This is a genomic window from Pseudomonas sp. Teo4, from assembly GCF_034387475.1.
Classification (GTDB): domain Bacteria; phylum Pseudomonadota; class Gammaproteobacteria; order Pseudomonadales; family Pseudomonadaceae; genus Aquipseudomonas.
Genome location: NZ_JAXCIL010000001.1, coordinates 3,196,258 through 3,310,277 on the forward strand (window position 1 = coordinate 3,196,258; position 114,020 = coordinate 3,310,277).

General features: G+C 62.2%; 101 protein-coding genes and 6 tRNA genes (2 of these 107 only partly in view). 31 read left to right on the top strand and 76 right to left on the bottom strand.

Annotation, left to right across the window (positions count from 1 at the left end; genetic code table 11):
* The 31 genes from PspTeo4_RS14315 to PspTeo4_RS14465 all read right to left on the bottom strand — a co-directional run.
* Positions 1–239, bottom strand: the 5' portion of a protein-coding gene (locus tag PspTeo4_RS14315; RefSeq protein ID WP_322364463.1) for a hypothetical protein. It extends 10 nt beyond the left edge of the window; 239 of the gene's 249 nt are visible here — the first part of the coding sequence; it begins with the start codon at positions 237–239; the stop codon falls past the left edge of the window.
* Positions 236–1,528 carry a motility associated factor glycosyltransferase family protein gene (locus PspTeo4_RS14320; RefSeq protein WP_322364464.1) on the bottom strand — a complete coding sequence of 431 codons (1,293 nt, stop codon included), beginning with the start codon at positions 1,526–1,528 and terminating at the stop codon, positions 236–238. The genes PspTeo4_RS14315 and PspTeo4_RS14320 overlap by 4 nt, the downstream gene beginning before the upstream one ends.
* A gap of 53 nt (positions 1,529–1,581) precedes the next feature.
* Positions 1,582–2,526, bottom strand: a complete 945-nt coding sequence (locus PspTeo4_RS14325) for a ketoacyl-ACP synthase III (protein ID WP_322364465.1) — start codon at positions 2,524–2,526, stop codon at positions 1,582–1,584.
* Between the two features lie 271 nt (positions 2,527–2,797).
* Positions 2,798–3,850, bottom strand: a complete 1,053-nt coding sequence (gene pseI / locus PspTeo4_RS14330; RefSeq protein WP_322364466.1) for a pseudaminic acid synthase — start codon at positions 3,848–3,850, stop codon at positions 2,798–2,800.
* 3 nt (positions 3,851–3,853) lie between these two features.
* A complete protein-coding gene (gene pseG, locus PspTeo4_RS14335) occupies positions 3,854–5,329 on the bottom strand; it encodes a UDP-2,4-diacetamido-2,4,6-trideoxy-beta-L-altropyranose hydrolase (RefSeq protein ID WP_322364467.1) in 1,476 nt (491 codons plus the stop codon).
* Complete coding sequence (gene pseF / locus PspTeo4_RS14340; protein ID WP_322364468.1) at positions 5,326–6,051, bottom strand: pseudaminic acid cytidylyltransferase; 726 nt, start codon at positions 6,049–6,051, stop codon at positions 5,326–5,328. The genes pseG and pseF overlap by 4 nt, the downstream gene beginning before the upstream one ends.
* On the bottom strand, positions 6,044–7,225 hold the full coding sequence (pseC, locus tag PspTeo4_RS14345; RefSeq protein ID WP_322364469.1) for a UDP-4-amino-4,6-dideoxy-N-acetyl-beta-L-altrosamine transaminase: 1,182 nt from the start codon (positions 7,223–7,225) through the stop codon (positions 6,044–6,046). Before pseC ends, pseF begins: the two co-directional genes overlap by 8 nt.
* Positions 7,222–8,223: a UDP-N-acetylglucosamine 4,6-dehydratase (inverting) gene (pseB, locus tag PspTeo4_RS14350; protein ID WP_322364471.1), complete on the bottom strand. Its 1,002-nt coding sequence runs from the start codon at positions 8,221–8,223 to the stop codon at positions 7,222–7,224. The genes pseC and pseB overlap by 4 nt, the downstream gene beginning before the upstream one ends.
* 145 nt (positions 8,224–8,368) lie before the next feature.
* Positions 8,369–11,272, bottom strand: coding sequence for a TIGR00180 family glycosyltransferase (locus tag PspTeo4_RS14355; protein ID WP_322364472.1), 2,904 nt, complete (start codon positions 11,270–11,272; stop codon positions 8,369–8,371).
* 54 nt (positions 11,273–11,326) lie between these two features.
* Positions 11,327–12,061 carry a cephalosporin hydroxylase family protein gene (locus PspTeo4_RS14360; RefSeq protein ID WP_322364473.1) on the bottom strand — a complete coding sequence of 245 codons (735 nt, stop codon included), beginning with the start codon at positions 12,059–12,061 and terminating at the stop codon, positions 11,327–11,329.
* Positions 12,062–12,067: 6 nt separating this feature from the next.
* Positions 12,068–13,153: a class I SAM-dependent methyltransferase gene (locus PspTeo4_RS14365; RefSeq protein WP_322364475.1), complete on the bottom strand. Its 1,086-nt coding sequence runs from the start codon at positions 13,151–13,153 to the stop codon at positions 12,068–12,070.
* Entirely contained in the window at positions 13,143–14,000 is an 858-nt protein-coding gene (locus tag PspTeo4_RS14370) for an NAD(P)-dependent oxidoreductase (protein ID WP_322364867.1), read from the bottom strand. The genes PspTeo4_RS14365 and PspTeo4_RS14370 overlap by 11 nt, the downstream gene beginning before the upstream one ends.
* A 5-nt stretch (positions 14,001–14,005) precedes the next feature.
* Positions 14,006–15,229, bottom strand: coding sequence for a class I SAM-dependent methyltransferase (locus PspTeo4_RS14375; protein WP_322364477.1), 1,224 nt, complete (start codon positions 15,227–15,229; stop codon positions 14,006–14,008).
* Positions 15,226–15,786 carry a dTDP-4-dehydrorhamnose 3,5-epimerase gene (locus PspTeo4_RS14380; protein ID WP_322364478.1) on the bottom strand — a complete coding sequence of 187 codons (561 nt, stop codon included), beginning with the start codon at positions 15,784–15,786 and terminating at the stop codon, positions 15,226–15,228. Before PspTeo4_RS14380 ends, PspTeo4_RS14375 begins: the two co-directional genes overlap by 4 nt.
* Positions 15,783–16,865, bottom strand: coding sequence for a CDP-glucose 4,6-dehydratase (gene rfbG, locus PspTeo4_RS14385; protein ID WP_322364479.1), 1,083 nt, complete (start codon positions 16,863–16,865; stop codon positions 15,783–15,785). The genes PspTeo4_RS14380 and rfbG overlap by 4 nt, the downstream gene beginning before the upstream one ends.
* Positions 16,847–17,620, bottom strand: a complete 774-nt coding sequence (rfbF, locus tag PspTeo4_RS14390) for a glucose-1-phosphate cytidylyltransferase (protein ID WP_322364480.1) — start codon at positions 17,618–17,620, stop codon at positions 16,847–16,849. The genes rfbG and rfbF overlap by 19 nt, the downstream gene beginning before the upstream one ends.
* A gap of 161 nt (positions 17,621–17,781) precedes the next feature.
* Positions 17,782–21,363, bottom strand: coding sequence for a glycosyltransferase (locus PspTeo4_RS14395; protein ID WP_322364481.1), 3,582 nt, complete (start codon positions 21,361–21,363; stop codon positions 17,782–17,784).
* Positions 21,364–21,483: 120 nt separating this feature from the next.
* Entirely contained in the window at positions 21,484–23,058 is a 1,575-nt protein-coding gene (locus PspTeo4_RS14400; RefSeq protein WP_322364482.1) for a flagellar hook-associated protein 3, read from the bottom strand.
* A 13-nt stretch (positions 23,059–23,071) separates the two neighbouring features.
* On the bottom strand, positions 23,072–25,120 hold the full coding sequence (gene flgK / locus PspTeo4_RS14405) for a flagellar hook-associated protein FlgK (RefSeq protein WP_322364483.1): 2,049 nt from the start codon (positions 25,118–25,120) through the stop codon (positions 23,072–23,074).
* A gap of 12 nt (positions 25,121–25,132) precedes the next feature.
* Positions 25,133–26,302: a flagellar assembly peptidoglycan hydrolase FlgJ gene (gene flgJ, locus PspTeo4_RS14410; RefSeq protein ID WP_322364484.1), complete on the bottom strand. Its 1,170-nt coding sequence runs from the start codon at positions 26,300–26,302 to the stop codon at positions 25,133–25,135.
* 12 nt (positions 26,303–26,314) lie between these two features.
* Positions 26,315–27,424: a flagellar basal body P-ring protein FlgI gene (locus PspTeo4_RS14415; RefSeq protein WP_416196957.1), complete on the bottom strand. Its 1,110-nt coding sequence runs from the start codon at positions 27,422–27,424 to the stop codon at positions 26,315–26,317.
* 12 nt (positions 27,425–27,436) lie between these two features.
* The gene (gene flgH, locus PspTeo4_RS14420) at positions 27,437–28,132 is read right to left on the bottom strand and encodes a flagellar basal body L-ring protein FlgH (RefSeq protein ID WP_322364486.1); all 696 of its coding nucleotides are present in this window, start codon (positions 28,130–28,132) and stop codon (positions 27,437–27,439) included.
* Positions 28,133–28,185: 53 nt separating this feature from the next.
* Positions 28,186–28,971, bottom strand: a complete 786-nt coding sequence (flgG, locus tag PspTeo4_RS14425; protein WP_023381561.1) for a flagellar basal-body rod protein FlgG — start codon at positions 28,969–28,971, stop codon at positions 28,186–28,188.
* A 47-nt stretch (positions 28,972–29,018) separates the two neighbouring features.
* Entirely contained in the window at positions 29,019–29,759 is a 741-nt protein-coding gene (gene flgF / locus PspTeo4_RS14430) for a flagellar basal-body rod protein FlgF (RefSeq protein ID WP_322364487.1), read from the bottom strand.
* A 259-nt stretch (positions 29,760–30,018) separates the two neighbouring features.
* Positions 30,019–30,204, bottom strand: coding sequence for a hypothetical protein (locus PspTeo4_RS14435; RefSeq protein ID WP_322364489.1), 186 nt, complete (start codon positions 30,202–30,204; stop codon positions 30,019–30,021).
* Positions 30,205–30,233: 29 nt separating this feature from the next.
* A complete protein-coding gene (gene flgE, locus PspTeo4_RS14440; RefSeq protein ID WP_322364491.1) occupies positions 30,234–31,586 on the bottom strand; it encodes a flagellar hook protein FlgE in 1,353 nt (450 codons plus the stop codon).
* A 33-nt stretch (positions 31,587–31,619) separates the two neighbouring features.
* A complete protein-coding gene (gene flgD, locus PspTeo4_RS14445) occupies positions 31,620–32,330 on the bottom strand; it encodes a flagellar hook assembly protein FlgD (protein WP_322364492.1) in 711 nt (236 codons plus the stop codon).
* 15 nt (positions 32,331–32,345) lie between these two features.
* Entirely contained in the window at positions 32,346–32,789 is a 444-nt protein-coding gene (gene flgC, locus PspTeo4_RS14450; RefSeq protein WP_322364493.1) for a flagellar basal body rod protein FlgC, read from the bottom strand.
* A gap of 2 nt (positions 32,790–32,791) precedes the next feature.
* A complete protein-coding gene (flgB, locus tag PspTeo4_RS14455; RefSeq protein ID WP_322364494.1) occupies positions 32,792–33,199 on the bottom strand; it encodes a flagellar basal body rod protein FlgB in 408 nt (135 codons plus the stop codon).
* Positions 33,200–33,728: 529 nt separating this feature from the next.
* The gene (gene cheR / locus PspTeo4_RS14460) at positions 33,729–34,556 is read right to left on the bottom strand and encodes a protein-glutamate O-methyltransferase CheR (RefSeq protein WP_322364495.1); all 828 of its coding nucleotides are present in this window, start codon (positions 34,554–34,556) and stop codon (positions 33,729–33,731) included.
* A gap of 51 nt (positions 34,557–34,607) precedes the next feature.
* A complete protein-coding gene (locus tag PspTeo4_RS14465; RefSeq protein ID WP_322364496.1) occupies positions 34,608–35,537 on the bottom strand; it encodes a chemotaxis protein CheV in 930 nt (309 codons plus the stop codon).
* Between the two features lie 64 nt (positions 35,538–35,601).
* Here PspTeo4_RS14465 and flgA point away from each other — a divergent pair, with 64 nt between their 5' ends.
* From flgA to PspTeo4_RS14490, 5 genes are all read left to right on the top strand, one after another.
* Entirely contained in the window at positions 35,602–36,354 is a 753-nt protein-coding gene (flgA, locus tag PspTeo4_RS14470; protein ID WP_322364497.1) for a flagellar basal body P-ring formation chaperone FlgA, read from the top strand.
* A gap of 152 nt (positions 36,355–36,506) precedes the next feature.
* Positions 36,507–36,821 (top strand): flagellar biosynthesis anti-sigma factor FlgM, encoded by a 315-nt coding sequence (gene flgM, locus PspTeo4_RS14475; RefSeq protein ID WP_322364498.1) that lies wholly within the window; start codon positions 36,507–36,509, stop codon positions 36,819–36,821.
* A gap of 50 nt (positions 36,822–36,871) precedes the next feature.
* Positions 36,872–37,339 carry a flagellar protein FlgN gene (locus tag PspTeo4_RS14480; RefSeq protein WP_322364499.1) on the top strand — a complete coding sequence of 156 codons (468 nt, stop codon included), beginning with the start codon at positions 36,872–36,874 and terminating at the stop codon, positions 37,337–37,339.
* 80 nt (positions 37,340–37,419) lie between these two features.
* On the top strand, positions 37,420–38,163 hold the full coding sequence (locus PspTeo4_RS14485; RefSeq protein WP_322364500.1) for a flagellar brake protein: 744 nt from the start codon (positions 37,420–37,422) through the stop codon (positions 38,161–38,163).
* A 149-nt stretch (positions 38,164–38,312) separates the two neighbouring features.
* Positions 38,313–38,882, top strand: coding sequence for a hypothetical protein (locus PspTeo4_RS14490; protein ID WP_322364501.1), 570 nt, complete (start codon positions 38,313–38,315; stop codon positions 38,880–38,882).
* Between the two features lie 50 nt (positions 38,883–38,932).
* On the opposite strand, the gene PspTeo4_RS14495 is transcribed toward PspTeo4_RS14490, so the two are convergent.
* The 3 genes from PspTeo4_RS14495 to bkdR form a co-directional block, all read right to left on the bottom strand.
* Positions 38,933–40,273, bottom strand: a complete 1,341-nt coding sequence (locus PspTeo4_RS14495; RefSeq protein ID WP_322364502.1) for an MFS transporter — start codon at positions 40,271–40,273, stop codon at positions 38,933–38,935.
* Positions 40,274–40,403: 130 nt separating this feature from the next.
* Positions 40,404–41,645: a glutamine synthetase family protein gene (locus PspTeo4_RS14500; protein ID WP_322364868.1), complete on the bottom strand. Its 1,242-nt coding sequence runs from the start codon at positions 41,643–41,645 to the stop codon at positions 40,404–40,406.
* A 301-nt stretch (positions 41,646–41,946) separates the two neighbouring features.
* Positions 41,947–42,432 (bottom strand): Bkd operon transcriptional regulator BkdR, encoded by a 486-nt coding sequence (gene bkdR, locus PspTeo4_RS14505; RefSeq protein WP_023381577.1) that lies wholly within the window; start codon positions 42,430–42,432, stop codon positions 41,947–41,949.
* Between the two features lie 197 nt (positions 42,433–42,629).
* On the opposite strand from bkdR, the gene PspTeo4_RS14510 reads away from it, so the two are divergent.
* From PspTeo4_RS14510 to lpdA, 4 genes are read left to right on the top strand one after another with little or no spacing between them, the layout of a single operon-like run.
* Complete coding sequence (locus PspTeo4_RS14510) at positions 42,630–43,862, top strand: 3-methyl-2-oxobutanoate dehydrogenase (2-methylpropanoyl-transferring) subunit alpha (protein ID WP_322364503.1); 1,233 nt, start codon at positions 42,630–42,632, stop codon at positions 43,860–43,862.
* A 1-nt stretch (position 43,863) separates the two neighbouring features.
* Entirely contained in the window at positions 43,864–44,922 is a 1,059-nt protein-coding gene (locus tag PspTeo4_RS14515) for an alpha-ketoacid dehydrogenase subunit beta (protein ID WP_322364504.1), read from the top strand.
* On the top strand, positions 44,923–46,188 hold the full coding sequence (locus tag PspTeo4_RS14520) for a dihydrolipoamide acetyltransferase family protein (RefSeq protein ID WP_322364505.1): 1,266 nt from the start codon (positions 44,923–44,925) through the stop codon (positions 46,186–46,188).
* Between the two features lie 2 nt (positions 46,189–46,190).
* Positions 46,191–47,570 carry a dihydrolipoyl dehydrogenase gene (gene lpdA / locus PspTeo4_RS14525; RefSeq protein WP_322364506.1) on the top strand — a complete coding sequence of 460 codons (1,380 nt, stop codon included), beginning with the start codon at positions 46,191–46,193 and terminating at the stop codon, positions 47,568–47,570.
* Positions 47,571–47,629: 59 nt separating this feature from the next.
* Here lpdA and PspTeo4_RS14530 read toward each other — a convergent pair whose 3' ends face one another.
* A complete protein-coding gene (locus PspTeo4_RS14530) occupies positions 47,630–48,628 on the bottom strand; it encodes a diguanylate cyclase (RefSeq protein ID WP_322364507.1) in 999 nt (332 codons plus the stop codon).
* Between the two features lie 215 nt (positions 48,629–48,843).
* Here PspTeo4_RS14530 and PspTeo4_RS14535 point away from each other — a divergent pair, with 215 nt between their 5' ends.
* Complete coding sequence (locus PspTeo4_RS14535) at positions 48,844–49,410, top strand: hypothetical protein (protein ID WP_322364508.1); 567 nt, start codon at positions 48,844–48,846, stop codon at positions 49,408–49,410.
* 65 nt (positions 49,411–49,475) lie between these two features.
* Here PspTeo4_RS14535 and PspTeo4_RS14540 read toward each other — a convergent pair whose 3' ends face one another.
* From PspTeo4_RS14540 to phnN, 4 genes are all read right to left on the bottom strand, one after another.
* Positions 49,476–50,198, bottom strand: coding sequence for a TylF/MycF/NovP-related O-methyltransferase (locus PspTeo4_RS14540; protein ID WP_322364509.1), 723 nt, complete (start codon positions 50,196–50,198; stop codon positions 49,476–49,478).
* Positions 50,195–51,061: a hypothetical protein gene (locus PspTeo4_RS14545; RefSeq protein ID WP_322364510.1), complete on the bottom strand. Its 867-nt coding sequence runs from the start codon at positions 51,059–51,061 to the stop codon at positions 50,195–50,197. The genes PspTeo4_RS14540 and PspTeo4_RS14545 overlap by 4 nt, the downstream gene beginning before the upstream one ends.
* Positions 51,062–51,343: 282 nt before the next feature.
* Positions 51,344–51,420 (bottom strand) — tRNA-Arg (locus tag PspTeo4_RS14550).
* 121 nt (positions 51,421–51,541) lie between these two features.
* The gene (gene phnN / locus PspTeo4_RS14555; protein ID WP_322364511.1) at positions 51,542–52,129 is read right to left on the bottom strand and encodes a phosphonate metabolism protein/1,5-bisphosphokinase (PRPP-forming) PhnN; all 588 of its coding nucleotides are present in this window, start codon (positions 52,127–52,129) and stop codon (positions 51,542–51,544) included.
* A 347-nt stretch (positions 52,130–52,476) separates the two neighbouring features.
* On the opposite strand from phnN, the gene PspTeo4_RS14560 reads away from it, so the two are divergent.
* Positions 52,477–52,803 carry an Arc family DNA-binding protein gene (locus tag PspTeo4_RS14560; RefSeq protein WP_003254499.1) on the top strand — a complete coding sequence of 109 codons (327 nt, stop codon included), beginning with the start codon at positions 52,477–52,479 and terminating at the stop codon, positions 52,801–52,803.
* Between the two features lie 113 nt (positions 52,804–52,916).
* On the opposite strand, the gene mgtE is transcribed toward PspTeo4_RS14560, so the two are convergent.
* The 9 genes from mgtE to alaS form a co-directional block, all read right to left on the bottom strand.
* A complete protein-coding gene (gene mgtE / locus PspTeo4_RS14565) occupies positions 52,917–54,359 on the bottom strand; it encodes a magnesium transporter (protein ID WP_322364512.1) in 1,443 nt (480 codons plus the stop codon).
* A gap of 424 nt (positions 54,360–54,783) precedes the next feature.
* Positions 54,784–54,860: transfer RNA gene (locus tag PspTeo4_RS14570), tRNA-Arg, on the bottom strand.
* A gap of 72 nt (positions 54,861–54,932) precedes the next feature.
* A tRNA-Arg gene (locus PspTeo4_RS14575) sits at positions 54,933–55,009 on the bottom strand.
* A 73-nt stretch (positions 55,010–55,082) separates the two neighbouring features.
* Positions 55,083–55,159, bottom strand: a tRNA-Arg gene (locus tag PspTeo4_RS14580).
* Positions 55,160–55,232: 73 nt separating this feature from the next.
* Positions 55,233–55,309 (bottom strand) — tRNA-Arg (locus tag PspTeo4_RS14585).
* A gap of 76 nt (positions 55,310–55,385) precedes the next feature.
* Positions 55,386–55,476 (bottom strand) — tRNA-Ser (locus PspTeo4_RS14590).
* Between the two features lie 72 nt (positions 55,477–55,548).
* Positions 55,549–55,737: a carbon storage regulator CsrA gene (csrA, locus tag PspTeo4_RS14595; RefSeq protein ID WP_003254503.1), complete on the bottom strand. Its 189-nt coding sequence runs from the start codon at positions 55,735–55,737 to the stop codon at positions 55,549–55,551.
* Positions 55,738–55,904: 167 nt separating this feature from the next.
* Positions 55,905–57,140 (bottom strand): aspartate kinase, encoded by a 1,236-nt coding sequence (locus PspTeo4_RS14600; protein ID WP_322364513.1) that lies wholly within the window; start codon positions 57,138–57,140, stop codon positions 55,905–55,907.
* Between the two features lie 85 nt (positions 57,141–57,225).
* On the bottom strand, positions 57,226–59,850 hold the full coding sequence (alaS, locus tag PspTeo4_RS14605; RefSeq protein WP_322364514.1) for an alanine--tRNA ligase: 2,625 nt from the start codon (positions 59,848–59,850) through the stop codon (positions 57,226–57,228).
* 378 nt (positions 59,851–60,228) lie between these two features.
* Here alaS and PspTeo4_RS14610 point away from each other — a divergent pair, with 378 nt between their 5' ends.
* Complete coding sequence (locus tag PspTeo4_RS14610) at positions 60,229–60,981, top strand: hypothetical protein (protein WP_322364515.1); 753 nt, start codon at positions 60,229–60,231, stop codon at positions 60,979–60,981.
* 50 nt (positions 60,982–61,031) lie between these two features.
* Here the strand turns inward: PspTeo4_RS14610 and astE are convergent, their stop codons facing one another.
* The 13 genes from astE to acs all read right to left on the bottom strand — a co-directional run bounded on the left by astE (position 61,032) and on the right by acs (position 75,849).
* Positions 61,032–62,039 (bottom strand): succinylglutamate desuccinylase, encoded by a 1,008-nt coding sequence (astE, locus tag PspTeo4_RS14615; RefSeq protein ID WP_322364516.1) that lies wholly within the window; start codon positions 62,037–62,039, stop codon positions 61,032–61,034.
* Between the two features lie 10 nt (positions 62,040–62,049).
* Positions 62,050–62,340 carry a topoisomerase II gene (locus PspTeo4_RS14620; RefSeq protein ID WP_003256592.1) on the bottom strand — a complete coding sequence of 97 codons (291 nt, stop codon included), beginning with the start codon at positions 62,338–62,340 and terminating at the stop codon, positions 62,050–62,052.
* A gap of 14 nt (positions 62,341–62,354) precedes the next feature.
* Positions 62,355–63,704, bottom strand: a complete 1,350-nt coding sequence (gene astB / locus PspTeo4_RS14625) for an N-succinylarginine dihydrolase (RefSeq protein ID WP_322364517.1) — start codon at positions 63,702–63,704, stop codon at positions 62,355–62,357.
* 23 nt (positions 63,705–63,727) lie between these two features.
* Positions 63,728–65,191: a succinylglutamate-semialdehyde dehydrogenase gene (gene astD, locus PspTeo4_RS14630; RefSeq protein ID WP_322364518.1), complete on the bottom strand. Its 1,464-nt coding sequence runs from the start codon at positions 65,189–65,191 to the stop codon at positions 63,728–63,730.
* Complete coding sequence (gene astA / locus PspTeo4_RS14635; protein ID WP_322364519.1) at positions 65,192–66,220, bottom strand: arginine N-succinyltransferase; 1,029 nt, start codon at positions 66,218–66,220, stop codon at positions 65,192–65,194.
* Positions 66,221–66,275: 55 nt separating this feature from the next.
* The gene (gene aruF, locus PspTeo4_RS14640; protein WP_322364520.1) at positions 66,276–67,295 is read right to left on the bottom strand and encodes an arginine/ornithine succinyltransferase subunit alpha; all 1,020 of its coding nucleotides are present in this window, start codon (positions 67,293–67,295) and stop codon (positions 66,276–66,278) included.
* Positions 67,296–67,441: 146 nt separating this feature from the next.
* On the bottom strand, positions 67,442–68,662 hold the full coding sequence (locus PspTeo4_RS14645; RefSeq protein WP_322364521.1) for an aspartate aminotransferase family protein: 1,221 nt from the start codon (positions 68,660–68,662) through the stop codon (positions 67,442–67,444).
* A 504-nt stretch (positions 68,663–69,166) separates the two neighbouring features.
* Positions 69,167–70,147, bottom strand: coding sequence for a transcriptional regulator ArgR (gene argR, locus PspTeo4_RS14650; protein ID WP_322364522.1), 981 nt, complete (start codon positions 70,145–70,147; stop codon positions 69,167–69,169).
* Between the two features lie 99 nt (positions 70,148–70,246).
* On the bottom strand, positions 70,247–71,011 hold the full coding sequence (locus PspTeo4_RS14655) for an ABC transporter ATP-binding protein (RefSeq protein ID WP_322364523.1): 765 nt from the start codon (positions 71,009–71,011) through the stop codon (positions 70,247–70,249).
* A 22-nt stretch (positions 71,012–71,033) separates the two neighbouring features.
* A complete protein-coding gene (locus PspTeo4_RS14660) occupies positions 71,034–71,732 on the bottom strand; it encodes an ABC transporter permease (protein WP_322364524.1) in 699 nt (232 codons plus the stop codon).
* Positions 71,729–72,418 (bottom strand): ABC transporter permease, encoded by a 690-nt coding sequence (locus PspTeo4_RS14665; RefSeq protein WP_322364526.1) that lies wholly within the window; start codon positions 72,416–72,418, stop codon positions 71,729–71,731. The genes PspTeo4_RS14660 and PspTeo4_RS14665 overlap by 4 nt, the downstream gene beginning before the upstream one ends.
* Before the next feature lie 88 nt (positions 72,419–72,506).
* Positions 72,507–73,292 (bottom strand): ABC transporter substrate-binding protein, encoded by a 786-nt coding sequence (locus PspTeo4_RS14670; protein ID WP_322364527.1) that lies wholly within the window; start codon positions 73,290–73,292, stop codon positions 72,507–72,509.
* A gap of 595 nt (positions 73,293–73,887) precedes the next feature.
* A complete protein-coding gene (gene acs, locus PspTeo4_RS14675) occupies positions 73,888–75,849 on the bottom strand; it encodes an acetate--CoA ligase (RefSeq protein WP_322364528.1) in 1,962 nt (653 codons plus the stop codon).
* Between the two features lie 417 nt (positions 75,850–76,266).
* On the opposite strand from acs, the gene PspTeo4_RS14680 reads away from it, so the two are divergent.
* Entirely contained in the window at positions 76,267–76,527 is a 261-nt protein-coding gene (locus tag PspTeo4_RS14680; RefSeq protein ID WP_322364529.1) for a DUF2790 domain-containing protein, read from the top strand.
* Positions 76,528–76,584: 57 nt separating this feature from the next.
* Here PspTeo4_RS14680 and PspTeo4_RS14685 read toward each other — a convergent pair whose 3' ends face one another.
* Positions 76,585–78,144: a sigma-54-dependent transcriptional regulator gene (locus PspTeo4_RS14685; RefSeq protein ID WP_322364530.1), complete on the bottom strand. Its 1,560-nt coding sequence runs from the start codon at positions 78,142–78,144 to the stop codon at positions 76,585–76,587.
* A 255-nt stretch (positions 78,145–78,399) separates the two neighbouring features.
* Here PspTeo4_RS14685 and phhA point away from each other — a divergent pair, with 255 nt between their 5' ends.
* The 4 genes from phhA to PspTeo4_RS14705 all read left to right on the top strand — a co-directional run bounded on the left by phhA (position 78,400) and on the right by PspTeo4_RS14705 (position 81,257).
* Positions 78,400–79,188, top strand: coding sequence for a phenylalanine 4-monooxygenase (phhA, locus tag PspTeo4_RS14690; RefSeq protein WP_322364531.1), 789 nt, complete (start codon positions 78,400–78,402; stop codon positions 79,186–79,188).
* 38 nt (positions 79,189–79,226) lie between these two features.
* Positions 79,227–79,583 carry a 4a-hydroxytetrahydrobiopterin dehydratase gene (locus PspTeo4_RS14695; RefSeq protein WP_322364532.1) on the top strand — a complete coding sequence of 119 codons (357 nt, stop codon included), beginning with the start codon at positions 79,227–79,229 and terminating at the stop codon, positions 79,581–79,583.
* Positions 79,584–79,842: 259 nt separating this feature from the next.
* Positions 79,843–79,971 carry a hypothetical protein gene (locus PspTeo4_RS14700; protein WP_322364533.1) on the top strand — a complete coding sequence of 43 codons (129 nt, stop codon included), beginning with the start codon at positions 79,843–79,845 and terminating at the stop codon, positions 79,969–79,971.
* Positions 79,972–80,069: 98 nt separating this feature from the next.
* Positions 80,070–81,257 (top strand): MFS transporter, encoded by a 1,188-nt coding sequence (locus tag PspTeo4_RS14705; RefSeq protein WP_322364534.1) that lies wholly within the window; start codon positions 80,070–80,072, stop codon positions 81,255–81,257.
* Positions 81,258–81,392: 135 nt separating this feature from the next.
* Here the strand turns inward: PspTeo4_RS14705 and PspTeo4_RS14710 are convergent, their stop codons facing one another.
* Positions 81,393–84,413, bottom strand: coding sequence for an FAD-binding and (Fe-S)-binding domain-containing protein (locus PspTeo4_RS14710; RefSeq protein WP_322364535.1), 3,021 nt, complete (start codon positions 84,411–84,413; stop codon positions 81,393–81,395).
* A gap of 152 nt (positions 84,414–84,565) precedes the next feature.
* Here PspTeo4_RS14710 and PspTeo4_RS14715 point away from each other — a divergent pair, with 152 nt between their 5' ends.
* Positions 84,566–85,450, top strand: a complete 885-nt coding sequence (locus PspTeo4_RS14715) for a LysR substrate-binding domain-containing protein (RefSeq protein ID WP_322364536.1) — start codon at positions 84,566–84,568, stop codon at positions 85,448–85,450.
* Positions 85,451–85,615: 165 nt separating this feature from the next.
* Here PspTeo4_RS14715 and PspTeo4_RS14720 read toward each other — a convergent pair whose 3' ends face one another.
* The 6 genes from PspTeo4_RS14720 to PspTeo4_RS14745 form a co-directional block, all read right to left on the bottom strand.
* A complete protein-coding gene (locus PspTeo4_RS14720; protein WP_322364537.1) occupies positions 85,616–87,034 on the bottom strand; it encodes an amino acid permease in 1,419 nt (472 codons plus the stop codon).
* A gap of 625 nt (positions 87,035–87,659) precedes the next feature.
* Entirely contained in the window at positions 87,660–88,724 is a 1,065-nt protein-coding gene (rluB, locus tag PspTeo4_RS14725) for a 23S rRNA pseudouridine(2605) synthase RluB (protein ID WP_322364538.1), read from the bottom strand.
* A gap of 241 nt (positions 88,725–88,965) precedes the next feature.
* Positions 88,966–89,733 (bottom strand): SMC-Scp complex subunit ScpB, encoded by a 768-nt coding sequence (scpB, locus tag PspTeo4_RS14730; RefSeq protein ID WP_322364539.1) that lies wholly within the window; start codon positions 89,731–89,733, stop codon positions 88,966–88,968.
* Positions 89,720–90,445, bottom strand: a complete 726-nt coding sequence (locus tag PspTeo4_RS14735) for a ScpA family protein (RefSeq protein WP_322364870.1) — start codon at positions 90,443–90,445, stop codon at positions 89,720–89,722. Before PspTeo4_RS14735 ends, scpB begins: the two co-directional genes overlap by 14 nt.
* A gap of 125 nt (positions 90,446–90,570) precedes the next feature.
* Positions 90,571–91,200, bottom strand: a complete 630-nt coding sequence (locus PspTeo4_RS14740) for an L-threonylcarbamoyladenylate synthase (protein ID WP_322364871.1) — start codon at positions 91,198–91,200, stop codon at positions 90,571–90,573.
* 13 nt (positions 91,201–91,213) lie between these two features.
* Positions 91,214–92,074 (bottom strand): PHP domain-containing protein, encoded by an 861-nt coding sequence (locus tag PspTeo4_RS14745; RefSeq protein ID WP_322364541.1) that lies wholly within the window; start codon positions 92,072–92,074, stop codon positions 91,214–91,216.
* A 67-nt stretch (positions 92,075–92,141) separates the two neighbouring features.
* On the opposite strand from PspTeo4_RS14745, the gene PspTeo4_RS14750 reads away from it, so the two are divergent.
* The 6 genes from PspTeo4_RS14750 to PspTeo4_RS14775 all read left to right on the top strand — a co-directional run bounded on the left by PspTeo4_RS14750 (position 92,142) and on the right by PspTeo4_RS14775 (position 96,296).
* Positions 92,142–92,735 carry a septation protein A gene (locus PspTeo4_RS14750; RefSeq protein ID WP_322364542.1) on the top strand — a complete coding sequence of 198 codons (594 nt, stop codon included), beginning with the start codon at positions 92,142–92,144 and terminating at the stop codon, positions 92,733–92,735.
* A gap of 1 nt (position 92,736) precedes the next feature.
* Complete coding sequence (locus PspTeo4_RS14755) at positions 92,737–93,036, top strand: YciI family protein (RefSeq protein WP_322364544.1); 300 nt, start codon at positions 92,737–92,739, stop codon at positions 93,034–93,036.
* Between the two features lie 110 nt (positions 93,037–93,146).
* Positions 93,147–93,533: a translation initiation factor 2 gene (locus PspTeo4_RS14760; RefSeq protein ID WP_322364545.1), complete on the top strand. Its 387-nt coding sequence runs from the start codon at positions 93,147–93,149 to the stop codon at positions 93,531–93,533.
* A gap of 7 nt (positions 93,534–93,540) precedes the next feature.
* A complete protein-coding gene (locus tag PspTeo4_RS14765) occupies positions 93,541–94,218 on the top strand; it encodes a response regulator transcription factor (protein WP_322364546.1) in 678 nt (225 codons plus the stop codon).
* A 260-nt stretch (positions 94,219–94,478) separates the two neighbouring features.
* A complete protein-coding gene (locus PspTeo4_RS14770; protein WP_322364547.1) occupies positions 94,479–94,895 on the top strand; it encodes a Spy/CpxP family protein refolding chaperone in 417 nt (138 codons plus the stop codon).
* A gap of 60 nt (positions 94,896–94,955) precedes the next feature.
* The gene (locus PspTeo4_RS14775) at positions 94,956–96,296 is read left to right on the top strand and encodes a HAMP domain-containing sensor histidine kinase (protein ID WP_322364548.1); all 1,341 of its coding nucleotides are present in this window, start codon (positions 94,956–94,958) and stop codon (positions 96,294–96,296) included.
* Between the two features lie 148 nt (positions 96,297–96,444).
* On the opposite strand, the gene PspTeo4_RS14780 is transcribed toward PspTeo4_RS14775, so the two are convergent.
* The gene (locus PspTeo4_RS14780; RefSeq protein WP_322364549.1) at positions 96,445–97,002 is read right to left on the bottom strand and encodes an NAD(P)H nitroreductase; all 558 of its coding nucleotides are present in this window, start codon (positions 97,000–97,002) and stop codon (positions 96,445–96,447) included.
* Between the two features lie 102 nt (positions 97,003–97,104).
* Here PspTeo4_RS14780 and PspTeo4_RS14785 point away from each other — a divergent pair, with 102 nt between their 5' ends.
* Entirely contained in the window at positions 97,105–98,559 is a 1,455-nt protein-coding gene (locus PspTeo4_RS14785; RefSeq protein WP_322364550.1) for a TrkH family potassium uptake protein, read from the top strand.
* Here PspTeo4_RS14785 and PspTeo4_RS14790 read toward each other — a convergent pair.
* On the bottom strand, positions 98,516–99,577 hold the full coding sequence (locus PspTeo4_RS14790; RefSeq protein WP_322364551.1) for an AraC family transcriptional regulator: 1,062 nt from the start codon (positions 99,575–99,577) through the stop codon (positions 98,516–98,518). The genes PspTeo4_RS14785 and PspTeo4_RS14790 overlap by 44 nt on opposite strands.
* Before the next feature lie 155 nt (positions 99,578–99,732).
* Here PspTeo4_RS14790 and PspTeo4_RS14795 point away from each other — a divergent pair, with 155 nt between their 5' ends.
* Complete coding sequence (locus PspTeo4_RS14795; protein ID WP_322364552.1) at positions 99,733–100,044, top strand: DUF962 domain-containing protein; 312 nt, start codon at positions 99,733–99,735, stop codon at positions 100,042–100,044.
* A 102-nt stretch (positions 100,045–100,146) separates the two neighbouring features.
* On the opposite strand, the gene PspTeo4_RS14800 is transcribed toward PspTeo4_RS14795, so the two are convergent.
* Positions 100,147–100,953, bottom strand: coding sequence for a UDP-2,3-diacylglucosamine diphosphatase (locus PspTeo4_RS14800; protein ID WP_322364553.1), 807 nt, complete (start codon positions 100,951–100,953; stop codon positions 100,147–100,149).
* A 127-nt stretch (positions 100,954–101,080) separates the two neighbouring features.
* Between PspTeo4_RS14800 and PspTeo4_RS14805 the strand changes: the two genes are divergently transcribed.
* Positions 101,081–101,848, top strand: a complete 768-nt coding sequence (locus PspTeo4_RS14805) for an AraC family transcriptional regulator (RefSeq protein WP_322364554.1) — start codon at positions 101,081–101,083, stop codon at positions 101,846–101,848.
* A gap of 183 nt (positions 101,849–102,031) precedes the next feature.
* Entirely contained in the window at positions 102,032–102,922 is an 891-nt protein-coding gene (locus PspTeo4_RS14810; protein ID WP_322364555.1) for a DMT family transporter, read from the top strand.
* On the opposite strand, the gene PspTeo4_RS14815 is transcribed toward PspTeo4_RS14810, so the two are convergent.
* Entirely contained in the window at positions 102,923–103,204 is a 282-nt protein-coding gene (locus PspTeo4_RS14815) for a SelT/SelW/SelH family protein (protein ID WP_322364557.1), read from the bottom strand. It lies immediately after the preceding gene.
* A 67-nt stretch (positions 103,205–103,271) separates the two neighbouring features.
* Here PspTeo4_RS14815 and PspTeo4_RS14820 point away from each other — a divergent pair, with 67 nt between their 5' ends.
* Positions 103,272–105,458, top strand: coding sequence for a patatin-like phospholipase family protein (locus tag PspTeo4_RS14820; protein WP_322364558.1), 2,187 nt, complete (start codon positions 103,272–103,274; stop codon positions 105,456–105,458).
* A 173-nt stretch (positions 105,459–105,631) separates the two neighbouring features.
* Here PspTeo4_RS14820 and PspTeo4_RS14825 read toward each other — a convergent pair whose 3' ends face one another.
* Entirely contained in the window at positions 105,632–106,069 is a 438-nt protein-coding gene (locus PspTeo4_RS14825; protein WP_196163544.1) for a MarR family transcriptional regulator, read from the bottom strand.
* 138 nt (positions 106,070–106,207) lie between these two features.
* On the bottom strand, positions 106,208–108,352 hold the full coding sequence (gene recQ / locus PspTeo4_RS14830; RefSeq protein ID WP_322364559.1) for a DNA helicase RecQ: 2,145 nt from the start codon (positions 108,350–108,352) through the stop codon (positions 106,208–106,210).
* Positions 108,353–108,598: 246 nt separating this feature from the next.
* On the opposite strand from recQ, the gene PspTeo4_RS14835 reads away from it, so the two are divergent.
* Positions 108,599–109,186, top strand: coding sequence for a YecA family protein (locus PspTeo4_RS14835; protein ID WP_322364560.1), 588 nt, complete (start codon positions 108,599–108,601; stop codon positions 109,184–109,186).
* Between the two features lie 7 nt (positions 109,187–109,193).
* Positions 109,194–109,559, top strand: coding sequence for a YbaN family protein (locus tag PspTeo4_RS14840; RefSeq protein WP_322364561.1), 366 nt, complete (start codon positions 109,194–109,196; stop codon positions 109,557–109,559).
* 63 nt (positions 109,560–109,622) lie between these two features.
* On the opposite strand, the gene PspTeo4_RS14845 is transcribed toward PspTeo4_RS14840, so the two are convergent.
* Positions 109,623–114,020, bottom strand: partial view of a retention module-containing protein gene (locus PspTeo4_RS14845; protein WP_322364562.1) — the 3' portion only. It continues 4,017 nt past the right edge of the window; 4,398 of the gene's 8,415 nt are visible here — the last part of the coding sequence; its start codon lies beyond the right edge, outside the window — the gene reads right to left on this strand; the stop codon is at positions 109,623–109,625.

Genomic DNA, 114,020 nt, shown 5'->3' on the forward strand with positions numbered 1-114,020 from the left:
GACGCCTGTTCGATCAAATGCAGCAACTCGTATTCGAGATAGTCGGCCAGCGCCAGCCAGTCCTGGCGCTGCTGCGCATCGAGCATGGCCTGCAAAACCACCGCCCCCGCCTGGGGTTCGACCTGCGGCAATACGGCGTCGAATAGCTCGACCATCCGCAACGCCCCCTCCACATCCCGCCCGAGACGAAACAACGCGGCGCATTCACGGGCCGCAACCCATTGAGTGGCGGCAGTCATGCGCAGAACTCCGGATCAAAGGTAGTGCCGGCGATTTGCGCGCCCGCCCGACTGGTGTTGTGGAAGTGCACCTGAGGATGGCGCGCAATGAAACGCTCCAGCTCGATCAAATATCCCCGGAAGTTCAGCTGAGTGCGCACCCGCTGGCCATGGCCGTCCAACACCCAATGTCGCGCCGCCGAGATTGCAGGGCCGAGCACGCCATCATCCCAACCGGTGTGGGTACGGTCGCCCGGGAAGGCGAAATCGGCGCCGAACAGGGTAATGCACCCTGCCCCCATCTTCACCGCCAGGTCCACCGCCGGGTGAATCACGCTGCCGCCGACGAACAACTCGGCACGCGGTATCGCTTCACGCACCTGGGCATACAACGCGCTGGCGGAATAGGCGCTGTAACGCGGCCCACGCCAGCAACCGAGAAGCTCTACATCCAGCATCGGCATGTATACCAGGGTGGTCGCCGCCGAATCTTCCGGTGGCAGGTGATGGAGGCGAATCTTGTGGTCGACACTGACCACGATGTCGGGCCGGATTCCGGCGCGCAGCAGTGGCAGGTAAGCGGTGTCGACACAGATGAACAGCGGCCGCTCGGCCTGGGCTCGGACCTTTGCCAAGGCCGGCAGATGCCCGGCCAAGGTCGGACCGGTGGCGATCACGTAGCAGTCACGCCCCGCCTGGCTACCGAACAACGCGGCCACATCAGGATCCTGACGCAGAAGCGGCAAGCTGTCTTCGAGTAGCTTCTGCAGGCGCGAGTCAGCCACATCGAAGGCGCGATTGTTGTCCGTCAGATGGACTTCACTGATCAGCCGGTCGCGGATCTTCGCATTGAAGTCATCGGCCAGCACCAACTCGGATGGCAAGGCGAAGAACGGCAGGGTGATGTCCGCACTGTCGCCAGCGTAAGCCAGCTCGACCCGTGGATCGGCCAGCCAGTCGGACTGATCGAGCAGTTGCAACACCAGCTGGAACAGGGCGCCATTGAGCAGGTACACCTGCAGTCGGACAAGGCCCGGCCGCTCCAGCAGTACGCGCTGCACGTCACCCAGGCCGGTGCCATAGAGATGGAGGATGGAACTGTCCGCGGGCAGGCTTGCCGCCTGCTGACGCGCTTCGGCTAGCCGGTCGTGGCGACTGGTGAGCTGAATGCCGGACACACTCAGTGTCGACCCCAGCCCTTCCACCAACTCGACCTCGAGCGCTTCACCCGTTTCACCTTGCAGGCGCTCGAACAACACCGGCCAGCGGGCCTGCAGCACTTCAGCGTTACGCTGGAAAAACTCGCTCATGGGTTGAGCTTCCCTTGCCTGCGAAACGCTGAAGATTACCCTAATGGCAGCGCTTATTCAGCCTTGTAGAGAATCGCCGAACCCCACGACAGGCCGACACCGAAGCCGCTGATGGCCACCCGCTTCCAGGCGCTGTCGAACATGTGCTTCTGCAGCAGCAGCGGAACGCTCGAAGACACGGTATTACCGGTCTCCAGCATGTCCTTGACGAACTTGTCGACCTGGGATTTTTCCGGGTCTTCTTCGAAGCGTCGCGCCACGGCATCGACGATCGCCGCGCTGCCCTGGTGGATGCAGAAGGCATCGATATCGCTGTTCTGCAGCCCTGACTCGCCCAGCAGTTCATGCAGGTGCGCCGGCACCTTGATCAGGGCGAAGTTGAAGACCTGACGACCGTTCATGTAGAACTCGCCATCGGTGACCTTCAGGTGTGGCGCGCCGCCACCATCGGTACCGAACTTCGCCTTGCCCAGTTGCCAGGTGGCACCCTCGCCCATCCAGGTAGCGGTGGCGGCGTCACCGAACAGCATGGTGGTGTTGCGGTCTTCCGGGTTGACGATCTTGGAGTACGGGTCAGCAGTTACCAGCAAGCCGTTCTTCAGGCCCGCGGCTTCCATGAAGCCCTTGAGCGCATAGATACCGTAGACATAGCCAGAGCAGCCCAGGGAAATGTCGAAAGCCGCGACATGGGTCGGCAGGCCGAGCTTGTGCTGAACGATGGCCGCAGTGTGAGGCAGGCCTTCCTCGTCACCGTTCTGGGTGACGACGATCAGCGCGTCAATGGATTCGCGCTTGAGGTCAGGGTTGGCGGCGAACAGGTTGTTGACCGCTTCGACACACAGGTCGGAAGTTTCTTGCTCGTCATCCTTGCGTGGCAGGAAGCTCGCGCCGATCTTGCCGAACATGAACTCTTCGTCCTTGCCGAATTTCGCGCCTTGCACATAGTTGTCCAGGCCGGCAGCGGGCACATAGCTCGCGATGCTTTTAATGCCGATCATCATGGCTTCCCAATAAAAAACAGCTCAATACCGCCGCCCGGATGGCTGGGGCGACGCCTGAAAAACGGGATCCACCACCCGGTCGATTGGGCGGCAGGCGAGGCTGGCAGACGGTAAAAACCTGCCAGCCCCATTAACGGTTACAGAGGGAGATGCCCGCTCTGACCGATAGGTCACGAATATTTCGTGACAATCGCATATTTTGCCCAGCCTCGTCACCTCGGCAATGAGCTTGCGAACGTGCAACTTTAGGCAAACCTGGCGCCTGCGATCAGTCGATCAGCGGCCAGTCCAGCGCCGTACCGCGCTTGAGCGGGTGCCGGGCCTTGCGCCCGAGCACCGCGTCGAGATGGCCCGGAGCCAGCCCCAGGCCCGGGCGAATGGCGCGCACATTGGTCCGATCGAAAACTTCGCCGACAGCCATGTCGCGCACAACATACAGCGAGCGACGAAAACGCCGCGAAGCCTCTTCGGCCGGGGTCGCGCCATAGTGCACCCGCCCCAGCGACTGCCAGGCACGTTCGGTCTCCAGCACCAGCGCGGCCATTTCCCGAGGTTCCAGGGAGAACGCAGCATCCACGCCGCCGTCGGCACGGTCGAGGGTGAAATGCTTCTCCACCATCGTAGCCCCCAGGGCCACCGCCGCCACCGCCACACCGACACCCATCGAGTGATCCGACAGCCCGACCTGGCAACCGAACAGCTCTTGCATGTGCGGGATGGTCAGCACGTTGCTGTTTTGCGGGCTGGCTGGGTAGGTGCTGGTGCATTTGAGCAGCACCAGGTCACGGCAACCCGCCTCCCGCGCCACGTGCACGGTGCGTTCAAGCTCCGCGAGACTGGCCATGCCGGTGGAGATGATCATCGGCTTGCCAGTGGCCGCCACCTTGCGAATCAGCGGCAAGTCGGTGTTCTCGAAGCTGGCGATCTTGTAGGCCGGTACCTCCAGGCTTTCCAGAAAATCCACCGAGGTTTCGTCGAACGGCGTAGAGAAGACCAGCATGCCCAGTTCACGGGCGCGCTCGAAGATCGGTCGGTGCCACTCCCAGGGGGTATGCGCCTTTTCGTACAGCGCATAGAGCGATGATCCATCCCAGAGGCTGTTCGGGTCCGCGATGAAGAACTCGCCATGGGCCAGGTCCAGGGTCATGGTGTCGGCGGTGTAGGTCTGCAGCTTGAGCGCATGGGCACCAGCAGCAGCCGCCGCCTCGACGATTTCCAGGGCGCGCGCCAACGACTGGTTGTGATTGCCGCTCATTTCCGCGATCACCAGCGGAGGCTGGTCCGGGCCGACACGGCGATGCCCGATGTTGAAACTGTTCATGGGCTACTCCTCGAAAACCCGCTCGAACGAGCACGGCGACTGAACGAAGCCGGCACCCGCGAATAATTGCAATGACGCCTGGTTGTCGGGCAACACCTGGGCCTCGATCGCCCGCAGGTCCGGCCACCGCTCACGAACGAAGGCTTCACCACGGGCAAGCAGCGCCCTGCCCCAACCCAGGCCGAAACGCCCACTGAAGAGGTACAACGACACTCGCGCACGCTGCCCGGGCAAGCGGTCGTAACGCACGCTGCCCACCGGCCCGTCGGTCGCTTCAGCGATCAGCAGCAGGCGCTGCGGATCGGCCAGTGTCGCTGCCAGCCAGGCTTGGTGAGCCGGCCAGTCCAGCGCCTGCGCTTGCTGTGAGCGACGCCGCACCTCGGGTGCATTGCGCCCGTCGAACAACAACCGCGCATCCTCGATACGGGCCAGGCGTAATGCAAGCCCCTCCCCCAGCAAGGCGACCGCTACCCGTTGCGCCCCCCGACCGTCGACCAGCGCACGACTGCGTTCGGCGAAACACTGGCGCAGGGCCTGGTTGTCGAGCAGCAAGGCAATCGCCTGGCGCAGCGTCGCCACCTCGACCTGCCCAGCCTCGCCCAGGTACAGGTGCATGCCTGCCCGCGCCATGGCCTCAGCATTGGCCCGCTGGTTCTCAGCCACACTCACACACAGGCTCGGCAAGCCCAGCGCGGCGCGCTCCCAGGTAGTGCCGCCACCGGCACCGATGAACAGGTCCGCAGCAGCCATTCGCGCCGGCAAGTCGTCGACATAGTCATGCAGTTCCCAGCCCGCCTGCGCATCGCATAGCTGGCCTAGCAACTCGCGTTGCGGGTGCCTGAGGCCGGCGATGCAGGTCACCTGCACACCCTCCAGCTCCGACAGCGCGCGTAGGGTTCTGGGCAACATGCCAGCCACATCGAAGCCGCCGAAACTGACCAGCACTCTGCGTGCCTGTTGCGCAAGCGAAATCGCAGCCGCCTGGAACGCTGGGCGGACCAGCGCGTAGCGTGGCCCAAGCAAGCGCCGGCATGCTGGCGTCAGCAGCGGCGCGTAGAGCGCCTCGTTGGCAATGAAATTCTGATCCAGCAGCAAGTCGGCCGCATGGGCACGGTCACCCAGGTCATCGATGACCGCGACGCGCTGGGCAAACGCCCGGGCCGCCTGTTCCCAGCGGGCATCCAGGGCGTAGTGGTCGACGATCACCCAGTCGAACTCAGCGTGCGCCGGCAGCACCTCACGCAGCGCGGCGATATCCGCCGACCAGCGTTCGATACCTGGCGCTTCCTGGGGTTGCGGCCAAGCAAAGACCTCGAAGCCCTCTTGCTCGATGGCGACGCGACGATGACCGTCAAGCAGGCAACAGGCAAAGCTGACTTGCGCCCCCAGCTCACGCAGGGCGTGAGCCAACGCCAGGCAACGCGCTGCGTGACCGACGCCGATGGATGAGGAGGCGTCAGCCCGCACCAGCACCTTCATGAATCCAGCTCCCCGCCAGCCTTCAGCGCGGCATACAGGTACTGCGCACGCAACCAGTCGTCCTCGGTATCGATGTCCTGAACCAGATGCCGGGGGATGATCACCGGCAGGCTGCGTTCGGAATACAGCACCTCGTTTTCCAACCAGGCCTGGACCCGACCCCAGTAGAACTGGCCGGCGTCCTGATAGGCCGGCTCCAGGTCCTGGGAGCGGGTTTCACGGAATTGCGGATACAGGGGTTCCAGCGCCCCCTGGGCGTCCAGCGTCAACGCCCGCTGGACGGGGAAGCCGAAACTGCTGACCGAAAAGGCGAACGACCGCTCTGGGTGTTGCTGCAACAACGCCAATCCCTCTTGCAAGTAGCGCTGCTGCACGAATGGCGCAGTGGCATACAGGCAACAGGCATGGGTCAGGACATGGCCCTGGCCAGCCAGGGTCTGCAGCGCATGGCTAACCACGGCATGGGTGGTCGTGTGGTCGTCGGCCAGGTGCGCCGGCCGACGAAACGGTACCTGGGCGCCATACTCCAGTGCTATCGCTTCGATTTCCGGATCGTCGGTGCTGACCACCACCTGCTCGAACAGGCCACTGGCGATCGCGGTGCGGATCGAGTGGGCAATGATCGGCAGACCGGCGAAGCTCTTGAGGTTCTTGCGCGGGATCCGCTTGCTACCACCGCGGGCCGGTATGATCGCGACGTTGCCTTTCAGCTGCTCAGTCATCTGCGCCGCCTACCGACAGTTCCAGCAAACGACGCAGACTTTCGACCACATGATCCTGCTGGGCATCGGTCAGGTCTGGGTACATCGGCAGGCTCAAGGCCTCTGCATAGTAGCTTTCGGCCTGTGGGAAGTCCCCTTGGTTGAAACCCAGGTCGCGGTAATAGGGCTGCAGGTGAATGGGGATGTAATGCAGGTTGACCCCGACTCCCGCAGCGCGCATCCCATCGAACACCTCGCGGTGAGAGCGCGGTATACGATCGCGCTGCAGGCGCACCACGAACAGGTGCCAGGCGGACTCGGCGTCCTTCTGAGGCGCCTGGACACTGACGGGCAGGTGCGCCAGCAGGCGCTGATAACGAGCCGCCAACTCGCGGCGACGTTCGAGGAACGCATCCAGTCGCGTCAACTGAGAAAGGCCCAGGGCAGCTTGCAGGTCGGTGATGCGGTAATTGAACCCCAGCTCAAGTTGCTGGTAGTACCAGGCGCCATGGCTCTCATCGGTCATCTGGCCGGCGTCTCGGGTGATCCCGTGACTGCGCAGCAAGCGCAAGCGTTGCTCCAGGTCTGCACGATTGGTAAGGACCATGCCGCCTTCGGCGGTAGTGATGATCTTCACCGGGTGGAAGCTGAACACCGTCATGTCGGCGAATTCGCCACAGCCGACCGGAGCGCCTGCATAGTGCGCGCCGACCGCGTGGGCTGCATCCTCGATCAGCGTGAAGCCGTACTGCCGGGCCAGCGCCGCAATCGAACGCATGTCGGCGCTCTGCCCGGCGAACGCCACGGCAACGACCACCTTGGGCAGGCGCCCGTCTCGGGCAGCCTGCTCCAGTTTCACTGCAAGCGCTTCGGCATCGATCGTCCAGGTATGCGCATCGATGTCGACGAAGTCGACGCCGGCCCCGCAGTAGCGCCCGCAGTTGGCCGACGCGACGAAACTGATGGGACTGGTCCACAGCCAGTCTCCTTCCCCCAGGCCGGCGGCGAGGCAAGCCAGGTGCAGCCCGGCGGTGGCGTTGCACACCGCCACCCCGTATTGCGCACCACAGCGCTGGGCGATGGCCTGCTCGAAGCGCTCGATCATCGGCCCCTGGGTTAGCCAGTCGGACTGCAGCACTTCGACGACCGCGGCGATGTCAGCCTGGTCGATGTTCTGCCAACCGTAGGGAATCATGCTGGCAATCCCGCATGCAGGTCCGTCAGCTGGTCCACGGTGAGGAAGGCGGGGTTGGTATCGGAACGGTACTCGAAATCTTCAGCCACCCAGCGGCCGGTTTCACCGACGCGGTCGACCGCGAAATCGACATCGGTATGGTTGAAGCGGATCGATGGAACGATGGTGAAATGATCGCCAAACTCCAGAGTCATCCGCGCATCGTCCAGCGGGATCATCAACTCGTGCAGTTTCTCTCCCGGACGGATGCCGACCACGTTCTGCGGCAAGTGACCGGCCATGCCACTGGCCAGGTCGACGATGCGGATGGACGGGATCTTGGGCACGAACACTTCACCGCCGTGCATGCGGGCAAAGCTGTCGAGCACAAACTGCACGCCATGGTCGAGGGTGATCCAGAAACGCGTCATGCGTGGGTCGGTGATCGGCAGCTCACGGGCGCCCTCTTCGATCAGGCGCTTGAAGAACGGCACGACCGAGCCCCGCGAACCTGCAACGTTGCCATAGCGAACCACAGCAAAACGGGTGTCCTGCTGCCCGGCAAAGTTGTTGGCGGCCACGAACAGCTTGTCGGACAGCAGCTTGGTCGCACCATACAGATTGATCGGGCTGGCGGCCTTGTCGGTGGACAGCGCAACGACCTTCTGCACACCGTTCTCGATCGCCGCGGCAATGATGTTCTCGGCACCATTGACGTTGGTGCGGATGCACTCGGTGGGGTTGTACTCGGCAGCGGGTACATGCTTGAGCGCAGCAGCATGGACGACATAGTCGATGCCACGCATGGCCTGGCGCACACGCTCGGCATCACGCACATCGCCCAGGAAGTAGCGCATGCACGGCGCATTGAAGCGCTGCTGCATCTCGTACTGCTTCAGTTCGTCACGGGAGAACACCACGACGCGCCGCGGCCGGTAGCGCTCAAGCAGCCGCTCGATGAAGCGGCGCCCGAACGACCCGGTTCCCCCGGAAATGAAAATGGACTTGTCGTCGAACATACCTGGATCCTAGGGTCGGCGCCGTCAGCTGACGATGGCGCCCGGTTGCAGTGTCAGGCCGGGCGCACAGCGTACATATTTCTGACTCGCGCCCCCTTTGATCCAGCTCGAAGCAAGATGCAGGCCAGCCCCAAGGGGCACCGGCTCAGCCGATAAGGCCAGCCCAGTCCAGCGCCGCCTTGCCGGGGGCCAGGTCCACCCCTTGGGCGGCGCCCTGCCACTGCGCCGACCATTTGGCGCGCAAGGCCGCCAGTGCAGCTTCGTCCTTGGCGACAGCGCCGGGATGAATCACCTGCACCTGCGGTGTCCACACCGTCAACAGCCCGGCGGCGGCGGCTTTCAGGCACAGATCGACATCACCATGGGCATGAGCGAAAGTCATTTCGTCCAGGCCTTCCAAGGCTCGGAACACTTCACTACGGACCATCAGGCAGCTCGCCGAGACCGCCAGGCAGTTCTGCTCGACTACCAGGCGATTCAAGTAGCCCACGGCATCTGCGGCCTCACCGGCGAAGGCTGGTTCAACCTGGCCTTCAACACCCGGCAGCAGGCCGGCCTGGGCAAGCTTGCCGTCGGTATTCAGCAGCTTGCCACCAACCACGCCGACCTCCGGACGCTGCGCCTGGTTCAACAGGGCCTCGATCCAGTTGGCATTGACCACTTCGGCATCCGCCGCCAGCAACACCAGGTACTCGCCCTTGGCCTCGGCACTGGCCGCGTTGCACAGGGCCGCCGGGCTCAGACGCTCGGCACTTTGCAGCACACGCACCTTGCCAGCCCCCTGTTGCTGCTGTGCCAGCCACTCCAGCAACGCTGGCGACTGGCTGGCGTTGTCGGCGATCAGCACCTCGTAACGCAGGTAGCGGGTGCGCTGCAGAACGCTCTCCAGGCAACGCTTGAGGTCGGCGAGGTTGTCCTGGCTCTGCAGCACGATGCTCACCAGCGGCCGCTCGATGTGGCGGTAGTCGATACGCAGCGTTCCAGCCGTCGGGGCGCTGACCTGGGCCTTGTAGCCGCGGGTCGACAGATGCCGGGTCAGGGTCTGACGCGCATGCTCGCTGTCACCGGCTTGCGGCGTCGGAGTGATCAGCAGTGGCTCGTCGAGATGGGCCAGACCATTGAGCCCACCCTGCTCGATCAGCCTAAGCAGCAGATCGAACTCCAGGGCATTGCTGTACTGGCTGTCAAAGCCACCGGCCTCCACCAACGCCTCGCGGCGTAGCAGCCAATGACGCGCCATCAGCACCGGGTTGCTCTGCAGCAGGTCCAGGTTGACCCCTGGACGCAGCAGTTCACGCCAGGCGCCATTGGCCTGTTGCTGGATCTCGTCCACCGCGACCGCTCGGCAACCAGGCGCATTGAGCAACTCGAGGCTGGCACGCAACAAACCGGTGGCGGTGAAGCGATCACCAGCCTCGGCAAGCAGCAGCCATTCGCAGGACGTCTGCCGGGCAATCTGATTGATCCGCTCGACGTAGTCTTCACGGGTGACCTTGATGAAATGCAGGGTGTTCTGCAGCGAGGTGGCCATCGGCGGCTCGCCTGTGGTGAACACCATGATCCGGAACGCCTTGCTCAAGCCACCCAGCAAGCTGTCGAAGGTGTCCTGCAGCTTGGCCACATCGTTGTCCAAATCCAGCAACAGGATGCCGAATTGCGGACCACCCTGATGCAGCGCCAGGTGCTCGTCGATTGCCGCAAGGGCCGCAGCGTCGGGCTTGCGCGCTTCCAGCCAATCGAGCAGGCGCCCCGAGCGCATGTTGCCAAGCAGCTCGCGACCAGACTGTTTCGATACCTGTAGCAGGCGCGTCAGCCAGACCGACAACGCCTCGGCATCTTCCGCCTCACCAACGTCGCGCAATTGTGTGGCCAGTTGCTGCACCGCATTACGGTTGAAGCCGTTGTATTCCACTGCCTTCCACAGACGTTCCTTGAGGGTAGCCGGGGTGTCGTCGCCATGCACCTGGAGCATCAACTCCTGACGCAGCAACACACCTTCAAGCTGCTCCAACTGCAAACGCCCTGCCGGCATGGCGTGAATCAGGAACTCCAGCTCGGTCAATCGATCGAAGAACGCCTGGTTATAAAACGGCATTTCCACGTATTGCGACGGTTGGAAGGCGCGCACTGGCGGTTTCGATGGACCGACCCAGTTCGAGGTCCACACTAACTCCAAGGTGAGCGCCTTGCGCTGGAACAGGCTCTGGGCCATAGCCGCAAAACTGTTCAGGGCGTGCTGGCGCAACGCATCCCGCCCCAGCCCTTCGATGGCCGTCGGCAGGCCGGCGAGGAAGTCGGCGAACGCTTCGCGACCGGCCACCGACTTGGCATCCGTGAAGCTGAGCGCGTGGATCACCTCAGTCTTGTGTTCGGAGCTGCCGTAGTTGGCCTCGCGTACGGCGTACGGAATCGGCAGGATCCGTGCCTTGGCATTGGCCAACAGGAAGTACACATGGCCAATCTCCTGCCATTCGAAGCTGGTGCCCTCGGGCAGCAATTCGAACCAGCGGCGCAGCAGTGCGGTACGGGTGACAGCGAAGAACGGTGGGATGAACTCGCCCATATAGTCCATCACGCGCTGTTCGGCGCGCAGATGGCCATAGTCCTCGCCAACCTTCTTGTCCCGACGGTAGTAGCTGACACGGGTGGCTTCGGCCAGGTACATCATGCTGTAACCGTGGCACATGCCGTAGTCTGGATTGGCGTCGAGGAAGTCCAGCGCCTGGTTCAGGCCGTCGTGCAACAGGAAGTCATCGTCGGCGGCGAAGGCCATGTACGGCGTACGCACCAGGTTCACGCCATAGGTCAGCTTGGCCTGGAACCCCATGTACGAGAACTGCGACAGGTGCAGGTACTCGACCCCGGGGAACTGCGCAGCGATTGCCGCGGCAGACTCAGTGGAAGAGTCGAGCACGAGGATCGAGCACGGGTAGCTGCTGTAGTACTGCAACGTCCGGCGCAGGAACGCCGGACGGTTGTGCGTCATCAATACCAGCGTGAACCGCTCGCGCAGCGTGGCTGCCTGGTCTGCTGCGAAATTGCCTTGCATAGTCTTCACCACCATTGGCGTTGCCGCCTAAGAAATCGAACTCTGTTGAATGTCTCAGCGAACTCGGCGCAGGTAGCCATCCGGTGCCACGGTGACCAGCAACTTGTTCTGCAGCTGATAGTCGATCTCGAAGCTGTCGTTGCTCTTGAGGTATTCCCAGACCGCGGTTTTCGGGTTGTCGCCATGGCCCCACGGACGATCCGGGAAGAAGTCGGCCGGCATGTCCTCGACCACGGTGTCCATCACCACGCAGTAGCTGCCCACGGCCACCAGCGGTGCGTACAGCTCGAGCTCCTTGAGCACATGCTCGTGCGTGTGGTTGGAGTCGAGCACGAGGATGACCTTCTTGCCTTCGGCAATGGCCTTGACCTGCTCGGCGATGCCGGCGTCGATGCTCGAGCCTTCGATCATGCGTACGCGCTTGCTCATCGGGTGCGCCTCGATGGCTTCGCGGTTGTGCGGGCGGATGTCGATGTCGATGCCCAGCACTTCGCCATGGCCCTGCAGCTCCAGCAGGGAGGCGTAGTAGAGGATCGAACCACCGTGGGCGATGCCGCACTCGATGATCAGGTCCGGTTTGACCTGCCAGACGATCTCCTGCATCGCCATCATGTCCTGGGGCAACTGGATGATCGGCCGGCCCATCCACGAGAAGTGGTAGGTGTACTTGTGCTCGGCCGACTTGTTGAAGAAGTCGCGGGAGAGTTTTTGCAGCTCTTTGTCTTCACCCTGGGCGGCAATTTGCGCTTTGCATTCGGCTTCGAAGGCTTGGATAGGCGTGTCAGTCATTGTGCTTCACTCGGTTGGCAGGTCAGTGAAATCGGCGCTGTCGACGGCGTGATAGACGAAGCGGTCGTCGGTCATGCGGCGGATTTCTTCGAGGTAGTTGGAATTCATCACGAACAGCTGCGCGCCCTCCGGCAGGGCCGCGAGCGCCTCCTGTGGCGAGGACACCCGGGCGCCGCTCAGGGGCAGGTAGCGGCCTTGCTTGGCCGGGTTGATGTCGATCACCCGGTCCACCGGCGCACCGGCGCGCTGCAGGAACAGCGAATAGATCACGCCCTTGGACGAGGCGCCCCAGATCGCCGAACCGCTCTGGCCATCACGCTGCACGATGCGCACGGCGCGCTCCAGGCTGGCACTGAAGTCGGCAGGAAGTGTCAGCTGTGGCGTAGGCTCAATATCGGTACGCAGGCTGGCAAGGTCAGCCACGATGTACAGGTACTGGCCGTCGAACAGATGGCCAGCCTCGGCGACCGTGCCGAACAGGCGGCGCAGGTCAGCCAGGCGGAAGTAGTTGACGTGCTCGTAGAACAGGTCGAACCAGGCCTTGTGCTCGATGATCCAGTCCAGGCACGGCACTTCGATGTAGATCTGCCCTGCCCCACCGTTGGCCTCGGCAATCGCGATCAAAAAGGCCACCGGGTCTTCGATATGTTCGAGTACATGGCGCAGCACGATGGCATCGGCCGAGCGGTTCAGCTCACGGGTGAACGGGGCCTTGACCACATCCGGATTATCGCCTTCGTAAGCCGGGTCGATGCCGGTGACGGCATAGCCGCGTTCGCGCAGCAACTCCAGGAACCAGCCCTTGCCACAACCGACTTCGATCAGGCTCTGGCCTTTGAAGTAGCGGGCGATCACGCCCTCGACATCATCCAGGTGGCGTTGGAAACGCACCGAGTGGGCCTGCTCGTTCTGGTAGTCGCTGTCGTAGCTGAGCTTGTCTGCGCTGAAGGCGTCGTTGTAGACCAGGCCGGTGCGGCTATCCTGCACGAGGCGCATCTCGGCACTGGCCGAGGCGCGCGCCGACTCGGCATCGGCGAACGTGCGGTTCTGCAGCACCGGCAGGCCAGTGGCGCGGTATAACTCATGCTTCATCACAAGCTCCCAGCTGGGCCCGCAGCCGGCGGGCGTCGCCCCAGAACGCCATGGGTTCGTGGGCTGGATAAGGGTAATGCCCCAAGTTCAGCGCGATGCGCGCGCCGCGGCTGGCGATATGGGTTTCGACCAGCTTGCGTACCGATATCGGCTGACCGCTGCAGCAGTTGACCACACCGCTGAATTCACCCTGGCCGAGCAGGTCGGCCAAGTAGCCGACGGCGGTTTCGATGGGTAGGAAATCACGCAGTTGTTCGCCACCCGACATATCGAAGCGCGGCTGGCCGTCATCGATAGCCCGGTCCAGCGCCGCCAGCAAACTGTTGGGGTTCTGGCCTTCACCGTACAGGTAGAACAGCCGCACCCATTGCAAGGCGAACGGATGCTGGCGGGCCAGGCTTTCCAGGAATAGCCGCAGGCTGTGCTTGGCCAGCCCGTAGGGGTTGGCCGGCTGGCACGTCAACGATTCGTCCAGCGCGCCATTGCGCAGGCCATACTCGAAACAGGTACCGGTGACCTGAACCCGGGTAACCCCGCTTTGAACCACTCGCTGGATGAAGCCATAGTCGGCCATCAGGTTGTGTTCGAAGTGGAACAGCCCCTGGTAGTTCGGCAACCCGGGCCAGGCCAGGTGCACCAGTGCATCGACACCGTCGCACAGCGTGTCGATAGACAGCTGTGGGTCATGGATATCGGCGCGAACGAACTCGACCTGGTCGAACCACGGCATCGCCTGGGCAGGCTCCAGCCGCCGCGCCACCGCACGCACCTGGTGCCCCCGTGCCAGCAGCGCGCCGACCAGATGCCGGCCGACAAAACCGGTGGCTCCGGTGACCAGCACTTTCAAGGCAGTCACAGGACCGTCAACTCCGGAACGGCAATGACGAACTGCCCGCCCCACTCACGGATCTGCGCCTGTTGCTCGCTGACCTCCTTGAGCAGGTTCCAGGGCAACACCAGCACGTAGTCGGGCTGCTCGATGGCCAAGCGCTCAGGGGCGACCACCGGTATACGGCTGCCCGGCAGGAACTTGCCCTGCTTGTGCGGGTTGGCGTCGGCCACCCAGGCCAACAGGTCAGGCTTGACCCCGGCGTAGTTGAACAATGTGTTGCCCTTGGCCGCCGCGCCATAGCCAACTACGCGCTTGCCTTCGGCCTTGGCCTGCAGCAGGAAGCGCAGCAACTGGTGCTTGATGCGTTCGGCCGCCGGCGCCAGGGTGCTGTAGAACTCAGCCGTGCTCACCCCCACCCGCGCCTCGATGCCGAGCAGGTCATCGACGCTGGCCTGGCGCAACTGCGGGCCACCGGCTCGCTGGACGAACACCCGCAGCGAGCCGCCATGGGTCGACAGTTCGCTGACGTCGAATACCTCCAGGCCGTTGCGTGCGCAGAGGGTATTCACGGCGGTCAGCGACAGGTAGGAATAATGCTCGTGGTACAGGGTGTCGAACTGATGCTCGGCCATCAGGCAGAGCAGGTGCGGGAACTCGAAGGTGGCCACGCCATCGGCCTTGAGCAAGGTGGCGAAGCCGCGTAGGAAGTCGTTGATGTCCGGCACGTGGGCCAGCACGTTGTTGGCCGCCATCAGGTCGGCCGACCAGCCCTCGTCCACCAGCTCGCGGGCAGCCTGCTCGCCGAAGAACACCTCACGGATCTCCAGCCCTTTGGCACGTGCCGCCTGTGCGGTGCTGCGGGTGGGTTCCACGCCCAGGCAGGGAATGCCGCGCTCGGCCACGTACTGCAGCAGATAACCATCGTTGGCGGCGATCTCCACCACCCGGCTTTGCGCGCTCAGGCCGAAGCGCTCGACCATCTGCCCCACGTAGTCACGGGCATGGGCCAACCAGGAGCTCGAATAGGAGCTGAAATAGGCATAGTCGGCATCGAACAGCGCATCGGCGCGGGTGTAATCCTCGGTCTGCACCAGCCAGCACTGCTCGCATACCGCAACCTTCAGCGGCACCCAGGCCTCGGCGGCGGCCAGTTGCTCGGCACGCAGGTAAGCGTTGGACGGCGGCGCGGTGCCAAGGTCGATCAGGGGCAGGCTCAGGCAGGTACCACAGCCACGGCAGTTCATGGACACACTCCGGTGAACGATGGGGTCAACCAGGGATGCTCGGCATCCCGGGCTGACAGATTCTTGACAGCCAGCGGCCAGGCGATGGCCAGTTTCGGATCGTGCACCGACAGCCCGCCTTCGCGGCCTGGCGCATAGTCGGCGCTGTGCAGGTAAAGCAGCTGGGCGTCCTCGCTCAGCACCTGAAAACCATGGGCAAAGCCGGCCGGAATCAGCAGGCTGCGACCGTCACCTTCACGCAGGTGCTCGGCGTGCCAGTGCAGGAAGGTGGGCGAACCTTGGCGCAGGTCCACGGCCACGTCCCACACTTCGCCGCGCAGGCAGGTGATCAGCTTGGCCTCCGGGATATCACCAAGCTGGTAGTGCAAGCCACGCACGCTGCCCTGGCCGAGCGTATGCGAGTGGTTGATCTGACGCACATGGAACGGCGCGCCCAACTCGCTCAGGCTGGCTTCGCAGAACAGCCTGGCGAACTGGCCTCGGGCGTCGCCGTGGCGCTTGTGCTGGACGCTGAACAGGCCGTCGAGGGGCAAGACTTGCAACAACAGATCAGTCACGACAGCTCCGCGTACAGGTTCAACTGGTCGAGGGTGAAGGCACGCATGTTGTCGCCGCGTTGCCAGGCAAGGTGCCAGTCCAGGGTGTGCCTGAGGCACTCGTGCAGCGACCAGCGCGTGCGCCAACCCAGCACCTGACGGGCGCGGGAGCTGTCCAGGCGCAGCAGGCCGGCTTCGTGCAGCTCGCTTGGCTCGACTTGCAGACCCGGCGCAGCAGGCCATTGCCGGGCGAGGTAATTGACCACTTCGCCGACGCTGCACATGTCTTGTTCGCCCGGGCCGAAGTTCCAGGCACCGGCATAGGCCGGGCCTTCCTGGTACAAGCGCTCGGCCAACAGCAGGTAACCGGCCAGCGGTTCCAGGGCGTGCTGCCAGGGGCGCACGGCTTGCGGATAGCGCAGGGTCACCGGCTCACCAGCCGACCAGGCCTTGAGCACGTCGGGGACCAGGCGATCGGCGGCGAAGTCGCCACCGCCCAGCACGTTGCCGGCGCGCGCGGTCGCCAGGGCCAAGCCGTGTTCGGCGTACTTGGCCGCCGGGAAGAACGAAGCGGCATAGGACTGCGCCAGCAGCTCGCAGCAGGCCTTGCTACTGCTATAGGGGTCGTGCCCGCCAAGGGCTTCGTTTTCGCGGTACGGCCAAGGCCACTCCTGGTTGGCATAGACCTTGTCGGTGGTCACCAGCACGCAGGCACTCACGCCGCCGACCTGGCGCACGGCCTCAAGCAGGTTGAGGGTGCCCATGACATTGCTGGAATAGGTGCCCAATGGGTCACGATAGGCCTCTCGCACCAGCGGCTGCGCCGCCAGGTGCAGGACGATCTCAGGCTGAACTTCGGCCACCACCTCCAGCAGCGCCCCCAGGTCACGCAGATCGCCGCGCACGTCGCTGATGCCGTTGCCGACCTGGGCCAGCGCGAACAAACTTGGCTCGGTACCTGGGTCCAGGGCGAAGCCTGTGACCTGCGCCCCCAGCTCACGCAGCCAGAGCGCCAGCCAGCTGCCCTTGAAACCGGTGTGGCCGGTCAGCAGGACACGCTTGCCCTGCCAGAACGCCGGGTTCAGGCCCACTGTTTCCATGGGGCCTCCCCGCTTTGCCAGAGGTTTTCCAGGTGGTTCTTGTCGCGCAGCGTGTCCATCGGATGCCAGAAGCCATCATGCTGGAAGGCGTGCAGCTGCGACTCGGCAGCCAGGCGCGCAAGCGGCTCGGACTCCCAGGAGGTCTGGTCGTCGTCGATGTAGCCGAGCACCTTGGGCGAGAGCACGAAGAAGCCCCCGTTGATCCAGCCGCCGTCGCCGCGTGGCTTCTCGACGAAACCACAGACCCGGTCGCCGTCGCGTGCCAGCGCACCGTAGCGACCTGGGGGCTGTACCGCAGTGACGGTGGCAAGCTTGCCGTGGGCCAAGTGGAAATCGACCAGGGCGCCGATGTTCAGGTCCGAGACGCCGTCACCGTAGGTGAAGCAGAAGGCATCTTCACCCTCCAGGTAGCGCGCCGCACGGCGCAGGCGGCCACCGGTCATGGTCTCCTCACCGGTATCGACCAAGGTGACGCGCCATGGCTCGCTGTAGTTCTGGTGCACGTCCATGCGATTGGCGCGCATGTCGAAGGTGACGTCCGAGGTGTGCAGGAAATAGTTGGCGAAGAAATCCTTGATCGCGTACCCCTTGTAGCCCAGGCAGATCACGAAATCGTGGATGCCGTGGGCCGAGTACTGCTTCATGATGTGCCAGAGAATTGGCTTTCCACCGATTTCGATCATGGGTTTGGGCTTGAGGTGGGACTCTTCGCTGATACGCGTGCCCAGTCCACCCGCCAGAATTACCGCCTTCATGTAGTCCCCTCTTGTTCGTCACCGGCCATGGGTCGTGTGGCTGCACGATTTATGGCGATATGACGGGGGGCTTGCAGGAAACGCGCCAGATGGTGTTTTTCATCAAGGCCTGTGAGCGAGCGGCAAGTGCCAAGGCACCCGCCACTCACGGTGGGGATCGGTCAGCTCGGCATCCAGCCGCTGTACCAATGCTGCACATGCTCTTCACGCAGCACATAGTCACGCAGCACTTCCTGCTTCAAGCGGTCACCCTGACGGAAACTTTCGTCCGGGTCGGCCAGGTGCATGCGAATCGCCTCCAGCCACTCGGCCGTGCTGTTGGTCTTGATCCGCGTGCACGGCAGGTAGCCTTCGTAGGCACGCGTGTCGGTGACGATCACCGGGTAGCCGCAGGCCCCGTACTCCAGCAAGCGCAGGTTGCTCTTGCAGTCGTTGAAGATGTGAAACTCCAGCGGCGCCAGGGCCAGATCCAGGTTCAGGCTGGCGAGCTTGGCCGGGTACAGCTCCAGCGACACCGGTGGATGGAACTCGCTGACGTAAGGCCGCAACGCCGGCGGGCACATGCCGAAGAACACCCATTCGACCTCGTTCGCCAGGGTTTTGACCACCTCGGCGATCACTTCCAGGTCGCCGGTATGGCTGGTGCCACCACCCCAACCCACCCGCGGCTTGCGCGACGTGCGGCGCTGGCTGCGCAAGCTGGTCCACAGTTGCTCGGCCAGCATGTTCGGCATCACCCGGATATCGCTGTGAGTGTCGTGCAATGCATCCGCCAGGGCCTGGGTCGAAACCACCAGCCGGTCACAGCGCTCGATACCTCGGCGCAGTGATTTTTCCAGGTCCTTCGGCGTATGTTTGAGGTGGCCGTTCTTCTTCGGCACGTTTATCACGTAGTCGTCCAGCTCGTAGATGCAGAAGCCCTTGGAGAACGTCTTGAGCCGTTCGATCTCCTTCACGAAACCTTCGGTATAACGCCCCTGCAAGATCGCCACATCAGGGGAGCAACGCTCCAACTCGACGCTGGTCGGAATCTCGAAATACTGCTGCTGGGTTACCCAACCGGCCTTCTCCAGCTCCACCAGCGGCTGAATCACCCGGTAATGCCCGACCGCCGTCTTGTTCATCGGCAAGGCCAGCACATGGGGCAACGGGCGACTGACAAATGGCGTCCAGGCTGCCTTAAGACCCGGGTCCAGGCAGAAGCTGGAACCGTTCAGGGACAGGTTGATGTTGTAGGCCGGATCACGTGCGACCACCGGCATCCAGGCCCGGAAGAACGCATCATGCTGCTCCGCCAGGCGCACCTGGCGTTCGGCTTCGCGTTGTGGGTCGATCGCTACCGGTGGCGGCGGGTCCAACACCAGCCGGGCATCCGGCGCCCACACGACCAGATAACCAGCCTCACCCAGGCGCAGGCCGAGGTCGACATCGCTGAAGGCCAGGTCGAAGACGCTGTCGTTGAGCCCACCCAACTCAAGGAAGAGCTGCTTGCGCACCAACAGGCAATCGGCGCCGACCACCGAATAATTCTGCGCCACTTGCAAGCGCTGCATGTAACCGCCCGCCTCCATCGGCTCACCCACGAACGGCGAACCCACCGCACCACGCAGGCCCAGCACCCCGCCAGCATGGGCAACCAGACCGTGGGCGTTGCACAGCTTGGCGCCAACCGCGCCGACTTCACGGCGCTGACCATGGCTCAGCAGTGCATCGAGCCAGTCCGCTTCGGTGACCACGGCGAACGGGCTCAACATCAGCAGGTATTCACCCCGGGCATGCTGCGCAGCCAGGTTCTGCACAGCGGCGAAGCTGGCCTCTTCACCCAGCGTCAGCACCCGCAACTTGTCGCCGCCCAGTTGTTGCAGGGCAGCCAGCCAGGCATGGGTCTCGGCACCTTGGCTGGCGTTATCGACGATCAGTACTTCGTAGTGGCTGTAAGCGGTTTTCTCCAGCACGCTTTCCAGGCAGCGCTCAAGCGCCGGCAACTGGTCCTGGGCACTGATCACCAGGCTCACCAGTGGCTGCGTGGCATGCAGGTAGCGGACCTGGTTGATCGCCCCACCGCTGTTCTGCAGCCGATAGGCCATGCCCAGGCGTTTGAGGTGCGCATCCAGTACCTGTGGGTTTTCCTCGATCACCTCCACCGAGGACAACCAGGCGGCATAGCTGAACGCGCTCTCAGCCAGGACTTCCGGAATGTGTTCGATGGTTTGCGGGCCACGGCTTTCCACCAGACGCCAGAGCAGGTCATGGGGCGCCAGTTCGCGATAGCCGGCGGCAAACCCGCCCAACGCCTGGATGGCCTCGCGGGAGTAGGCCAACATGCGACCGGTGTAAGGGTAACCGCGCATCAGGTCGAGGTTGAAGTCGGGCTTGAACACCGGCTCAACCGACTCTCCGTCGCGCAGGCCGCCCTCATCGCCATAGCAGCAGGCGATCTGCGGGCGCGACACTACGCGCTCAGCCAGCAGCATCAGGCTGAAGGCATTGAGCCGGTCGCCGGCGCGCAACAGGTAGATCCAATCCACCCCGTCCAGTTGCTCGACCACCGCGTTCAGTTGCTCGGCCCAGTCAGCCTGCAATGGCTGGCTGATCACACGGGCATCAAGGCCGACAGCCTTCGGCGCACTGGACAGCACCAAGGTCGCGTCTGCGCCATAGGCCTGGCGGGCAATGCTGTCCAAGGTCACTTGCAAGGCCTGTGCATCGCCCATACGATCGATCACCACCGGCACGATGCGCGGACGCGTTGGCCAGTGTTCGCTCAGGCGCATCAACCGCGCCAGCACCAATGGGTCCTGGCGGCAGGCCAGCCATTTGCCGTAAAGCTCGGAAAAACTGTCACTGTCGCTGCCGACGTGAGACTCCTGGATCGCCTGCAGGCAGCGCAGGGTATGGACCAGGAACAGGTTCTCCCAGGTGCGCTGGGTGTCGCGTTCATCACCCTGAAGAATCTGCACCCGCACCCAGCCGGAGAACGGTTCACGTTCGGCAGTGCGAGCCGCGAACATGTCACGCAGATGCTGCGCTTCGTTGACGGCCGCAGCCTTCACCTCGTCCTGGCGACGCAGTTGGCCGGGATGAACCCGCTCGACACAATGCACCCCGGCAGTCACGCCCAAGTGCCCACGACGCAGCAGGCACACGAACAACACGAAATCGAGCATGGCCACGAAACCCGGTGCCAGCGCCGGCAGCAATTCGCGCAGGTCGCTGGCGCGCAGCAGCACGCTGCTCAGCCCGCCGATGAAGTTGAGCTGGCGAGTCTCGAAGAAGTCCAGCAGGTCGTCGCCATTGAACAGCGTGTCGCCATAGGTAACCGGGCTGGTCTCCAAACGCTGCGGCAGAATGTGATCTTCGCCATCCACCAGATGGCGTCTGGCCGTGACCAGGCTGACATCGCCATGGGCCTGGAACAGGCGCACCTGGCTGGACACGCAGTCGGCCATCAAGCGGTCATCATCGCAGAGGAACTTGATGTAGTCGCCTTGGCTTTGCTCAAGCCCAAGCTGCAGGTTCCCGACAAAACCCAGCGGCTGCAGGTTGCGCACATAAATCAGCGGGTGGCGCGCAAGACTGCGCAGCTCCTCGACCACCGCCTCGATCTGCGACCCACGGCTGTCATCGCAGACGATGACTTCGAGGTTGTCGTAGTCCTGGGCCAGGGCACTGACCAGGGCTGCACGGAAGTAATCGGGGTTGCAGGCGGGGATGACGAGGCTGACTAGGGGGGCTGGGTTCACGGGGGAATCTCTCGACCGATGACTGCCCGCGGGAAATTCAGAACAGTCGACAACACGGGAAGAACAACGCGCCTTCTGCGCTCACCCGTAGCGGGCTGGCGCAGAAGGCGAAGGGCGTAATCAACTGATGGCGTTGAACAGGCTCAGTTGGCTGACTCGCGCGAACGCCGCCTGCGAAGCTTCGAGCATGGTCTGCTGCTGGGTCAGACGCACCAGCACGGTGGCCGGGTCGGAGTCGCGGATCGACGATTGCGTGGTGGTATTGGCGATGCCCAGGCTCTCGTTGGTGTTTTGCTGGATTTCCAGCGCCTTGCCCCGCGCACCAATATCGGTGACCGACCGGGCGAGCTGGTCCTGGCCACTCTGGATGTTGGCGATGGCCGAATCCAGGTCGGCACGCAGTTGCTGGCTGGCCGCGTTGTCGCCGTCGATCGGCTTGCTCAACGCCGCACGCAACTGGGCCACGGTATCCAGCACGTTCTGGGTCTGGTGGTTGTCGACATTGACCATGTACTGGTCACCGGACTGCTGCGCGGGCGTGGTAGTGAAGGTGAAGTCCACACCCGCGGCCGAAGCGACGTTGCCCGCCATGGTGCCACTGGCCACCGGACGGCTGTCGGCAGTCAACGGCTGGGCATACAGCTCGAAGTCCGTGGCGCTGGTGAACTTGATCACCGCACCGCCGTTCGGGAACATCGCCTTGTACTTGGCCGGGTCGGTGATGCTGACCGAGGACACCTGGGCGCTCGACGGGTTGCCTGGGCTACGGGTGGCGGTAATGGTGTCGGGCTTGCTTTGCAGGGTGAAGGTATGGCCCGCCACCGCTGCATCCGGCACGTCGCCATCCTGCAGGTTGATGTTCAGGCGCAGGTCCACGCCACGGAAGCTGATCATCGACCCACCCGCGGTGTTCGGGTCGAAGGTACCGCCCTGGGTGGCTTCGGCGGTCACATCGTTGCCCAGGCTGTCGGTGATGCTGAACTGGGTGCTGCTGAGCATGGTAACGGTGTACGGCTGGCCACTGCGGAAGCGGTCGTTGTAGGTAACGCTGCCGGACACCTGGCCGTTGGACAGTTTCACGCGGCCGTCGTCCACCGCCGGGGAAGTCAGGCTGGTTTCGGTACGGCTGGTGTTCAGGGCTTGCTCGAACACGCTGTAGCCGGTGCTGTTGCCTGCCATCTTGAGCATGTCGCCGACTTGCAGTTCCTGCTGAGTCTGGTCGCCCTGGTAGGTGTATGAGCCATCGGCATTGCGCACGAACGGCGCGGTGTCGGTCCTGGAGCCGGCGAACAGATACTGGCCGTTCTCGTCACGGCTGTTCATCAAGCTCAACAATTGATCTTCCAGCTGACCCAGCTCGGCCGCCTTGGCCTTGCGCTCGGTGTCGGTATAGCCGGCGTTGCCCGACTCGAGCGCCAACTCGTTCACCCGCGTCAGAATCGTGTTGATCGAATCGAGGGTAGTCTCGGCCTGGTTCAGCGAGTTGGTGATGTTGGTCGCGTTGGTCTTGTACTGCGCCAGCATGTCGGCCTGGTTACCCAGCTGCAGCAGACGCGCGGCACCCACCGGATCATCGGCAGCGGTATTGACCCGAACGAAAGAGCTGGCTTCTTCGTTGGTCTTGATCAGGTTGGAATAGTTGCGTTGGTAGTTTGCCGCGCTCGACTGGTAGAACTGGGCCGTGGAAATACGCATGGTTCAATACTCCTTAAAGCGCAGCAATCAGGGTGCTGAAGATTTCTTGCGCAGCTTTGATGATCTGCGAAGAGGCGGTGTAGTACTGCTGGTACTTGACCAGGTTGCCGGCCTCTTCATCCAGCTGCACGCCGGACAAGGAGTCACGGGCACCGGCTGCCTGGGTCAGGATCACGCCGGTCGCCTCGCTGTCCATCTGGCCCTGCTTGGCCTGTGCACCTACGCTCTCCACCAGTTTGCCGTAGGCATCGGTGATGCTGATGCCCTTGGTCGAACCGATGTCCACGGTCTGCTTGGTCTGCAGTTCCTGCAGGGACAGCGCATTGCGGTTGTCCGATGAGCCTGCACCGGTCAGCGACACGGTGAAGCTATCACCATCCTTGGGCGAGCCGGCGACATCCATCTCGAAGCTGAAAGTCTTCTGCACGCCACTGCCGTCAGTGATCGGGTTGCCCGACGAATCGACCATCGGCACGTCGAATTTCAGGGTGTTGTTCTGCCCCGGAATGAAGGTGCCGGTGCCAATGCTGTTGCCCTTGGCATCGAACGCTTCATAGGTTTGCGGCGAGGTGGTTTCGTCGCCGAACACCAGGCGCACCGGCGTGGAATACTTGATACCGGTCTGCAGCTCCAGGCGCTGGGCCGGGTCGGCGATGTCCAGCACCGAGGTCAGTACTGGCTGGGTGATCACACCGGTACCGGTATTGCCACTGCCAGAGGTGGCGGTCAGCGGCGCGGCCAGTGCCAGGCGCTTGGCATCAGTGAGCACCACGTCGATTTCCGCCGAGGCATTGCGGGTCGGGGTGATCTTGAAGCTATCGCCCACCGCCGCAGTACCGCTCTTGAGGTCGATGCTGAAGCCATCGATCACCGCTGCCGGGTCGTCGTTGGTGCTGTAGGTGCCCATGTCAGTGCCGTCAGGCAGCTTCTTGACCTGGTACTTGTCTGCGGTCGGGCCGACGAAGGTCACCTGATAGTCACTGGTGCTCAGCTTGCCGGTATCGCGGATGGCCACGCTCAGGGAAGCGGAGCCAGCGTTGCCGACCTTGGCGATGCTGCGCGCGGACATGGCCTTGTCGCTGTTCAGGTCGTTGAACAGCGCCGCACCGAACTCACCGTTCTTGTCGATGCCCTGGCCCAGCTGCGAGTTGATTTGCTGCGACACCACCAGCGCGATGCGGCCCAGTTCGTTCATGGCCGGCGCCAGGGTCTCGCTGCGGTAGCGCAGCAGACCGCCCATTTCGCCACCGGTGACGCTGCTGGTGACGTCCATGGTGGTGCTACCACGATCGAGCTTGATCGCGTACTGGCTCGGGTCGGTAGCGCTGGGTTCGGCGCTCATCTTGTTGGTGGTCTTGCCCAGCACCAGCGATTGGCCGTTCTTCAGGTAGACGTCGATGTTGCCGTCACGCTCTACGGCCTGAACACCCACCAGCTCGTTGAGCTGGCGCACCGCTTCGTTGCGCTGGTCGAGCAGGTCGTTCGGCTGACCACTGGCCGCCGAGACCTTGGAGATCTGGTCGTTGTACTGCGCGATGCTGGAGGTCAGCTCGTTGATCCGGGCAGTCATCGAGCTGAGGCTGCCGTTGATGTTGCTGTTCTGCTCCTTGAACTGCGCGGCCAGGCTGTTGAAACGGTTGGCCAGCGCGTCGGCGTTGCTCAGCAACAGCTGGCGGGAAGCGTCTTCGGTCGGCTTGTTGGCGGCGCTCTGCAGGGCGGAGAAGAAGTTGGTCAGCGCTCCGGTGATACCGGTATTGCTGTCGGACAACAGGTTGTTGAGCGGCGTGACCTGGTTCAGGTAGGCGGTGCTGTCGCTGTTGAGCGACGTGGCGGTTTGCAACTGCGCATCCAGGAAGGCGTTGTACACCCGACGCACATCCGCCAGCGTTGTCCCGGTGCCCATGAACACCTGGCCTTCCTGGAGCGAACCCCTGGAGCGCTGAACATTCTGCTGGCGCGAGTAACCGGCGACATCGGCGTTGGCGATGTTGTTGCCGGTGGTATGCAGGCCCGCCATGGAGGTCGACAGCCCCGACATGCCAATGTTGATCAAACTCGCCATGGTTTCCTACCTTTAAAGTTGTGTTGTAGTACCGAGCGACGCATAGCTCTCGTACGACTTCATCTGTCTTGCGATCTGCGAGATCTTGCTGGCGTAATCCGGGTCGGTGGCGTAACCGGCCTTCTGCAGTTCTCGCACGAACTGTTCTGGCTTATCGGCCGACTTCACCGCTTCTTGATAGCGGGAATTGCTCTGCAGCAGGCTGACCAGGTCATGGAAACTGTCCTGGTAGGAGTCATAGGAACGGAACGCCGCCGTTTCCTTGACGAACTTGCCGTCACGAAACTCGCTGGTGATCGCCCTCGCCTCGCCACCTTCCCAGCTGCCGGTCGCCTTGATGCCGAACAGGTTGTGGCTGCTGGTGCCGTCGCTGTTGCGCATGACCGATTTGCCCCAACCGGTTTCCAGCGCGGCCTGGGCGACCAGGTAACGCGGGTCGACGCCGATGCGCTTGGCGGCCTGCTCGGCCATCGGCAGCATGGTGGCCACGAACGCATCGCTGTCGGCGAAGGCTTTCTTCGGCGCCAGCGGCGGCTGCGCCACGGCACGACCCAGGATGCGCGTACCGCGCTCGGGTGCGGCAAAGGTCTGCGCAGCGCCCGCCACCACCTGTCCTTCCCGGGCTGGCACTGCAGCGGTGTTGGTGGTTGCCGCAGCGTTGCCGGTAGAAGGCACGATACCGGCCAGCAGGCGATCGGTGAGCTTGCTCGGCAGCGCCAGACGCCGCGAGTTGAGCGCGGCCACATCGTTGCGCGTGGCGGTCGACTGGGTCGCGTGCACAGGCTCAGCCACCTTGTTGCCCCACAACGCCGGAGCATTGCCTTCGATGCGCGGGAACGGGCTGGTGTTGGCCGGCGCGGCCTTGTTCTTCGACAGCTGGCGCACCAGCACATCCTGCAAACCGATACCCCCGCCCTCGCGGGACATGCTCACGGCCAACTGCTGGTCGTACATGTCACGGTACTGCTTGACCGTTTCGGAGTTCATCGGGTTGTCGTCAGCCAGCACATCACTGGCCTTGCGCGACGCCTTGAGCATCTCGCTGATGAACAGCGACTCGAACTCCTGGGCAACCTTGCGCACGTTGGCGTCGCTGTCGCGATCGCCATGCTTGAGCGAGTTGAGGCGGTTGAGGTCGGTGTAGGCACCGCTGTCGGCGCCGCTGGAAACCTTGGCATTCATCAGGCGGCGTCCTCAGATGACGATCAGGTCGGCTTGCAAGGCGCCGGCCTGTTTCAATGCTTCGAGGATGGCCATCAGGTCGCTGGGCGCAGCCCCCACCTGATTCACCGCACGCACGATCTCATCCAGCGTGGTGCCCGGGCCGAACTTGAACATCGGCTTGGCTTCCTGCTGCGCATTGACCTTCGAGCGCGGCACCACGGCGGTCTGGCCATTGGAGAACGGCCCCGGCTGGCTGACGATCGGGTCTTCGGTAATGGTCACGGTAAGGCTGCCGTGGGTCACGGCGGCTGGCGAAACCTTGACGTTCTGGCCGATGACGATGGTACCGGTACGCGAGTTGATGATGACCTTGGCCACGGCCTGGCCTGGGTCGATCTCCAGGTTCTCGAGAATCGACAGGTAATCGACACGCTGGCTCGGGTCCATCGGCGCGGTGACGCGCACCGAGCCACCATCTATCGCCTGGGCCACGCCAGGGCCGAGCAGGTCGTTGACCTTGTCGACGATGTGCTTGGCGGTGGTGAAGTCGGGGCGATTGAGGTTCAAGGTCAGGCTGTTGCCCTGGTTGAATCCGCTCGGCACCGCCCGCTCGACAGTGGCGCCGCCAGGAATACGACCGGCCGACGGAACGTTGACGGTAATCTTCGAACCATCACGCCCCTCGGCATCGAAGCCGCCCACCACCAGGTTGCCCTGAGCCACGGCATAGACGTTGCCGTCGATACCCTTGAGCGGGGTCATCAGCAGGCTGCCACCACGCAGGCTCTTGGAGTTACCGATCGACGAAACGGTGATATCCACCACCTGGCCAGGCTTGGCGAACGCCGGCAAGTCGGCGTGCACCGACACCGCGGCCACGTTCTTGAGCTGAACGTTGCCGGAACCGGACGGCACCTTGATGCCGAACTGCGACAGCATGTTGTTGAAGGTCTGCAGGGTGAACGGTGTCTGGGTGGTCTGGTCACCCGTACCGTTGAGCCCCACCACCAGGCCGTAACCGATCAATTGGTTGGAACGCACGCCAGAGATGCTGGCGATGTCCTTCAGGCGCTCGGCATGGGCACCGAAGGCACAGGACAGAAGCAGGGTCGCGGCAAGCAGCTGCCTTACGTTGAACATGGTCATCCGTACTCAGAAAGGCCAGAGCGGGCTGATGAAGAAGCGATCCAGCCAGCCCGGCTGACTGGCATCGGCGAAGGAACCGGTGCCCGAATAGGTGATGCGCGCATCGGCCACACGGGTCGACGGCACGGTGTTGTCGGTGGCGATATCGTCGGCACGGACCATGCCGGCGATGCGCACCAGTTCCTCGCCGGTGTTCAGGGTCATCCACTTCTCGCCGCGCACGGCGATGATGCCGTTGGGCAATACCTCGGCGACGGTGACGGTGATGGAACCTGTCAGGGTGTTGCCCTGGGTGGCCTTGCTGTCGCCCTTGGTGGCGCGCTCGCCGCTGTAGCCAGCCTCAAGCGAAAGGTCGCCACTGCCAAACGGGTTGTTGGTGTTTGGCGTGGTGCCGAACAACGAAGTCAGGCCGATGTTGGCGTTGCTGTCCTTCTGGATCTGCGAACCTGCGTTCTTGCTGGCCGAGGTGCGCTCGTTGAGGGTAATGGTGATGATGTCACCGACCCGGAACGCCTTGCGGTCGCTGTACAGGTTCTGCTCGAAGCCCGCCTGGTAGATCGAACCGTTGTTGGCCGCTGCCGGCAACGGGGTGCGCGGCAGGACCGGCGCGTAGTACGGGTCGTTGGGCTTGGGTGTCGGAGCGACACAACCTGCCATCAACACCGCCCCCCCCAGGGCGAAAACGGACAACAAACGATTCATGACACTTACCTCATGCTGCAACTGAACTAGGAGCTAGGAACCAGGAGCCGGAATTACAGCTGCTGGGTAACGAACGACAGCATCTGGTCGGCGGTGGAGATGACCTTGGAGTTCATCTCGTAGGCGCGCTGGGTGGTGATCATGTTCACCAGCTCTTCCACGGTGCTGACGTTGGAGTTTTCCAGGGTCTGCTGCAGGGTGGTGCCGAAGCCGTTCAGGCCTGGGGTACCGACCTGCGGCGCGCCGCTGGCAGCGGTTTCCAGGAACAGGTTGTTGCCCATCGCCTGCAGACCAGCCGGGTTGATGAAATCGGCGGTCTGGATGTTGCCGATGACCTGCGCGGCAGGGTTGCCGGCGGTGGTGATCGACACGGTACCGTCCTGGCCAACGGTGAAGGTCTGGGCATCGTTCGGCACGACGATGGCCGGCTCCAGCGCCAGGCCATCGGCGTTGACGACCTGGCCGTCGGAGTTCAGGTGGAAGGTACCGTCACGGGTGTAGGAAACGGTGCCATCAGGCTGCAGGATCTGGAAGAAGCCACGACCGTTGACCGCGATATCCAGCGGGTTTTCGGTGGTCTGCAGACTGCCGGTCTGGAAGTTCTTCTGGGTGCCGACGATCCGCACACCGGTACCGACCTGCAGGCCCGAAGGCAGCTCGCTGTCCTGGGTGGACTGCGCGCCTGGCTGACGTTTGATCTGGTACAGCAGGTCCTGGAATTCGGCGCGATCACGCTTGAAGCCGGTGGTCGAGACGTTGGCCAGGTTGTTGGAAATGACGGTCAGGTTGGTGTCCTGGGCGGACAGGCCGGTTTTAGCGACCCAAAGAGCCGGAAGCATCAGTATTCTCCTCGTGCGCCTGTTTTACGGCACCCGTTCAAAAGTGATTAGCCGATTTGCAAAACACGCGCCATGGCTTCATCGCCTTCCTTGGCCGCGTTCATCATCTTGACGTGCAGTTCGAATTGACGGGACAGCGCCAGCACCGAGGTCATTTCTTCGACGGCGTTGACGTTGCTGCCCTCCAGGAAACCGGACACCACGCGCACATTGACGTCGGCGTCGGCCGGCTGGCCGTTCTGGGTATGGATCAAGCCGTCCAGGCCTTTGGTCAGGCCTTTGGTGTCCGGGTTGACCAGCTTGATACGGTCGACTTCAGCCATCACCCGCGGGTCCTCGCCCATGGCGCGAATGCTGATGGTGCCGTCGGCGCCCACTTCCACCTTCTGCTCTGGTGGCACGGCGATCGGGCCGCCATTGCCGATTACCGGCATGCCGTTGCCGGCACGCAGCACACCCAGTGCATCGATGTTCAGGCTGCCGGTGCGCACATAGGCTTCGCTGCCATCCGGCGCCTGCACGGCGATAAAGCCTTGGCCGGCCACCGCCACATCCAGCTCACGCCCGGTCTCGACCATCGGCCCTTCGCTGAAGTCGGTCGCGGGGCGCTCGGTCATGGCAAACGCTCGCGCCGGAAAGCTGTCACCGAACACCGGCATCGAGCGCGCCTGCTCCAGGTCACGCTGGAAACCGTTGGTGGAAACGTTCGCCAGGTTGTTGGCATGGGCCTTCTGCGCCAGCGCGTTCTGGCTGGCACCGGTCATGGCCACGTAAAGCATCTTGTCCACAGTCATCCTCCGCTGCACTGGCGATCATTTGCCGCTCGCCGTTGCTGTGCAGGCTATAAAGCAAGTTCCGAACCAACTTTCTGAAATCGTGAAAAAGCCCGTAAATACGGGCTTTTGAGGTATTGGCTGCGGGTGCTGACGCCGGTTATCCGGCGCCGGGTTGCCGCTGGCGGCAAAGGCGTTTGCCTGTCGCGGACTGATCGCCGGCAAGCACCCCTGCATAACAGGGAGCCGTGGGAGCGGGTAAACCCGCTCCCACCTATGGCTCCCTGCAGCCGCCATTGGTGTAAGGGCCGGCAAACTTCTTCCAGCCATCGCCGGGCGACCATTGCGAACAGACCAGCCGCCCGTCCGCCTGGCTTTCCCAACGCCACCAGGGCGCGGTACCAGCCTGGGCCTGGTACAGACAAAAAGCCGCGATCAACGCTACGACCAGCTTGTTCATTCCACCCCCAGCCAATCAACACACCATCATCAGGTCATCTGAATGATGGTCTGCATGATGGTGCTTTCAGTGGAGATGGTCTTGGCGTTCGCCTGGTAGTTGCTCTGCGCCTTGATCAGCTCGACCAGCTCTTGCGTCAGGTTGACGTTCGAGGCTTCCAGCGCGTTGGATTCGACACTGCCCAGGGTGCCGGTTTTCGGCGAATCGATACCCGGAATGCCCGAGGAGTAAGTCTCGGTCCAGCGCGTACCACCAATCTGCTGCAGCCCCTGCTCGTTGGCGAAGCTGGCCAGCGCCACCTGGCCGATGGCGCGAGACTGCTGGTTGCTGAAGCTGGCGAACATCACACCGCTGGAGTCGATCGACAGACTCGACAGGATGCCAGTGGCGTAGCCGTCCTGGGACTGCGACATACGTGCGGTCTCAGTGTTGTACGAGGTGGTGCTGTTCATCGACAGACGCATGCCGGCAGCGTTTTCCGCCGAACCGTTGGAAGCCCAGTTGCCCGCAGCGTCTTTAGCTGCCGGGATCCACCCCTTGAGAGTGAAGGTATTGTTGGTCACAGCCCATTCGGCATCCGCCGAGGCACCCGGCGGAATGCTCGTCGGGTCGGTGGTCATCGATGCCACGCTACCGTCGGGATTGAACGTCATGGACGCTTCCAGCGGGTCGGCGGAGCTCGGATCCATCGGGTTGCGACCATCGATCAGGGTGTACATGGTCCACTGGTTCGTACCGGTCTTGCGGTAGAACTGCTCCATGGTGTGCTCGTTACCCTGGCTGTCGTACACCTTGGTCGGGAACGACTTGGTGTAGGTGGTGTCATCGGCAGGGTCGAACACCGGGCCAGCAGGCGTGGCGGTCGACAACGGGATGATGTCTGCCTCGGAGTTCAGGTTGATACCCTGATCGATCAGCGTGGTGGCCTTTGGCGCCAGCGATGAGGTATCGATTTTCAGGTCGGTCAGCACGCCACGCTTGATGTTGCCGTTCTCATCGGCGGCATAGCCTTGCAGGCGCAGGCCGTCCGAGGTGATCACGTAGTTGTCTTTGCTGTTCTGGAAGGCACCGGCACGGGTGTAAACGCGCGCGCCGTTGTCGGACAGGATGAAGAAACCCTGACCCTGGATACCCATGTCCAGCACGTTGCCGGTGTTGTTGACGTCGCCCTGGCTGAACTGCTGGGAGATCGCCGCCAGGCGCACGCCGTTACCGACCTGGTTCTTGCCCACACCCAGACGGTTGGCGCCAGCGTATACGTCGGCGAATTCGGCACGGGAGGATTTGAAGCCCGTGGTGTTGACGTTGGCGATGTTGTTGCCAGTGACGTCCAGCTGCTTGTTGGCTGCGTACAGACCACTAAGGCCGATATTGAAAGACATGCTGTTGCTCCTTTTTTTGCCGTTCTGTCGGCCTTAGATACCGATGGTTTGTACGTCGGACAGGGAAACCTTGCCCACACCCGCCAGGTTCAGCACCATCTCGCCGGTGGTGTTGAAGCTGACGCTGGTGACCTTGGCTGGCAACAAGGTGTTCATCTGCACCGCCTGGCCGTCCACCGTCGTGGTGGCGGCAAAGGTGTAAGTGCCTGGGTCGACCTTCTCACCCTTGTCATTGGTGCCATCCCAGATGAAGTCGCCATAACCGGCTTTCTGCTCACCCAGCTCGATGGTCTTGACCGTGTTGCCATCCTTGTCGGTGATGGTGATCTTCGCTTCACTGATGGCCTGAGGCACAACGAACTGTGCGTTGAAGCTTTCGGCGGTATCGACGATCGCCTTGTCGTTCTGCACGATCACCGAACGACCGACCAGCGAGGAAGCCTGCAGTGCCTGCGACGAGGCCATGGCACTGGTGATGGCGCTGACCGACTCGTTCAGCGAAGTAATGCCTTCGAGGCTACTGAACTGCGCCAGCTGGGCGACGAACTCGCTGTTGTCCTGCGGGTCCAGCGGGTTCTGGTTCTGCATCTGGGTGACCAGCAACTGCAGGAACGCATCCTTGCCCAGCGTCTGGTTTCCGGTCGCCGAACTGGTCGCCGAGCTCTTGTTGGTGCTGCTGGTGGTGACACCGGACGCCGCGATGACGTCATTGAGGTTCACACCGCTGGTGCTATCGACTGCCATGGTCTGGATTCCTTATCACTGACCCAGGGTCAGCACTTTCTGCATCATGTTCTTGGCGGTGTTCATCAGCTCGGCGTTGGTCTGGAACGCGCGGCTGGCGGAGATCATGTCAGCCATTTCCTCGACCACATTGACGTTCGGGTAGTAGACGTAGCCGTCCTTGTTCGCCGCCGGGTGATTAGGCTCGTAACGCGCCTCCAGATTGCTCTGGTCTTCGATGATGCCCTTGACCTGCACACCCTGCCCGGCTTCGCCCTGATCTTCGAACAGCGACTGGCTGGCACCGTTCTGCGCGCTCTGGAAAGTGGTGGCGAACACCGGGTGGCGTGCACGGTAAGTCTGATCGATGCTCGACGAGACGGTCTCGGCGTTGGCGATGTTGGAAGCCACGGTATTGAGACGCGTGTTCTGCGCGCTCATGCCGGAGCCTGCGATGTTGAAGACACTGGACAGGGACATGGTTACTCTCCGCGCAGGGCCGAAACCAGCCCTTTGAATTTACTGTTGAGCAGGGTGAAGCTGGCCTGGAAACCCATGGCGTTTTCCGTGTAGTTCGCCTGCTCTACCTGGGCGTCCACGGTGTTCTGGTCGATCGACGGCATGTCGGGCGTGCGGTACTTCAAGGTGTCGTCCGCCATGGTCAGGCCTTCGGCCTCGATGTGCCGGCTGTTGGTACGGTCCATGGCGAAGCGGCCGCTTTGCTGCTTCTGGCTCTCGGCGGCAAGCACCGACGAGAAGTCCATGTCACGCGCCTTGTAGTTGGGCGTGTCAGCGTTGGCGATGTTGTTGGCCAGCACTTCGGCGCGCTGGGCGCGGAAGCCCAGCGCCTTTTCGTGGATGCCAAGTGCCTTGTCGAAACTGATGCTCATGTCGGGGAAACCTTCGAAGGTTGACCGGAGTGTCGTTGCCGAAGGTATAGCAAGGGCTGTGCCAAACCTTGTAAAGCCCATGTTTGCGGGGTTTAAGCGATTTTCGGCAGCGGCGGCATGCCAGAAAAGCGGCAAAGTGCTTCCGCTTGAAGATGCCTGAGCGGCAATTGCCGGGCGGCAAAAGCGGCAAAACAAAAAATTGACGTCAGAGGCGAGGTGGCGGGGCGACGAGGGTTAGTCGGGAGAGATGCGGTGCCTGGTAGATCGAGCGCCGCCCGCGCGGCGCATCGCGAGCAAGGCTCGCTCCTACGTTTGTTTACGGCCAGTAACGCCTATGACAGGCGCGCGCGACCGCCTTGTTTGTACGCCTCGATATTGCGCCATGCGCCAAGGCGTTCGCGCACATTTCCCACAGGCATAACTGGCCCGAAACAAACGTAGGAGCGAGCCTTGCTCGCGATGCGCCGCGCGGGCGGCGCTCGATCTACCAGGCGCCGCAAATCCAAAGACAAGCACCCGCCCTACCTGATCACTTGGCCTGATAGATGATCCCCGGACTGCACTGCACCATCTGGTAATGGTCCGGCAGCCCGTTCAAAGCCTCGGACGCACCAAGGAACAGATACCCACCCGGCTTCAAGGTGCTGTGAATCCGCAGCAGAATGTCCTTCTTCACCTGCGCCGAGAAGTAGATCAGCACGTTGCGGCAAAACACGATGTCGAACTTGCCCAAAGCCGCATAGCTATCGAGCAAGTTGAACGAACGGAACTCGACACGGCTGCGAATGGCCGGCTTCACCGCCCAACGCCCCGGCCCCTTGGTATCGAAGTAACGCTGCAGCCGCTCTTGAGACAAGCCGCGGGCAATGGCCAGGCTGTCGTACTCGCCGGTCTTGCAGTTGGTCAACATCGAACCGGACAGGTCGGTGGCGACGATCTGCGCCCCCATCTTCAGTTGCCCAAGGTTGCTGCGCTCGAATTCGTCCAGCGCCATCGAGATGGAATAAGGCTCCTGCCCCGACGAACAGGCTGCCGACCAGATGCGCAAGCGCTGGCCCGGGTTGCCCTTGATGAACTCCGGAACCACCTTGTTCTTCAACACTTCGAATGGATAGGTGTCGCGAAACCACAAGGTCTCGTTGGTGGTCATGGCATCGACCACCTGCTCGCGCAGGCCGCCGCGCGGTTGCGTCTGAATACGCTGCACCAGCTCGCCCAGGCTCTTGATGCCCTGCTGCTCCATCAGCTTGTTGAGACGGCTGGAGACCAGATACTGCTTATTCTCGCCCAGCAGGATGCCACAGGCTTTCTCCAGGAATACCCGGAACTGTTCGAAATCCAAATTACCCGTAGACACTACTGCCGCCTCTTTTCAATCACTGGTGCCGGGAGCTGGCCCCCGGCTGCTTCAATGCGTTGCCTTGATCCGGTCGACCACGCGCTGGGCAAGGTCATCCGGCTTGAACTTGGCCAGGAAGTCATCGGCACCGACTTTCTTCACCATGGCCTGGTTGAACACCCCGGACAGCGAAGTATGCAGGACGATGTGCAATTTTTGCATACGCGGGTCGCTGCGAATCTCCGCAGTCAGCGTATAGCCGTCCATTTCCGGCATTTCAATGTCCGAGATCATCATCAGGAACTCTTCTTCCGGCCGCTTGCCCTCGTCCACCAGCTTGCGCAGGTAATCCAGGGCCTGACGACCATCGTTGAGCGCCACCACTTCGACACCGACCGTCTGCAAGCAGCGGCTGACCTGCTTGCGCGCCACCGACGAATCGTCGACGGTGAGCACCCGCAGCAGCACGGCCTTGTCCTGCACTTCGGCATCGATCACCCCGGCGGACACCGATTCGGACGACGGAGCCACCTCGGCCAGCACCTTCTCCACATCGATGATCTCGACCATGCGGTTGTCCACCCGCGTGACCGCTGTCAGGTAGTGATCACGGCCGGTCCCCTTGGGTGGCGGGTGGATCTCCTCCCAGTTCATGTTGACGATGCGCTCTACCGAGTGCACCAGGAACCCTTGGGTCTTGGTGTTGTACTCGGTGATGATCACGAAACTGTTGCGCGTCTCTTCCTTGAGGCCGGGCAACCCGGTCGCCATCGACAAGTCGAGGATCGGGATGGTCGCCCCGCGAATATTGGCCACACCACGCACCACCGGGTGGGACTTGGGCAGCAAGGTCAGCTCCGGGCACTGCAGCACCTCCCTGACCTTGAATACATTGATGCCGTAGAGTTGCTCGCCGTTGAGGCGGAACAACAGCAATTCCAGGCGATTCTGCCCCACCAGTTGCGTGCGCTGGTTGACCGAATCCATAACACCAGCCATGCCAGACTCCTTTACTTGTCAGCCTATGCACAGAGTCGGCACGGGCTTTGCTTTTTTGAGTGCCATGTACACGAAAACGACATTTTTCCGACGATTGACCCGCCTACTGAGCAGCACGCTCGCCGCGCTGTGCCTGTTGGCACCCGGCGCTCGTACGCTGGCGGACGCGTTCACCTTGCCTGAACAGCTTATCGGTGTCACCCAAGGGTTTCTTGAATTTACCGTCGAGGATTACCTGGCCACGACCCAGACCGTGGGCCGCTACGAGATCCAGGTCAACTCGCTCGACCCACGCCTGCGCATGCCGCTGTGCAGCCAGCAATTGGACGCCTCGCTGGAGAGCCCGGCGCAGCCGCTGGGCCGGGTGACGGTGCGGGTACGCTGCGATGGCAGCGCGCCATGGACGGTGTTCGTGCCGGCCACCGTGCGCTTGTACCGCGATGTCGTGGTGGTCACTCGCCCGCTCAAGCGCGGCAGTACGGTCGGTGAGGGGGATGTAGCCCTGCGCGAACGCGACGTTGGCACGCTCAGCCAGGGCTTTCTCACCGAACTCGACCAGGCGCTGGAGATGAAAGTGCTGCGCCCCACCGTGCTCGATCAAGTCCTTACCCCCCAGCACCTTGAACAGGCTGAGGTGGTGCGCAAGGGCGACCACGTGGTGATCGTTGCGCGCAGCGGCACCCTGAGCGTGCGCATGCCGGGCGAAGCCCTCACCAAGGGCGGCATCGGCGAACAGATCCGCATCCGCAACCTGAATTCCAAACGGGTGGTCAAGGCACGGGTCACAGGCCCGGGCCAGGTGGAGGTAGCCATGTAGAATGGGCTGGCAGTAGGGAACCGCATTTCCTAAACTGTGTCAGAAAACGGGTTCGCGAGCTTGCTGACAGGCGGCTATGCATTTGTGCCTAAAGTTTCTTTGAGGTTGGCCGAAAACAAGGCAAGCGTCCAAATACCCAGAGGTTTCTGATCATGGTCATCGACTTCAGTCGTTTGAATAACTCTCCGTCCATAACGGGCGGCGTGCGCGGCAACACCGCGTCCGGCAACGCCGACAAAACCGGCGAAACCAATGAAGCGCCGAAAAGCGCCAGCGCCAGCGGAGAAGCGGTACACCTCAGCCAAGAGGCTCAGCAGTTGCAGAAGATCAGCGACAAGCTGCGCGATCAACCTGAAGTCAACAGCGCCCGTGTGGCCCAGTTGAAACAGGCGATCGCAGATGGCAGCTACCAGGTCGATGCCGGCCGGGTCGCCAGCAAACTGCTTGATTTCGAAGCTCAGCGCTAACCTTACGGCGCGCTGACTTCACGGACGCTAATAAAGGCCAAGAGTTAGCCATGCACGACATCACTCTGCTGCAACTGATCGAAGACGACATCGCACCCACGCAGGAACTGCTCGACCTTCTCGAAAAGGAAGCCGTTGTCCTGCATGGCCGTGACATGATGGTGCTGGAGCACATTCTGGCCCGCAAACAGTCGTTGATCGTCTTGCTCGAACAGCAGGGACTGCGGCGCAACCAGCTACTCACCAGCCTGGGCTTGAGCCCGGACCGCGCAGGCGTGCAGGCCTTGGCCGCACAGTCGCCCAACGGCGATCTCATCCTGCAGCAGCTTGAGGTGCTCAGCCAGTTGCTCGATGCCTGCCAGAAGGTCAACGAGACCAATGGCCGAATCATCCAGATGCAACAACACACCACGGCCAACCAGATCAGAATCCTCAACGGTGGTGACTCTCCGTCCCTCTACGACAGCCGTGGCACCACCTCGCCAATGAGCAAGCCCCGGGCGCTCAGCCAAGTGTGATTAGTTCTATCAAGGCACGGAACATACTGGCAAAATGCCGTAACTTGCGTGTGCCGTTTTTGCCTGGAGATTGATAACCCGTGTTCAATGAAACCGACGCTCCGCAGCCACCAAAGGTGCTGACCACGCCTTTGGAGATCGCGGCCAACCTGCGCCAGTTGCAGGAAAGCCATGATCCTCTGATCATCACCTTCCATGAACGTAGCCAGCGATTCCAGAGTTACGTAGTGCAAGTGGACCGCGACAGCGATGTCCTGGCGCTGGATGAGATGATCCCGCGCGATGGCGAGAAATTCATCGAGAACGGCGAACCGTTCCGTGTCGAAGGCTTCCACGATGGCGTGCGCATTGCCTGGGAATGCAACCACCCGCTGCGCATCAGTGAAGTCGATGGCCACCGCTGCTACCGCGGCGGCTTGCCAACGGAGATGACCTACCACCAGCGCCGCAATGCCTTCCGCGCAGCGCTGAAACTGTCGCAGCTGGTCGACGTCATCCTGGACGGCACTCACCTCAAGGGCAATGGCGCGCTGCGTGGCAAACTGCTGGATATCTCGGCCACCGGCTGCAAGCTGCGTTTTGACGGCGATGTATCGGAACGCCTGCAACTGGGCCAGGTGTACGAGCGCTTCAAGGCCGGCAACCCACTGGGCCTGGTGGACACCATGGTCGAGTTGCGCCACCTGCACTTCGAGGAGCGGATCAACACCACCTTCGCCGGTGTACGTTTCCACAACCTCAACGGCCAGGCACAACGCAAGATTGAAAGTTTCGTCTACCAGCTGCAGCGTGAAGCGCGACGGTTCGATAAAGACGACTACTGATTGCCCCGCATCATCGACGAACGCCACCCCATGGGTGGCGTTTTCGTTTCCCTCGCAACAGCAACGTTTCCGAGTTACCGGCAAGTGACTGCCTGCTTAGTGTGGCTTGCGTCGCGCTTGACCTGGGCGCGCTCAGACGAGGACAAACAATGTTGCAACGCACATTTACCGCCGAACTGCACTGCCAGTATGGCCGAGTGGGAGTAGTCGAGACGCCGCTGGCTGCGGATCCGCGTTTTTCCGCCGATCAGGAAGGCTGGCTATGCACCGAAGACCGCCGAGGCGCGACCTTGAGCTTCAAGCCGATCGTGTTCCAATTCCTGTTCATCGAGAAAAAGAATGACCGCATCCATTACCGAGTCAATTGCGCAGACACATGGCAATATGCGGGCGCGAGACTCGAACAGAACAAGAACGGCTGGTTGGGTTTATACGGCACTCACGTGATAGGGAGAGTCATTGACGCGCTGAATCCTGCCAACCTCCTGCCCGCTCTTCAGCCGATATGGAAGATCGAAACACTCCAGGCTTGGGATGGTGATATCCAGAACGCCGAAAACATAGCGTTCTACCTGCGCGACAGGAACGGCCACAGAGTGGCGCAAGTCGAGAGCATCTACAGAAGAAGCACCCCGCATCTGCGCCACTGGTTTCTCAATGCCGGGCAGATGGACGGTGAAATACTGAAATTCCACCTGCACAACATCAAGGTCTCCTGAGCCTATGACCCGCCGGCGGCAGCGCGCGTTTCCGGCGGGCACATGCGGCTTCAAACCGACCTATCCACCTCCGCCTCAGGCTTGACACCGTTTGCCGCTGGCGCCTGTTCCTCCTCGGTGTCCTCTGCCGCCACTGGCGTCTGCATCACATCCTGCACGGTCTGCTCATCCACCCTCGGGTCAAGCGCCGCGGACAATGGCGAACCTGCCGCTGGCATCGCCACGTGACCCAGCGGCGCATCCTGCACCTGATGCAGACCAGTGACCGCTTTCGGCCGAATACGCCACACCAGCACCAGCGCGAAAAACGCGAAGAAGGCATAGAGCATCTGCGCACCCAGCACTTTCATCAGCACACCTGCCGCCAGCGGCCCGATGCAAGCGCCCACGCCATAGGTGACCAGCAGCATGGCGGTCAACGAAACCCGTCGCTCGCTTTCGACGTGGTCATTGGAAAACGCCACCGCCAGCGGATACAGGCAGAACTGCAACAGCGAAATCAAGAAGCCGATGCCAAACAGCAACTCCAGCGGCACGCTGGGCATGATGGCCAGTGGCGCCGAGGCCAACGCCAGCCCCACCGCGACACTGCGGATCAGCACCGCACGGTCGTAGCGGTCCGACAACCAGCCCAATGGCCACTGCACCACCAGCCCCGCAAAGATACAGCTACCCATGAACAGACCGATCTGCTCGGTGGACATCCCCTGGCTGGATGCATAGAGCGGCGCCAGACCGTAGAAGGAGCCTACGATCAGGCCCGAGCCCAACACCGTGCTCAGTGATTGCGGCACCCGCTTGATGAAGAACTTCGGCTCCATCGGTGCCGGACGCAAGGGTGCCGGGTGAATCCGCCGGGTCATCGCAACCGGCACCAGGCACAGAGCAAAGCACATGGCGACCAGCATCAGCAGCTCCGGCCCGAGTTGCGGGTGGACTACCAGAATCAACTGGCCGAGCACCAACCCCAGGTAGGAGGCGATCATGTAGCCACTGAACACCGCGCCACGATGTTTGGCCTCTGCCTGCTCGTTGAGCCAGCTCTCGATCACCATGTACTGGCACATCATGCCCAGGCCGACGATCATCCGCAGCCCGACCCAAACTGGCAGCCAACTGGTCAATCCGTGGCCTAGCACCGCGGCACCGACGATACCGGCGCAGGTGGCGTAGGCACGAATATGACCCACCCGACCGATCAGCCGGTGACCGACCTTGCCCCCCACAGCCAGGCCGAAGTAGTTGGCCGCCATCAGCGCACCGACCCACAGGCTGTCGACATGATCGGCCGCCAGGCGCAGCGCCAGGTAGGTACTGAGCAGGCCGGAGCCGATCAGCATCATCAAGGCAGCGAAATACAGCGACTGAAACGGCTTCCAGATATTACGCATACTTCCCGTCTAGCTCCCTGGTCAGGTGGCATTGGCATGCAGGCAAGCATAAAAGCAAATCAACCACAGCGCAGGCCCCTGACGGCGAAATACCTGGTCAGCGGCGTGTCCAGTCGTGGTTGTGTCGCGTTCAGGCCTGTGTTGCCAACACCCGCCGCTCCCACGGCGTGATCTCATCGAAGAAGTCCGTCAGCTCCAGGGTCTTGGTGGCCAGGTAACCGTCGATGAACTCGCCGCCGAACAACTCCCGCGCCAGAGCGCTGCGCTTGAGCCGTTGCAGCGCGGCATGCAGCGTGCACGGCAGGCTCAAGGACTCGGGCACCTCGAACTCACCCTGAATCGCTGGCGTCGGCTGCAGACGTTGCTCGATGCCATGCAGGCCTGCGGCCAGGCTCGCCGCGATGGCCAGGTAAGGGTTGGCGTCCGCCCCAGGCAAGCGGTTCTCAACCCGCCGCGCCACCGGCGCACTGGCAGGAATGCGCAGGCCCGCGGCACGGTTGTCCTCGGACCAGCAGGCATTGTTCGGCGACGCATAGGGGTGACACAGGCGCTGATAGGAATTGACGTTGGGCGCGAACAGCGCGGTGAAATCGGCCATGCAAGCCTGCAAGCCGCCGATGAAGTGGTAGAAGGTTTCGGTCGGCTGCCCTTGGTCATCGCTGAACACATTACGCCCCGTGTCGATCTGCACCAGGCTCTGATGGATATGCATGGAACTGCCCGGTGTTCTGGCCAATGGCTTGGCCATGCAGACCACGGTCAGGCCATGCTTGAGTGCCACTTCCTTGAGCAGGTGCTTGAACAGGAAGGTCTGGTCGGCCAGCAACAGCGGATCGCCGTGCAGCAGGTTGATCTCGAACTGGCTGACACCCATCTCGTGCATGAAGGTGTCACGCGGCAAGCCCAAGGCCGCCATGCACTGGTACACCTCGGCGAAGAATGGCCGCAGGCCGTTGTTGGAGCTGACGCTGAACGCCGAATGGCCAAGCTCGCGGCGGCCATCGTTACCCAGGGGCGGCAAGAAAGGCTGAAGCGGATCACTGTTGGGGGCGAACACGAAGAACTCGAGTTCGGTCGCCACTACCGGCGCCAGGCCCAGGGAGGCGTAACGGGCGATGACGGCCTTGAGCAGGCCACGGGTGGACAAGCCTGACGGGCTGCCGGTCAGCTCATTGGCATCGCAAATCGCCAAGGCCAGCCCATCATCGGCCCAAGGCAGGCGATAAATATGGGCAGGGTCTGCAGCAAGGGCCAGGTCACCATCGTCGCTGCCGTAGAACTTCGCCGGCGGGTAGCCGCCCATGATGCATTGCAGCAATACACCACGCGCCATCTGCAGGCGACGGCCTTCGAGAAAGCCTTCGGCGGTCATCACCTTACCGCGCGGGACGCCGTTGAGGTCGGGGGTGACGCATTCGATCTGGTCGATGCCCTTGAGGTGCTCGGCGAGCGAGCGCGGGCTGGCGGTGGTCATGACGCTGTCCTTGTTGTTATCAGCTACAACAACATTAGGCTGGGGGTGTTTAAAATATCAAGCACCCATGACCAGGACATCCGCTGCTGTCTGCACCGGCCTCATCGCCGGCAAGCCGGCTCCCACAGGTACGGCAGTGATCTCAAGATCTGCCCGGTCCATGTGGGAGCCGGCTTGTCGGCGATAGGGCTGATACGCCCTACTCCCGTAATGTCATTCCATTCGCCGGCAACGGCAATGCGGTCTTGTAACGCACCTGCTTCAAGGCAAAACTGGAGCGAATATTCGCCACCCCCGGCAGCCGGGTCAGGTAATCGAGAAACCGCTCCAAGGCCTGGATGCTCGGCAACAACACCCGCAGCAGATAGTCGGGGTCGCCGGTCATCAGGTAGCACTCCATCACCTCCGGACGCTCGGCAATCTCCTCCTCGAAGCGGTGCAGCGACTGCTCCACCTGCTTTTCCAGGCTGACATGGATGAACACATTCACATCCAGCCCCAACACTTCGGGCGCCAGCAATGTCACCTGTTGACGGATCACCCCCAGTTCCTCCATCGCCTTGACCCGGTTGAAACAGGGCGTGGGCGAGAGGTTTACCGAGCGCGCCAGCTCTGCGTTGGTGATGCGGGCGTTTTCCTGAAGGCTGTTGAGAATGCCGATATCGGTACGATCGAGTTTGCGCATGAGACAAATTCACCGGTTTTTTGTGTTTATGGGGAATGTTTATCTGCGCCGCACCGCAAAGGCAACCAACTTGAGAGAAAAATTCTCCTGCCGTGCCACTAAGATGTAAATGACGCTGACCTACCAGTCACGAGCCGGTACTCAGCGGCGGCCGCTTCAAAGCTCACAAAAACAACATCCGAGCGAGCGTAAAAAGCATGAACGAGTACGCCCCCCTGCGTTTGCATGTGCCCGAGCCTACCGGCCGGCCAGGCTGCCAGACCGATTTCTCCTACCTGCGCCTGAACGACGCGGGTTCTGTCCGTAAACCCCCGATCGACGTCGACGCTGCCGACACCTCCGACTTGTCCTACAGCCTGATTCGCGTGCTGGACGAACAGGGCAATGCCCTGGGCCCCTGGGCCGAGGACATCGACCCGCAGGTGTTGCGCCAAGGCATGCGCGCCATGCTCAAGACGCGGATCTTCGACAACCGCATGGTGGTCGCCCAGCGCCAGAAGAAGATGTCCTTCTATATGCAGAGCCTGGGCGAGGAAGCCATCGGCAGCGCCCAGGCCCTGGCCCTGAATCGCACCGACATGTGCTTCCCCACCTACCGTCAGCAAAGCATCCTGATGGCCCGTGACGTGTCACTGGTGGAGATGATCTGCCAGTTGCTGTCCAACGAGCGCGACCCGCTCAAAGGCCGCCAGCTGCCGATCATGTACTCGGTGCGCGACGCAGGCTTCTTCACCATCAGCGGCAACCTGGCGACCCAGTTCGTGCAGGCCGTTGGCTGGGCCATGGCTTCGGCGATCAAGGGCGATACCAAGATCGCCTCCGCCTGGATCGGTGATGGCGCCACCGCCGAGTCGGACTTCCACACCGCCCTGACCTTCGCCCACGTCTACCGTGCCCCGGTCATCCTCAACGTGGTCAACAACCAGTGGGCGATCTCCACCTTCCAGGCCATCGCCGGCGGTGAATCGACCACCTTCGCCGGGCGCGGCGTGGGTTGCGGCATCGCCTCGCTGCGGGTCGACGGCAATGACTTCGTGGCTGTGTATGCCGCCTCGCGCTGGGCCGCCGAACGTGCCCGCCGTGGCCTTGGCCCGTGCCTGATCGAGTGGGTCACCTACCGTGCCGGCCCGCACTCGACCTCGGACGACCCGTCCAAGTACCGCCCTGCCGATGACTGGAGCCACTTCCCGCTGGGCGACCCGATCGCCCGTCTCAAGCAGCACCTGATCGCCATCGGTCAGTGGTCGGAGGAAGAACACCAGGCCGTCACCGCCGAACTTGAAGCCGCTGTGATTGCCGCGCAGAAGGAAGCCGAGCAGTACGGCACCTTGGCCAACGGCCATATCCCGAGCGCCGCCTCCATGTTCGAGGACGTGTACAAGGAAATGCCCGATCACCTGCGCCGCCAACGCCAGGAAATGGGGGTTTGAGATGAACGATCACAACAACAGCATCAAACCGGAAACCGCCATGGCCACCACCACCATGACCATGATCCAGGCCCTGCGCTCGGCCATGGACGTCATGCTTGAGCGCGACGACAACGTGGTGATCTACGGCCAGGACGTCGGTTACTTCGGCGGCGTGTTCCGCTGCACCGAGGGCTTGCAGAACAAGTACGGCAAGTCCCGCGTGTTCGACGCGCCGATCTCTGAAAGCGGCATCGTCGGCACCGCCGTGGGCATGGGCGCCTATGGCCTGCGGCCAGTGGTGGAAATCCAGTTCGCCGACTACTTCTACCCAGCCTCCGACCAGATCGTCTCGGAAATGGCGCGCCTGCGCTATCGCTCGGCAGGCGAGTTCATCGCCCCACTGACTCTGCGCATGCCCTGCGGCGGTGGCATCTATGGTGGGCAAACCCACAGCCAGAGCCCGGAGGCGATGTTTACCCAGGTCTGTGGCCTGCGCACGGTGATGCCGTCCAACCCCTACGACGCCAAAGGTCTGCTGATTGCCTCGATCGAATGTGACGACCCGGTGATCTTCCTCGAGCCCAAGCGCCTCTACAACGGCCCGTTCGACGGCCACCACGACCGCCCGGTAACGCCTTGGTCGAAACACCCGCAAAGCGCAGTACCGGACGGTTATTACAACGTGCCATTGGACAAGGCCGCGATCGCCCGCGCCGGCAACGATGTCACCGTGCTGACCTACGGCACTACGGTCTACGTGGCCCAGGTAGCCGCCGAAGAGACTGGCGTGGACGCCGAGGTCATCGACCTGCGCAGCCTCTGGCCGCTGGACCTGGAAACCATCGTCGAGTCGGTCAAGAAGACTGGCCGTTGCGTGGTGGTGCACGAAGCCACCCGCACCTGCGGTTTCGGCGCCGAGCTGGTTTCGCTGGTTCAGGAGCACTGCTTCCACCATCTCGAAGCGCCCATCGAGCGCGTCACCGGCTGGGACACCCCCTACCCCCACGCACAGGAATGGGCTTACTTCCCAGGCCCTTCGCGGGTAGGCGCGGCATTGAAACGGGTCATGGAGGTCTGAATGGGCACGCACGTCATCAAGATGCCGGACATCGGCGAAGGCATCGCGCAGGTCGAGTTGGTCGAGTGGTTCGTCAAGGTCGGTGATGTGATCACCGAAGATCAGGTGGTGGCCGATGTCATGACTGACAAAGCCACCGTGGAAATTCCCTCGCCAGTGAGTGGCAAGGTCCTGGCCCTGGGCGGCCAGCCTGGTGAGGTGATGGCGGTCGGCAGCGAGCTGATCCGCATCGAAGTGGAAGGCAGCGGCAACCATGTGGATGTGCCGCAGGCCAAGCCAGTCGAGGCGCCTGCAGTTGCCGCACCGGTTGTTGCTGCGCCGCAACCGCAGCCGGTGGTCAGCCAGGGCACTGCTTCCTGCACCGCAGCCCCCATCGTGCCGCGCCAGGCCAATGAAAAACCACTGGCCTCCCCCGCCGTGCGCAAGCGCGCCCTGGATGCCGGCATCGAATTGCGTTACGTACACGGCAGCGGCCCAGCCGGACGCATCCTGCACGAAGACCTCGATGCCTTCATCAGCAAACCGCAAGCCAGCGTCGGTCAGGCGCCTGGTGGCTATGCCAAACGCACCGACAGCGAACAGGTGCAGGTCATCGGCCTGCGCCGCAAGATTGCCCAGCGCATGCAGGATGCCAAACGCCGGGTTGCGCACTTCAGCTATGTCGAGGAAATCGACGTCACCGCGCTTGAAGCCCTGCGCCAGCAACTGAACCAGAAGCATGGTGACAGCCGTGGCAAGCTGACCCTGCTGCCGTTCCTGGTGCGCGCCCTGGTCGTGGCCCTGCGCGATTTCCCGCAAATCAACGCCACCTATGACGACGAGGCCCAGGTCATCACCCGCCACGGTGCGGTACATGTGGGTATCGCCACCCAAGGCGACAACGGCCTGATGGTACCGGTGCTGCGCCATGCCGAAGCGGGCAGTCTGTGGGGCAATGCCAGCGAAATTTCACGCCTGGCCGTAGCTGCCCGCAGCAACAAAGCCAGCCGTGAAGAACTGACCGGCTCGACCATCACCCTCACTAGCCTCGGCGCCCTGGGCGGCATCGTCAGCACGCCAGTGGTCAACACGCCGGAGGTGGCCATCGTCGGGGTCAACCGCATTGTCGAGCGGCCCGTCGTGATCGATGGCCAGATCGTAGTGCGCAAGATGATGAACCTGTCCAGCTCGTTCGACCACCGAGTGGTCGATGGCATGGATGCCGCCTTGTTCATCCAGGCTGTGCGTGGCCTGCTTGAGCAACCCGCCTGCCTGTTCGTGGAGTGAGCATGCAACAGACTATCGATACCACACTGCTGATCATCGGCGGCGGCCCTGGCGGCTACGTGGCCGCCATTCGCGCCGGGCAACTCGGCATTCCCACCATACTGGTTGAAGGCCAGGCGCTGGGCGGCACCTGCCTGAACATCGGCTGCATTCCGTCCAAGGCACTGATCCATGTGGCCGAACAGTTCCATCAGGCGTGCCGGCACACCGAACAATCGCCGCTGGGCATCAGCGTGAGTTCGCCGAACCTGGACATCGGCCGTAGCGTGGCCTGGAAGGACGGCATCGTCGACCGCCTTACCACCGGCGTGGCGGCGTTGCTGAAAAAGCATGGCGTGAAGGTGATCCACGGCTGGGCGAAAATTCTCGACGGCAAGCACGTCGAAGTGGACGGCCAGCGCATCCAGTGCGAGCACCTGTTGCTGGCCACCGGTTCGCACAGCGTCGAATTGCCGATGCTGCCATTGGGCGGCCCGGTCATCTCGTCCACCGAGGCCTTGGCGCCCAAGGCACTGCCCAAGCATCTGGTGGTGGTGGGTGGCGGCTACATTGGCCTGGAACTGGGCATCGCTTACCGCAAGCTGGGTGCCGAGGTCAGCGTGGTGGAAGCGCGCGAGCGCATCCTGCCGACCTACGACAGCGAACTGACTGCGCCAGTAGCCGAGGCCCTGAAAAAACTGGGTATCCAGCTGCACCTGGGCCACAGCGTCGAAGGTTACGCCAATGGCTGCCTGCTGGCCCGCGACAGCCAGGGCGCACAGTTGAGCCTGGAGGCCGACCAGGTGCTGGTGGCGGTCGGGCGTCGACCCCGCACCCAAGGCTACAACCTGGAGTGCCTGGACCTGAAGATGAATGGCGCAGCCATCGCCATCGACGACCGCTGCCAGACTAGCATGCGCAATGTCTGGGCCATCGGCGACGTGGCTGGTGAACCCATGCTTGCCCATCGCGCCATGGCGCAAGGTGAGATGGTGGCCGAAATCATCGCTGGCAAGGCACGGCGTTTCGAACCCAGCGCAATCGCGGCGGTGTGCTTCACCGACCCGGAAGTGGTGGTGGTCGGCAAGACACCCGAGCAGGCAGCCCAGCAAGGCCTGGACTGCATCGTCGCGCAGTTCCCGTTCGCCGCCAATGGCCGGGCCATGAGCCTTGAGTCCAAAAGCGGATTCGTGCGCGTGGTGGCGCGTCGCGACAACCACCTGATCGTAGGCTGGCAGGCGGTAGGCGTGGCGGTCTCCGAGCTGTCCACCGCGTTTGCCCAGTCGTTGGAAATGGGCGCGCGACTGGAAGATATCGCCGGCACCATCCACGCTCACCCGACCCTCGGCGAGGCGGTACAGGAAGCGGCGCTACGCGCTCTGGGCCACGCCCTGCATATCTGACACTGAAGCGGCTGCGGCCGATGTTGGCCCGCTGCGCCCCAGGCGCCGCGGGTCTTTTTTCATTCAGCTATGGTGTTCTTGCCGGCGGCCTTGGCCCGGTACAAGGCTTTGTCAGCTCGCACCAGCACCTCCTCGGGGGCCTCACCCTCGCGCAATTGCACCACGCCGTAGCTCATGGTCAGGCGGCAGTCGCCGACCGGCTCGACCTTGTCCATTACCTGGCGCAACCTCGCCGCTACCTCCAGCGCCTGCTCCAGGGTGGTGTGCGGCATGACCATGACAAACTCGTCACCACCCCAACGCGCCAGCAGGTCCAGCTCACGCAGCCCGGTGCGCAGATGCTCGACGACGTCGACCAGTGCCGCGTCGCCCCGGGCATGGCCATACCGGTCGTTGATAGGCTTGAAATCGTCCAGGTCCATGGCCACCAGCGACAACGGCTGACGGAAACGCTGGGCGCGCTCGCACTCCTGGTGCAGCACCTTTTCCAGGCGATATCGATTGGCGATGCGGGTCAGCGCATCCCGTTCAGCCAGCTCGCGGTTCTCGTCCAGCTGGCGCTGCAGTTGCTGGTTCACCCACGACAGCTCGCGGGTACGCTCGGCCACCTGGGTTTCCAGTGACTGGTTCTTTTGCTTGAGCTGCGCCACCAGGCGTTTGCCGGCATCGATATTGCGATGGGCACCGAGCATGCGGGCCACCGAACCGTCTTCATTGCGCGCGATGACATGACCACTGTCTTCGATCCACAAATAGCTGCCATCCTGGCAGCGGCAGCGGTATTCGATCAGGTAGCGCTCGTTGCGCTGATTGATGTAGGCCTCGAAATGCGCCATCACCCGCGGGTAGTCCTCCGGGTGAATCACGCTCTCCCAGGTCAGTACTGTATTGGCCATGGAGTGGCTGGCATAACCGAGCATGGCGTACCAACCCGGATTTCGATAGACGTAACCGGTATTGGCGTTCCAATCCCAGATGCCGTCACTGATCAATTCAAACAGCAGGTGCAGTTGTTGTTCGGTAAAGCCGGCAGGCGCCGGTGCTGATTCCTGGTTCATGGACGCTCTCCCTGGTGTCCAGCAACTGCGCCACGTTCAAGGCTGCCGAAACATGTTGATGCTTGCCGCAGACGGCAAGGTCATTCCGCAAAAAGGCAAGCATATTCCGAGCAGATGCCCGCCGGAAATAGCCGAAGTGCTCTATTTTCCGGCTTTTCAGCGCTGGCACAGGTTTTGCCCCTACTCCCTGCCTTTTACCTTTCCAAGGAGGAAACATGCTTATCACATCCACTGGCCTGAACTGGCAGACCAACATTGCCCAACAAAACCGGGTGAGCAGCGAGCTGGCGGTTGCCGAAGCCGTGCAAGTGCGCGCCCCGGTGACCACCAACAATGCCTCGGCCCAGCAGAACAGTCAGGGCAACACCGCGCAACAGAACGCCGAGGACGCTCGCGAAGAGGCGTTCGCCAAACTCAAGGTAGCACTGCAGAATCCCGACATTGCCGCACGGCAGCAGGCGAGCGTCAGCAAGCAGGACACCAGCGATGCCGTTCGGGAGTTCCGCGAATACATGGCCAAGACCCCGGAGCAGAAGGTGCAGGAGAAAGTGCTCGCGGAATTGGGGATGACACCGGAGGAGTATGAAGCCCTACCGCCAGAGCAGAAGCAGAAGATCGGTGAGCAGATAGCCCAGCGGATCAAGGAAGACATCGAGATGGACACACAAGTCAAGGTGCAACAGCAGGCGCTTCGTGAAGTCCAAGCGCAGCAAGGTGCTGACATCGCCACCTCCCAGAGCGCGGATGAGCGCGAAAAAGCCCTGGACGCCATGTCGGTCTGACCATCAGGTGGCAAGCATGAAAGGGCTTACAGCAGCGCCGCGCCCTTTCATGCCGGCACTTCACATCAGACGCGGAAGTAGCCCACCGACGAATCGAACGGCAGTCGCTTGAGTTCGATCTTGTTCAGGTCCAGCACATCGCGCAGCGCCTGGGTTTCGCCCGGGAAGTTGCGATAGGCCACTTCGTCCAGCACCACGATCGCCCCTTTGGGCATGTACGGCAGGAAGGTTTCCAGCGCCACCTTGGTCGACTTGTACAGGTCGGTGTCGAGGATCAGCATCGCCACCACCAGGTCCGGGCGGGTCTTCACGAAGGCCGGTACGGTTTCCAGGATGTCGCCTTTGACGATCTCGCAACGCGGGATACGGTTGACCGGACGGATCAGGTCGTTGGCCTCGATCATGTCCTGAATCAGCGTCTCGTCGGTGTCGGAGAACATGCTTTCGTTGATGTCGGCCGGATCTTGTTCGGCATCGATGCTGGCAAAACCGCCGAAGGTGTCGAAACCAATGATCGAACGGTTGATCGCGTAAGGCTCCAGGATCATCGACAGCTGCATGTACAGCATCAGCGAGTTGCCTTTGTACACACCGCACTCGACGATGGCACCAGGAATATCCTGGACCATCTTGAACAGTTCGATGCGCGACAGTGCAGCGGTCACGGCGATACGGTTGGCAAACACGAACGGCGCATCAGCCACGTATTGGGCATCGACACGGCTCAGCACGCTGGCGCGCTTTTCGTTGTACTCGACCTCGGCAGCAGTCAGACGACGCTTGGTCATGGGTTAACTCCCTGGAATTGCGAAAAGTCGCTGGCATTGAAAAAGTCTTTGAAGCCGGCCTCTGCGTCCGAACAGCCGTTGTCGACGTTCGGCGCGCCGCGCTTGTGCAGCAAGTCTTGCAGGTGGATCAGGCGGAAGTCCACGCTGAAGCGCACCTTGTCGGTGAAGTTGGCAACGGTGCCGTGCAGGTGAGCGCCCGAGAAGATCAGCATCTCACCACTGTTGGCAGCCACACGCAGCTCGGCGCTGGTATCGATGTCTTCCAGCGGCACTGGGTGCACCCGAGTCTCTTCGGTGATGTTCTGCGAGGCCTTGTGCCGTTGCACGTTGATCCAGTCGTTCAGGCTCCACTGGGCGGAACTGTTCTGCACCGGCCGATCGAAGTAAGCCGGGTTGATCATCATGGTCTGTTCGGGCTCGATGCTGTACACCGGCATCCAGGTGTTCACCTGGCTTTCGACGCTGCCGTACCAGGTGTCGCGGTGTGGCTTGTAGGCGTAACTCACACCGGCATGCAGGTAGTCGTAATTGGGTACCACACGCACCCGAGGCACGTCGAAGATGTAATCCTTCGGGTCGGCTCCGATCTCGCGAATGAAGTCGCGGATCATCGCCTTGGCGTCTGGGCCGTTGGTGAACTGGCGCTTCAGCGCGGTGACACGCTCGACGAAGGTTTCCACCGGCATCATCTTGTGCAGTGACTGGTGGTCGGTCTCGCCATCGAACGCGGCAGTGATGCTCTGCCGGGCCAGGGCGCACAGAGCATGTGCATTACCAAGGCCGGTCTCCAGGAAGATATCGCCCTTGAACAGCGAGCCTCGGTAGTCCGGCTTGTTTTTCACCTGGTTGACATAAAAATTCATACTTGCCCCTTCACAACTCATTGAGACCAATGCCCACCGCAGGCTGCGTCGACCGGCAGCGGGGCATGAATTGAAGTGGACGCAAGGCGACGCACCCTACCCCACGAGGCAGGAACTCCAACCATTGGCGATACGGGTTCATTGCCCGTATCCAGTGACCAAGTGATCGGCATGCTGACAGGAAACTTTAAGCGCGCGAGTGCCGGCGATCAGGATTTCGCGCCTGAATCTCGAGCAGGAAACAACATGGTGGGGGTGATCTGCAAAACGCTATGCATTAAATGGCGTCCCAGGCAGGAATTGAACCTGCAACCTTCCCCTTAGGAGGGGGATGCTCTATCCAATTGAGCTACTGAGACACAGACGCCGACAGCGAGCGCTGCACGACAGGATGGCGATCATGTTAACCAGCGCATTGCCGTTTGTCATGTCTCTATCGGGCTTTTTGCACGTAATCCATTTCCGAGGTTGGCAAGCCGCTCATTGGATCAGTCGTTCTTGCCTCAGCAAAGCCAGCAACGCCTCAACGGCCACTTCCAACGACGTGGAATTATCCAGCACATGCACGCCCGGTTCATGCTCGGCTTGCAACAGGGCATTGCGCGCCAGACGCTGCTCCACTTCCTCCGGTGTTTCGCGCCCTCTTGCCAGCAAACGCTGCCGCAACACCTCAGGCGTCACGGCAATGCACACCGCCAGCATCTCGGGGTAACGCTGCCGCGCCAAGGGCAGGTATGCACGCGAGCCGTTGACCAACACATGCCGCCCCTCACTCAGCCATTGGTCCACTTGCGAGGGAATACCATAATCCAGTCCATTGGCCCGCCAATGCATGGCAAACGCGCCGGCCTTGCGCAACTCTTCGAAGCGCTCCGGCGTGACACCGTGGGCGGCCTCCCCCTTGGATTCTGCAGATCGGGTGATGACCCGACGGGCAATTTCCACCCCCGCTGCGGCCAATTTCACACGCGACGCATCAATAAGGGAATCTTTTCCCGAACCCGATGGTCCTACCAGATAGATCAGGCGGCCTGAGGGTGTATTGCGGGCGCTTGCGTCATGTTGCATAGCCACTATGCTCTAAGGAGGGAAACCCGCGCATTCTAGGTGTTTTCCCGGCCCTTTGCTGCGATTTACCAGTTTTTGACGGCAAAGGTCTGACGGTGTGGCGTGCCGGTACATGCAAAACTTTTCAAACCAGTGCTCATTTCTGATAATTGGTACTGGCAAAAAGCCTTTATCCGGCTCACTATTTGTCACAGAATTGACGCCAAGGAAACGGCGACCTTGAGGCAAGATGAGCGCCCAAATTTTTACGACGGTTGAACATTTTGTCGTCGCCACGGTCGTACTTCCACCCCGTGCGGCCAATTTGAGAACCGCTTCCCCTGAACCAGTAAATCCGGTCAATTTATATGCGCCCAATGAAACAGGCTATCTATTCGAGCCGCACCGCTGACAAGTTTGTCGTCCGCCTGCCAGACGGGATGCGTGAGCGCATTGCCGAGGTAGCGCGCAACCACCACCGCAGCATGAACTCTGAAATCATCGCTCGCCTGGAGCAAAGCCTTATCCAGGAAGGTGCGCTGGGTGACGAGCTGAGCATGCGCCTGGACAGTCCAGAACTGTCCCTGCATGAGCGCGAGTTGCTGCAACGCTTCCGCCAGCTTTCACACCGCCAGCAGAATGCGCTGGTAGCCCTCATCGCTCACGATGTGGAAATGGCCGCCGACGCCTCATAAGGGGCTTCAAGCGAGCATGAAAAAGCCAGCGCAAGCTGGCTTTTTTCGTTGCGGCCACAGAGGCGGCCTTGCGTCTTGAAGGGCTGCGAAGCAGCCCCAACTGGCAACACCCTTTACATCAGGAACAGCGTTGCCAACCCCAGGAAGATGAAGAAGCCGCCACTGTCGGTCACGGCAGTGATCATCACGCTCGACCCCATGGCAGGGTCACGCCCCAGACGGGTCAGGGTCATTGGAATCAGGACCCCCATGAGCGCCGCAAGCAACAAGTTCAAGGTCATTGCCCCGGTCATCACCAGGCCCAACGACCAACTGCCGTAGAGCCAGAAGGCAACTACACCGATCACACCACCCCAGATCAGGCCGTTGAGCAGCGACACCGCCAGCTCCTTGCGCATCAACCGCGCGGTATTGCCCGGCGACACCTGGTCAAGCGCCATGGCGCGCACAATCATGGTGATGGTCTGGTTACCCGAGTTCCCCCCGATACCCGCGACAATCGGCATCAACGCCGCCAACGCCACCAGCTTTTCAATCGAGCCTTCGAACAGGCCAATGACACGGGACGCCAGAAATGCCGTGATCAGGTTGATCGCCAGCCACGCCCAGCGGTTACGCAACGAACGCCAGACCGAGGCGAAGATGTCTTCCTCTTCGCGCAGACCGGCCATGTTCAGCACTTCGCTCTCGCTCTCCTCACGGATCAGGTCGACCATCTCATCGATGGTCAGACGGCCAATCAAGCGGTCGCTCTTATCTACCACCGGCGCGGAAACCAGGTCGTAACGTTCGAAAGCCTGAGCCGCGTCGTAGGCATCTTCCTCAGGCTTGAAGGACACGGGGTCAGTCGCCATGACCTCCGCCACCTTCTTCTCCGGGTCGTTGACCAACAGACGCTTGATCGGCAGAACGCCTTTGAGAATGCCGTCGTAATCGACTACGAACAACTTGTCCGTGTGGTTTGGCAGCTCCTTGAGCCGGCGCAGGTAACGGAGCACCACTTCGAGGCTGACGTCTTCACGGATGGTGACCATCTCGAAGTCCATCAGCGCACCAACCTGCTCCTCGTCGTAGCTCAGTGCCGAGCGCACGCGCTCACGCTGCTGGGCATCGAGGCTTTCCATGAGCTCGTGAATGACGTCTCGCGGCAACTCGGGGGCCAGGTCAGCCAGCTCGTCGGCGTCCATCTCCTTGGCGGCGGCCAGCAGCTCGTGATCGTCCATGTCGGCGATCAGGGTTTGCCGCACGGCGTCGGAGACTTCGAGGAGAATGTCGCCATCGCGATCCGAGCGCACCAGCTGCCAGACCGTCATACGGTCTTCCAGAGGCAATGCTTCGAGGATGTAGGCGATGTCGGCAGGGTGCAGGTCGTCGAGCTTGCGTTGCAGCTCAACCAGATTCTGACGGTGGACGAGGTTTTCCACCAGGTCGTGGTGATGACCTTCCTGACGGTGCGTCAGGTCCTCGACCACACGTTGGCGCTGCAGCAACTCGACCACTTGGGCCAGACGATCCTGCAGGCTCTCTTGGCCTTTCTTTACTTCTACTTCAGTCATAGGCGAACTCCACTCCCAGCAGCGGAGCACGCCGGGAGAATCAATCGGTCAGATCTTTCTGTATGAATCTTGTTAAGGAGTAACTACTGGGTAAGTCCATGGTGGTATTCCACAAGCCCCGGCGGGGCTGACGGGCGCAATCATACACTGCCTAAGCTGTCAGATCGCTTAAATTTTTGGCCAGAACAATCGTTTGCGCGATAAAGCTAGGACAACGCTCGAAGCTATCAGTGCGACGGCTGTTCAGATGTTAAAAGCACATTTGTTATGTGCCTGCGGGCTTTCAGTGCTACGTGGGCCTGGGCCGCTATGCAGCCATCGCCGGCAAGCCGGCTCCTACACGAAAGCTTAGTTGCACTTCACAGACAATTCTGCGGCATGAAAAAACAAAAAGCCCGCTCAAATGAGCGGGCTTCTTGATGTGTGGCGGACTCAGGAGGATTCGAACCTCCGACCGCTCGGTTCGTAGCCGAGTACTCTATCCAGCTGAGCTATGAGTCCGTGGTGGTAGTTTTAGACCAGATTACCACTGGTTGAGTGAAGTCGCCTTGGCAAGCAAAGCCACTTCAAAAGTGGCGGACTCAGGAGGATTCGAACCTCCGACCGCTCGGTTCGTAGCCGAGTACTCTATCCAGCTGAGCTATGAGTCCGTAGATGGTAGTTTTAGACCAGGTTACCACTGGTTGACTGAAGCCGCCTTGGCAAGCAAAGCCACTTCAAAAGTGGCGGACTCAGGAGGATTCGAACCTCCGACCGCTCGGTTCGTAGCCGAGTACTCTATCCAGCTGAGCTATGAGTCCGTAGATGGTAGTTTTAGACCAGATTACCACTGGTTGTTTGAAGCCGCCTTGACAAGCAAAGCCACTTCAAAAGTGGCGGACTCAGGAGGATTCGAACCTCCGACCGCTCGGTTCGTAGCCGAGTACTCTATCCAGCTGAGCTATGAGTCCGTGTCTTGCTGCGCATTTTAGGTCGCTGAACGATTTGGCAAGATGCCTGATCAGCTACAGCGCCCTAAGCGAATAATGGCGGTGAAGGGGGGATTCGAACCCCCGATACCCTTATGAGGTATACTCCCTTAGCAGGGGAGCGCCTTCGGCCACTCGGCCACCTCACCGCAACACGAGGCGAATATTAAACAGGCTCTTCCTCGTTTGCAACCCTTTTTTTTGAAAAAACTTCAAAAAAATTAAAGGCTTGGCTCCTCGTCCTTCTCTTTCTTGATTCGCAGGTAGATTTCTTCGCGGTGAACGGCCACTTCTTTAGGGGCGCTGACGCCGATACGCACCTGGTTTCCTTTGACGCCGAGCACCGTCACGGTGATCTCGCCGTCTCCAATGATCAGGCTCTCGGCGCACCGACGAGTCAGAATCAACATAGCTTTCTCCTTACGCAAAACAGTCAGGGATAACAGTCGTTGGTATCAGGGCCGGGTCGTGGACAGGCGACACGGCCTTGGGTCGAATGCCATGCAGGCAGGACAGGGCCTGCATAACGTTCAGAAACGCGAAGGGCGCGGCAAGCCGCGCCCCTCCAGGCAGCGTCTTACTCGCCCTGTCGGGCCGGAGCGTCAAGTTCGAACGCGGTGTGCAGCGCGCGAACGGCCAGCTCCAGGTACTTCTCTTCAATGACCACCGAAACCTTGATTTCGGACGTGGAGATCATCTGGATGTTGATGCTCTCCTTGGCCAGGGCTTCGAACATGCGGCTGGCAACACCTGCGTGGGAACGCATGCCGACGCCAACGATCGAGACCTTGGCGATCTTGGTGTCGCCAATTACTTCACGGGCACCGATTTCGCGCGCGGTGTTTTCCAGCACGCTGTGCGCCTTCTCGTACTCGTTGCGGTGTACGGTGAAGGTGAAGTCGGTGGTGTTATCGTGCGAGACGTTCTGCACGATCATGTCCACTTCGATGTTCGAAGCGCTGATCGGGCCGAGGATTTTGAACGCAACGCCCGGGGTATCCGGCACGCCGCGGATGGTCAGCTTGGCCTCATCACGGTTGAAGGCGATACCGGAAATGATCGGCTGTTCCATGGATTCCTCTTCATCAATGGTAATGAGGGTACCTGGACCCTCCTTGAAGCTGTGCAGCACGCGCAGCGGAACGTTGTACTTGCCGGCGAACTCCACCGAACGGATCTGCAGCACCTTGGAACCGAGGCTGGCCATTTCCAGCATCTCTTCGAAGGTGATCTTCTCCAGGCGCTGGGCCTGCGGCACAACACGCGGGTCGGTGGTGTAGACGCCATCGACATCGGTGTAGATCTGGCACTCATCAGCCTTCAACGCAGCCGCCAGGGCCACGCCGGTGGTGTCGGAGCCACCACGGCCGAGGGTGGTGATGCTGCCGTGCTCGTCGACGCCCTGGAAGCCCGCGACCACGACTACACGCCCTTCCTTGAGGTCGGCGCGAATCTTCTGGTCGTCGATCTGCAGGATGCGCGCCTTGTTGTGCGCGCTGTCGGTGAGGATGCGCACCTGGTTGCCGGTGTAGGACACCGCTGGCACACCACGCTTGATCAAGGCCATGGTGAGCAAGGCGATGGTGACCTGCTCGCCCGTCGAAACGATCACATCCAGTTCACGCGGAACCGGCTGATCGGTGATCTGCTTGGCCAGATCGATCAGACGATTGGTTTCACCGCTCATGGCCGACAGCACAACCACCAGGTCATCGCCCGCCTCACGGTGTTTCTTGACCTTTTCGGCTACCTGCTCGATTCGCTCGATGGAACCGACAGAGGTGCCGCCAAATTTCTGTACGATCAACGCCATTTCAATGGTGCCTCAGCCCATACAGGGCCCCAAAAAAACCATCCAACATGAACGGGCCGGCGACTAGACCACCGGCCCGCTCATCTCAAAGTCCCTGCTCTGCGAATGGCACGGCCAGCGCCAGGGCCTGGTCCAGTGCCGCGACATCAACGCCGCCACCCTGGGCCATGTCCGGACGGCCACCGCCCTTGCCACCCACCGCCGCAGCGGCTTGTTTCATCAGGTCGCCAGCCTTGAGTTGACTGGAGAGGTCCTTGGTCACGCCGGCCACCAGCACGACCTTGCCCTCATGCTCGCTGCCCAGCAGGATCACTGCGTGGCCGAGCTTGTTCTTCAACTGATCGACCAGGGTCAGCAAGGCCTTGCCATCCTGCCCATCCAGGCGGGCGGCGAGCACCTTGGCGCCCTTGACCTCAACAGCCGCGTTGGAGAGATCGTCCCCGGCGGCGCTGGCGGCCTTGGCCTGCAGCTGCTCCAGCTGCTTTTCCAACTGACGGTTGCGCTCGAGCACAGCCGACAGCTTGTCGATCAGGTTGTCACGGTTACCCTTGACCAGTTGCGCGGCTTCCTTGACCTGCTCTTCGGCAGCGTTCAGGTAAGCCAACGCCGCTTCGCCGGTAACCGCTTCGATACGGCGCACGCCCGAGGCCACGCCGCCTTCGCTGATGATCTTGAACAGGCTGATATCGCCGGTGCGCTTGGCGTGGATACCGCCGCACAGCTCCACCGAGAAATCGCCACCCATGCTCAGTACGCGCACGGTATCACCGTACTTCTCGCCGAACAGAGCCATGGCGCCCTTGCGCTTGGCGGTTTCGATATCGGTCAGCTCGGTTTCCACCGCGGTGTTCTTGCGCACTTCGCGGTTGACGATGTCTTCCAGGGCCTTGATCTGCTCCGGTTTCACCGCTTCGAAATGGCTGAAGTCGAAACGCAGACGCTGACTGTCGACCAGCGAGCCCTTCTGCTGGACGTGCTCGCCCAGCACCTGGCGCAACGCTTCGTGCAGCAGGTGGGTCGCCGAGTGGTTCAGCGAGGTGGCGTGCTGCACATCGGCATCGACCTTGGCTTCTACCGCCGCGCCGACGCTCAGGGTGCCGCTGGCAACCACACCGTGGTGCAGGAAGGCGCCACCGGTCTTGGTGGTGTCACGCACGTCGAAGCGCACGCCGCCGGCCAGCAGGTAGCCGGTGTCACCCACCTGGCCGCCGGATTCGGCGTAGAACGGGGTACGGTCCAGAATCACCACACCCTGCTCGCCTTCGGCCAGTTGCTCGACGGCCTGGCCGTCCTTGTACAGGGCGATGACCTTGCCCTGCCCTTCAGTGGCGTCGTAGCCAAGGAAGTCAGTGGCGGTATCGACCTTCACCAGGCTGTTGTAGTCCATGCCGAAGGAGCTTGCGGAACGGGCACGCTCACGCTGGGCCTCCATTTCGCGCTCGAAGCCGGCTTCGTCGATGGTCAGCTCGCGCTCGCGGGCGATATCGCCAGTCAGGTCCATCGGGAAGCCATAGGTGTCATACAGCTTGAACACCACATCGCCCGGAACCACATTGCCCTTGAGTTGGGCCAGGTCCTGCTCGAGGATACGCAGGCCCTGCTCCAGGGTCTTGGCGAACTGTTCTTCTTCAGCCTTGAGCACGCGCTCGATGTGCGCCTGCTGGCTCTTCAGCTCAGGGAAGGCCTCGCCCATCTCGGCCGCCAGCGCGCCGACGATCTGATAGAAGAAGCTGCCCTTGGCGCCCAGCTTGTTGCCGTGGCGGCAAGCGCGGCGAATGATGCGGCGCAGCACGTAGCCACGGCCTTCGTTGGACGGCAGCACGCCGTCGGCAATCAGGAAACCGCAGGAACGGATGTGGTCGGCAACGACTTTCAGCGACGCTTGTGCATCGTTGCTGCAACCGATGGCCTTGGCCGCAGCCGACAGCAGGTTCTGGAACAGGTCGATCTCGTAGTTCGAGTGAACATGCTGCATGACCGCGCTGATGCGCTCCAGGCCCATGCCGGTGTCGACCGACGGCGCTGGCAGCGGGTGCAGGACGCCGTCAGCCGTGCGGTTGAACTGCATGAAGACGTTGTTCCAGATCTCGATGTAACGGTCACCGTCTTCTTCCGGCGAACCGGGTGGGCCGCCCCAGATGTCCGGGCCGTGGTCGTAGAAGATCTCGGTGCACGGGCCGCATGGGCCAGTGTCGCCCATGGTCCAGAAGTTGTCGGAGGCGTACGGGGCGCCTTTGTTGTCACCGATGCGCACCATGCGCTCGGCCGGCACGCCGACTTCCTTGGTCCAGATGTCGTAGGCTTCGTCATCGCTGGCGTAGACGGTGACCCAGAGCTTTTCCTTCGGCAGGTTCAGCCACTTGTCCGAGGTCAGGAAGGTCCAGGCGAAGGTGATGGCATCGCGCTTGAAATAGTCGCCGAAGCTGAAGTTGCCCAGCATCTCGAAGAAGGTGTGGTGACGTGCGGTGTAACCGACGTTTTCCAGGTCGTTGTGCTTGCCGCCGGCACGCACGCACTTCTGGCTGCTGACCGCACGGGTATAGGCGCGCTTTTCCTGGCCGAGGAAGCAGTCCTTGAACTGGTTCATACCGGCGTTGGTAAACAGCAGGGTCGGGTCATTGCCCGGAATCAGGGAGCTGGAGGCGACTCGGGTGTGTCCCTGCTCTTCGAAGAAGCGAAGGAAGGCTTCACGGATTTCTGCGCTTTTCATAGGTTCTTCCACGGAAACGGCGGCCCTTTGGGCAAACGCGTCGACGAAACGACGGCAAAGGGCCGCATTATATCGGTCCTGCAGTCTCGGTGCAGTGTGTTTATACGATAGAAAACGTCGATTGGACGGTTTTTCGGGCTAATGCCACGCAAACGACATGACCGGATGCTAAATCCTGTCTTTCACCACTGGCAAGCCAATTACCGCCCAAGGGAAGGGAAAATGGAACAGGCGGTGAATTAAGAGGTGTTCATCAGGAAAAGGATCCAAAACCGCGCCGCTAGCATACTGCTCAGTCAGCATGACCTATATAGATAGCGGCTCGCACACCCCGCTCGCCCTTAATCTGCCCTCCCACGCCCATAGGAGGTCAGGCAAATGACCAACCAAGCACTACCTGCGCAGATTCTGGACGGTAACGACAGAAGCAAAGAGGCCGGTTTCGGCGAAATGGATGAGGCCATTGCCTACGACAACCCAGCCGCTCCAGGCATCACGTTGTCGCGGGTCTATTTCAACTTCGAGCTGTTCGACCTGTACCACTCGCCGCACGTACACATCCAGCGCAGGCTGATCGACGCAGTGGATGACGGGGCATATGTCGGCACCGCTGACGAGATTCTGGTCTGGCTGAGGACCACTGACGTAACACTGACCCAGGACAGCGGTATCACCCTGGAAATCGACGGCAAACCTTTGGTAATCGAACGGGCCTCCCCTGAACAGCGCCTCCATCTACTGTTCGTGAACGCACAAGCCCCGAAAAGTATCGCTGAAGACGTCAAGATCCCCCTGCGCATAGACGGCAACGCCAGCGCGAACAGAACCTTCGAGGTAACCCCAAACGACCACCTGTTTGTCTATGGCACCCCGCAGTTCCAAGCACGCACGCTCGCGCAACTCGCCATGCCGGCAAGCCATCCCGAACTCGCAAGGTTGCTGGATACAGCGCACCAGCAGTACGACGCAGTGCCCGACATCGTCCTCATGCAACGCCATGCCGGCCCGCCGCAACAGGGCCCAGGCTTCGACCTGCAACGGGTAATCCCAGCCAAGTATTCCCACTTGCTGCCCGGCGACTATACGGTCGTACTTTACGACCCCTACGACAGCAAAGCCTCGCCAGACTGATTCAGCCGACAAGGCTGCTGCAACGGATCCATGACGTGAGGCAATGGCCCCTAGGAGAGGCCGCGACCGTTATCAGGCACGATGAGAATCCCCGCCCTGAGGCCATTCTTGACCTTGGGGTTGGGGAAGATGATTCGCGCGCCCTCTTCCTCGACCACCCAGCGCATCTCGGCCAGGTCTTCGGCCAGCAGGTAACCCTTGCTCAGCTCGGAGAAGTTCTCGATGTCCGCTGGCAAGTGCAGGTGGAAGCTGTCGCTGTGCTTGATGATCTCGCGGGACACACTGAACAGCTTCAGGCCGTCGAGCGAAGCATCGATCTCGGGCTCGGTGGCTTCGATGATCTGGATAAGCCGTTCTTCGAGCTTGTCGAGGTTGACCTGCTCGTTCTGCCCGAACGGCCGCGCCTTGCCCAGCTCCAGGGTAAACGCCTCGGCATCGAGCTGCTCGTAGGTGAAGGCACTGAAGGTGATGGACGTCTTGCTCTGCAACAGCACCGCCTCCATTCCGGCAGCTGCCAGGCGAGCCAGCTCACGGCGGGAATGCTTGCGCCCTTCTTTATAAGGGTACAGGGCGAACTGCTCGATCTTCGAACCGCGGATGGCGGTATGCAGATCGTAATGCAGGCGGGTGCGGTCCGGCTTACTGAAGAACACCCGGGCGAACTGTTCGAGCTCGGCCGCTCGCAACGCCTCGAAGCCACTGGAAAGCTCGTGGCGACCGTTGAACAGGCGGTTGATGTCCTGCTCGATGAAGCGCTCGCCCTTGCGAATCGCCGCCGGATTGCCGAACAGGAACAGCACCCGCGTGCGCGGTTTGATCTTGCCGTTGGCAATGCCGTGCAACAGCCGCTCCAGCAGTTCGATCGGCGCCGTTTCATTGCCATGAATACCGGCCGACAAAAGCAAGTCCAGCCCGCAATCCTCGGTTTCTGGCGGGCGCACTTCAAGCGCCCCCTCCCCCAGCCAGCGCAGACGCACGCCCTTGGGTGTCACTTGGGTCTTCTCGGCCGGCTCGTGATCGGTGAGGGTCAGCTCAAGCAATTTGCCAAGGGCGAGCATAGGCGCTTCCTTAGTGGTGGTGGCCGCAGTCGGGCCCATGGACGTGGTCGTCATCTTCACCGACTTCGGCCGGTTCCATTTCAAGCTGCAGGCTGACCAGGTTGGTGGCCATCGGGCGCAGCAGCAGGTTGGCGTACTCGGTGTCGTCTTCCTCGACATCTACACCGATCAGCAGCTGGCCGCGGCCGTCCTGCTGGATCCACACTTCCTTGCCTTGCCAGACCACGGCAAAACGGGTGCAGGAGGTTTCCAGCTGGGTGCCGTCTTCGTCTTCCAGGATCAGGCGCAGGGCGTCGGTCATTGCAAATTCTCTCTTCAAGGTTGGCGTTGGAACGGATAGACCGAGCCCAACTTAAGGATCTGGGTCAATTCATCCAGCGCGGTACGGCATTCAACCAGCAACTGCGGGTCGGCAAGGTCCGCTTCGCCGAGGCGGTCGCGGTAGTGCTTGTCGACCCACTGCACCAGCGTGTCGTACAGCGGGGCGGTCATGATAACGCCTGGATTGACCGCCGCCAGCTCCGATTCCTTCAGCGCCACGCGCAGGCGCAGGCATGCGGGGCCACCGCCGTTTTGCATGCTCTGCTTGAGGTCGAACACTTTGACCTCCTTCACCGGGCCGCCCTGGCTGGTCAGCTGGTTCAGGTACGCCCAGACGCGTTCATTGTTACGGCACTCTTCCGGTACCACCAGCAGCATCGAACCGTCGTCACGGCTGAGCAGCTGGCTGTTGAACAGGTAGGAACGCACTGCGTCCTCGACCGCCACTTGCGCCCGAGGGACGCAAATGGCCTGGAAGTTGCCACCCTTGTTGGCCAGTTTAGCCTGCAGTTGACCAAGCACCGCGCCCGTCTCCAGGAACGCATCCTCGTGGTAGAACAGCACCTCGCCGTTACCCACCGAAATCACGTCATTGTGGAACACACCCTGATCGATCACCGCGGGGTTCTGTTGAGCGTAGACCACGCCATCATCACTCAGCCCGTGCAGCCGAGCCACTGCCTGGGACGCCTCCAGAGTCTGGCGTGCCGGGTACTTCTGCGGCGCCGGGTAGCGGCTGTCGAAGGCACTGCGGCCATAAACGAAGAACTCGACACCGGCTTCGCCGTAGCTACGGCAGAAACGCGTGTGGTTGGCCGCGCCCTCGTCACCGAACTGCGCCACGGCCGGCAGCGCCGCGTGGTGGGCGAAGTGCTTGTCGTCAGCGAACATCGCACCGAGCACACGGCTGGTGGTCGGGTGCTCGATGCTGCGGTGGTACTTGCAGTTGAGGTTGGCGGCAGTGAAATGCACGCGACCATCGGCAGTGTCGGCGCTGGGGCTGACGGTGGCGGCGTTGGCCACCCACATGCTCGACGCCGAGCAACTGGCTACCAGCAGCGGCATGGCTTCCTTGGCGGCACGCTGAATCACCTCTGCGTCACTGCCGCAGAAGCCCAGGCGACGCAGCGCGGCCACATCGGGACGCTCCTGCGGGGCCAGCACGCCTTGCTTGAAGCCCATGTCGGCCAGGGCTTTCATTTTGGCCAGGCCCTGACGCGCCGCCTCACGCGGATTGGACGCCTGCTGGCTGTTGCTCTGCGAAGCCACGTTACCGTAGGACAGGCCGCCGTAGTTGTGGGTAGGCCCCACCAGGCCATCAAAATTCACTTCATAGGATTTCATCGGCTAGGCTCCGTGACCTGTTGTTATAGGGTGACGCCCGGCGTCAAGGTCGCCGGCAAGGCAAGGCTGGCGGTCTCCAGCGAAGCCACGGGGTAAGCGCAGTAGTCGGCTGCGTAGTAGGCGCTGGCGCGGTGGTTGCCGCTGGCGCCCACCCCACCGAACGGGGCACTGCTGGCGGCGCCGGTCAGCTGCTTGTTCCAATTGACGATACCGGCCCGGCTGCGCAGCCAGAAGTACTGGTAACGGGCGTGGGAGTCGGACAGCAGACCCGCGGCGAGTCCGTACTGGGTGTTGTTGGCTTCATCGATGGCGGCATCGAAGTCGGCGTAACGAATCACCTGCAACAGCGGGCCGAAGAACTCTTCGTCCGGGCGATCAGCCACAGCGCTGACATCGATGATGCCTGGGGTAAGCAACGCAGCCTCGGCACTTGGCTGAGTCATCGCCAGGAGGCTGATGGCGCCTTTGCCAAGCAGTTCGGCCTGAGCCGTGAGCAGTGCGCGGGCGGCCTGAAGGGAAATCACCGACCCCATGAACGGCGCAGGCTGTTGGTCGAAGGCGCCGACCGTGATGCTTTTGCACACTTCGACCAGGCGGGCGACCAGCGCATCACCCCAGGCCCCTTGCGGCACCAGCAGGCGACGGGCACAGGTGCAGCGCTGACCGGCCGAGATGAAAGCGGACTGAATGATGGTGTACACCGCCGCGTCGAGGTCCTTGACCTCATCCACCACCAGCGGGTTGTTGCCGCCCATTTCCAGGGCCAGGATCTTGTCCGGGCGACCGGCGAACTGCTGGTGCAGCAGGTTGCCGGTGCGGCTGGAGCCAGTGAAGAACAAACCATCGATACCCGGATTGGCAGCCAGCGCCACGCCCGTCTCACGCGCCCCCTGAACCAGGTTGAGCACACCAGCCGGCAACCCGGCAGCGACCCAGCAATTGACTGTCAGCTCAGCGACCTTGGGCGTCAGCTCGCTGGGCTTGAACACCACGCAGTTGCCCGCCAGCAGCGCCGGAACGATATGCCCGTTGGGCAGGTGACCCGGGAAGTTGTAAGGGCCGAACACTGCGACCACACCATGGGGCTTGTGCCGCAGCACGGCGGTGGCGTCGGCCAGTGGGCCGCTTTTCTCACCGGTACGCTCGCGGTAACTCTGCACCGAGATGGCCACCTTGTTGATCATGCTGGTGACTTCGGTGGCCGATTCCCACAGCGGCTTGCCAGTTTCCTCGCCAATGCAGTGGGCCAGCGCCTCGGCGTGCTGCTTGAGCTGCGCGGCAAACTTCTCCAGCACGTCGATACGCGCCTCCAGGCTCAGCTGCGCCCAGGAAGGGAACGCATCGCGAGCAGCCTGCACGGCCGCCTCAACCTGGCCGGCGTCAGCGCCCTGGCCTTGCCAGATGACCGCCTGGGTCACCGGGTTCAGTGATTGCAGGGCCTCGCCCTGGCCAGCCTGCCACTTGCCGGCAATGTAATGCGTGGTCATTTACTGGGCCTCCCGGCTTGCCGACAGCGGCACAGCACGTACGTTGTCACCGGCGCCCATGCGCAGGCGCTTGGCGGTCAGCGGGTCTACCACCAGGGTGCCGGCTGCCAGGCGCGCAGGTGCTGCGGTGATGCGGCAGTCTTCACGCTTGCGGTTGTGAATGATGTAAGGGGTCGCGTCATCACCTGGCGTGCCGACGGCCAACACCAGGGTCTGGCTCTCGCGCACTGCGCGAATTCTGGAAGTTTCGCACTCGATGGCCGGGCCGGCGTCGAAGATATCGACGAAGCCCTGATAGTTGAAACCTTCCTGCTTGAGCATGGCCAGCGCCGGCTCGGTATCGGTGTGCACACGGCCAATGACGGCACGCGCCGCCTCAGACAGGAAGCAGGTGTACAGCGGGAACTTGGGCATCAGCTCGGCGATGAACGACTTGTTGCCCACGCCGGTCAGGTAGTCCGCCTGGCTGAACTCCATCTTGAAGAAATGCCGCCCCAGGCTTTCCCAGAACGGCGAGCGGCCATGCTCGTCGGACATGCCGCGCATTTCGGCGATGATCTTGTTGCCGAACAACTCCGGGAACTCGGCAATGAACAACATGCGCGCCCTGGACAGCAGGCGGCCATTGAGGCCGGAGCGGTAGTCGCCGCGCAGGAACAACGAGCACAGCTCGGAGTTGCCGGTCAGGTCGTTGGCCAGGAACAGCGTCGGGATCTCGCGGTAGATGTTCAGCTCCTGGGAGGCGCTGACGGTCAAGCCGACCCGGTAGTTGTACCAGGGCTCGCGCAGGCCTACAGCGCCAGCGATGGCACTGATACCCACCACCAGGCCTTCGTCGTTCTCCAGCACGAACAGGTAATCGGTGTCGCCACGCTCGGCTTCGCCACGGAAGCTTTTTTCAGCCCAGCCAACACGATGCCCGAGGCGTTCCTCGTTGGCCGGCAGGGTAGTCAGCCCGGTGGTGCCGGTGCTGCGAGCCAATTCGATCAGCGCAGGTAAATCGCTGCTGCGTACAGGACGAACGATCATGCTATCTCCTTGTGCAGCAGCCTACGCCACCGCGAAACTCTGTAATGCGAAGGCCTTAAACGGCAACCAGACGCACGCTGGCGCCCTCACCCACACCCAAGGCATCGGCTGCTTCGGCCGTAAGGCTGACCGGCTTGCCTGGCACCCAGTCCAGCTCCAACAGCACGGCGCGGTAGTCCTGCAACTGGCCGTTGCACACCAGGTACGGGCGCCCACCCTTGATCGGGGCCTCGTCCAGCTTGACCGGAACCACACGGCTCTGGGCAATCGAGCGAATACCCGAGGTACGTGCATGCAAGGTCGGGCCACCATCGAAGATGTCGATGTAGTGCTCGGTCTCGAAGCCTTCGCGCATGAGGATGTCGAAGGTGATCTGCGCACGCGGGTGCACCTGCCCCATGGCCTCCTGCGCCTCGTCGGGCAGCAAGGGCACATAGATCGGGTAGTGCGGCATCAGTTCGGCGAGGAAGGTTCGGCTCTTCAGGCCGCACAGGCGCTCGGCGTCGGCGTAGTTGAGGTCGAAGAAGTTGCGCCCGATGGCGTCCCAGAACGGCGATTCGCCCTGATCGTCGCTGTAGCCGACGATCTCGGTCACCACCGAATCGGCAAAACGCTCTGGGTGCGAGGCCATGAACAGCAGGCGCCCACGCGAATTGAGCTCTGCCCAGGCACTGCTGACCAGTTCCGGCACCACGTAGAAGCTGGTCAACAAGCTGTTACCGGTAAGGTCATGGCACAGCGACAGCACGTGAATCTTGTTGTGGATCTTCAGCTCACGCGAGGCATGCACGAAGGTTTCGTTGCGGAAGCTGTAGAACGGCTCGGAGTAGCCCGCCGAAGCGACGATCGCCGAGCAACCGGCCAACTTGCCGGTGGCGCTGTCTTCAAGCACGAAGAAATAGCTCTCTTCGCCATTGAAGCTGACTTCGGCGGCGAAGGACGTCTCGGACGCGGCTATCTTGTCGCCCAGGCGGGCGGTGTCGTCCGGCAGCGAAGTGACACCAATGGGGCTGTCTGCAGCCATGCGCTGCACTTCGTTCAGATCAGCCATTTGCGCGGGGCGCATCACCAGCATGGTGTCACTCCTTTGGGAAAACTGGCCGTTCATGACGGCACGGAAAAACGGCAGGCGCGCAATCAGGTTTGCAAGCACGCACCCGCTCTGGAATTCGGGTATCGCCGGCCCCGGTCATCAGGGCCAGCGAAGGGACCGCAGGCCGATCAGCCCTTGGTCAGTTGCGCCACGGCGCGCTCGAAGCGGTCCAAGCCTTCGTCGATGTCGGCATCTTCAACCACCAGGCTTGGGGCGAAGCGCACTACATCCGGGCCGGCCTGCAGGACCATCACGCCTTCCTTCTCGGCGGCGTTGAGTACGTCCTTGGCCTTGCCCTTCCAGGCCTCGGTCAGCACGCAGCCAATCAGCAGACCAACACCACGCACTTGGGAGAACAGGCCGAATTGCTGGCCGATTTTTTCCAGGCGGGTCTTGAAGCGCTCATGCTTGGCTTTGATGCCATTCAGGGTTTCCGGCGTATTGATGACGTCCAGCACGGCGCAGGCCACTGCGCAACCCAGCGGGTTGCCGCCATAAGTGGTGCCATGGGTGCCGACGGCCAGATGCTTGGCGATTTCGCTGGTGGTCAGCATGGCGCCGATCGGGAAACCACCGCCCAGGCTCTTGGCGCTGGTCAGGATATCCGGGGTCACGCCGTAGTGCTGGTAGGCGTACAGCGAACCGGTACGGCCGACGCCAGTCTGCACTTCGTCGAAGATCAGCAGGGCGTTGTGCTCGTCGCACAGTTTGCGTGCGCCTTCAAGGTAAGCCTTGTCGGCAGGAACCACACCGCTCTCGCCTTGGATCGGCTCGATCACCACCGCGCAGGTCTTGTCGGAGATCTGCGCCTTGAGCGCTTCCAGGTCGTTGTACGGTACATGGCTGATGCCGGTGATCTTCGGGCCGAAACCATCGGAGTACTTGGGCTGGCCACCGACACTGACGGTGAACAGGGTACGACCGTGGAAGCTGTTCACGGTGGCGATGATTTCGTGCTTCTCAGGGCCGAAGCGGTCATGGGCGACACGGCGGGCCAGCTTGAAGGCAGCCTCGTTGGACTCGGCGCCGGAGTTGCAGAAGAAGGCACGCTCGGCGAAAGTCGCGTCCACCAGCTTATGGGCCAGGCGCAGGGCCGGCTCGTTGGTGAAGACGTTGGACACATGCCAGAGGGTGTTGGCCTGCTCGGTCAGCGCCTTGACCAGCGCTGGATGGCAGTGCCCCAGGGCGTTGACGGCGATGCCGCCGGCGAAGTCGATCAGCTCACGGCCCGACTGGTCCCAGACTCGGGAACCCTCGCCTCGCACAGGAATGAAGGCCGCCGGAGAATAGTTGGGAACCATGACCTGGTCGAAATCGGCACGTTGCACCGGGGCTTGCTCAACGGACATCTGAGTCTCCTGAAGAGGAACGCTGGCCTGGAAGTGGCGAGCGATGGGGGGATTGTAAGGACTGATCCGCGCCTGTCCTTGCGGCCAAGCGACAACTTGTTACAGCGCTAAACCCTGTTTCAGCAAGGTTTTCGGCAATGCGACAAACACTGTCGCAATCGCGCAGTGTAACGGTAGAGGCGGGTTGGGTGAACGGGTGTTCACATGCGAGTGTACGACGTTATTCCTGCAGCGCGATTGAAATCGAGCGCCGCCCGCGCGGCGCATCGCTGGCTTCGCCAGCTCCCACATCTGTTTCGGGCCAATTATTCCTGTGGGATTCGCGCGCGACCGCTCTTGGCGCATGGCTCGATACCGCGTCGGACGACAAGGCGGTCGCGCGCGCCTGTCACAGGCGTTACTGGCCCGAAACCAATGTGGGAGCTGGCGAAGCCTGCGATGCGCCGCGCGGGCGGCGCTCGATATGCGCCACCCCGCAAAACCCAAGGCAAGCCCCCAAAACCATCAACCTTTTTCGGCAGGCGCCGAACTCAACTCGAACGGGCTGCTGCTGCGTCGCTGGTTGCGATCTTCCCGCGGCGTGGCGCCAAAGAAATTGCGATAGGCACTGGAGAAATGCGGCCCCGAGGAGAACCCGCACGACAAGCCGATCTGGATGATCGACTTGCTGGTCTGCATCAACATCTGCCGCGCCTTGTTCAAGCGCAGCTCCAGGTAATACTGGCTGGGCACCCGATTGAGGTACTGCTTGAAGATCCGCTCCAACTGCCGACGCGACACGCACACATGCTGGGCGATCTCATCGGTAGTCAGCGGCTCCTCGATGTTGGCCTCCATCAACACCACCGCCTGAGTCAGCTTGGGGTGGCTGGAGCCAAGGCGATTCTGCAGCGGAATGCGCTGGCGCTCACCGCCTTCACGAATGCGCTCGACCACCAACTCCTCGGACACCGCCCCAGCCAGCTCGGCGCCGTGATCCCGCGCCAGCACCGCCAGCAACAGGTCGGTGACCGCCATACCGCCACAAGCGGTCAGGCGATCACGGTCCCAATCGAACAGATGGCTGGTGGCGATCACCTTCGGGAAACGCTCGGCGAAGTCATCCTGCCAGCGCCAGTGCACCGCAGCACGGTAGCCGTCGAGTAAGCCGAGTTGGGCCATCGGGTACACGCCCGCAGACAGCCCACCGATCATGCAACCGCTGCGCGCCAACTGCTTGAGCGCGGACGACAGGGCCGAGCCCACAGCCTGCGGCGGCTCGTCCGCCAGCAGGAAGAGTTTGTGACAGCCTTCGAGACGACCGCTCCAAGGCTCGCCAGGCAGGCGCCAGCCCCCTTCTGGCGCAGGCTCGGCCTGCAGGAAGACGGTGTCATACACCACATCCGGATGCACCCGTTGCGCCACCTGCAACACGTCCTCGGCCAGCGCCAGGGTCAAGGGCTTGGTGCTGGGCCAGATGAGAAAACCGATTCGCTGGGTGGTCATAGGGTACGGTCCGAAACCTGAGGTTTTTCGAGTCTGTGGCGCCGGGTCAGGCTGCGCTCGCTGCGCAGCATGCCCTATTATGGTGCAAAGGTGCAGTCTTTACTTCAGGCTGCCAGAGAGGAACTGCTGCAGGCGCTCCGATTTCGGGTTGGCCAGCACTTCACGCGGGCAGCCCGTCTCTTCCACCAGGCCTTTATGCAGGAACACCAGCTGATTGGACACCTCACGGGCAAAGCCCATCTCGTGGGTGACCACCACCATGGTGCGGCCTTCCTGGGCCAGGCTCTGCATCACCTTGAGCACATCGCCCACCAGCTCAGGGTCGAGCGCCGAAGTCGGCTCGTCGAACAGCATCACCTCAGGCTCCATGGCCAGGGCACGGGCGATGGCCACGCGTTGCTGCTCGCCACCGGACATATGGCCCGGGAAGGCATCCTTGCGATGGGCAACGCCTACTTTGGCCAGATAGTGCTCAGCCTTTTCCAAGGCTTCTTTCTTGTTCACACCCAGCACATGCACCGGCGCCTCGATGATGTTCTCCAACGCGGTCATGTGCGACCACAGGTTGAAGTGCTGGAACACCATCGACAGGCGCGAGCGCATGCGCTGCAACTGACGCGGGTCGGCCGCCTTGAGCGCGCCATCCTTGCCGGCGACCATCTTCAGCTCTTCATTGTTGAGCAGAATCTTGCCCGCGTGGGGCTGCTCGAGCAGGTTGATGCAACGCAGGAAGGTCGATTTGCCCGAGCCACTGGAGCCGATGATGCTGATCACGTCGCCTGCCTTGGCGGCCAGGGACACACCCTTGAGCACTTCATGGCTGCCGTAGCGCTTATGCAGGTCTTGGACTTCTAGTTTGTACATGCTGTCGGTTCTCACAGAGCGATCAGTGCTTGCGCGGCGCCAGGTAGCCGAGCCAGCGGCGTTCGGCCATCTTGAACAGGCGCACCAGGATGAAGGTCAGGCACAGGTAGAACACGCCCGCCGTGATGTAAGCCTCGAAAGGCAGGTAGTACTGGGCATTGACCGTGCGCGCAGCACCGGTGATGTCGATCAGGGTCACGATGGATGCAAGACTGGTGGTCTGCAGCATCATGATCACCTCGTTGCTGTACTGCGGCAGCGCCCGGCGCAGGGCCGAGGGCAGCAGAATGCGCCGGTACATCTTCATGCGCGACATGCCCACCGCCTTGGCAGCTTCGATCTCGCCATGGGGCGTGGCCTTGAGGCTGCCGGCGATGATTTCGGCGGTGTAGGCACTGGTGTTGACGGCGAAGGCCAGGCACGCGCAGAAGGTCGCACTCGACAACCACGGCCAGAAGATACTCTCGCGCACCGCCTCGAACTGGGCCAGACCGTAATAGATCAGGAACAGCTGCACCAGCATCGGCGTGCCGCGGATCACATAGGTGTACAGCCAGGCCACCAGGTTCACCACCGGCTGCTTGGACACTCGCATCAAGCCCAGCGGAATGGCCGCCAGCAGACCGAACAGCAGCGACAGCGCCAGCAGCTTCAGAGTGGTCAGCAACCCACCGAGATACAGCGGCATGGCCTCCCAGACGACGTTGTAGTCGAAGATCATAGTTCAGCCACCTTGACGCCTACCGAGTAGCGCTTCTCGAGATATCGCAGGGCCAGCAGCGAGACACTGGTGATCACCAGGTACAACGCCGCCACCGCCAGGAAGAAGGTGAAGGGTTCACGGGTGGCATCGGCCGCCTGCTTGGCCTTGAACATCATGTCCTGCAGACCGACCACCGAAATCAACGCCGTGGCCTTGGTCAGTACCAGCCAGTTGTTGGTGAAGCCCGGAATCGCCAGACGGATCATCTGCGGCACCAGAATGCGAAAGAACACCTTGGTGTTGCTCATGCCATAGGCCACGCCGGCTTCGGCCTGGCCCTTGGGAATACCGAGGAATGCGCCACGGAAGGTTTCCGACAGGTAGGCGCCAAAAATGAAGCCCAACGTGCCGATACCAGCAATCAGCGGGTTAAGGTCGATGTAATCGTCGTAGCCGACCAGCGGCGCCACACGGTTGATCAGGTCCTGACCGCCGTAGAAGATCAGCAGGATCAGCACCAGATCCGGAATGCCACGAATCACAGTGGCGTACATGTCACCCAACCAGGCCAGCCAGCGCACAGGCGACAAGCGCAGCGCAACACCGATCAGGCCGAGCACGATGGCCAGGGCCATCGACGACAGGGCGAGCTGAAGCGTCAGCCACGCCCCGTCGAGGATGACTGCCCCGTAGCCTTTCAACATGATGAGGTCCTCGACCTAGAGAAATAAAAATGGTGCAAACCTCAGAGTCTCTGCTGTTTGCACCATTGCACCGGTGAAACTCGACGTCTTACTTCGAGTCTGGACCGTAGATGTCGAAGTTGAAGTATTTGGCTTCAATTTCTTTGTATTTGCCGTTGGCGCGGATCGCGTCGATGGCGGCGTTGATGCGGTCGGCGTTGGCCTTGTCACCCTTGCGCACGGCGATGCCGACGCCGTCACCGAAGTACTTCACGTCGGTGAACGATGGGCCGACGAAGGCGAAGCCTTTACCAGCATCGGTCTTCAGGAAGCCATCTTCGAGCAGGGTAGCGTCGGCAACGGTACCGTCCAGGCGGCCCGCGGCGACATCCAGGTAGATTTCGTTCTGAGTACCGTAAGGCACGACGGTGGCGCCCTTCGGAGCCAGGACTTCCTTGGCGAAGCGGTCATGGATCGAACCGCGCTGCACGCCAATTTTCTTGCCCTTGAGTTCATCCAGGCTTTCGCTGACGGTGGTGCCTTCCTTCATTACCAGGCGCGCTGGGGTCAGGTAGTAGCGCTTGGTGAAGTCCACCGATTTCTTGCGGTCTTCGGTGATCGACATGGACGACAGGATGGCGTCGATCTTGCGCACCTTCAGCGCTGGGATCAGGCCGTCGAATTCTTGCTCGACCCAGGTGCATTTGGCTTTCATTTCTTCGCACAGGGCGTTGCCGATGTCGTAGTCGAAACCGGCGATGCTGCCGTCGGGTTGCTTGAAGGCGAAGGGTGGGTAGGCGGCCTCGATACCGATTTTCAACGGCTTCTCATCGGCCTGCGACACCAGGGAAAACACGGACAGCGCCAGGGCGCCAAGCAGTGCAAGCTTCTTCATCAGGTAACTCCATCGGTACGGGGCAATACGAGGCAGGAGGTAACAGCTGCCCGATATGCGAATGGGTACAACGCGAGCCGCGCAGGGTTCGACCAAGGTCGCAGACCACGAGCGAGTGAGTGGCATTTTAACGACAGCCCGAAAGCCGATATTTCTTCAAAGCGACAACTACGTATAGAAGCGCCTGAAACGGCATCTGGCGATGTTGACAGCCATTGCAAAATATGCAAAAGCGCAAGGAATAGAACCTATTGACCTAGCAATTACCGGGCCTATTATTGGCAAAGCCTTGTAGTACGGCAAGTGCAGCGTGCTGACTTGCAAGAAATGGCTACAGAATCGCACCAAAAACGAACGAACCTGTTTCTTCTTGCCCCGGCCTTGTGCGAAATCGGTGACACGATGGTTACCGATGAATGTCGAGGTAACAGGATGTAAGTAAAGCAAAAACCCCGCCGGTTGCCCGTGCGGGGTTTTCTTTTGTTTCAAGGGGACTGCTTTTCAGCCCAATCGCCAGCAAGCCAGCTCCTGCAGATACGACAGCGTTCTCGAGAGCGGCGCGGTCCTTGTGGGAGCCGGTTTGCCGGCGATTGGGTTACGCCGAAGCCAGGTTCATCGCCTTGTGGGTGTCGATCAGGTGCTGCACCACACCCGGGTCGGCCAGCGTCGAGATATCACCCAGTGCGTCGTATTCACCGGTGGCAATCTTGCGCAGGATGCGGCGCATGATCTTGCCCGAACGGGTCTTCGGAAGCCCAGGTGCCCACTGGATGACATCCGGCGATGCGATCGGGCCGATCTCCTTGCGCACCCAGTTCTTCAGCTCCAGACGCAACTGCTCGTTCGGCTCGATACCGGCATTGAGGGTGACATAGACATAGATACCCTGCCCCTTGATGTCATGCGGCACACCCACCACCGCAGCTTCGGCAACCTTGGCATGAGCCACCATGGCGCTTTCGATCTCGGCGGTACCCATGCGGTGGCCGGACACGTTGAGCACGTCATCCACGCGGCCAGTGATCCAGTAGTAGCCATCTTCGTCGCGGCGCGCACCGTCGCCGGTGAAGTACATGCCACGGAAGGTCTTGAAGTAGGTGTCGACGAAGCGGTCGTGGTCGCCGAACAGCGAGCGCGACTGGCCCGGCCAGGAATCGAGAATCACCAGGTTACCCTCGGCCGCACCTTCGATCAGGTTGCCCAGGTTGTCCACCAAGGCCGGCACCACACCGAAGAACGGACGGGTCGCCGAACCAGGCTTGAGGCCGGTTGCACCCGGCAGCGGGCTGATGAGGATGCCGCCGGTTTCGGTCTGCCACCAGGTATCGACGATCGGGCAGCGCTCTTTACCGACCGTCTTGTAGTACCAATTCCAGGCTTCCGGGTTGATTGGCTCACCCACCGAACCCAGCAGGCGCAGGCTGGAGCCATCGGCACCCGCCACGGCAGCCTGCCCTTCGGCCATCATGGCGCGAATCGCAGTCGGCGCGGTGTAGAGGATGTTGACCTTGTGCTTGTCGACGATCTTCGACACGCGGGTAATGTCCGGATAGTTCGGCACACCTTCGAACAGCAAGGTAGTCGCACCGTTGGCCAGCGGACCATAGACGATGTAGCTGTGGCCGGTGACCCAACCCACGTCCGCGGTGCACCAGTAAACCTCGCCCGGGCGGTAGTCGAACACACGCTCATGGGTAAGGGCGGCATACACCAGGTAGCCACCGGTGGTGTGCAGCACCCCCTTGGGCTTGCCGGTGGAACCGGAGGTATAGAGGATGAACAGCGGCTCCTCGGCACCCATTTCCTTCGGTGCGCAGTGACTGGAGGCCACTTTCATCAGGTCTTCGTACCAGATGTCGCGGTGTTGGTGCCAGGCAATGTCGCCACCGGTGCGCTTGCACACGATGATCTTCTGCACGCTGTTGGTTTCAGGGTTGGTCAGGGCCAGGTCGACGTTGGCCTTGAGCGGCGTACGACGGCCACCGCGCACACCCTCGTCGGCGGTGATCACCACCTTCGAGCGGCAGTCGATGATGCGACCGGCCAGTGCCTCCGGCGAGAAGCCGCCGAACACCACGGAATGGATGGCACCGATACGGGCACAGGCCAGCATGGCCACAACAGCCTCGGGAATCATCGGCATATAGATGGTGACCACGTCACCACGGTGCACATCCTGGCCGCGCAGGGCGTTGGCGAACTTGCACACTTGTTCATGAAGTTCGCGATAGGTGATGTTGCGGTGCTCGGAAGGGTCGTCGCCCTCCCAGATGATTGCCAACTGGTCGCCACGCTCTTGCAGGTGACGATCCAGGCAGTTGGAGGAAACGTTCAGAGTGCCGTCGGCGAACCATTTGATATCGACGTGATGGTCGTCGAAGGAGGTCTGCTTGACCTTGGTGAAAGGCTTGATCCAGTCGATACGCTGGGCCTGCTCGCGCCAGAAGCCGTCCGGGTTGATCACCGATTGCTGGTACATGGCCTTGTAGGTGGCCTCGTCGGTCAGGGTAGTGGCCGCAACCTCGGGACGAACAGGATACAGTGGAGCCGCACTCATCTGTGTTACCTCGGTGTAATAGTTGTTTTTGTATGGAACCGTTTGTAACTGTACCAGAGCGACAAAAGCCATTCGACGTTGGTAGTAGCGAAGACCGATTTCTTTCGGCCGTTTTTCCACGAAGGCTCTAGCCCGCGGCTGCTGGCCCAACCAGGTAGAAAAACCGGTGATTTTGCCCAGGGATTGTTACAGATTCTGTCAAAAGGCAAAAAAACTTTATCAAAACGCCATCTGTTTCACCCCAATACCTGGGCATAAAATTCACCTCGCCAACAACGGCAAGGCGATTAACTTCTGGTAACAGCCCCCACGAAGGCAACTGTTAATCCCTCTCTAACTGATAGTTAAAACTTAGCTGTACTCGCGGCGTCACAAGCGCCGCGCATCCCCTCACGACCTTAGATAGGTAAAATGAAAATGAAAGCTTTACTGGCATTGGTTCTTGGCAGTGTTGTTTGCAGCGCAGCGATGGCTGGCGAAGTTGCAAAAGATGCCGAGCAGATTCCGGTTGAACAGTACAGTTACTCGCAGCACCTGGACATCGCTCGCGTGCTTTCCATGAGCGAAGTGCCCAACGTCTGCGAAGTGGTGCCTGCCCGCATGACCTACGAGGACTCCAAGGGCCAGAAGCACGTTCTCGAGTACCGCGTGATGGGTAACGGCTGCTCCAACGGCTAAGTTTCTCCGGAGTAGTCAGCTGGAATGGGGCCCCACTGGGGCCCTTTCGCATTTCAACTAATCGACCGACTTATTGAGCGAATAATCTCGCAACTTATTGGCAATCGTCGTGTGCGAAACACCCAGACGTTTACCCAATGCCCGACTACTTGGATACTCACCCATCAAACTTTCCAGTACGGCCTTTTCAAATCGTCCGACAATCTGCGAAAGATCCCCGTCCAGCGAAAACTCACCCAAGGGCTGACGTACGCCATAATCCGGCAAGCGAATGTGTTCGCTTTTCACCACCCCGCCCTCGCATAACGAAACGGCCTGGAACAACACGTTCTCCAATTGCCGCACGTTGCCCGGCCAATGGTATTGGCCGAGCTTGTCCATCGCTGCAGGCGCCAGACGCGGCATCGCACAACCGATCTGCCGGCTGGCCTGATCAAGGAAGTGCTGCACCAGACCCTCCAACCCGTCCATGCACTCGCGCAGCGGCGGAATGTGCAACGACAGCACGTTGAGCCGATGGTAGAGGTCCTGACGGAACTCGCCGCGCGCGCACAATTCCGACAAGTCCACCTGGGTTGCGCAGATCACCCGCACATCCAGGTACACCTCTTCGTCGCTGCCTACACGACGGAAGCACCCGTCCTGCAGAAAACGCAGCAGCTTCACCTGAAGACGCGGGCTCATCTCTCCTACCCCGTCGAGGAACAGCGTGCCACCGGCCGTCAGCTCAAGCAGGCCCAACTTGCCCTCGGCCCTGGCCCCCTCGAAGGCACCCGGCCCGTAGCCGAACAACTCGGTTTCTGCCATGGACTCCGGCAAGCCTGCGCAGTTAAGCGCCATCAACGGCGACTGACCACGCGGGCTGGCCAAGTGGCAGGCTCGGGCCAGCAGCTCCTTGCCGGTCCCCGTCTCACCCTCGATCAGCAAGGGCGCATCAAGGGGCGCCATGCGCCGCGCCTCGCGCACCACCGCAGCCATCATGCGTGAACTCTGGAAGATGCTGTCGAAACCGCGCAATTCCTGTTTGCGCACGTTGTAGATACGCTCACCGATACGGTCGGCGCGGTGCAGGGTCAGCACCGCACCGGCAAGCGCCTCGCTGTCGTCGTGCTCGGACTGCAACGGTGCGATATCGGCAAGGAACACATCGCCTTTGACCTTGATACGCAAACCGTTGATGCGCGACTTGTTGGCCCGCACCAGCTCCGGCAGGTCGAAATCCTCGACGTAACGCGCCAATGGCATCCCAGGCACTTCATCTACCCGCACCCCCAGCAGTTGAGCGGCGGTGCGGTTGGCAGCGACGATGCTGCCGCCCATGTCGATCGACAGCACCGGGAAATCCAGAGCGCCGAGCAACGCGTTGAGCTCCATGTGCCGACGCTCGCTGGGCATCAATCCGACGCGCTTGACTCCGAACACCCCGGCAATCGCTTCGAACTTCGGCCGCAGCGCCTGAAACTGCAGGTTGATCAGGTTGGGGCAATGCAGGTAGATGGCATTGCCATGGTCGCCGCCCACCTCGCCGCGCAACACGTTGATACCGTACTCCACCAGCAGGTTGAGGATGTCGCGAAGGATGCCGATGCGGTTCTGGCAATGGACTTTGATACGCATGAAAGCTCTCGAGGCGCGGAAGTTTTTCAACAATGCGCGGAAAAGTCGTAAAGATAAGCTGACAAATTAACCGAATTCTTCAGCCTGGCACCCCGGATTTTCCGGCAGACGGGGTATTTTGTAAAATTATCGTTACGACGAATGGACAGGCGAGCCTCAAATCAGCCGCACCCTCCCCGTGCAAAACCGCGGATGAAGGGATATTTCTAAGGTATGTCGCGGACATAACAAGAAAGCCCTCACCAGGAGAGCCACATGAAACAGACGCAATACGTGGCACGCGAGCCCGATGCGCACGGTTTTATCGACTACCCGCAGCAAGAGCATGCGGTGTGGAACACGCTGATCACCCGCCAGATGAAAGTCATCGAAGGCCGCGCGTGCCAGGAATACCTGGACGGCATCGACCAGCTCAAGCTGCCCCATGACCGCATCCCGCAACTGGGCGAGATCAACAAGGTACTGGGCGCCACCACCGGCTGGCAGGTTGCCAGGGTGCCGGCCTTGATCCCCTTCCAGACCTTCTTCGAACTGCTGGCCAGCAAACGCTTCCCGGTGGCCACGTTCATTCGCACCCCGGAAGAGCTCGACTACCTGCAGGAACCGGATATCTTCCACGAAATCTTCGGCCACTGCCCGCTGCTGACCAATCCCTGGTTCGCCGAGTTCACCCACACCTACGGCAAACTCGGCCTGGCCGCGACCAAGGAACAACGGGTGTACCTGGCCCGCCTGTACTGGATGACCATCGAGTTTGGCCTGATGGAAACTGCACAAGGCTGCAAGATCTACGGCGGCGGTATCCTGTCCTCGCCGAAAGAGACCGTATACAGCCTGTCTGGCGAGCCCGAGCACCAGGCGTTCGACCCGATCGAAGCGATGCGCACGCCTTACCGTATCGACATTCTGCAGCCGCTGTATTTCGTGCTGCCGAACCTCAAGCGCCTGTTCGACCTGGCCCACGAAGACATCATGGGCATGGTTCACCAGGCCATGCAGCTGGGCCTGCACGCACCGAAGTTTCCACCCAAGGTCGCTGCCTGAGCACCTTGCCGATAACAACTCAAACCGGAAAACACCCCATGAATGCCTTGAACCAAGCCCACTGCGAAGCCTGCCGCGCCGACGCCCCGAAAGTGACCGACGAAGAACTGGCCCAGCTGATTCGCGAGATCCCGGACTGGAACATCGAAGTGCGCGACGGCCACATGGAGCTTGAGCGCGTGTTCCTGTTCAAGAACTTCAAGCACGCCCTCGCCTTCACCAACGCAGTCGGCGAAATCGCCGAGGCCGAAGGCCACCACCCAGGCCTGCTGACCGAATGGGGCAAGGTGACCGTGACCTGGTGGAGCCACTCGATCAAGGGCCTGCACCGCAACGACTTCATCATGTGCGCACGTACCGACAAGGTTGCCGAGACGGCCGAAGGCCGTAAGTAAGCAACAACAGCAGGGCCCCTGTGGGAGCGGGTTTACCCGCGAATACGAGAGTGGTTCAACCACCGTATTCGCGGGTAAACCCGCCTCCACAGGGGCCCTGTTGCATGCGCGATAACGTTCGATATCCGCCCGCAAAACCGACAGCTGACCGGCAAAAAGTTCAAACTGTCATCCCGAGTGCTGTATCCTGCCCCAGCTTTTCGAAGCCACCCACGCGCCTGGCGCAGTCTTTACACTCACTCTTGCGAGGAACGACGAGATGCATGAAATCCCGAATCTTCCCTTCCCAAGCCTGAAACCCGAAGAGCAATCCGTTGCCGCCCACACCGAACCGACGCCTGGCGTCGAGCAGGATGGCGACGATAAATCCAGCGCTGACCAGGAATAACCGCGCACTCCCTCCGACTGTGTGAAAACGGCTGACCCGCGGTCTACCCTTGTCATCGCGTTTTCACACCGTCCAGAACCTCTGCCACGAAGGCCCCCATGCCAGACTCACCGCGCCCCCTTGCGGTCACCCTGCAAGTCGTCTCCATCGTCCTCTTCACCTTCATCGGCTACCTGAACATCGGCATCCCCCTGGCCGTATTACCCGGCTATGTGCACAACGACCTGGGTTTCAGCGCCGTCATCGCCGGCCTGGTGATCAGCGTCCAGTACCTGGCCACCCTGCTCAGCCGCCCCACCGCCAGCCGCATCATCGATAACCTCGGCAGCAAGAAGGCAGTCATGTATGGCCTGTTCGGCTGCGGCCTGAGCGGCGTGTTCATGCTGGCCTGCGCCTTCCTGACCCAGCAGCCTTGGCTGAGCCTGGCTTGCCTGTTCGTAGGGCGCCTGGTACTGGGCAGTGCCGAAAGCCTGGTCGGCTCCGGCTCCATCGGCTGGGGCATCGGCCGGGTCGGCGCCGAACACACCGCCAAGGTCATCTCCTGGAACGGCATCGCCAGCTATGGCGCACTGGCCATCGGCGCGCCGCTGGGGGTGCTGATGGTCAAGAGTCTGGGCTTGTGGAGCATGGGTGCCAGCATCATCTTGCTGGGCGTGGTCGGCTTGCTGCTGGCCTGGCCGAAACGTGCAGCACCAGTCGTCAGCGGTGTGCGCCTGCCGTTCCTGCGGGTGCTGGGCAAGGTATTCCCACATGGTACCGGGCTGGCGCTGGGCTCGATCGGCTTCGGCACCATCGCCACCTTCATCACCCTGTACTACGCCAGCCGCCAGTGGCCGAACGCGGCACTGACCCTGAGCCTGTTCGGCGCCAGCTTCATCTGTGCACGCCTGCTGTTTGGCAACACGATCAACCGCCTTGGCGGGTTCCGCGTGGCCATCGTTTGCCTGTCGGTGGAAACCTTGGGCTTGCTGATGCTGTGGCTGGCACCCAGCGCCGAAATGGCCCTGGCGGGCGCTGCCCTCAGTGGTTTCGGGTTCTCGCTGGTGTTCCCGGCGCTGGGTGTGGAAGCGGTGAACCAGGTTTCGGCGGCCAACCGCGGCGCAGCGGTGGGGGCTTATTCGCTGTTCATCGACCTGTCGCTGGGGATTACCGGCCCGCTGGTGGGTGCGGTGGCGTCGGGATTCGGATTTGCTTCGATGTTTCTGTTCGCGGCGGCGGCGTCGTGCTGTGGGCTGGTGTTGAGCTTGTATCTTTACCGACAGGCTCTAAGACTACACTCGGCTTAGTTACCGGGGCTGCTACGCACCCAATCGCAGGCTTCGCCAGCTCCCACAAGTAGGGTGTTGCATCTGTAGGAGCTGGCGAAGCCTGCGATGGGCCGCAAAGCGGCCCCAGTAAACCTAAAGCACTTTTACACCTGATCAGCGCTGCGCGTACTGCAACACGACCTCCAACGGGTGACGCATCTGCCGCTCGGTCATGCGTTTGACCTGGCTACGGCACGAATACCCGGTCGCCAGCGGCTCGCCGTCCTTGTCCAGCTTGGTCGCCCAGGACTGCTCGAAGATGGTCCGCGAGGTTTCCTGGTTGCGCGCCTCGTGCCCATAGGTACCGGACATCCCGCAGCACCCGGTGGCCTCGGTCACAAGCTTGAGCCCCAGACGGGCAAACACCTGCTCCCACTGTTTGGTGCTGGCCGGCACGTTGGTCTTCTCGGTGCAGTGGGCCATCAGGCGGAAGTTGCCCGGCGCGACCGCAGCCTGCTCTGGCAGCACATCCATCAACCACTCCTGCGGCAACAGGACTTTCGGGCACTCTTCCAGGCCTGGCACCTTCTGGTATTCCTGGCGGTAGACCAGGGTCATCGCCGGGTCCAGACCCACCAGCGGCACACCGCAGTCGGCCAGGGCCTTGAGCTGGGTGGCGTTGCGAATCGCAGCCTTGGCAAAGGCCCCCAGGAAGCCCTGCACGTGCAGCGGCTTGCCATTGGCGCTGTAAGGCGCCAGGAACACCCGGTGACCGAGACGGTGGGCCAGTTCAATGAACGACGCCAGCAGCGGCGTCTCGAAGTAGCGGGTGAAGGCATCCTGCACCAGCACGATGCTGCGCTCGCGCTGGGCCGGGGTCAGTTCACGCAGCGCCGGTACACTGGCCACACCCACACGGCAGCGAGTCAGCGTCGACTGGAAGTTGAATCGGCTGATCAGCGGGCTGTCGACCATGCCGACTTTGTCCGCCAGCAGCTTGCTCACCCATTTCGAGCCCATCACCGCGTTGTACAGCCCTGGCGCATGGGCCAGGTACGGAATGGTGAACTCCAGCGAACCGATCAGGTAGTCGCGCATAGGGCGTTGGTAACGGCCGTGATACAGCTCGAGGAAGCGCGAGCGGAAGTCCGGTACGTTGACCTTGATCGGGCACTGGCCCGCGCAGGATTTGCACGCCAGGCAACCGGCCATGGCGTCATACACCTCGTGGGAAAAGTCCTCCTGGCCCTGCTGACGTGCGCGGTTGTTGCGCAGGCGCGCCGGCAGGCCCTTGAGCCACGACACCTTGTTGCGCGCCGCCGCCAGCACGTCGATATCGGCCTCGCCCTGCAGGCGCAGCCATTCGCGCATCAGCGAGGCACGGCCCTTGGGCGAATGCTGGCGCTCGCGGGTGGCCTTCCACGACGGGCACATGGCGTCGTTGGGGTCGTAGTTGTAGCAGGCGCCGTTGCCGTTGCAGTGCACGGCGCTAGGGAAGTCCTGCCACACGCGCTCGCTGATGGTACGGTCGAGATCACCACGCAGGGTCACGCCGTCGACCGGAGTCAGGCCTTCGGCGCTGTCCGGCGGGGTGCAGATCTTGCCCGGGTTGAGCTGGTTGTGTGGGTCGAAGGCGCCTTTCAGGCGCTGCAGCGCCGGGTACAGCTCGCCGAAGTACTCCGGCACATACTCCGAACGCAGGCCCTTGCCATGCTCACCCCACAGCAGGCCACCGTAGCTTTTGGTCAGCGCTGCCACAGCGTCGGAAATCGGCTTGACCAGTGCGGCCTGGGCCGGGTCTTTCATGTCCAGCGCCGGGCGCACGTGCAGCACGCCGGCATCGACGTGGCCAAACATGCCGTAGGCCAGGCCGTAGCCATCGAGCAAGGCGCGGAAGTCGGCAATGTAGTCGGCCAGTTGCTCCGGTGGTACCGCCGTGTCTTCCACGAACGGCTGCGGGCGCACTTCGCCCTCGACGTTACCCAGCAAGCCTACCGAGCGCTTGCGCATGACGTAGACGCGGGTGACTGCCTCGGCGCCTTCCGCCAGGGTATGCCCCAGGCGCTCGACGCTGGTGTCCGCCTGCAAGTGTTCAACGAATGCCTGCACCCGGGCGTTGACCTCGGCCGGCTCATCGCCGCAGAACTCCACCAGGTTGATGCCCAGGGTCGGGCGCTCGGGGTCTGCCGGGAAGTACTCGGCCACGCTGTGCCAGACGATGTCCTTCATCGCCAGCATCAGCACCTTGGAGTCGACGGTCTCGATCGACAGCGGCTTGTGCGCCATCAGTGCGTTAGCGTCGCGCAGGGCGTCCATGAAGCTGGTGTAGCGTACGTTGACCAACACCGCGTACTTGGGAATCGGCAGCACATTGAGCTTGGCCTCGACCACATAGCCCAGCGAACCCTCGGCACCGCACAGCACGCTGTTGAGGTTGAAGCGGCCTTGCTCGTCGCGCAGGTGCGCCAGGTCATAGCCGGTCAGGCAGCGGTTGAGCTTGGGAAAGGTGCTTTCGATCAGCTCGGCCTGGTTCTCCTGGATGTCACGCGCCATGCGGTACACCTCGCCGACCCGGCCGGGCGCGGCACAGGCCTGCTCCAGCGCCGCATCGTCGATGGGCAGGCTGTGCAGGCGCTCACCACCCAGCAGCACGCTGTGCAGCTCCAACACGTGGTCGCGAGTCTTGCCGTAGGTGCAGCTGCCCTGCCCGCTGGCGTCGGTGTTGATCATGCCGCCGACGGTGGCGCGGTTGGAGGTGGACAGTTCCGGGGCGAAGAACAGCCCATAGGGCTTGAGCGCGGCGTTGAGCTGGTCCTTGACCGTACCGGCCTGGACACGCACCCAGCGCTCTTCGACGTTGATTTCGAGGATCTTGTTCATGTGCCGCGACAGGTCGACGACGATGCCGTCGGTCAGCGACTGGCCGTTGGTGCCGGTACCGCCGCCACGCGGGGTCAGCTTGACCTGCTGGAAGCGCGCATCGCCCATCAACGTAGCGACCCGCGCCACATCGTCGGCGTCCATCGGGAACACCGCTGCCTGGGGCAGACGCTGGTAGATCGAGTTGTCGGTGGCCAACACCGTGCGGGTGGCGTAATCGGCACTGATCTGGCCTCGGAAACCGCTGTTGCGCAGGGCTTCGAGGAATTCTGGGTAGTTGGCGCTCGGTGCACGGGTCGGCAGCTGGGCGATCATCGAAGGATGGCCTCTTGATATTGGCTAATTCACGGAAATCCTGTCACCTCGGCATGGGTCATTTCATGCACGGATGACGAATAGGCCCATGTTCCTGTAGTTTCGTCACAGGGGCAAACGGATAATCCTGCCGCTATCAATGACTTTTATGAATGAATTACCGCCATCTGACCCCCTCCATGTCGCTGCTGCTGGCATTCGAGGCCGCCGCGCGGCATGAAAGCTATACCCGAGCCGCCGCCGAACTGTCCCTGACCCAGAGCGCGGTCAGCCGGCAAGTGCAGGCGCTGGAGCAGCAACTGGGCCTGACCCTGTTCCGCCGCGAGGGCCGCCAGGTGCAGTTGACCGACGTCGGCCGCCTGTACCAGCGCGAGCTGAGCGAGGCGCTGGGACGCATCCGCAGCGCGACCCTGCAGGCGCTGGCCTACCAGTCCGGCGTCGGCACCCTGCGCCTGGCGACCCTACCCACCTTCGGCTCGAAGTGGCTGTTGCCGCGTCTGCACGCCTTCTACAGCGCACACCCCGGCATGCTGGTGCACATCCATTCGCGAATCGAAGCCATCAACTTTGACACCAGCGAGATCGACGCGGCCATCGGCGTGGCCAGCCATGACCTGCCGGGGCTGATCTGCCACCGCCTGCATGCCGAACAACTGGTGGTGATCTTGCCACCGGAGGCCAGCGGCGATGCCCAGGGCTGGAGCCCGGCGCGAATCAGTGAAGAAGTGCTGCTGAACGTTGCCAACAACCCCCACGCCTGGGGTGAGTGGTTCTCCCACCACGGCCTGCCCCACCGCTCGATGCGCCTGGGGCCTAGCTTCGAACTGACCTCTCACCTGATTCAGGCCGTACGCGCCGGGATCGGCATCGGCCTGGTGCCGCAGATTCTGGTAGAAGAGGAATTGGCCAAAGGCGAGCTGTTCAGCCCGGGGACGGCGTTTGCCAGCCAGCGCAGTTATTACCTTATCTACCCGCCGAGGAATGAGGCACTGCCATCGTTGCGGGCGTTTCGTGGCTGGTTGCTGGAACAGATCTGAATTTTTGCTGCCTGCACTGGCCCTATCGCCGGCAAGCCGGCTCCCACATGAACTGCGCCGCTGCAATATTTGTGGGAGCCGGCTTGCCGGCGATAGGGCCATTACAGGCAACAAAAAACCCGATGCCAGTCACCTGACATCGGGTTTCGTTTTCACCGCCAGCGCTTACTTGGTCGCAGTCCCAGCCGCACCATTGGCCTGCGTCCCACGCTTGCTCTTGAGCACGTAGAACACGAACATCGCCACCAACCACACCGGAATCGCATACACCGACACCTGGATGCCTGGAATCTGCAGCATGATGCCCAGAATCAGGACCACGAAGGCCAGGCAGATGTAGTTGCCGTAGGGGTACCACAGCGCCTTGAACAGCGGCTTCTGGCCGGTACGATCCAGGTGCTGACGGAACTTCAGGTGCGAGTAGCTGATCATCGCCCAGTTGATCACCAGGGTCGCGACCACCAGCGACATCAGCAACTCCAGTGCATTCTGCGGAATCAGGTAGTTCAGCAGCACCGCAATCAGGGTCACCGCCGCCGATACCAGAATCGAACGCACCGGCACACCGCGCTTGTCGACCTTGGCCAGGGCCGCCGGAGCGTCACCTTGCTCGGCCATGCCCAGCAGCATGCGGGCGTTGCAGTAAGTGCCGCTGTTGTACACCGACAGCGCTGCGGTCAGTACCACGAAGTTCAACAGGTGGGCGGCCACATCGCTGCCCAGCAGGGAGAACACCTGCACGAACGGGCTGCTGCCGTAGCTGCCGCCAGAGGCGTCGATGCTGGCGACCAGGTTGTCCCATGGAGTCAGCGACAACAGCACCACCAGCGCACCGATGTAGAAGATCAGGATGCGATAGATGACCTGGTTGATGGCCTTGGGGATGACGGTTTTCGGCTTGTCGGCCTCGGCTGCGGTGAAACCGAGCATTTCCAGGCCACCGAAGGAGAACATGATGAACGCCAGCGCCATGACCAGGCCGCTCACGCCATGCGGGAAGAAGCCGCCATGCGCCCACAGGTTGGTCACCGAGGCATCCGGGCCGCCGCTGCCGCTGGTCAGCAGGTAGGCACCCAGGCCGATCATGCCGACAATGGCCGCGACCTTGATGATGGCGAACCAGAATTCGGCTTCACCGAACACCTTCACGTTCATCAGGTTGATGAAGTTGATCAGCAGGAAGAAGCCAGCCGCCGTGACCCACGTCGGGATCTCCGGCCACCAGTAGTGAATGTACTTGCCGACCGCCGTGAGCTCCGACATGCCCACCAGGATGTACAGCACCCAGCAGTTCCAGCCCGACAGGAAGCCGGCGAAACCGCCCCAGTACTTATGGGCAAAGTGGCTGAACGAACCGGCCACCGGCTCTTCGACGATCATTTCGCCCAGCTGGCGCATGATCATGAAGGCGATGAAGCCGCAGATGGCGTAGCCGAGGATCATCGACGGGCCGGCGGATTTCATCACGCCTGCCGAGCCAAGGAACAGACCGGTACCAATCGCGCCGCCGAGGGCGATCAACTGGATATGGCGGTTCTTCAGGCCCCGCTTGAGCTCGCCTGAATGCGTGTTTTGTCCACTCATGAACGAAGTCACCTGCATTGTTTTTATCTGTGACGGAATCGGACCCACCGCGCTCGTGGCGCAGCGGAATGGGCAAGGTGGTTACCTTGGGTTTCTTGTACAAAGGGACCGCCGGGGCGGATCAGCCGGGCTTGGACAAGAGTGCGCGGTACGCAAAAGGGTCACAGGTAAAACGCGGCGCACTGTATACCCCTGCAAACGCGCAGGCGTCAACGCGTTGCGTCGTTTCCTCGGGAAAAAACGCAGCGGTCCTGTGGTGTAGGCCATCGAAGGCGGAGTGATCGGCGTACATGGCGCCTCCATTTGTTGTTCTGTAGGCCCAGCTCTGCGGATGGGCTTCTTGCACTCGGCAATGCCGGCTATATCAGCGTGGCACGGGGGTTTGGGCAATAGGGCGGCAGCCGGCGAGGAGGTTTTGCGGGGCGCTTGGCGGCAAGTTCTGTTTACAGAAAAGGTTGCCGGTCAGGGAAATCTGAAGAATCCGTACAATTTTCTTTACAAGGCGGTTTGAAAACTTGCCAGTCATCGGAAAATTTCTTTTTGCTCAATATCTTGGGTCGGCGGCGGGATCGCACAGGCACAAAAAAGCCAGCCCGAAGGCTGGCTTTTTCAACGCCGCTGCAGATCAACCACGCGGCTTGCCGCGACCACGACCAGCTGGCTTGTCACCATCCGGCTTGGCGGGACGCTTGCGCATCTCGCTCGGGCGCTCGGCAACGGTGCTGCCACGGCTGCTCTTGCGCGGGGCTTCTTCGCGCGACTGACGCGCAGGGCGCTCGGTTGCACCCGCCTCATGCGCGGGGCGCAGGCTGCGCACGCGCTCGTTGCGGCCCATCGGACGGGTCGACTTGCGCTGCATGCGCTCCATCTTGTCCTTGGCCTTGAGGTTCATGGCCGGCAGCGCCACAGGCTGCAGGCCCACTTCTGCGGCCAGGATGTCGATCTCGCCCTGGGTCATTTCGCGCCAGCGGCCCATCGGCAGGTCGGAGTTCAGGAACACCGGACCAAAGCGCACACGCTTCAGGCGGCTGACCACCATGCCCTGGGATTCCCACAGACGACGAACCTCACGGTTACGGCCTTCCATCACCACACAGTGGTACCAGTGGTTGAAGCCTTCACCGCCGGGTGCTTTCTGGATGTCGGTGAACTTGGCAGGGCCGTCTTCGAGCATCACGCCGGCCTTGAGGCGCTCGATCATCTCGTCATCCACCTCGCCACGTACACGCACAGCGTATTCGCGGTCCATCTCGTAGGACGGGTGCATCAGGCGGTTGGCCAGCTCACCGTCAGTGGTGAACAGCAACAGGCCGGTGGTGTTGATGTCGAGGCGACCGATGTTGATCCAGCGGCCCTCTTTCGGGCGCGGCAGGCGGTCGAACACGGTCGGACGGCCTTCCGGGTCGTCGCGGGTGCAGATTTCGCCATCGGGCTTGTTGTACATGATCACCCGGCGGGTGGCCTCGGCAGCCTCTTCGCGCTTGATCAGCTTGCCATCGACGGTGATGGCGTCATGCAAGTCGACGCGCAGGCCGAGGGTGGCCTCGACGCCGTTGACCTTGATGCGGCCTTGGCTGATCCAGGCCTCGACGTCACGGCGCGAACCGACGCCAATGCGCGCCAGCACTTTCTGCAGCTTTTCGCCGGATGGAGGGGTGGGTTGGCTGTCTTGCAGGTCTTGCTCACTCATCTGGGCACCTCCCGGTGTACGAATGAAATAGGGGCTTTGGCGACGAACGTGCCAAAAGGGTCGCGCATCATACGCGGTTCGGCGGGGGAACGCACTGGAGGGTAGTGGGTTTTATAGGTGGGGTGAAGATTTTCTGCCCGATGGTCTTTGCGAAGCCTGTACTGGCCTCATCGCCGGCAAGCCGGCTCCTACAGGGTCCGTGTAGGAGCTGGCGATGAGGCCGGTACAGGCAACCTAGGGTTCAAGGCTCGAACTTGCCTTCTTCCTCAACAGAGGCCTCAGGCTCTTCCTCACGCAAATCATCGAAGTCGGTCTTCAGCCCCTCTTCCATGGCATCCAGCTCCACCAGCAAGCTGCGGAAACTGGTCTCCTCCTTCGGCTCGGCAACCTCTTCCTCGACCAGGCTGGCATCGGCCAACGCCTGCAGGTGCGCCGGCACCGGTGCATCGTCCGGGTCCAGCAACGGCTCCGGCTCCATCTCGCGCAATTCGGCCAGTGCAGGCAACTCTTCGAGGCTCTTGAGGTTGAAGTGGTCAAGGAACGCCTTGGTGGTAGCGAACATCGCCGGCCGGCCAGGCACCTCCCGGTAACCGACCACACGTATCCACTCCCGCTCCATCAAGGTCTTGATGATGTTGCTGTTCACCGCCACACCGCGTACATCCTCGATCTCGCCGCGGGTAATGGGCTGGCGGTAGGCGATCAATGCCAGAGTCTCCAGCAATGCACGGGAATAGCGCTGCGGGCGCTCTTCCCATAGCCGCCCCACCCAGGGTGCGAAGTCCTCGCGAATTTGCAGGCGATAGCCGCTGGCCACCTCCTTGAGTTCGAAGGCACGGCCGGTGCAGGACTTGCCCAGCACTTCCAGCGCCTTCTTGAACACCTTGGGGTCGGGCCGCTCGGCCTCTTCGAACAGTTCGTACAAGCGCTCCAGGGATTGCGGCTTGCCCGAGGCAAGCAGAAACGCCTCGATCAGCGACGCCAGGTCGCGGGGTTCATTCAGATTCATCGGATTCTTCGACAGACTCGGCCCGAAGACGGACATGGATCGGGGCGAAAGCCTCATTTTGCACCAGTTCGATCAGCGATTCCTTGACCAGCTCCAGAATCGCCATGAACGTCACCACCACACCAAGCTTGCCCTCGTCGACGCTGAAAAGCTCGATGAACGGCACGAAACCGCCGCCCTTGAGGCGCTCGAGCACTTCGCTCATGCGCTCGCGGGTCGACAGCGCCTCTCGGGTGATCTGGTGGCTTTCGAACAGGTCGTTGCGGCGCATCACCTCGGCCATGGACACCAGCAGTTCCTCCAGGCTGACCTGGGGTAACAACTTGCGCACTTTGGCCTGCGGGGCCTCCAGGCTAGGCACGACGATATCGCGGCCAACCCGTGGCAATTCGTCGATGCCCTCGGCTGCGGCCTTGAAGCGCTCGTACTCCTGAAGGCGACGGATCAGCTCGGCGCGTGGGTCGCCTTCTTCTTCCTCGACTTCCGACGAGCGCGGCAACAGCATGCGCGACTTGATCTCGGCAAGCATCGCGGCCATCACCAGGTACTCGGCGGCCAGCTCCAGGCGCACGCTCTTCATCAGTTCGACATAACCCATGTACTGGCGGGTGATCTCCGCCACCGGGATGTCGAGGATGTCGATGTTCTGCTTGCGGATCAGGTACAGCAAAAGGTCCAGCGGGCCTTCGAAGGCTTCGAGGATCACTTCCAGCGCATCCGGTGGAATGTAAAGGTCCACCGGCATTTCGGTCAGGGCTTCGCCGTACACCAGCGCCAACTGCAATTGCTGGGGCAACTCGGCTTCGGCGGCCTGAGCCTCGGGAGCGTCTACTTGGCTCACGCGTTGACCAGAAACGGCGTTGGGTCGCCGCAACCTTCGCGGATCAATTCAGGCTCGTCGCCAGACAGATCGATGATGGTGGAGGCCTTCAGGTCGCCGAAACCACCGTCGATCACCAGGTCGACGTGGTGTTCAAGACGCTGGCGGATTTCATAAGGGTCAGTCATCGGCTCGGTATCGCCCGGCAGGATCAGGCTCACGCTCATCAATGGTTCGCCCAGTTCGGCCAGCAGCGCCAGGGTAATGGCGTGGTCCGGCACCCGCAGGCCAATGGTGCGACGCTTCTCGTGCAGCAGCAGGCGTGGCACCTCACGGGTGCCATTGAGAATGAACGTGTAAGGCCCCGGCACGTGCGCCTTGAGCAGGCGGAACGTGCCGGTGTCGACCTTGGCGTACAGCCCCAGCTGCGACATGTCACAGCACATCAGGGTGAAGTTGTGGCTCTTGTCCAGGCCACGCAAACGCCGGACCCGCTCCACCGCAGTCTTGTCGCCGATCTGGCAACCCAGCGCGTAGGCCGAGTCGGTCGGGTAGACCACCACGCCACCCTTGCGGATGATTTCCACCGCCTGGCGGATCAGCCGCGGCTGCGGATTCTCCGGATGAATCTGGAAAAATTGGCTCACGTAGTCGTCCTGTTCATACCGCCATAGGCTGTTCATGGCTGAATCGGCGCCACAGAGGTGGCAGGTCCTCGGGCAATGGCCGGTAGGCACCGATCTCGCCCCAGGTGCCAGGGCCGTGGAAGTCACTGCCGGCGCTCGCCAGCAAGCCGAACTCTCGGGTAAGGATGGACATCGTGCCCACCTGCTCGGCCGGCATCATCCCATTGACCACCTCAAGTGCCTGCCCGCCTGCCTGAATATAGTCGGCTATCAGCCGTCTGCGCTTGCTGCGGGTCAGGTCATAGTGCATGGGATGGGCCAGGCTCACCCAGGCATTGGACTGGCGCAGGGTCGCGACGGTTTCCTCGAGCGTCGGCCAGTGCTGCTTGACGTCACCCAGCTTGCCGGCGCCAAGCCACTTGCGAAACGCCTCGCCACGGTCTTTGACGTGCCCTGCACGCACCAGAAACTCGGCAAAGTGCGGGCGTGCAGGGGCATTGCCGCTGTCGCCCAGCTCTTGCTGCACCGCGCGCGCGCCATCCAGGGCACCGGGCATGCCCTTGGCCGCCAACCGCTTGTCGATTTCCTCGGAGCGTAACCAGCGGCCGCGATGCAAAGCTTCGATCGCAGCCAATAGTGGCGGCGCGTCGAGGGGGAAATCGTAGCCCAGCACATGGATGGTCGCGCCACCCCAGGTGCAGGAAAGCTCCACCCCACTGACCCAGCGCATGCCCAGCGCCTGGCAGGCCTGGCGGGCTTCAGGAAGGCCTTCAATGGTGTCGTGGTCAGTCAGCGCAAGCGTTTGCACCCCGTGCTCATGGGCCCGGGCGACCAGGGTCGAGGGCGACAGGGCGCCGTCGGAGGCCGTGCTGTGACAGTGCAGATCAACATTCATGGAGGAGCGCTTTCGCTGGAATCGATGTTTGTTATTATGCCGTCACATCCCGATTCTGGCTGCCATTGTGAAACAATTCATCGATTTCATCCCGCTGCTGCTGTTCTTCATCGTCTACAAGCTCGACCCGCGCCCCATGGAGCTGGCGGGGCACAACTTCGAGTTCGGCGGCATCTACAGTGCCACGGCCATGCTGATCATCAGCTCGCTGGTGGTGTACGGCGCCCTGTTCCTGCGCCAGCGCAAGCTCGAAAAAGGCCAGTGGCTGACCCTGGTCGCCTGCCTGGTGTTTGGTGGCCTGACCCTCACCTTCCACAGCGAGACCTTCCTCAAGTGGAAGGCGCCGGTGGTCAACTGGCTGTTCGCCCTGGGCTTCGCCGGTAGCCACTTCATCGGTGACCGGGTACTGATCAAGCGCATCATGGGCCACGCGCTGACCTTGCCCGACGCCATCTGGAACCGCCTGAACCTGGCCTGGATCGGCTTTTTCCTGTTCTGTGGCGCCGCCAACCTGTTCGTCGCCTTCACCTTCCAGGACTTCTGGGTCGACTTCAAGGTGTTCGGCAGCCTGGGCATGACCGTGATTTTCCTGGTGGCGCAGGGCGTTTACCTGTCGCGCCACCTGCACGACGACCCTTCCACCTCCAAGACCAAGGATTGACATGCTCTACGCCATCATCGCCAGCGACGTCGCGAACTCCCTGGAAAAACGCCTGGCCGCACGCCCGGCGCACATCGAGCGCCTGCAGCAATTGAAGGCCGAAGGCCGCGTGGTACTGGCCGGCCCGCACCCGGCCATCGACAGCAATGACCCAGGCGAGGCCGGTTTCAGCGGCAGCCTGATCGTCGCCGAGTTCAACTCCCTGGCTGACGCCCAGGCGTGGGCCGATGCCGACCCGTACATTGCCGCGGGCGTGTACGACAAGGTCATCGTCAAGCCGTTCAAGCAAGTGCTGCCTTAAGCTGCCCCCTCCCTCTTCGCGGGCAAGCTCGCGAAGAGGGTCATGCGAACGTTAAGCAATTCCGACCAACGGCCGACAACCTCCAGAACCGATAGGAATCAGGAGTTACCATGCGCCAAGGTCAGATCGCCCTGCTGTTTTGCCTGTTGTTGCTACCCTTCTTCGCCTACGCCGAGCAACCCTTGTCGCTTGAGGCCGGTGCGCGCATCACCGAGCTTCAGCAGCGCCTGGACGACAGCGAAAAGCAACGTGCCGCCCTTGCCCAGCAACTGCAGGGCGTCGATAGCGAAAGGGAAAGCGCCCAGCTGACACGCCTGCGCCAGGACAACCAGCGGCTGAAAATGGCGATCAAGGAATTGCAGGCCAGCCCACCGCCAAGCCTGCTGACCGACCAGCAGCAATGGTTTCTGATTGGTTCTGCCGTTGCACTCTTGTCGGCAGTCTGCGGTATCTTTGCCAGTGGCGGTCACAGAAGACGCCGTCAATGGTTGAATTGAGTGAGTCATGAGCGAGCTGTTACTGATTGATGATGACCAGGAACTCTGCGAGCTGCTCGGCAGCTGGCTGACCCAGGAAGGGTTCTCTGTCCGCGCCTGCCACGATGGCCAGAGCGCGCGTCAGGCGCTGGCCGAGCACGCGCCGGCAGCGGTGGTGCTCGACGTGATGCTGCCCGATGGCAGCGGCCTGGAACTGCTCAAGCAACTGCGCAACGAGCACACCGAACTGCCCGTGCTGATGCTGTCGGCCCGTGGTGAACCGCTGGACCGCATCCTCGGCCTCGAACTGGGCGCCGACGACTACCTGGCCAAACCCTGCGACCCGCGCGAACTCACGGCGCGCCTGCGGGCAGTGCTGCGCCGCAGCCACCCGACCGCCACCACCACCCAGGTGGAGATCGGCGACTTGACCTTCAGCCCGGCGCGTGGCGTGGTCAGCATCGACGAACGCGAGATGACCCTGACCCTCTCCGAAAGCCGCATCCTCGAAGCCCTGCTGCGCCAACCCGGCGAGCCGCTGGACAAGCAGGACCTGGCGCAAATCGGCCTGGGGCGCAAACTGACCCTGTATGACCGCAGCCTGGACATGCATGTCAGCAACCTGCGCAAGAAGATCGGCCCGCACCCCGACGGCCGCCCGCGCATCGTCGCGCTGCGCAGCCGGGGCTATTACTACAGTCTGTAAGCATGCCGGGGCCGCTCTGCGGCCCATCGCAGGCTGTCGCCAGCTCCCACGCGACGCAAGCTCAGGAAACGCACACTACCCGTAGGAGCTGGCGTAGCCTGCGATGGGCTGCAAAGCAGCCCCATTACGAGCGATGCAATTCTTCAGCAAACAACATACCCATCTTTACCGAGCCTTTACCCTCCACTGACTGCGCTTGACCTTGATCTCCCTAGACTGGGCTCATCCGGTAACCACCGGCCCTTGAAAGGAGAGACACCATGCGCAAGACCCTTATCGCCCTGATGTTCGCCGCCGCCCTGCCGACCGTAGCCATGGCCATGCCTGATGGCGGCCAGCGCCACGACGGCCCGCATCACCGCGGTGATGCGCCTTTCGCCCAACTGGACCTGAGCCGCGACCAGCGCCAGCAGATCGGCAAGCTGATGGGCGAGCAGATGAAGCAACGCCGCGACATCACCGAGCGCTACCTGGATAAACTGCCGGCCGCCGAGCAGAAGGCCATGAAGGATGAAATCAAGGCCAGCCGCGACAAGACCGACGGCCAGATCCGCGCCCTGCTCAAGCCAGAACAGCAGAAGCAGTTCGACGAGCTGAAGAAAGAACGCGCCGCAAAGCAGGCTGAGTGGCAGGAGTTCCAGGCCTGGAAAGCTGAAAAAGGCGGCAAGGCCCAGTAAGCTGTCAGCCCGATGCCCGGTCCGCTTCCCCACGGACCGGGCTTTTCACGTTTGTAGGAGGTGCTCTTGCGTTCACTGTTCTGGCGCATCCTGGCCAGTTTCTGGCTGGCCATCACGCTGGTCGCCGGGCTGTCGATCCTGCTGGGCCACATGCTCAACCAGGACGCCTGGATTCTCAGCCGTCACCCAGGCCTCAACACCTTGGCCAGCCATTGGGCCAAGCACTACGAGCAGGAAGGCCTGGAGTCGGCGCAGCACTTTCTCGAGCGGCGCAAGCAGCGATTCAAGATTGACGTACAGGTGCTCAACGACAGCGGTGAGGCGGTGGTGCCCGGCACCTTCCCCCGTCGTGCGGCGGCCTTCGAGGCTCGCCAGCACAATGACGACCGTCGCCTGCCGTGGCGTCGGCTCACAGAGGAATACACCAGCCCTGATAGCGGCGAAACCTATCTGCTGATCTACCGTATTCCCCATCCGGAGCTGGACGCCTGGCACCGTGAGAGCCTGCTGTGGCCACTGAGCGCCCTTGGTATTGCCTTGGTGGTCCTGACCTTGTTCAGCCTGCTGGTGACCCTGTCCATTACCCGCCCACTGAGCCGCTTGCGCAGCGCAGTGCATGACCTTGGGCAAACCAGCTACCAGCAGAACAGCCTGGCACGCCTGGCGGCCCGCCGCGACGAATTCGGCGTGCTGGCCAACGACTTCAACAAGATGGGTGCTCGCCTGCAGAGTCTGATCGGCAGCCAGCGCCAGCTGCTGCGCGATGTGTCCCACGAGCTGCGCTCGCCACTGGCGCGCCTGCGCATTGCCCTGGCCCTGGCCGAGCGTGCCGAGCCGGAACAACGCCAGGCCCTATGGCCGCGCCTGACCCGCGAATGCGACCGGCTGGAAGACTTGATCAGCGAGATCCTCGCCCTGGCCCGCGTCGATGCCGAGCAGGCCCATGCTGAAGCGGTCGACCTCAACGCCCTGCTTGGCAGCGTGCGTAAAGACGCCCAGCTCAGTGCACCGGAACAGGAAGTGAAGCTGGAAGCCCAGTCAGGGCTGACCTTGCAAGGCTGGCCAACCTTGATCGAACGCGCCGTGGACAACCTGCTGCGTAATGCTTTGCGCTTCAACCCGGCGGGGCAACCGATCGAGGTTCGTGCCGAACGTGAGCAGGATCGTATCGTGCTGACTGTGCGTGATCACGGGCCGGGGGTGGCGCCGGAGCACCTGGCGCAGCTGGGCGAGCCTTTCTTCAGGGCACCGGGGCAGAGTGCGGCAGGGCATGGGCTGGGGCTGGCGATTGCGCGCAAGGCTGCCGAGCGCCATGGTGGGACGCTGGTATTGGCCAACCATCCGCAGGGTGGATTTTTGGCAAGGCTGGAGTTGCCGCTGGCGGAGGTGAGTGGCAGTTGAATCATGACTGCAGGTGCCGGCCTCTTCGCGGGTAAACCCGCTCCCACAGGTTTTGCGCTGCTGTTCAGGGCAGTGATATGCCTGTGGGAGCGGGTTTACCCGCGAAGAGGCCGGCACTGTCGAAACAATTCTCAGCCCCTTGCTTACCTCACTCGCCCCAGGCGCTGACGAACTCGGCGGTCGGCAGAACCGGCGCCGTACGCGGCTCAGCCATCGGCGTACCCACGTACAAATAGCCAATCAGTTCTTCGTTCTCTGCCAACCCCAGCCCCTGGTGCACATGGGCATCGAACGCCATGTCACCGGTGCGCCACACCGCACCGATACCCTGGGCATGGGCCGCGATCAGAATGCCATGGGCCGCGCAGCCGGCAGCCAGACGCTGTTCGGACTTAGGCACCTTGAAATGGTCCTGCAGCTTGGCGATGACCACGATCAACAGCGGCGCCCGCAGCGGCATGGCGCGGGCCTTGTCCAGGGCGGCCTGGCTGGCGTCGCCCTTTTTCTGCACGGCTTCGGCGAACAGTTCGCCCAGCTTTTCCCGGCCTTGACCTTCGATGGTCAGAAAGCGCCATGGGCGCAGTTGGCCGTGGTCCGGGGCGCGCAGCGCAGCCTGGAACAGTGCCTCGCGCTGGGCGTCATTGGGCGCCGGATCAGTCAGGCGTGGCACGGAAACACGGTTGAGCAATGCGTCGAGAGCCTCCATCGGCTACCCTCCTGGCAGGTAAATGTGCGGCCATTCTAGCGTTTACATCACCAGACCCATAGGTAGAATGGCGCCCTTCCGTTCAGAGTCAGAGCAGATCACATGGCGTTGCCGACCTTAAGGATCATTGGTTTCATCATCGGCATCTTCCTCATCACCCTGGCGGTCAGCATGGTCGTGCCCATGGCCACCCTGGTGATTTTCGAGCGTACCGGCGACATGCCGTCGTTCCTGTGGTCGAGTCTGATCACCTTCGTCGCCGGCTTGGCCCTGGTCATCCAAGGCCGCCCCGAGCATGTGCACCTGCGCCCACGGGACATGTACCTGCTGACCGTCTGCAGCTGGCTGGTGGTGTGCGTATTCGCCGCCCTGCCCTTCCTGCTGACCCAGCACATCAGCTACACCGACGCCTTCTTCGAAAGCATGTCCGGCATCACCGCCACCGGCGCCACGGTGCTCAGCGGCCTGGACACGATGTCGCCGGGCATTCTGATGTGGCGCTCGATGCTGCACTGGCTCGGTGGTATCGGCTTCATCGCCATGGCGGTGGCGATTCTGCCGCTGCTGCGCATCGGTGGCATGCGCCTGTTCCAGACCGAGTCTTCGGACCGTTCCGAAAAAGTCATGCCGCGTTCGCACATGGTCGCCAAGTCGATCGTCATGGTCTACGTCGGCTTCTCGGTGCTGGGAGGCCTGGGCTTCTGGTGGGCCGGCATGAGCCCGTTCGATGCGATCAACCATGCCATGTCGGCGATCTCCACCGGGGGGTTCTCGACGTCTGACCAATCGCTGGCCAAGTGGGATATCCCGGCCGTGCATTGGGTGGCGGTGGTGGTGATGATCCTTGGCAGCTTGCCCTTCACCCTCTACGTCGCCACGCTGCGAGGCAATCGCAAGGCGCTGATCCGCGACCAGCAAGTGCAGGGGCTGCTGGGCATGCTGGTGGTTACCTGGCTGGTGCTGGGCACCTGGTACTGGGCCACCACCGACCTGCACTGGCTCGATGCCTTCCGCCATGTGGCGCTGAACGTGACCTCGGTGGTCACCACCACCGGCTTTGCCCTGGGTGACTACAGCCTGTGGGGCAACTTCTCGCTGATGCTGTTCTTCTACCTGGGCTTCGTCGGTGGCTGCTCCGGCTCGACGGCGGGCGGCATCAAGATCTTCCGCTTCCAGGTGGCCTATATCCTGCTCAAGGCCAACCTCAACCAGCTGATTCACCCGCGCGCGGTCATCAAGCAGAAGTACAACGGCCACCGCCTCGACGAAGAGATCGTGCGCTCGATCCTGACGTTCTCGTTCTTCTTCGCCATCACCATCTGCGTCATGGCTTTGCTGCTGTCGCTGCTGGGCGTGGACTGGATGACCGCACTTACCGGAGCGGCGGGCACCGTGTCAGGCGTGGGCCCAGGCCTGGGCGAGGTGATCGGCCCGTCCGGCAACTACGCCACGCTGCCGGACGCAGCCAAGTGGATCCTGGCCGCCGGCATGCTGCTTGGGCGCCTGGAGATCATTACGGTGCTGGTGTTGTGTATGCCGGCGTTCTGGCGTCACTGAGTTCGTCACCCTCCGTGCCCAGCCGGGCACGGTACTCGCTTGGCGTGGCATCGAACCAGCGGCGAAATGCCCGGTAGAAGTTGCTCGGGTCGGCAAACCCCAGCAGGTAGGCCGTTTCCAGCAGGGTCAAGCCCGGCTGCGCCAGATACTGCTCGGCCAATTCGCGACGGGTGTCATCGAGCAAGGTCTGGAAACTGGTGCCCTCCTCCTGCAGACGGCGCTGCAAGGTGCGCTGTGACAGGTGCAGGGCCTGGGCCAGGGTTTCGCGCTTGGGCTCGCCCTGCGGCAAGATGCGGCACAGCACCTGGCGCACGCGGTGCGTCACCCGGCTTTCCGAGAAACGCGCCAGGTATTCCCCGGCGAAGCGATCATGCAGCACCGCCATCGCTTCGTTGGCCGTCGGCAATGGCGCCTCCATGTCGGTGCGCTCGAACACCAGCGCGTCATGGGCCGCGCCGAACACCAGCGGTGAATGAAAGGCCACCTTGTACGGTTCGACATTTTTCGGCTGCGGGCCCTGAATCAGCACCCGTCTTGGCTGGATTGGCCGCCCGCTGAGCCATTTGCACAGTGCCAGGGCGCACGCCAACGACGCTTCGGCGCTGTGCCGGGTCGGTGGCAGATGGTCGCCGTGCACGGTAAGAATCAGTGAATAGCCCTCGGGGCCCAGGACGAAACTCAGATCGGAACTTTCGGCAATGATGCGCTGGTAGCGCACCAGGCGCTGGAAACCTTCGGCCAGGGTGCGGCTGGACATCAGCGCATACCCCACCACATGAAATGACGCCGGCCGCACCACCCGCGCCATGTTCAGGCCAATGGCTTCATTGCCGGAAAGCTCCACGGCCAGTTGCCAGAGCCGGGTCATGGAGTCTTGAGGAAAGCGTGCGTCAGGGTCGTCCAGGGCGGAAAAATCCAGCCCCAGCTGCTTGAACATGGCCTGGCAATCGAGCCCTTCCAGCTCCAGTGCCTTCACAATCCCTGATGCCCAGCTGGCTGACGTGGTTCGTTCACTCATGACAGGCTTCTTATGCTGACCGCTTCGTGCGGTGAACCCCAAGGATACTCAAATGGCGCCGATTGTCACTGGCCGGCCCCGCCAATGACTCTAGACTCGATTCAGGCTCCACGCCGTGTATCCTGTCAAGAAGTGTTAATCCTGGAAGCATAGCCATGACCAGCACAGCGCAGTTTCGCAGTTTTGCCGAGTTCTACCCCTATTACCTGGGCGAGCACAGCAACCCCACTTGTCGGCGCCTGCACTTTGTCGGCACCAGCCTGGTGATCGCCTTGCTGGCGTACACCATCGGCAGTGGCAAGTGGCTGTTGCTGTTGGCGGTGCCCGTGGCGGGCTATGGATTTGCCTGGGTCGGGCATTTCTTCTTCGAAAGGAATCGGCCGGCCACCTTCAGCCACCCGTTCTACAGCCTGATAGGCGACTTCGTGATGTTCCGCGACATTCTGCTGGGCAGGATCAGTTTCTAGCCGTTTATCCTGTGGGAGCGGGTTTACCCGCGAATACTGCTGGGAGGCCAACGAAGCATTCGCGGGTAAACCCGCTCCCACAGGTACGTGCTGAATCCAGGCTTATGCCGGCTCGCGCAACTGCGCCATACGCTCACTCTGCTGCGCTTCGGCCAACCGATACAGCTCGATACTGCCATCCCAGTGCTCGATCAACGCGGTGCACGACTCGACCCAATCCCCGCAGTTGAGGTACTCCACCTCCCCCACCTTGCGAATTTCGGCGTGGTGGATATGCCCACACACCACCCCATGAAACCCGCGCCGGGTGCACTCGTGGGCAATGGCGTCCTCGAAATCGCTGATGAAATTCACCGCGCCCTTGACCTTGTGCTTGAGGTACGCCGACAGCGACCAGTAGCCATAGCCGTATCGGGCGCGCCAGTGATTGAGCCAGCGGTTGAGCACCAGGGTGGTTTCGTAGGCGCGGTCGCCGAGAAAGGCCAGCCAGCGATGGTAGCGCGTGATGACATCGAACTGGTCGCCGTGGATCACCAGCAGTCTTCGGCCATCCGCGGTCAGGTGCTCGGCCTCGTCCACCAACTGGATATTGCCCAGCAGTAGCTTGGAGTAACGACGCAGGAATTCGTCATGGTTGCCGGTAACGTAGATCACTTCAGTGCCGCGCTTGCTCATGGTCAGCAGCCGGCGAATCACGTTGGTATGCGCCTGCGGCCAGTAGATGCCGCCGCGCAGTTTCCAGCCGTCGATAATGTCGCCGACCAGATAGACTTTGTCGGCCTGGTAGCCCTTGAGAAACTGCGACAAGTGTTCGGCCTGGCAATCCCGGGTCCCCAGATGCACGTCGGAGATCCACAAAGTGCGAACGCGCTGTTTACGCGAGGGGCGAGAGAGTTCGACATGGGTCATGGGGCAGGCTCCGGCGCTGTTTGCTGGAGACTGGCAGGCGCAGATGACAGGTTGGTGGCAACGGCGTGACGAGTGATGGTGCGCCGCGAATGAGGCACAATGGAGCCCTGCCCCGCGAGGACCGCCCATGACCGCCGGCCGCATTCTTTCCCTGCGCCATTACCGGGACGACCTGATCGCCCATAGCCACGAACACCCGCAACTGGTGTTCGGCCTGCGCGGCCGTCTTGATTTCGAAGTGCAAGGGCACGGCGCACAAATCGATCGTCAGGGCCTGATGGTGGTACCTGCCGGCGCCCACCATGCCTGTGGCAGCGATGCCGGCAGCCAGTGCCTGGTGCTGGATGTGCCAGGGGAACACTGGCTGCATGAACAACTCGGCGATCACGCCGATGCCAGCCGCCGCTTGCTGGATAGCCCGGGCGCGCTGAGCCTCGACGCTCGCCAACAGCAACTGGTGGATTGGCTGGCCAACAGCCCGGTAGACGACCCACTGATTGCCCGTCAGGGCGCCGTGCTGCTATTGGCCAGCCTCAACCCCACGGCCGCTGCCGCCGTCGCACCAAGCCATCGGCTACCCTATTCGGCCTTTGACGCACATATCGAACGGCACGCGGCCCACCCTCTGCAGGTTGCCGACCTGGCGCGCCTGGCCGGCCTGTCCAGCGCCCGGTTGCACGCACGCTTCATTGACGAGTGCGGCATGACGCCCATGGACTACATTCGCCAACGCCGATTACTCATGGCGCGGCAGTTGCTCACGCAGTCATCGCTGCCGGTGGGCGAGATTGCCGCGCGGGTTGGCTACAGCTCGCAAAGTGCGTTTTCGGCAGCCGTGCTGCGGGCGTTCGGGCGCACGCCTTTGGCGTTGCGGCGAGAGTCTGGCGACAATTGATGCGAGTGTGACGACAGATTTTGGCCGGGCAGTGCCTCTACACTGTGCCTGTCCCGGCCTCATCGCCGGCAAGCCGGCTCCCACATGGACCGCACCAACCTTGAGATCACCGCTGTACCTGCAGGAGCCGGCTTGCCGGCGATAGCGCCGGTCCTGATACACCAGTTCTCTGAAAGGACCACCATGAACCACCGCACCGCCCTCGGCGCCCTGCATATCGGCGCGCTGTTCTTCGGCCTCACAGGCGTGTTCGGCAAACTAGCCGCCAGCGCCAGCCCGGCGATCATCGTGTTCGGCCGCGCGGCCTTCGCCGTGCTTGCCCTTGGCCTGTTCGCCAGCCTCGCTCGCCAGGGCTGGCACCCACTCAAAGGCCAGGACATGCGCCGCCTGCTGCTCGGCGGCGTGCTGCTTGCGGGCCACTGGGTGAGCTTCTTCATCGCGGTCAAGGTCGGTGGCGTAGCCATCGCGACCCTGGGCTTCGCCAGCTTCCCCGCCTTCACCGTGATACTCGAAGGGCTGCTGTTCCGCGAACGCATCCGCCGCAACGAAGCGGTGCTGGTACTGCTGGTCAGCATCGGCCTGGTGCTGGTGACACCCTCGTTCGACCTCGCCAGCGAGGCCACCGGCGGGCTGCTGTGGGCTTTGCTGTCGGGCTTGCTGTTCTCGCTGTTGTCGCTGACCAATCGAGCCGGTTCCGGGCGCTTACCCGCAGTGCAAGCGGCATTGTGGCAGAACCTGGTGGTCGCCCTGTGCCTGCTGCCGGTCGCCCTGCCAGGCCTTGCCGCCGTGGCGCCGATGGACTGGCTGTGGATCGCCCTGCTTGGCATCTTCTGCACCGGCGTGGCCCACAGCCTGTTCGTGGCCAGCCTGGCGGTGATCAAGGCGCGCACCGCCGCCGTGGTGTTCGGCATGGAGCCGGTCTACGGCATTGCCGTGGCCTGGGTGATCTTCGCCGAAACGCCCACCCCGCGCATGTTGCTGGGCGGTGCGCTGATCATCTTCGCCATCGTGCTGTCCAGCCGCCTGGCCTCGGACTCGCCTGCCAAGCAGCGGCCACTGGCCGAGAGCACCTGATCAGCGATCGTTATGGCCCAAGTCGCGCTGCGGGTCGATCTGGTCCCGCACCCGCTGCTTGAGCACTTTGGCCTCAGGGAAACCGCCATCGGCCTTGCGTTCCCAGATCTGCACACCATCACAGGTAATCCGGAACACTCCGCCGGTACCAGGCTCCAGTGCGACCCTTCCAAGGTCGTCGGAGAAGGTACTGAGCAGCTCCTGGGCCAGCCAGGCGGCACGCAGCAGCCACTGGCACTGGGTGCAATAATTGATGACGATTTCCGGCTTGGTGTTGACCATGGTGAGGCGTCTCCAGGTAAGGGGCCGCTTATACTAGCGGTCTTTACGCCAGGATTTGAGACTCACGATGCGCCGCTTGCTGTTCTGCCTTTTGCTGATGCTCACGTCCATCACCGCCCTCGCCACCGAGCACACCCGGCCCAAGGTTGGTCTGGTGCTCTCCGGCGGTGCCGCCCGTGGCCTGGCTCACATTGGCGTGCTAAAGGCCCTTGAGGAACAGGGCGTGCGCATCGATGCCATCGCCGGCACCAGCATGGGCGCAGTGATCGGCGGGTTGTACGCCTCTGGCTACAGCGTCCAGGAACTGGAAAAGCTGGCCACCACACTCGACTGGCAACAAGCCCTCTCCGACGCCCCGCCCCGCAAGGACGTGCCCTTTCGCCGCAAGCAGGACGACCGCGACTTTCTGGTCAAACAGAAACTGAGCTTTCGCGACGACGGCAGCATCGGCTTGCCCTTGGGCGTGATTCAGGGCCAGAACCTGGCACTGCTGCTGGAAAGCAAGCTGGCCCACACCGCCGACACCCGTGACTTCGACAAGCTGCCCATCCCCTTCCGCGCCGTGGCCACCGACATCGCCAGCGGCGAGAAAGTGGTGTTCCGCCGCGGCCACCTGCCACAAGTGATTCGTGCCAGCATGTCGATACCCGCAGTGTTCGCCCCGGTCGAGCTGGACGGTCGCCTGCTGGTGGACGGCGGCATGGTCGACAACATTCCCGTGGACGTGGCCCGCGACATGGGCGTGGACCTGGCCATTGTCGTGGACATCGGCACCCCACTGCGTGATCGTAACCAGCTGACCACGGTGGTTGATGTGCTCAACCAGTCGATCACCCTGATGACCCGACGCAATTCCGAAGAGCAACTGGCCAGCCTGCACCGCGACGACATCCTCATCCAGCCACCGCTAAGCGCCTATGGCGTCACCGACTTCGGCCGCGCCCGCGACATGATCGATGCCGGTTACCGCGCCACCCATCTGCTCGACTCGCGCCTGGCAGGCCTGCGCCAGGCAGAGGGTGATGCGGGCCTGGCCGTGGCCCGGTCGCCCCGCCAGCGAACGCCGGTCATCACCAAGATTCGGGTAGAGAACGACTCCAAGGTCAGCGACGATGTCATTCGGTCCTACATTCGCCAGCCAATCGGCGCGCCTTTGGAACTGGACCGCCTGCAAACCGACATGGGCACCCTGTATGGCCTGGACTACTTCGACCGGGTGCAGTACCGCGTGGTGCACAAGGGCGACGAAAACACCTTGGTGATCAACGCCCGGGGCAAGCGCAGCGGCACCGACTACTTGCGCCTGGGCCTGAACCTGTCGGATGACCTGAGTGGCGACAGTGCTTTCAACCTGGGCGCCAGTTACCGGGTCAATGGCATCAACAGCCTGGGTGCCGAGTGGCTGACCCGTGCGCAGATCGGCGACGTGCAAGAGCTGTACAGTGAGTTCTACCAACCATTGGATGTGGGCTCGCGTTACTTCGTCGCGCCCTACCTGGACTTCGGCTCGCAGAACATCGAGGCGACGTTGGACAACGACCCCATCGCCGAGTACCGCCTGGAGCGCTACGGTTTTGGCCTGAATGTCGGCCGCCAGATCGGCACCAATGGCGAAGTGCGTCTGGGTGTGGGCAAGGCCTGGGGCGAGGCCGACGTGCGCATCGGCGACCAGGACCTGCCCAAGGTCAGCTTCAACGAAGGCTTCTATGAGCTGAAGTACTCGTTCGATACCCTCGACAATGTGTACTTCCCCCACCACGGCGAAGACATTGGTCTGACCTTGCGCAAGTACGACGCCTCACTGGATTCGGACCAGGACTACAGGCAATGGCAGCTCAACCTGGACAAGGCGATGAGCAGCGGGCCGAACACCTGGGTGCTGGGCGGCCGATACGGGCGTACGCTGGATGATGCCGAGGTGGTGACCTCGAGTTTCGTGATCGGGGGCGCGAGGCAGCTCTCGGGCTTCCGCCAGGACTCGGTGTCAGGACAGAACGTCAGCCTCATGCGCATGGTCTACTACCGTCGCCTGACGCCCAGGGCCTATGTGCCGCTGGATTTCCCGCTGTATATCGGGGGTTCGCTGGAGCGTGGCCGGGCGTGGAACAATGACAATGAGTTCGACAGTGGCTATATCAATGCGGCGAGCATCTTCCTGGGGCTGGAGACGCCGTTGGGGCCGCTGAACTTGAGTTATGGGGCGAACAGTGAGCATCAGAAGGCGGTGTATCTGAATCTGGGGCATACCTTCTAGCTAGTTTGGGGGCGCTGCGCGCCCCATCGCAGGCTTCGCCAGCTCCCACGGATATGGACTGCCCCCAAGAAGTTGGACACAAATCCAATCCTTGGGGGGCAGTCCAGATATCTGGCAGTTCAATCCGTGGGAGCTGGCGAAGCCTGCGATGGGACGCACAGCGGCCCCAAACTTCAAGACTTCTCGAGATTGGCCAGAATCTTGGCATGCACCCGCATGCACACTTCCAGGTCCGCCTCATCCACCCCGGTGAACAACTCCAGGCGCAAGGCATTGGCGATGGTCTCGATCTGGTCGATCAGTGGCTTGGCCGGCGGGCACAGCAGGATTTTCTTCGCACGCCGGTCCTCCATCACCGCCTGACGGCGCACCAGGCCCTGGCTCTCCAGGCTGTCGAGCAGACGCGCCAGGGTCGGCCCTTCGACCCCTACACTCTGGGCCAGCTCGCGCTGGGTCGGGGCTTCGTCGAAACGCGCCAGGTGCAGCAACACCAGCCACCGCGCCTGGGACAGGTTGAGCCCGGCCAGGCGGCGGTCAAGCTCGGCACGCCAACCCCGGGACATCTGGGCCAGCTGCATGCCGAAACGGTGTTGGTTGTCGGTCAGGGGCATAAGCAACTCATTGACTAGAACTAATTATTAGTCAGCTAACCATGCTCGCTGCCATCAGGCAAGGCTGCGCGGCGCGGAAACGTCCGATAATCGTCAAAAAGCATGACAAAGGTCAGCCGATGGCAGAAATGCCTGCGATCAGAGCTCGAACTCCGCCGCCAGCGCCGCCCGTACGCAATAGAGCACGCCTTCCGGAATCCGCTGCCCGAACATCGGGGCAATGGCAGACACCGGGGGCAATTCACCCTCTCCGTCGAGGAAGGCGTCCTGCACTTCCATGAGCAGGTCTTCCGGCAGGTCCAGGGCCTGTTCCAGGCTCAGTTCCTGACGACCAAGCGCTTCAGCCAGAAGGCTGTAGACGTTCTTCTCGCTGCAGTTGAGTTGGCCGGCAATTTGCGCGGGGGTCATGCCGGCGCGGGCCAGGCTGACCAGTTCGTGGCGCAGGTCGAGCACCACTTTCGGCGCCTCTGCCGTGCCGCCTGCACCATTGAGCACTTCGAGGAAGGCTTGGCCATAACGCTCCAGCTTGCGCGCGCCAACACCGCTGACCTGGGCCATGTCGCTGAGGCTGGCCGGCTGGCTGCGGAGCATTTCCAACAAGGTGGAATCGGGGAAGATGACGTAAGGCGGCACGCTGTGCTCCTCGGCCAGCTTGCGCCGCAAGGTACGTAGCGCCTCCCACAGTTCGCGTTCCTCGGCGCGCACCAGCTGGCTGGCCGGGCTGCCGCCGCTGGAGGAAGCCTTGGCCACTGTCTGTGGCTTGAGGTCGCGGCGCAATTGCAAGGTCACTTCACCGCGCAGCAAGGGCCGGCAGCTGTCGGACAGACGCAGGCCGCCGTAGCCCTCCAGGTCGATGTCCACCAGCCCGCGCGCCACCAACTGGCGGAACAGCGAACGCCACTCGGCCTCGGCCAGCGCCTTGCCCACCCCGAACACCGAGAGTTTCTCGTGGCCGAAGTTGCGCACCTTTTCGGTGTCCTTGCCCAGCAACACATCCACCAGGTGGCCAACGCCGTAGCGCTGGCCCGTGCGGAATACCGTCGACAGCGCCTGGCGCGCCGGCTCTGTTGCGTCCCAGGTCTGCACCTGGTCGACGCAGTTGTCACAATGGCCGCAGGGCTGCTCGAGGGTTTCGTCGAAATAGGCCAGCAGTGACTGGCGGCGGCAGCGGGTTTCTTCGCACAGGGCCAGCATGGCGTCGAGCTTGTGCTGCTCGATACGCTTGTGGCGCTCGTCACCCTCGGAGTTCTGCAGCATCTGCTTGAGCATCACCATGTCCTGCAGGCCGTAGGCCATCCAGGCATCGGACGGCAAACCGTCCCGGCCGGCGCGGCCGGTTTCCTGGTAATAGGCCTCGAGCGACTTGGGCAGGTCCAGGTGGGCGACAAAGCGTACGTTGGGCTTGTCGATACCCATGCCGAAGGCGATGGTGGCGACCATGATCAGCCCTTCCTCGTTCAGGAAGCGGTGCTGGTTGGCCGCACGTGTCTCGGCAGCCAGGCCGGCGTGATACGGCAGCGCCGGGAAGCCCTGCTCGCACAGGAAGGCGGCGGTCTCGTCGACCTTCTTGCGCGACAGGCAATAGACGATGCCGGCGTTGCCACGGCGCTCGCCCAGAAACGCCATCAACTGCTTGCGCGGTGCTTCCTTGGGGACGATGCGGTAGAAGATGTTCGGCCGGTCGAAACTCGACAGGAAGCGCTCGGCGCCCTGCAGATGCAGGCGCTGGACGATTTCCTCACGGGTGCGCATGTCGGCGGTGGCCGTCAGTGCAATGCGCGGCACGTGCGGGAACAACTCGGCCAGCTGGCCCAGCTGCAGATATTCAGGACGGAAGTCATGGCCCCATTGCGACACGCAGTGGGCTTCGTCGATGGCGAACAGCGAGATGTCCAGGCCGCGCAGGAATTCCAGCATGCGCGGCTGTACCAGGCGCTCTGGCGCCAGGTACAGCATCTTCACTTCGCCACGGCGCAGGCGGGCAGCCAGGTCCCTTTGCTGTTCGGGGCTCAGGGTCGAGTTCAGCGCGGCGGCTGCCACCCCCAGCTCATCGAGGGTAGCGACCTGATCGTCCATCAGCGCGATCAACGGCGACACCACCACGGTCAGGCCTGGGCGCAGCAAGCCCGGCACCTGGAAACACAGCGACTTGCCGCCACCGGTGGGCATCAGCACCAGGGCATCGCCACCTTTGGCCACGCATTCGATGATCGCGGCCTGACGCCCGCGGAAGCTGTCGTAGCCGAAGATGTCCTTGAGAACGCGCTGAGCCTGTTCGAGCATGTGCAACTCCACCAATCGCCGTACCATCCTGGACACAGGCTGGACGAAAAACCCGCTTCGCACACAGCAAATGCGTAAGCGGCTTTTGCCAGATGACCGGGAAAACCCGCCCCTGGATGAAAAATCGCGGAGTATACCGCAGTGCGTTGCGCCACAGGGGCCCCGGTGACAGACGTTCCCTTTGCACCGTCGCCGCCGCAAGGTGCTAGAATTCACTATCGTTTATTCCCCCAAGGTAGCCCTGTAATGTCCTTCGCCGAGCAACTGACCCGCCTGCAAGCCTTCCTCGACGCCGATGAGCTGCACGAAGAAGCGCTGGACTACGTCGCCGCCCATGGCTACCTGACCGCATTGTCGATCTGCTCGGAGGAAGTTCCCGAGCGCGAATGGATCGACGCGCTGTTCGCCGAAGAGCCCCATTACGCCAGCGATGCCCAGCGCACCGAGATCGAAGCGACCTTGGTAGCACTCAAGGCCCACATTGCCCGCCAACTGGCCAGCGACGAAGAGTTCGACCTGCCGTGCGACCTGGACCTGACCGACGAGCCAGACGATTCCGACCTGCGCGGCTGGTGCATCGGCTTCATGGAAGGCGTGTTCCTGCGTGAGGAAGCCTGGTTCGAGAACGCCGAAGAGGAAGTCAGCGAGATGCTGCTGCCGATCATGGTCGGTTCCGGCCTGTTCGACGAGCAGCCCGAGTTCGCCGACATCGCCAGCAACGCCAACCTGCAGGACGACATGATCGTGCAGATCCCTGAGGCGCTGAGCGCGCTGTTCCTGCTGCTGCACGCTCCTGACGAGAAGCCGGCGCTGCTCAAGCCACGCCACCACTGAGTCGATCATGCGCTACCTGCTGCTGGCCATCGGCTGGCTCAGCGTTGCGCTCGGGGTGTTGGGAATATTCCTACCGGTGCTACCCACCACCCCGTTCCTGCTGCTGGCCGCGGCCTGCTTCGCGCGCAGCTCGCCACGCTTTCACGACTGGCTGATCAACCACCCGACGCTGGGGCCGTGGATTCGTGACTACCTGAACGGCGAAGGCATTCCGCTCAAGGGCAAGGTCTACGCCATCGGCTTGATGTGGGCGAGCATCAGCCTGTCCTGCTACCTGGTACCGCTGTTCTGGGCACGCGCCTTCATGCTGACCAGCGCGGTGCTGGTCAGCCTGTACATCCTCAAGCAGAAGACCCTGCGCCGGCCTGGTTGAGCGCTATCTCCGTGGGAGCGGCCCGGCAAGGCCGCTCCCCCAGATGAAGTCCCGTTCGTCCTCTTAGACCGTATCGACCTTCAACGAATGATCATTGAGCATCCCATTGATGATCGTCGCCGTGTCCTGCCCCGCCGAAATCACCCCGCCCGCCCCTGCCGTCACGCCGTAATGCTGGGCCAGATCGACCCCTGCCAGGTCGATGGTCTGGGTGGGTGGCGCACCCGCCACACTGCTGACCTCGATGGTCGAGACCACATCGGTACCGGTGCCACTGACCTTGAAGTGCAGGAAGTCGTCCAGCGATGCCGCTGTGGCATGCTCGCCCTGCAGCAATTGCGACAGGTCGAGGTGGTCACTGCCTGGTGTGAAGTCGGTGACCGTGTCGTGGCCAGTGTCGCCCTTTTGCCAGACGAAGGTGTCGTTGCCGACGCCTCCGGTCAGGGTGTCCTTGCCCGGGCCGCCGATGAGGATGTCGTTGCCGCCGCCGCCGTTGAGCACGTCATGACCCAAGCCACCATCCAGCACGTTGTCGCCGTTGTTACCGATCAGCGTGTCGCCATAATCCGAGCCGATCAGGTTCTCGATCCGCGCCAGGGTGTCGACACCCGCTCCACCGGTGTTCTGGGCACCGCTTAGGCTCAGGTTCACGGTGACCGGACCGCTGGCAGTCGCATAGCTAGCGGTGTCGATACCGTTGCCGCCATCGAGCAAATCATTGCCCGCGCCCCCGATCAACAGGTCATCGCCATTACCACCGTACAGGCTGTCGTTGCCCGCGCCGCCCACCAACACATCATGCCCATTGTTGCCGTTGAGGGTGTCATTGCCGTCCCCTGCCAACAGCACATCGTTGGCAGACGACCCATTGTGAGTCACGTTGCCCGCGGCCGTGAGGTCCAACGTACCGCTGGCACCGCTGCCGTGATGCTCGCTGACCGTGTAACCGGTGTGCTGGGCGCCACCTTCAGCATTGGCATAGTCGACCACCAGGCTCAGCTTGTAATTCTCGGCAGCCTTGCTGTTGCCAGGTGTGTTGGGCTGGTTGACCAGGTGAATACTGTATACCCCGTCATGGCTGGCGGTGAAGCTGCCGCCGTCAGCAACGGCCTGGTAGCTGCCGCCGGCATCCTTCCATTCCATGGTCAGGTTGCCATCCGCACGGTCATGGTCCAGCTTAAGGGTTTCGCCCTTGCGCAGGCTGACGGTAATCACATCCTCGGCGCTGGCGTTGCCTACCGGCCCCAGGTAACCAAGCACCACCAATGCGGCAGTCATGGAGCCAGTGCTGGTGATGAATGCGCTACGGTCCAGTGCCTTGACCTGGCTTTCAGGTACCAGGCTGTGGCTGCCGTTCTTGTCGTGGCCCGAGCCATGCCCTTTGTCGTCATCGTCCCCGCATTCCTGCCCGTTTTTGTCCTGCACGTCGATGCGGATGATCGTGGTGCTTTCATCGCCGTCGGCATCGCGGATGGTGTAGACGAAGGTGTCGGTGGCACCGGCCTTGGTGACGCTGTTGGAGTAAGCGTGGTAGACGCCATTGCCCTTGGCATCAAGAGTCAGGTAGCCGTACTCGCCGCTGACGGTGGTACCCACTCCGCCGCTGGCGGGGGTGGAGGTATCGTCGCCGGCGCGCACGCCGACCACATACTTGCCGTCGCCCAGCACATCGGCACCGACCACGTCATTCCACAACACATTCCCAGAAACCGAGTCGCCTTCGTTCACCGAGACAGAGTCGCAGTGGGCTTTCGGCACGTCATCGACAATCGTGATGACGATGGTGCTGGTCACGCTGTTGCCCAGTTGGTCGGTGGCCTTGTAGGTGAAGTGCTCGACCGTTTTATCGGCACCGGGAGTATTGGCGGGCGAAGTCAGGTTATAGGTGTAGGTGCCGTCCGGGTTGACCTGGATCTGGCCGTATTGGCCTACCGCGTTGCCAACCAGGCTGTAGGTCAGCGCCCCCAACCCACCACTGACCGAGCCGACCAGGGTGCCGGAGGCCGTCTCGGCGGTCGAGGCCGGGTTACTGCCGGTACTCAGGGCGTTTTCGTACACCGTGATGTCACCATCCTTGCCCGCCACCATGCACACGTTCTGCACGTTGATGGTGATGGTCGTGGTGCTTTCGTCACCATCGGCGTCGCGGATGGTGTAGACGAAGGTGTCGGTGGCACCGGAACCGGCCACACTGTTGGGGTAAGCGTGGTACACGCCATTACCGTTGGCATCCAGGGTCAGGTAGCCGTACTGGCCGTTGACGTTGGAGCCGAGTCCACCGCTGGCCGAGGTGGAGGTGTCGCTGCCCGCGCGCACGCCGACTACGTATTTGCCATCGCCCAAGGTATCGGCACCGAAAGTGTCGTTGTACAGCACGTTGCCAGTCACCGTGCTGCCTTCGTGCACCGTGGCGGAGTCAGCCACAGCTTTGGGCACATCATCGACAATCGTGATGACGATGGTGCTGGTTACGCTGTTGCCCAGCTGGTCGGTGGCTTTGTAGGTGAAGTGTTCGACCGTTTGATCAGCACCAGGGGTATTGGCGGGTGAAGTCAGGTTATAGGTGTAGGTGCCATCCGGGTTGACCTGGATTTGGCCGTACTGCCCCGTGGCACTGCCTACCAGGCTGTAGGTCAGCGCGCCTAACCCGCCGCTGACCGAACCGACCAAGGTGCCGGATGCCGTTTCGCCGGTCGAGCTCGGATTGCTGCCGGTACTCAAGGCGTTTTCGTACACCGTGATGTCGCCATCCTTGCCCGCCACCATGCACACGTTCTGCACGTTGATGGTGATGGTCGTGGTGCTTTCGTCGCCGTCTGCATCGCGGATGGTGTAGACGAAGGTGTCGGTGGCACCGGAGCCAGCCACGCTGTTGGGATAGGCGTGATACACGCCGTTACCGTTGGCATCCAGGGTCAGGTAGCCGTACTGGCCGTTGACGTTGGAGCCGAGTCCACCGCTGGCCGAGGTGGAGGTGTCGCTGCCCGCGCGCACGCCGACTACGTATTTGCCATCGCCCAAGGTATCGGCACCGAAAGTGTCGTTGTACAGCACGTTGCCAGTCACCGTACCGCCTTCGTGCACTGTGGCAACGTCGGCGACAGCTTTGGGCACATCATCGACGATGGTGATGGCAATGGTGCTGGTCACACTGTTGCCCAGTTGATCAGTAGCCTTGTAAGTGAAGTGCTCGACCGTTTTTTCAGCACCGGGCGTGTTGGCAGGTGACGTCAGGGTGTAGGTGTAGGTGCCGTCCGGGTTGACCAGTATCTGGCCGTACTGCCCCGTGGCGCTGCCAACCAGGCTGTAGGTCAATGCGCCTAACCCACCACTGACCGAGCCGACCAGGGTGCCGGACGCCGTTTCGCCGGTCGAGGTCGGGTTGCTGCCGGTGACCGTGCCAGAGGCCAGGTCGTTGCCGTCCTTGCTGGTGTCCAGCGCGTTTTCGTACACCGTGATGTCGCCATCCTTGCCCGCCACCATGCACACGTTCTGCACGTTGATGGTGATGGTCGTAGTGCTTTCGTCACCGTCGGCATCACGAATGGTGTAGACGAAGGTGTCGGTGGCACCGGAGCCGGCCACGCTGTCGGGATAGGCGTGATACACACCATTACCGTTGGCATCCAGGGTCAGGTAGCCGTATTGGCCATTGATGTTGGAACCCAGCCCGCCGACGGCCGAGGTGGAGGTGTCGTTACCCGCGCGCACGCCGACCACATACTTGCCGTCGCCCAAGGTATCGGCACCGAAAGTGTCGTTGTACAGCACGTTGCCAGTCACCGTACCGCCTTCGTGCACCGTGGCAGAGTCTGCAACCGCTTTGGGCACATCATCAACGATGTTCACATCCAGGCTGCCGGTTGTGGTGCTGCCGTCGACATCTTTGGCGATGACCTGGAAGTGTTCGCTGAGGCTATTGGCACCGTTGCCGCTGGCGTGGCTTTCGTTGTCGGTCAGGGTGTAGCTGTAGCTGACCACACCCGTGGCCGGGTCGTAGCCAGTGATGGTCAGGGTATGGCCTTCCGGGGTCACGACCGACTGCGGGAAGCCTGCCGGCACGCCACCGGTGACCACATTGATGCCACCCACGCTCAGGCTCTGCAAGCCATCCGGTGCAGTGACCTTGAACGTGCCTTGCTGGGTCAGTTCTGCCGCATTCGGCGCCGAGCCATCGCCCAGGTGTTTCTCGTAAACACTCAGTTCGCCGCCCTGCACCTCCAGCCCGTCGAGCTTCACCGGGTCATCGAGGTTGCTGATATTCAGGGTCAGGGTCGCGGAGCTGGTGTCGCCGTCGGCATCCTTGATCGTATAGGTGAAGTGCTCCAGGCCATTACCGCCACCGCCCAGACTCTTGAAGTCCGAGTCGTTGGTATTGAGCGTGTAGGTGTAGGAACCGTCTGCGGCCAGCACCAGAGTGCCGTAGGTGCCGGTGAAAGTACCGGCGATGACCGGGCCACC

Excerpts from the sequence above, each read along its gene's own strand:
- PspTeo4_RS14820 (WP_322364558.1), top strand. The coding sequence starts at position 103,272 with ATGCGCCGCTTGCTGTTCTGCCTTTTGCTGATGCTCACGTCCATCACC.
- alaS (WP_322364514.1), bottom strand. The coding sequence starts at position 59,850 with ATGAAAAGCGCAGAAATCCGTGAAGCCTTCCTTCGCTTCTTCGAAGAG.
- phnN (WP_322364511.1), bottom strand. The coding sequence starts at position 52,129 with ATGCAACATGACGCAAGCGCCCGCAATACACCCTCAGGCCGCCTGATC.
- flgK (WP_322364483.1), bottom strand. The coding sequence starts at position 25,120 with ATGGCGAGTTTGATCAACATTGGCATGTCGGGGCTGTCGACCTCCATG.
- PspTeo4_RS14670 (WP_322364527.1), bottom strand. The coding sequence starts at position 73,292 with ATGAAGAAGCTTGCACTGCTTGGCGCCCTGGCGCTGTCCGTGTTTTCC.
- rluB (WP_322364538.1), bottom strand. The coding sequence starts at position 88,724 with ATGAGTGAGCAAGACCTGCAAGACAGCCAACCCACCCCTCCATCCGGC.
- astD (WP_322364518.1), bottom strand. The coding sequence starts at position 65,191 with ATGACCACGCATTACATTGCCGGCAAGTGGCAGGCTGGCCAGGGCGAG.
- PspTeo4_RS14435 (WP_322364489.1), bottom strand. The coding sequence starts at position 30,204 with ATGAACAAGCTGGTCGTAGCGTTGATCGCGGCTTTTTGTCTGTACCAG.
- PspTeo4_RS14560 (WP_003254499.1), top strand. The coding sequence starts at position 52,477 with ATGCGCCCAATGAAACAGGCTATCTATTCGAGCCGCACCGCTGACAAG.
- PspTeo4_RS14805 (WP_322364554.1), top strand. The coding sequence starts at position 101,081 with ATGACCGCCGGCCGCATTCTTTCCCTGCGCCATTACCGGGACGACCTG.
- phhA (WP_322364531.1), top strand. The coding sequence starts at position 78,400 with ATGAAACAGACGCAATACGTGGCACGCGAGCCCGATGCGCACGGTTTT.
- astB (WP_322364517.1), bottom strand. The coding sequence starts at position 63,704 with ATGAAATCCTATGAAGTGAATTTTGATGGCCTGGTGGGGCCTACCCAC.
- PspTeo4_RS14400 (WP_322364482.1), bottom strand. The coding sequence starts at position 23,058 with ATGCGTATTTCCACGGCCCAGTTCTACCAGTCGAGCGCGGCAAACTAC.
- pseC (WP_322364469.1), bottom strand. The coding sequence starts at position 7,225 with ATGATTCCCTACGGTTGGCAGAACATCGACCAGGCTGACATCGCCGCG.
- PspTeo4_RS14745 (WP_322364541.1), bottom strand. The coding sequence starts at position 92,074 with ATGAATGTTGATCTGCACTGTCACAGCACGGCCTCCGACGGCGCCCTG.
- astE (WP_322364516.1), bottom strand. The coding sequence starts at position 62,039 with ATGCTCGCCCTTGGCAAATTGCTTGAGCTGACCCTCACCGATCACGAG.
- PspTeo4_RS14765 (WP_322364546.1), top strand. The coding sequence starts at position 93,541 with ATGAGCGAGCTGTTACTGATTGATGATGACCAGGAACTCTGCGAGCTG.
- flgA (WP_322364497.1), top strand. The coding sequence starts at position 35,602 with ATGTACACGAAAACGACATTTTTCCGACGATTGACCCGCCTACTGAGC.
- PspTeo4_RS14375 (WP_322364477.1), bottom strand. The coding sequence starts at position 15,229 with ATGAACTGCCGTGGCTGTGGTACCTGCCTGAGCCTGCCCCTGATCGAC.
- acs (WP_322364528.1), bottom strand. The coding sequence starts at position 75,849 with ATGAGTGCGGCTCCACTGTATCCTGTTCGTCCCGAGGTTGCGGCCACT.
- PspTeo4_RS14685 (WP_322364530.1), bottom strand. The coding sequence starts at position 78,144 with ATGCGTATCAAAGTCCATTGCCAGAACCGCATCGGCATCCTTCGCGAC.
- pseB (WP_322364471.1), bottom strand. The coding sequence starts at position 8,223 with ATGTTCGACGACAAGTCCATTTTCATTTCCGGGGGAACCGGGTCGTTC.
- flgH (WP_322364486.1), bottom strand. The coding sequence starts at position 28,132 with ATGAATCGTTTGTTGTCCGTTTTCGCCCTGGGGGGGGCGGTGTTGATG.
- PspTeo4_RS14700 (WP_322364533.1), top strand. The coding sequence starts at position 79,843 with ATGCATGAAATCCCGAATCTTCCCTTCCCAAGCCTGAAACCCGAAGAG.
- PspTeo4_RS14530 (WP_322364507.1), bottom strand. The coding sequence starts at position 48,628 with ATGAACCAGGAATCAGCACCGGCGCCTGCCGGCTTTACCGAACAACAA.
- PspTeo4_RS14620 (WP_003256592.1), bottom strand. The coding sequence starts at position 62,340 with ATGACCGACGCCCTGCGCCTGATCCTGGAAGACGAAGACGGCACCCAG.
- PspTeo4_RS14325 (WP_322364465.1), bottom strand. The coding sequence starts at position 2,526 with ATGATCGGCATTAAAAGCATCGCGAGCTATGTGCCCGCTGCCGGCCTG.
- flgB (WP_322364494.1), bottom strand. The coding sequence starts at position 33,199 with ATGAGCATCAGTTTCGACAAGGCACTTGGCATCCACGAAAAGGCGCTG.
- PspTeo4_RS14815 (WP_322364557.1), bottom strand. The coding sequence starts at position 103,204 with ATGGTCAACACCAAGCCGGAAATCGTCATCAATTATTGCACCCAGTGC.
- PspTeo4_RS14600 (WP_322364513.1), bottom strand. The coding sequence starts at position 57,140 with ATGGCGTTGATCGTACAGAAATTTGGCGGCACCTCTGTCGGTTCCATC.
- PspTeo4_RS14540 (WP_322364509.1), bottom strand. The coding sequence starts at position 50,198 with ATGACCAAGCGTCGTCTGACTGCTGCCGAGGTCGAGTACAACGAAAAG.
- PspTeo4_RS14800 (WP_322364553.1), bottom strand. The coding sequence starts at position 100,953 with ATGACCCATGTCGAACTCTCTCGCCCCTCGCGTAAACAGCGCGTTCGC.
- pseF (WP_322364468.1), bottom strand. The coding sequence starts at position 6,051 with ATGACTGAGCAGCTGAAAGGCAACGTCGCGATCATACCGGCCCGCGGT.
- flgM (WP_322364498.1), top strand. The coding sequence starts at position 36,507 with ATGGTCATCGACTTCAGTCGTTTGAATAACTCTCCGTCCATAACGGGC.
- PspTeo4_RS14645 (WP_322364521.1), bottom strand. The coding sequence starts at position 68,662 with ATGTCCGTTGAGCAAGCCCCGGTGCAACGTGCCGATTTCGACCAGGTC.
- PspTeo4_RS14835 (WP_322364560.1), top strand. The coding sequence starts at position 108,599 with ATGTCCTTCGCCGAGCAACTGACCCGCCTGCAAGCCTTCCTCGACGCC.
- PspTeo4_RS14660 (WP_322364524.1), bottom strand. The coding sequence starts at position 71,732 with ATGATCTTCGACTACAACGTCGTCTGGGAGGCCATGCCGCTGTATCTC.
- pseI (WP_322364466.1), bottom strand. The coding sequence starts at position 3,850 with ATGAACAGTTTCAACATCGGGCATCGCCGTGTCGGCCCGGACCAGCCT.
- pseG (WP_322364467.1), bottom strand. The coding sequence starts at position 5,329 with ATGAAGGTGCTGGTGCGGGCTGACGCCTCCTCATCCATCGGCGTCGGT.
- PspTeo4_RS14320 (WP_322364464.1), bottom strand. The coding sequence starts at position 1,528 with ATGAGCGAGTTTTTCCAGCGTAACGCTGAAGTGCTGCAGGCCCGCTGG.
- PspTeo4_RS14535 (WP_322364508.1), top strand. The coding sequence starts at position 48,844 with ATGCTTATCACATCCACTGGCCTGAACTGGCAGACCAACATTGCCCAA.
- PspTeo4_RS14500 (WP_322364868.1), bottom strand. The coding sequence starts at position 41,645 with ATGACCGCCGAAGGCTTTCTCGAAGGCCGTCGCCTGCAGATGGCGCGT.
- PspTeo4_RS14720 (WP_322364537.1), bottom strand. The coding sequence starts at position 87,034 with ATGAGTGGACAAAACACGCATTCAGGCGAGCTCAAGCGGGGCCTGAAG.
- PspTeo4_RS14840 (WP_322364561.1), top strand. The coding sequence starts at position 109,194 with ATGCGCTACCTGCTGCTGGCCATCGGCTGGCTCAGCGTTGCGCTCGGG.
- PspTeo4_RS14520 (WP_322364505.1), top strand. The coding sequence starts at position 44,923 with ATGGGCACGCACGTCATCAAGATGCCGGACATCGGCGAAGGCATCGCG.
- flgE (WP_322364491.1), bottom strand. The coding sequence starts at position 31,586 with ATGTCTTTCAATATCGGCCTTAGTGGTCTGTACGCAGCCAACAAGCAG.
- PspTeo4_RS14790 (WP_322364551.1), bottom strand. The coding sequence starts at position 99,577 with ATGAGTGAACGAACCACGTCAGCCAGCTGGGCATCAGGGATTGTGAAG.
- csrA (WP_003254503.1), bottom strand. The coding sequence starts at position 55,737 with ATGTTGATTCTGACTCGTCGGTGCGCCGAGAGCCTGATCATTGGAGAC.
- PspTeo4_RS14710 (WP_322364535.1), bottom strand. The coding sequence starts at position 84,413 with ATGATCGCCCAGCTGCCGACCCGTGCACCGAGCGCCAACTACCCAGAA.
- PspTeo4_RS14545 (WP_322364510.1), bottom strand. The coding sequence starts at position 51,061 with ATGAATTTTTATGTCAACCAGGTGAAAAACAAGCCGGACTACCGAGGC.
- PspTeo4_RS14415 (WP_416196957.1), bottom strand. The coding sequence starts at position 27,424 with ATGTTCAACGTAAGGCAGCTGCTTGCCGCGACCCTGCTTCTGTCCTGT.
- scpB (WP_322364539.1), bottom strand. The coding sequence starts at position 89,733 with ATGAATCTGAATGAACCCCGCGACCTGGCGTCGCTGATCGAGGCGTTT.
- argR (WP_322364522.1), bottom strand. The coding sequence starts at position 70,147 with ATGACCACCCAGCGAATCGGTTTTCTCATCTGGCCCAGCACCAAGCCC.
- rfbG (WP_322364479.1), bottom strand. The coding sequence starts at position 16,865 with ATGGAAACAGTGGGCCTGAACCCGGCGTTCTGGCAGGGCAAGCGTGTC.
- flgD (WP_322364492.1), bottom strand. The coding sequence starts at position 32,330 with ATGGCAGTCGATAGCACCAGCGGTGTGAACCTCAATGACGTCATCGCG.
- PspTeo4_RS14355 (WP_322364472.1), bottom strand. The coding sequence starts at position 11,272 with ATGCAAGGCAATTTCGCAGCAGACCAGGCAGCCACGCTGCGCGAGCGG.
- PspTeo4_RS14795 (WP_322364552.1), top strand. The coding sequence starts at position 99,733 with ATGACCAGCACAGCGCAGTTTCGCAGTTTTGCCGAGTTCTACCCCTAT.
- PspTeo4_RS14760 (WP_322364545.1), top strand. The coding sequence starts at position 93,147 with ATGCGCCAAGGTCAGATCGCCCTGCTGTTTTGCCTGTTGTTGCTACCC.
- PspTeo4_RS14715 (WP_322364536.1), top strand. The coding sequence starts at position 84,566 with ATGAATTACCGCCATCTGACCCCCTCCATGTCGCTGCTGCTGGCATTC.
- astA (WP_322364519.1), bottom strand. The coding sequence starts at position 66,220 with ATGATCGTTCGTCCTGTACGCAGCAGCGATTTACCTGCGCTGATCGAA.
- PspTeo4_RS14680 (WP_322364529.1), top strand. The coding sequence starts at position 76,267 with ATGAAAGCTTTACTGGCATTGGTTCTTGGCAGTGTTGTTTGCAGCGCA.
- PspTeo4_RS14665 (WP_322364526.1), bottom strand. The coding sequence starts at position 72,418 with ATGTTGAAAGGCTACGGGGCAGTCATCCTCGACGGGGCGTGGCTGACG.
- PspTeo4_RS14480 (WP_322364499.1), top strand. The coding sequence starts at position 36,872 with ATGCACGACATCACTCTGCTGCAACTGATCGAAGACGACATCGCACCC.
- PspTeo4_RS14785 (WP_322364550.1), top strand. The coding sequence starts at position 97,105 with ATGGCGTTGCCGACCTTAAGGATCATTGGTTTCATCATCGGCATCTTC.
- PspTeo4_RS14490 (WP_322364501.1), top strand. The coding sequence starts at position 38,313 with ATGTTGCAACGCACATTTACCGCCGAACTGCACTGCCAGTATGGCCGA.
- PspTeo4_RS14495 (WP_322364502.1), bottom strand. The coding sequence starts at position 40,273 with ATGCGTAATATCTGGAAGCCGTTTCAGTCGCTGTATTTCGCTGCCTTG.
- PspTeo4_RS14655 (WP_322364523.1), bottom strand. The coding sequence starts at position 71,011 with ATGTACAAACTAGAAGTCCAAGACCTGCATAAGCGCTACGGCAGCCAT.
- recQ (WP_322364559.1), bottom strand. The coding sequence starts at position 108,352 with ATGCTCGAACAGGCTCAGCGCGTTCTCAAGGACATCTTCGGCTACGAC.
- flgJ (WP_322364484.1), bottom strand. The coding sequence starts at position 26,302 with ATGAATGCCAAGGTTTCCAGCGGCGCCGACAGCGGTGCCTACACCGAC.
- PspTeo4_RS14770 (WP_322364547.1), top strand. The coding sequence starts at position 94,479 with ATGCGCAAGACCCTTATCGCCCTGATGTTCGCCGCCGCCCTGCCGACC.
- flgG (WP_023381561.1), bottom strand. The coding sequence starts at position 28,971 with ATGCTTCCGGCTCTTTGGGTCGCTAAAACCGGCCTGTCCGCCCAGGAC.
- mgtE (WP_322364512.1), bottom strand. The coding sequence starts at position 54,359 with ATGACTGAAGTAGAAGTAAAGAAAGGCCAAGAGAGCCTGCAGGATCGT.
- PspTeo4_RS14755 (WP_322364544.1), top strand. The coding sequence starts at position 92,737 with ATGCTCTACGCCATCATCGCCAGCGACGTCGCGAACTCCCTGGAAAAA.
- PspTeo4_RS14810 (WP_322364555.1), top strand. The coding sequence starts at position 102,032 with ATGAACCACCGCACCGCCCTCGGCGCCCTGCATATCGGCGCGCTGTTC.
- flgC (WP_322364493.1), bottom strand. The coding sequence starts at position 32,789 with ATGTCCCTGTCCAGTGTCTTCAACATCGCAGGCTCCGGCATGAGCGCG.
- PspTeo4_RS14510 (WP_322364503.1), top strand. The coding sequence starts at position 42,630 with ATGAACGAGTACGCCCCCCTGCGTTTGCATGTGCCCGAGCCTACCGGC.
- bkdR (WP_023381577.1), bottom strand. The coding sequence starts at position 42,432 with ATGCGCAAACTCGATCGTACCGATATCGGCATTCTCAACAGCCTTCAG.
- rfbF (WP_322364480.1), bottom strand. The coding sequence starts at position 17,620 with ATGAAGGCGGTAATTCTGGCGGGTGGACTGGGCACGCGTATCAGCGAA.
- PspTeo4_RS14515 (WP_322364504.1), top strand. The coding sequence starts at position 43,864 with ATGAACGATCACAACAACAGCATCAAACCGGAAACCGCCATGGCCACC.
- PspTeo4_RS14360 (WP_322364473.1), bottom strand. The coding sequence starts at position 12,061 with ATGACTGACACGCCTATCCAAGCCTTCGAAGCCGAATGCAAAGCGCAA.
- PspTeo4_RS14780 (WP_322364549.1), bottom strand. The coding sequence starts at position 97,002 with ATGGAGGCTCTCGACGCATTGCTCAACCGTGTTTCCGTGCCACGCCTG.
- PspTeo4_RS14465 (WP_322364496.1), bottom strand. The coding sequence starts at position 35,537 with ATGGCTGGTGTTATGGATTCGGTCAACCAGCGCACGCAACTGGTGGGG.
- PspTeo4_RS14695 (WP_322364532.1), top strand. The coding sequence starts at position 79,227 with ATGAATGCCTTGAACCAAGCCCACTGCGAAGCCTGCCGCGCCGACGCC.
- PspTeo4_RS14825 (WP_196163544.1), bottom strand. The coding sequence starts at position 106,069 with ATGCCCCTGACCGACAACCAACACCGTTTCGGCATGCAGCTGGCCCAG.
- PspTeo4_RS14365 (WP_322364475.1), bottom strand. The coding sequence starts at position 13,153 with ATGAAGCATGAGTTATACCGCGCCACTGGCCTGCCGGTGCTGCAGAAC.
- aruF (WP_322364520.1), bottom strand. The coding sequence starts at position 67,295 with ATGCTGGTGATGCGCCCCGCGCAAATGGCTGATCTGAACGAAGTGCAG.
- PspTeo4_RS14705 (WP_322364534.1), top strand. The coding sequence starts at position 80,070 with ATGCCAGACTCACCGCGCCCCCTTGCGGTCACCCTGCAAGTCGTCTCC.
- PspTeo4_RS14610 (WP_322364515.1), top strand. The coding sequence starts at position 60,229 with ATGACCAACCAAGCACTACCTGCGCAGATTCTGGACGGTAACGACAGA.
- lpdA (WP_322364506.1), top strand. The coding sequence starts at position 46,191 with ATGCAACAGACTATCGATACCACACTGCTGATCATCGGCGGCGGCCCT.